Origin of the sequence: Enterobacter sp. FUJ80071 (assembly GCF_038739915.1) — a bacterium.
Lineage (GTDB): Bacteria > Pseudomonadota > Gammaproteobacteria > Enterobacterales > Enterobacteriaceae > Enterobacter > Enterobacter kobei.
On the sequence record NZ_JBBXKH010000001.1, the window covers coordinates 4,297,215 to 4,410,235 of the forward strand.

At 55.0% G+C, this 113,021-nt stretch carries 118 protein-coding genes (2 of these 118 cut by a window edge); 44 read left to right on the forward strand and 74 right to left on the reverse strand.

The annotated features are described in order from the left end of the window. The 19 genes from rplF to AAER43_RS20945 form a co-directional block, all read right to left on the reverse strand. Positions 1-201 carry the 5' end (the start) of a 50S ribosomal protein L6 gene (gene rplF, locus AAER43_RS20855; RefSeq protein WP_003863296.1) on the reverse strand. It extends 333 nt beyond the left edge of the window, so only the first 201 of its 534 coding nucleotides appear in the window; it begins with the start codon at positions 199-201; its stop codon lies beyond the left edge, outside the window. A gap of 12 nt (positions 202-213) precedes the next feature. Then, on the reverse strand, positions 214-606 hold the full coding sequence (rpsH, locus tag AAER43_RS20860) for a 30S ribosomal protein S8 (protein ID WP_006178918.1): 393 nt from the start codon (positions 604-606) through the stop codon (positions 214-216). Between the two features lie 30 nt (positions 607-636). Then, positions 637-942, reverse strand: a complete 306-nt coding sequence (gene rpsN, locus AAER43_RS20865) for a 30S ribosomal protein S14 (protein ID WP_003863291.1) — start codon at positions 940-942, stop codon at positions 637-639. Positions 943-956: 14 nt separating this feature from the next. Next, positions 957-1,496, reverse strand: coding sequence for a 50S ribosomal protein L5 (rplE, locus tag AAER43_RS20870; RefSeq protein ID WP_001096206.1), 540 nt, complete (start codon positions 1,494-1,496; stop codon positions 957-959). Between the two features lie 14 nt (positions 1,497-1,510). Further along, positions 1,511-1,825 (reverse strand): 50S ribosomal protein L24, encoded by a 315-nt coding sequence (rplX, locus tag AAER43_RS20875; RefSeq protein ID WP_003863287.1) that lies wholly within the window; start codon positions 1,823-1,825, stop codon positions 1,511-1,513. Positions 1,826-1,835: 10 nt separating this feature from the next. After that, the gene (gene rplN / locus AAER43_RS20880; protein WP_002919748.1) at positions 1,836-2,207 is read right to left on the reverse strand and encodes a 50S ribosomal protein L14; all 372 of its coding nucleotides are present in this window, start codon (positions 2,205-2,207) and stop codon (positions 1,836-1,838) included. A 166-nt stretch (positions 2,208-2,373) separates the two neighbouring features. Then, positions 2,374-2,628 (reverse strand): 30S ribosomal protein S17, encoded by a 255-nt coding sequence (rpsQ, locus tag AAER43_RS20885; protein WP_008503489.1) that lies wholly within the window; start codon positions 2,626-2,628, stop codon positions 2,374-2,376. Then, positions 2,628-2,819, reverse strand: a complete 192-nt coding sequence (gene rpmC, locus AAER43_RS20890; protein ID WP_003863282.1) for a 50S ribosomal protein L29 — start codon at positions 2,817-2,819, stop codon at positions 2,628-2,630. Before rpmC ends, rpsQ begins: the two co-directional genes overlap by 1 nt. Beyond that, entirely contained in the window at positions 2,819-3,229 is a 411-nt protein-coding gene (gene rplP, locus AAER43_RS20895) for a 50S ribosomal protein L16 (RefSeq protein ID WP_002919759.1), read from the reverse strand. Before rplP ends, rpmC begins: the two co-directional genes overlap by 1 nt. 12 nt (positions 3,230-3,241) lie before the next feature. After that, positions 3,242-3,943 (reverse strand): 30S ribosomal protein S3, encoded by a 702-nt coding sequence (rpsC, locus tag AAER43_RS20900; RefSeq protein WP_000529945.1) that lies wholly within the window; start codon positions 3,941-3,943, stop codon positions 3,242-3,244. A 17-nt stretch (positions 3,944-3,960) separates the two neighbouring features. Next, positions 3,961-4,293: a 50S ribosomal protein L22 gene (gene rplV / locus AAER43_RS20905; protein WP_002919773.1), complete on the reverse strand. Its 333-nt coding sequence runs from the start codon at positions 4,291-4,293 to the stop codon at positions 3,961-3,963. A gap of 14 nt (positions 4,294-4,307) precedes the next feature. Beyond that, the gene (gene rpsS / locus AAER43_RS20910) at positions 4,308-4,586 is read right to left on the reverse strand and encodes a 30S ribosomal protein S19 (protein WP_001138117.1); all 279 of its coding nucleotides are present in this window, start codon (positions 4,584-4,586) and stop codon (positions 4,308-4,310) included. A gap of 16 nt (positions 4,587-4,602) precedes the next feature. Next, the gene (gene rplB, locus AAER43_RS20915) at positions 4,603-5,424 is read right to left on the reverse strand and encodes a 50S ribosomal protein L2 (protein ID WP_000301859.1); all 822 of its coding nucleotides are present in this window, start codon (positions 5,422-5,424) and stop codon (positions 4,603-4,605) included. A 17-nt stretch (positions 5,425-5,441) separates the two neighbouring features. Continuing rightward, a complete protein-coding gene (gene rplW / locus AAER43_RS20920; protein ID WP_000617546.1) occupies positions 5,442-5,744 on the reverse strand; it encodes a 50S ribosomal protein L23 in 303 nt (100 codons plus the stop codon). Further along, a complete protein-coding gene (gene rplD, locus AAER43_RS20925) occupies positions 5,741-6,346 on the reverse strand; it encodes a 50S ribosomal protein L4 (RefSeq protein ID WP_000424395.1) in 606 nt (201 codons plus the stop codon). The genes rplW and rplD overlap by 4 nt, the downstream gene beginning before the upstream one ends. Before the next feature lie 10 nt (positions 6,347-6,356). After that, complete coding sequence (gene rplC, locus AAER43_RS20930) at positions 6,357-6,986, reverse strand: 50S ribosomal protein L3 (RefSeq protein WP_003863274.1); 630 nt, start codon at positions 6,984-6,986, stop codon at positions 6,357-6,359. A 32-nt stretch (positions 6,987-7,018) separates the two neighbouring features. After that, on the reverse strand, positions 7,019-7,330 hold the full coding sequence (gene rpsJ, locus AAER43_RS20935) for a 30S ribosomal protein S10 (protein WP_001181005.1): 312 nt from the start codon (positions 7,328-7,330) through the stop codon (positions 7,019-7,021). 247 nt (positions 7,331-7,577) lie between these two features. Beyond that, complete coding sequence (locus tag AAER43_RS20940) at positions 7,578-7,943, reverse strand: hypothetical protein (protein WP_050863161.1); 366 nt, start codon at positions 7,941-7,943, stop codon at positions 7,578-7,580. After that, positions 7,940-9,361, reverse strand: coding sequence for a peptidoglycan-binding domain-containing protein (locus AAER43_RS20945; RefSeq protein WP_158008932.1), 1,422 nt, complete (start codon positions 9,359-9,361; stop codon positions 7,940-7,942). The genes AAER43_RS20940 and AAER43_RS20945 overlap by 4 nt, the downstream gene beginning before the upstream one ends. Before the next feature lie 201 nt (positions 9,362-9,562). On the opposite strand from AAER43_RS20945, the gene gspC reads away from it, so the two are divergent. Genes gspC through AAER43_RS21005 form a run of 12 tightly spaced genes read left to right on the forward strand, consistent with a single transcriptional unit; the run spans position 9,563 to position 20,271 of the window. After that, entirely contained in the window at positions 9,563-10,378 is an 816-nt protein-coding gene (gspC, locus tag AAER43_RS20950) for a type II secretion system protein GspC (protein ID WP_080361076.1), read from the forward strand. Further along, positions 10,379-12,364 (forward strand): type II secretion system secretin GspD, encoded by a 1,986-nt coding sequence (gene gspD / locus AAER43_RS20955; RefSeq protein WP_072093809.1) that lies wholly within the window; start codon positions 10,379-10,381, stop codon positions 12,362-12,364. Continuing rightward, positions 12,361-13,836, forward strand: a complete 1,476-nt coding sequence (gene gspE / locus AAER43_RS20960) for a type II secretion system ATPase GspE (RefSeq protein WP_050863164.1) — start codon at positions 12,361-12,363, stop codon at positions 13,834-13,836. The genes gspD and gspE overlap by 4 nt, the downstream gene beginning before the upstream one ends. Then, positions 13,833-15,032 (forward strand): type II secretion system inner membrane protein GspF, encoded by a 1,200-nt coding sequence (gene gspF, locus AAER43_RS20965; RefSeq protein ID WP_050863165.1) that lies wholly within the window; start codon positions 13,833-13,835, stop codon positions 15,030-15,032. The genes gspE and gspF overlap by 4 nt, the downstream gene beginning before the upstream one ends. A gap of 9 nt (positions 15,033-15,041) precedes the next feature. Beyond that, positions 15,042-15,485 (forward strand): type II secretion system major pseudopilin GspG, encoded by a 444-nt coding sequence (gene gspG / locus AAER43_RS20970; RefSeq protein ID WP_050863166.1) that lies wholly within the window; start codon positions 15,042-15,044, stop codon positions 15,483-15,485. Positions 15,486-15,487: 2 nt separating this feature from the next. After that, complete coding sequence (gspH, locus tag AAER43_RS20975) at positions 15,488-15,988, forward strand: type II secretion system minor pseudopilin GspH (RefSeq protein ID WP_032635372.1); 501 nt, start codon at positions 15,488-15,490, stop codon at positions 15,986-15,988. After that, positions 15,985-16,353: a type II secretion system minor pseudopilin GspI gene (gene gspI / locus AAER43_RS20980; RefSeq protein ID WP_050863167.1), complete on the forward strand. Its 369-nt coding sequence runs from the start codon at positions 15,985-15,987 to the stop codon at positions 16,351-16,353. The genes gspH and gspI overlap by 4 nt, the downstream gene beginning before the upstream one ends. Continuing rightward, positions 16,346-16,927, forward strand: a complete 582-nt coding sequence (locus AAER43_RS20985) for a prepilin-type N-terminal cleavage/methylation domain-containing protein (RefSeq protein WP_050863168.1) — start codon at positions 16,346-16,348, stop codon at positions 16,925-16,927. Before gspI ends, AAER43_RS20985 begins: the two co-directional genes overlap by 8 nt. Continuing rightward, a complete protein-coding gene (gspK, locus tag AAER43_RS20990; RefSeq protein ID WP_023331449.1) occupies positions 16,924-17,883 on the forward strand; it encodes a type II secretion system minor pseudopilin GspK in 960 nt (319 codons plus the stop codon). The genes AAER43_RS20985 and gspK overlap by 4 nt, the downstream gene beginning before the upstream one ends. Beyond that, positions 17,864-19,024: a type II secretion system protein GspL gene (gene gspL, locus AAER43_RS20995; protein WP_023338827.1), complete on the forward strand. Its 1,161-nt coding sequence runs from the start codon at positions 17,864-17,866 to the stop codon at positions 19,022-19,024. The genes gspK and gspL overlap by 20 nt, the downstream gene beginning before the upstream one ends. Beyond that, positions 19,017-19,490, forward strand: coding sequence for a type II secretion system protein GspM (gene gspM, locus AAER43_RS21000; RefSeq protein ID WP_032635368.1), 474 nt, complete (start codon positions 19,017-19,019; stop codon positions 19,488-19,490). Before gspL ends, gspM begins: the two co-directional genes overlap by 8 nt. Before the next feature lies 1 nt (position 19,491). Further along, positions 19,492-20,271: an A24 family peptidase gene (locus AAER43_RS21005; protein ID WP_048339401.1), complete on the forward strand. Its 780-nt coding sequence runs from the start codon at positions 19,492-19,494 to the stop codon at positions 20,269-20,271. Between the two features lie 34 nt (positions 20,272-20,305). Here AAER43_RS21005 and bfr read toward each other — a convergent pair whose 3' ends face one another. The 11 genes from bfr to fkpA form a co-directional block, all read right to left on the reverse strand. After that, entirely contained in the window at positions 20,306-20,785 is a 480-nt protein-coding gene (gene bfr / locus AAER43_RS21010) for a bacterioferritin (protein ID WP_014885483.1), read from the reverse strand. A gap of 72 nt (positions 20,786-20,857) precedes the next feature. Continuing rightward, positions 20,858-21,052, reverse strand: a complete 195-nt coding sequence (bfd, locus tag AAER43_RS21015; protein ID WP_008503493.1) for a bacterioferritin-associated ferredoxin — start codon at positions 21,050-21,052, stop codon at positions 20,858-20,860. Positions 21,053-21,231: 179 nt separating this feature from the next. Beyond that, complete coding sequence (gene tuf, locus AAER43_RS21020; protein WP_110820533.1) at positions 21,232-22,416, reverse strand: elongation factor Tu; 1,185 nt, start codon at positions 22,414-22,416, stop codon at positions 21,232-21,234. 69 nt (positions 22,417-22,485) lie between these two features. After that, positions 22,486-24,600 carry an elongation factor G gene (gene fusA, locus AAER43_RS21025; protein ID WP_014885485.1) on the reverse strand — a complete coding sequence of 705 codons (2,115 nt, stop codon included), beginning with the start codon at positions 24,598-24,600 and terminating at the stop codon, positions 22,486-22,488. Between the two features lie 96 nt (positions 24,601-24,696). Continuing rightward, on the reverse strand, positions 24,697-25,167 hold the full coding sequence (rpsG, locus tag AAER43_RS21030; RefSeq protein WP_003861706.1) for a 30S ribosomal protein S7: 471 nt from the start codon (positions 25,165-25,167) through the stop codon (positions 24,697-24,699). A gap of 96 nt (positions 25,168-25,263) precedes the next feature. Continuing rightward, on the reverse strand, positions 25,264-25,638 hold the full coding sequence (gene rpsL, locus AAER43_RS21035) for a 30S ribosomal protein S12 (protein ID WP_000246815.1): 375 nt from the start codon (positions 25,636-25,638) through the stop codon (positions 25,264-25,266). 124 nt (positions 25,639-25,762) lie between these two features. Further along, positions 25,763-26,050, reverse strand: a complete 288-nt coding sequence (tusB, locus tag AAER43_RS21040; RefSeq protein ID WP_014885486.1) for a sulfurtransferase complex subunit TusB — start codon at positions 26,048-26,050, stop codon at positions 25,763-25,765. Between the two features lie 7 nt (positions 26,051-26,057). Continuing rightward, on the reverse strand, positions 26,058-26,417 hold the full coding sequence (gene tusC / locus AAER43_RS21045; RefSeq protein ID WP_014885487.1) for a sulfurtransferase complex subunit TusC: 360 nt from the start codon (positions 26,415-26,417) through the stop codon (positions 26,058-26,060). Beyond that, entirely contained in the window at positions 26,417-26,803 is a 387-nt protein-coding gene (gene tusD, locus AAER43_RS21050; protein WP_050862841.1) for a sulfurtransferase complex subunit TusD, read from the reverse strand. Before tusD ends, tusC begins: the two co-directional genes overlap by 1 nt. Continuing rightward, on the reverse strand, positions 26,803-27,525 hold the full coding sequence (locus AAER43_RS21055; RefSeq protein ID WP_014885489.1) for a transcriptional regulator: 723 nt from the start codon (positions 27,523-27,525) through the stop codon (positions 26,803-26,805). Before AAER43_RS21055 ends, tusD begins: the two co-directional genes overlap by 1 nt. A 165-nt stretch (positions 27,526-27,690) precedes the next feature. Then, positions 27,691-28,512, reverse strand: coding sequence for an FKBP-type peptidyl-prolyl cis-trans isomerase (gene fkpA / locus AAER43_RS21060; RefSeq protein WP_047027061.1), 822 nt, complete (start codon positions 28,510-28,512; stop codon positions 27,691-27,693). 237 nt (positions 28,513-28,749) lie between these two features. On the opposite strand from fkpA, the gene AAER43_RS21065 reads away from it, so the two are divergent. Beyond that, the gene (locus AAER43_RS21065; protein WP_008503009.1) at positions 28,750-28,968 is read left to right on the forward strand and encodes a protein SlyX; all 219 of its coding nucleotides are present in this window, start codon (positions 28,750-28,752) and stop codon (positions 28,966-28,968) included. Positions 28,969-29,019: 51 nt separating this feature from the next. Here the strand turns inward: AAER43_RS21065 and slyD are convergent, their stop codons facing one another. The 4 genes from slyD to kefG form a co-directional block, all read right to left on the reverse strand. Further along, positions 29,020-29,610, reverse strand: coding sequence for a peptidylprolyl isomerase (slyD, locus tag AAER43_RS21070; protein WP_014885491.1), 591 nt, complete (start codon positions 29,608-29,610; stop codon positions 29,020-29,022). Positions 29,611-29,704: 94 nt separating this feature from the next. Then, positions 29,705-29,905, reverse strand: a complete 201-nt coding sequence (locus AAER43_RS21075; RefSeq protein WP_003861689.1) for a YheV family putative zinc ribbon protein — start codon at positions 29,903-29,905, stop codon at positions 29,705-29,707. A 13-nt stretch (positions 29,906-29,918) separates the two neighbouring features. After that, complete coding sequence (kefB, locus tag AAER43_RS21080; RefSeq protein WP_050862842.1) at positions 29,919-31,724, reverse strand: glutathione-regulated potassium-efflux system protein KefB; 1,806 nt, start codon at positions 31,722-31,724, stop codon at positions 29,919-29,921. Then, a complete protein-coding gene (kefG, locus tag AAER43_RS21085; RefSeq protein WP_021242220.1) occupies positions 31,724-32,278 on the reverse strand; it encodes a glutathione-regulated potassium-efflux system ancillary protein KefG in 555 nt (184 codons plus the stop codon). Before kefG ends, kefB begins: the two co-directional genes overlap by 1 nt. A 135-nt stretch (positions 32,279-32,413) precedes the next feature. Between kefG and AAER43_RS21090 the strand changes: the two genes are divergently transcribed. From AAER43_RS21090 to AAER43_RS21110, 5 genes are all read left to right on the forward strand, one after another. Then, a complete protein-coding gene (locus AAER43_RS21090) occupies positions 32,414-34,318 on the forward strand; it encodes an ABC transporter ATP-binding protein (protein WP_050862843.1) in 1,905 nt (634 codons plus the stop codon). 15 nt (positions 34,319-34,333) lie between these two features. Further along, positions 34,334-35,275: a LysR family transcriptional regulator gene (locus AAER43_RS21095; protein ID WP_047027064.1), complete on the forward strand. Its 942-nt coding sequence runs from the start codon at positions 34,334-34,336 to the stop codon at positions 35,273-35,275. A 224-nt stretch (positions 35,276-35,499) separates the two neighbouring features. Further along, entirely contained in the window at positions 35,500-35,706 is a 207-nt protein-coding gene (locus AAER43_RS21100) for a DUF4926 domain-containing protein (protein WP_050862844.1), read from the forward strand. 111 nt (positions 35,707-35,817) lie between these two features. Next, entirely contained in the window at positions 35,818-36,975 is a 1,158-nt protein-coding gene (locus tag AAER43_RS21105) for a hypothetical protein (protein WP_050862845.1), read from the forward strand. Then, positions 36,972-37,262 carry a hypothetical protein gene (locus AAER43_RS21110; RefSeq protein WP_014885498.1) on the forward strand — a complete coding sequence of 97 codons (291 nt, stop codon included), beginning with the start codon at positions 36,972-36,974 and terminating at the stop codon, positions 37,260-37,262. The genes AAER43_RS21105 and AAER43_RS21110 overlap by 4 nt, the downstream gene beginning before the upstream one ends. Positions 37,263-37,598: 336 nt before the next feature. Here the strand turns inward: AAER43_RS21110 and mdcH are convergent, their stop codons facing one another. The 8 genes from mdcH to mdcA all read right to left on the reverse strand — a co-directional run bounded on the left by mdcH (position 37,599) and on the right by mdcA (position 44,645). Then, the gene (gene mdcH / locus AAER43_RS21115) at positions 37,599-38,495 is read right to left on the reverse strand and encodes a malonate decarboxylase subunit epsilon (protein WP_057057694.1); all 897 of its coding nucleotides are present in this window, start codon (positions 38,493-38,495) and stop codon (positions 37,599-37,601) included. After that, positions 38,495-39,112 (reverse strand): malonate decarboxylase holo-ACP synthase, encoded by a 618-nt coding sequence (locus AAER43_RS21120; RefSeq protein ID WP_014885500.1) that lies wholly within the window; start codon positions 39,110-39,112, stop codon positions 38,495-38,497. Before AAER43_RS21120 ends, mdcH begins: the two co-directional genes overlap by 1 nt. A 2-nt stretch (positions 39,113-39,114) precedes the next feature. Next, positions 39,115-40,074 (reverse strand): AEC family transporter, encoded by a 960-nt coding sequence (locus AAER43_RS21125; protein ID WP_014885501.1) that lies wholly within the window; start codon positions 40,072-40,074, stop codon positions 39,115-39,117. Positions 40,075-40,197: 123 nt separating this feature from the next. Next, positions 40,198-40,998 carry a biotin-independent malonate decarboxylase subunit gamma gene (gene mdcE / locus AAER43_RS21130; RefSeq protein ID WP_032645410.1) on the reverse strand — a complete coding sequence of 267 codons (801 nt, stop codon included), beginning with the start codon at positions 40,996-40,998 and terminating at the stop codon, positions 40,198-40,200. Then, positions 40,998-41,831, reverse strand: a complete 834-nt coding sequence (locus tag AAER43_RS21135; RefSeq protein WP_014885503.1) for a biotin-independent malonate decarboxylase subunit beta — start codon at positions 41,829-41,831, stop codon at positions 40,998-41,000. The genes mdcE and AAER43_RS21135 overlap by 1 nt, the downstream gene beginning before the upstream one ends. Beyond that, complete coding sequence (gene mdcC, locus AAER43_RS21140; protein ID WP_014885504.1) at positions 41,824-42,123, reverse strand: malonate decarboxylase acyl carrier protein; 300 nt, start codon at positions 42,121-42,123, stop codon at positions 41,824-41,826. The genes AAER43_RS21135 and mdcC overlap by 8 nt, the downstream gene beginning before the upstream one ends. Before the next feature lie 9 nt (positions 42,124-42,132). Continuing rightward, positions 42,133-42,990, reverse strand: a complete 858-nt coding sequence (locus AAER43_RS21145) for a triphosphoribosyl-dephospho-CoA synthase (RefSeq protein ID WP_050862847.1) — start codon at positions 42,988-42,990, stop codon at positions 42,133-42,135. Beyond that, positions 42,990-44,645, reverse strand: a complete 1,656-nt coding sequence (mdcA, locus tag AAER43_RS21150) for a malonate decarboxylase subunit alpha (RefSeq protein WP_050862848.1) — start codon at positions 44,643-44,645, stop codon at positions 42,990-42,992. Before mdcA ends, AAER43_RS21145 begins: the two co-directional genes overlap by 1 nt. Positions 44,646-44,873: 228 nt before the next feature. Here mdcA and AAER43_RS21155 point away from each other — a divergent pair, with 228 nt between their 5' ends. Genes AAER43_RS21155 through AAER43_RS21165 form a run of 3 tightly spaced genes read left to right on the forward strand, consistent with a single transcriptional unit; the run spans position 44,874 to position 47,011 of the window. Further along, positions 44,874-45,896, forward strand: a complete 1,023-nt coding sequence (locus AAER43_RS21155) for a hydrolase (RefSeq protein WP_023331471.1) — start codon at positions 44,874-44,876, stop codon at positions 45,894-45,896. Then, positions 45,893-46,111, forward strand: a complete 219-nt coding sequence (locus tag AAER43_RS21160) for a YheU family protein (RefSeq protein ID WP_003861664.1) — start codon at positions 45,893-45,895, stop codon at positions 46,109-46,111. The genes AAER43_RS21155 and AAER43_RS21160 overlap by 4 nt, the downstream gene beginning before the upstream one ends. Positions 46,112-46,141: 30 nt before the next feature. Next, positions 46,142-47,011 (forward strand): phosphoribulokinase, encoded by an 870-nt coding sequence (locus AAER43_RS21165; protein WP_014885508.1) that lies wholly within the window; start codon positions 46,142-46,144, stop codon positions 47,009-47,011. Positions 47,012-47,097: 86 nt separating this feature from the next. Here the strand turns inward: AAER43_RS21165 and AAER43_RS21170 are convergent, their stop codons facing one another. Next, positions 47,098-47,502 (reverse strand): OsmC family protein, encoded by a 405-nt coding sequence (locus tag AAER43_RS21170; protein WP_014885509.1) that lies wholly within the window; start codon positions 47,500-47,502, stop codon positions 47,098-47,100. A 311-nt stretch (positions 47,503-47,813) separates the two neighbouring features. Between AAER43_RS21170 and crp the strand changes: the two genes are divergently transcribed. Both crp and AAER43_RS21180 read left to right on the forward strand, forming a co-directional pair. Beyond that, positions 47,814-48,446, forward strand: a complete 633-nt coding sequence (crp, locus tag AAER43_RS21175) for a cAMP-activated global transcriptional regulator CRP (protein WP_000242758.1) — start codon at positions 47,814-47,816, stop codon at positions 48,444-48,446. Positions 48,447-48,503: 57 nt separating this feature from the next. Then, the gene (locus AAER43_RS21180; protein WP_045268735.1) at positions 48,504-50,591 is read left to right on the forward strand and encodes a YccS/YhfK family putative transporter; all 2,088 of its coding nucleotides are present in this window, start codon (positions 48,504-48,506) and stop codon (positions 50,589-50,591) included. Here the strand turns inward: AAER43_RS21180 and AAER43_RS21185 are convergent. From AAER43_RS21185 to ppiA, 4 genes are all read right to left on the reverse strand, one after another. Then, entirely contained in the window at positions 50,588-51,808 is a 1,221-nt protein-coding gene (locus tag AAER43_RS21185) for an aspartate aminotransferase family protein (RefSeq protein WP_192856917.1), read from the reverse strand. The two genes, AAER43_RS21180 and AAER43_RS21185, sit on opposite strands and share 4 nt — an antisense overlap. An 86-nt stretch (positions 51,809-51,894) precedes the next feature. Further along, entirely contained in the window at positions 51,895-52,458 is a 564-nt protein-coding gene (gene pabA / locus AAER43_RS21190; RefSeq protein WP_050862850.1) for an aminodeoxychorismate synthase component 2, read from the reverse strand. A 30-nt stretch (positions 52,459-52,488) separates the two neighbouring features. Beyond that, entirely contained in the window at positions 52,489-53,073 is a 585-nt protein-coding gene (locus tag AAER43_RS21195) for a putative adenosine monophosphate-protein transferase Fic (protein WP_014885513.1), read from the reverse strand. A gap of 105 nt (positions 53,074-53,178) precedes the next feature. Beyond that, positions 53,179-53,751: a peptidylprolyl isomerase A gene (gene ppiA / locus AAER43_RS21200; protein WP_014885514.1), complete on the reverse strand. Its 573-nt coding sequence runs from the start codon at positions 53,749-53,751 to the stop codon at positions 53,179-53,181. Between the two features lie 278 nt (positions 53,752-54,029). Between ppiA and tsgA the strand changes: the two genes are divergently transcribed. After that, positions 54,030-55,211 (forward strand): MFS transporter TsgA, encoded by a 1,182-nt coding sequence (tsgA, locus tag AAER43_RS21205; RefSeq protein WP_048997509.1) that lies wholly within the window; start codon positions 54,030-54,032, stop codon positions 55,209-55,211. An 18-nt stretch (positions 55,212-55,229) separates the two neighbouring features. On the opposite strand, the gene AAER43_RS21210 is transcribed toward tsgA, so the two are convergent. Continuing rightward, the gene (locus AAER43_RS21210) at positions 55,230-56,531 is read right to left on the reverse strand and encodes a cytosine deaminase (RefSeq protein WP_050862851.1); all 1,302 of its coding nucleotides are present in this window, start codon (positions 56,529-56,531) and stop codon (positions 55,230-55,232) included. 239 nt (positions 56,532-56,770) lie between these two features. Between AAER43_RS21210 and nirB the strand changes: the two genes are divergently transcribed. The 4 genes from nirB (at position 56,771) to AAER43_RS21230 (ending at position 61,455) form a co-directional block, all read left to right on the forward strand. Further along, positions 56,771-59,314: a nitrite reductase large subunit NirB gene (nirB, locus tag AAER43_RS21215; RefSeq protein ID WP_050862852.1), complete on the forward strand. Its 2,544-nt coding sequence runs from the start codon at positions 56,771-56,773 to the stop codon at positions 59,312-59,314. Continuing rightward, entirely contained in the window at positions 59,311-59,637 is a 327-nt protein-coding gene (nirD, locus tag AAER43_RS21220; RefSeq protein WP_014885518.1) for a nitrite reductase small subunit NirD, read from the forward strand. The genes nirB and nirD overlap by 4 nt, the downstream gene beginning before the upstream one ends. Positions 59,638-59,772: 135 nt before the next feature. Continuing rightward, a complete protein-coding gene (gene cysG / locus AAER43_RS21225; RefSeq protein WP_050862853.1) occupies positions 59,773-61,146 on the forward strand; it encodes a siroheme synthase CysG in 1,374 nt (457 codons plus the stop codon). A gap of 138 nt (positions 61,147-61,284) precedes the next feature. Further along, positions 61,285-61,455 carry a YhfL family protein gene (locus AAER43_RS21230; RefSeq protein WP_014885520.1) on the forward strand — a complete coding sequence of 57 codons (171 nt, stop codon included), beginning with the start codon at positions 61,285-61,287 and terminating at the stop codon, positions 61,453-61,455. Positions 61,456-61,598: 143 nt separating this feature from the next. On the opposite strand, the gene trpS is transcribed toward AAER43_RS21230, so the two are convergent. From trpS to AAER43_RS21290, 12 genes are all read right to left on the reverse strand, one after another. Then, a complete protein-coding gene (trpS, locus tag AAER43_RS21235; RefSeq protein WP_045134907.1) occupies positions 61,599-62,603 on the reverse strand; it encodes a tryptophan--tRNA ligase in 1,005 nt (334 codons plus the stop codon). Next, positions 62,596-63,357, reverse strand: coding sequence for a phosphoglycolate phosphatase (gene gph / locus AAER43_RS21240; protein ID WP_023331480.1), 762 nt, complete (start codon positions 63,355-63,357; stop codon positions 62,596-62,598). Before gph ends, trpS begins: the two co-directional genes overlap by 8 nt. Then, on the reverse strand, positions 63,350-64,027 hold the full coding sequence (gene rpe / locus AAER43_RS21245; protein ID WP_014885523.1) for a ribulose-phosphate 3-epimerase: 678 nt from the start codon (positions 64,025-64,027) through the stop codon (positions 63,350-63,352). Before rpe ends, gph begins: the two co-directional genes overlap by 8 nt. Positions 64,028-64,068: 41 nt before the next feature. Next, positions 64,069-64,881 carry an adenine-specific DNA-methyltransferase gene (dam, locus tag AAER43_RS21250; RefSeq protein ID WP_014885524.1) on the reverse strand — a complete coding sequence of 271 codons (813 nt, stop codon included), beginning with the start codon at positions 64,879-64,881 and terminating at the stop codon, positions 64,069-64,071. A gap of 67 nt (positions 64,882-64,948) precedes the next feature. Continuing rightward, the gene (damX, locus tag AAER43_RS21255) at positions 64,949-66,244 is read right to left on the reverse strand and encodes a cell division protein DamX (RefSeq protein WP_050862854.1); all 1,296 of its coding nucleotides are present in this window, start codon (positions 66,242-66,244) and stop codon (positions 64,949-64,951) included. A 92-nt stretch (positions 66,245-66,336) separates the two neighbouring features. Next, positions 66,337-67,425, reverse strand: a complete 1,089-nt coding sequence (aroB, locus tag AAER43_RS21260) for a 3-dehydroquinate synthase (protein ID WP_014885526.1) — start codon at positions 67,423-67,425, stop codon at positions 66,337-66,339. Positions 67,426-67,481: 56 nt separating this feature from the next. Continuing rightward, positions 67,482-68,003, reverse strand: a complete 522-nt coding sequence (gene aroK / locus AAER43_RS21265) for a shikimate kinase AroK (RefSeq protein WP_003861630.1) — start codon at positions 68,001-68,003, stop codon at positions 67,482-67,484. Between the two features lie 286 nt (positions 68,004-68,289). Next, on the reverse strand, positions 68,290-69,528 hold the full coding sequence (hofQ, locus tag AAER43_RS21270; protein WP_047625348.1) for a DNA uptake porin HofQ: 1,239 nt from the start codon (positions 69,526-69,528) through the stop codon (positions 68,290-68,292). Next, the gene (locus AAER43_RS21275) at positions 69,440-69,844 is read right to left on the reverse strand and encodes a HofP DNA utilization family protein (RefSeq protein ID WP_047625350.1); all 405 of its coding nucleotides are present in this window, start codon (positions 69,842-69,844) and stop codon (positions 69,440-69,442) included. Before AAER43_RS21275 ends, hofQ begins: the two co-directional genes overlap by 89 nt. After that, complete coding sequence (locus AAER43_RS21280; RefSeq protein WP_050862855.1) at positions 69,834-70,289, reverse strand: hypothetical protein; 456 nt, start codon at positions 70,287-70,289, stop codon at positions 69,834-69,836. Before AAER43_RS21280 ends, AAER43_RS21275 begins: the two co-directional genes overlap by 11 nt. 3 nt (positions 70,290-70,292) lie before the next feature. Then, positions 70,293-70,787, reverse strand: coding sequence for a PilN domain-containing protein (locus AAER43_RS21285; protein WP_045134911.1), 495 nt, complete (start codon positions 70,785-70,787; stop codon positions 70,293-70,295). Beyond that, positions 70,784-71,560 carry a hypothetical protein gene (locus AAER43_RS21290; protein WP_057057692.1) on the reverse strand — a complete coding sequence of 259 codons (777 nt, stop codon included), beginning with the start codon at positions 71,558-71,560 and terminating at the stop codon, positions 70,784-70,786. Before AAER43_RS21290 ends, AAER43_RS21285 begins: the two co-directional genes overlap by 4 nt. Before the next feature lie 120 nt (positions 71,561-71,680). On the opposite strand from AAER43_RS21290, the gene mrcA reads away from it, so the two are divergent. Continuing rightward, positions 71,681-74,233 (forward strand): peptidoglycan glycosyltransferase/peptidoglycan DD-transpeptidase MrcA, encoded by a 2,553-nt coding sequence (gene mrcA, locus AAER43_RS21295; protein WP_342702020.1) that lies wholly within the window; start codon positions 71,681-71,683, stop codon positions 74,231-74,233. Between the two features lie 80 nt (positions 74,234-74,313). On the opposite strand, the gene nudE is transcribed toward mrcA, so the two are convergent. Beyond that, positions 74,314-74,874 carry an ADP compounds hydrolase NudE gene (gene nudE / locus AAER43_RS21300; RefSeq protein WP_008503041.1) on the reverse strand — a complete coding sequence of 187 codons (561 nt, stop codon included), beginning with the start codon at positions 74,872-74,874 and terminating at the stop codon, positions 74,314-74,316. A 325-nt stretch (positions 74,875-75,199) separates the two neighbouring features. Between nudE and AAER43_RS21305 the strand changes: the two genes are divergently transcribed. From AAER43_RS21305 to pckA, 5 genes are all read left to right on the forward strand, one after another. After that, positions 75,200-77,335, forward strand: coding sequence for an intracellular growth attenuator family protein (locus AAER43_RS21305; protein ID WP_014885533.1), 2,136 nt, complete (start codon positions 75,200-75,202; stop codon positions 77,333-77,335). Between the two features lie 67 nt (positions 77,336-77,402). Beyond that, complete coding sequence (gene yrfG, locus AAER43_RS21310) at positions 77,403-78,086, forward strand: GMP/IMP nucleotidase (protein ID WP_050862857.1); 684 nt, start codon at positions 77,403-77,405, stop codon at positions 78,084-78,086. Next, the gene (gene hslR, locus AAER43_RS21315) at positions 78,083-78,484 is read left to right on the forward strand and encodes a ribosome-associated heat shock protein Hsp15 (RefSeq protein ID WP_050862858.1); all 402 of its coding nucleotides are present in this window, start codon (positions 78,083-78,085) and stop codon (positions 78,482-78,484) included. Before yrfG ends, hslR begins: the two co-directional genes overlap by 4 nt. Positions 78,485-78,508: 24 nt before the next feature. Next, positions 78,509-79,387: an Hsp33 family molecular chaperone HslO gene (hslO, locus tag AAER43_RS21320; protein WP_050862859.1), complete on the forward strand. Its 879-nt coding sequence runs from the start codon at positions 78,509-78,511 to the stop codon at positions 79,385-79,387. Between the two features lie 361 nt (positions 79,388-79,748). Continuing rightward, on the forward strand, positions 79,749-81,365 hold the full coding sequence (pckA, locus tag AAER43_RS21325) for a phosphoenolpyruvate carboxykinase (ATP) (RefSeq protein WP_050862860.1): 1,617 nt from the start codon (positions 79,749-79,751) through the stop codon (positions 81,363-81,365). Between the two features lie 124 nt (positions 81,366-81,489). Here the strand turns inward: pckA and envZ are convergent, their stop codons facing one another. Next, positions 81,490-82,836 (reverse strand): two-component system sensor histidine kinase EnvZ, encoded by a 1,347-nt coding sequence (gene envZ / locus AAER43_RS21330; RefSeq protein WP_014885538.1) that lies wholly within the window; start codon positions 82,834-82,836, stop codon positions 81,490-81,492. Next, a complete protein-coding gene (ompR, locus tag AAER43_RS21335) occupies positions 82,833-83,552 on the reverse strand; it encodes a two-component system response regulator OmpR (protein WP_001157751.1) in 720 nt (239 codons plus the stop codon). The genes envZ and ompR overlap by 4 nt, the downstream gene beginning before the upstream one ends. A 228-nt stretch (positions 83,553-83,780) precedes the next feature. Between ompR and greB the strand changes: the two genes are divergently transcribed. The 5 genes from greB (at position 83,781) to feoC (ending at position 89,813) form a co-directional block, all read left to right on the forward strand. Continuing rightward, a complete protein-coding gene (greB, locus tag AAER43_RS21340; RefSeq protein WP_014885539.1) occupies positions 83,781-84,254 on the forward strand; it encodes a transcription elongation factor GreB in 474 nt (157 codons plus the stop codon). Between the two features lie 87 nt (positions 84,255-84,341). Further along, positions 84,342-86,672, forward strand: a complete 2,331-nt coding sequence (locus AAER43_RS21345) for a Tex family protein (protein ID WP_050862861.1) — start codon at positions 84,342-84,344, stop codon at positions 86,670-86,672. 318 nt (positions 86,673-86,990) lie between these two features. Further along, positions 86,991-87,218 carry a ferrous iron transporter A gene (gene feoA / locus AAER43_RS21350; RefSeq protein WP_008503050.1) on the forward strand — a complete coding sequence of 76 codons (228 nt, stop codon included), beginning with the start codon at positions 86,991-86,993 and terminating at the stop codon, positions 87,216-87,218. Between the two features lie 29 nt (positions 87,219-87,247). Beyond that, positions 87,248-89,566, forward strand: a complete 2,319-nt coding sequence (gene feoB, locus AAER43_RS21355) for a Fe(2+) transporter permease subunit FeoB (protein ID WP_014885541.1) — start codon at positions 87,248-87,250, stop codon at positions 89,564-89,566. A gap of 10 nt (positions 89,567-89,576) precedes the next feature. Further along, positions 89,577-89,813 (forward strand): [Fe-S]-dependent transcriptional repressor FeoC, encoded by a 237-nt coding sequence (feoC, locus tag AAER43_RS21360; RefSeq protein WP_014885542.1) that lies wholly within the window; start codon positions 89,577-89,579, stop codon positions 89,811-89,813. Between the two features lie 44 nt (positions 89,814-89,857). Here the strand turns inward: feoC and AAER43_RS21365 are convergent, their stop codons facing one another. Both AAER43_RS21365 and bioH read right to left on the reverse strand, forming a co-directional pair. After that, positions 89,858-90,127, reverse strand: coding sequence for a YdgH/BhsA/McbA-like domain containing protein (locus AAER43_RS21365; protein WP_014885543.1), 270 nt, complete (start codon positions 90,125-90,127; stop codon positions 89,858-89,860). Between the two features lie 111 nt (positions 90,128-90,238). Beyond that, complete coding sequence (gene bioH, locus AAER43_RS21370; RefSeq protein ID WP_057057691.1) at positions 90,239-91,012, reverse strand: pimeloyl-ACP methyl ester esterase BioH; 774 nt, start codon at positions 91,010-91,012, stop codon at positions 90,239-90,241. Between the two features lie 36 nt (positions 91,013-91,048). Between bioH and gntX the strand changes: the two genes are divergently transcribed. The 3 genes from gntX to gntT all read left to right on the forward strand — a co-directional run bounded on the left by gntX (position 91,049) and on the right by gntT (position 94,046). Next, positions 91,049-91,732, forward strand: a complete 684-nt coding sequence (gene gntX / locus AAER43_RS21375) for a DNA utilization protein GntX (RefSeq protein WP_050862863.1) — start codon at positions 91,049-91,051, stop codon at positions 91,730-91,732. A gap of 61 nt (positions 91,733-91,793) precedes the next feature. Further along, positions 91,794-92,369 (forward strand): Fe-S biogenesis protein NfuA, encoded by a 576-nt coding sequence (gene nfuA, locus AAER43_RS21380; protein WP_003861601.1) that lies wholly within the window; start codon positions 91,794-91,796, stop codon positions 92,367-92,369. A 360-nt stretch (positions 92,370-92,729) separates the two neighbouring features. Continuing rightward, entirely contained in the window at positions 92,730-94,046 is a 1,317-nt protein-coding gene (gene gntT / locus AAER43_RS21385) for a gluconate transporter (RefSeq protein WP_014885546.1), read from the forward strand. 110 nt (positions 94,047-94,156) lie between these two features. On the opposite strand, the gene malQ is transcribed toward gntT, so the two are convergent. Continuing rightward, on the reverse strand, positions 94,157-96,235 hold the full coding sequence (gene malQ, locus AAER43_RS21390) for a 4-alpha-glucanotransferase (protein ID WP_050862876.1): 2,079 nt from the start codon (positions 96,233-96,235) through the stop codon (positions 94,157-94,159). Between the two features lie 9 nt (positions 96,236-96,244). After that, complete coding sequence (gene malP / locus AAER43_RS21395) at positions 96,245-98,638, reverse strand: maltodextrin phosphorylase (RefSeq protein WP_050862875.1); 2,394 nt, start codon at positions 98,636-98,638, stop codon at positions 96,245-96,247. 584 nt (positions 98,639-99,222) lie between these two features. Between malP and malT the strand changes: the two genes are divergently transcribed. Beyond that, the gene (gene malT, locus AAER43_RS21400) at positions 99,223-101,928 is read left to right on the forward strand and encodes an HTH-type transcriptional regulator MalT (protein ID WP_342702021.1); all 2,706 of its coding nucleotides are present in this window, start codon (positions 99,223-99,225) and stop codon (positions 101,926-101,928) included. Between the two features lie 82 nt (positions 101,929-102,010). Here malT and AAER43_RS21405 read toward each other — a convergent pair whose 3' ends face one another. From AAER43_RS21405 to glpE, 3 genes are read right to left on the reverse strand one after another with little or no spacing between them, the layout of a single operon-like run. Continuing rightward, a complete protein-coding gene (locus tag AAER43_RS21405) occupies positions 102,011-102,769 on the reverse strand; it encodes a DeoR/GlpR family transcriptional regulator (RefSeq protein ID WP_014885550.1) in 759 nt (252 codons plus the stop codon). A 16-nt stretch (positions 102,770-102,785) separates the two neighbouring features. Next, entirely contained in the window at positions 102,786-103,616 is an 831-nt protein-coding gene (gene glpG / locus AAER43_RS21410; protein WP_050862874.1) for a rhomboid family intramembrane serine protease GlpG, read from the reverse strand. A gap of 47 nt (positions 103,617-103,663) precedes the next feature. Further along, positions 103,664-103,996: a thiosulfate sulfurtransferase GlpE gene (gene glpE / locus AAER43_RS21415; RefSeq protein ID WP_050862873.1), complete on the reverse strand. Its 333-nt coding sequence runs from the start codon at positions 103,994-103,996 to the stop codon at positions 103,664-103,666. A gap of 286 nt (positions 103,997-104,282) precedes the next feature. On the opposite strand from glpE, the gene glpD reads away from it, so the two are divergent. Continuing rightward, a complete protein-coding gene (gene glpD, locus AAER43_RS21420) occupies positions 104,283-105,791 on the forward strand; it encodes a glycerol-3-phosphate dehydrogenase (protein ID WP_014885553.1) in 1,509 nt (502 codons plus the stop codon). 86 nt (positions 105,792-105,877) lie between these two features. Here glpD and glgP read toward each other — a convergent pair whose 3' ends face one another. The 4 genes in view from glgP to glgX are tightly spaced (at most 18 nt apart) and all read right to left on the reverse strand, a layout consistent with a single transcriptional unit that may run on beyond the window. Then, positions 105,878-108,325: a glycogen phosphorylase gene (gene glgP / locus AAER43_RS21425; protein ID WP_014885554.1), complete on the reverse strand. Its 2,448-nt coding sequence runs from the start codon at positions 108,323-108,325 to the stop codon at positions 105,878-105,880. Positions 108,326-108,343: 18 nt separating this feature from the next. Continuing rightward, a complete protein-coding gene (gene glgA, locus AAER43_RS21430) occupies positions 108,344-109,777 on the reverse strand; it encodes a glycogen synthase GlgA (protein ID WP_023331499.1) in 1,434 nt (477 codons plus the stop codon). After that, complete coding sequence (gene glgC, locus AAER43_RS21435) at positions 109,777-111,072, reverse strand: glucose-1-phosphate adenylyltransferase (protein WP_023337914.1); 1,296 nt, start codon at positions 111,070-111,072, stop codon at positions 109,777-109,779. The genes glgA and glgC overlap by 1 nt, the downstream gene beginning before the upstream one ends. A gap of 17 nt (positions 111,073-111,089) precedes the next feature. Next, positions 111,090-113,021: the 3' portion of a glycogen debranching protein GlgX gene (gene glgX, locus AAER43_RS21440; RefSeq protein ID WP_057057857.1), read on the reverse strand. 42 nt of this gene lie beyond the right edge of the window; only the last 1,932 of its 1,974 coding nucleotides appear in the window; the start codon falls outside the window, past its right edge; the stop codon is at positions 111,090-111,092.

Here is a 113,021-nt window from a genome sequence, read left to right on the forward strand (position 1 = left end):
GGTACCAGCCTGAGCCCATCCATCCACGAAACCATCACGTGGACCGAAGGTCAGAGCGTTATCTGCATGTTTAACTTCAACAGCTTTGTTGAGGGTACGAGTCAGCTCGCCGTTTTTACCTTTGATCGTAATAACCTGACCGTCGATTTTAACATCAACGCCGGCAGGAATGACGACCGGTGCTTTAGCAACACGAGACATTCTTTCCTCCGATTAGGCTACGTAGCAGATAATTTCGCCACCAAGACCAGCCTGGCGCGCTGCACGATCAGTCATAACACCTTTAGAGGTAGAAACAACTGCGATACCAAGACCAGCCATAACTTTTGGCAGCTCATCTTTTTTCTTATAGATGCGCAGGCCTGGGCGGCTGACACGCTGAATGCTTTCTACAACAGCTTTACCCTGGAAATACTTGAGAGTAAGTTCCAGTTCCGGCTTGGTGTCGCCTTCAACTTTAAAATCTTCGATAAAACCTTCTTCCTTCAGCACGTTGGCAATTGCCACTTTCAGCTTGGCGGAAGGCATGGTGACCGCAACTTTGTTCGCGGCCTGACCGTTACGGATACGGGTCAGCATATCCGCGATCGGATCTTGCATGCTCATCTGTCTTTACTCCCGTGATTCAATTGGTAATTACCAGCTAGCCTTTTTCAAGCCTGGCACTTCACCGCGCATGGCGGCTTCACGCAGTTTGATACGGCTCAACCCAAACTTGCCCACATAACCATGTGGACGACCTGTTTGACGACAGCGGTTACGCTGACGAGACGGGCTGGAATCACGCGGCAGAGACTGCAGCTTGAGAACCGCATTCCAACGATCTTCGTCGGAAGCGTTCACATCAGAAATGATCGCTTTCAGTTCAGCGCGTTTAGCGAAGAATTTATCAGCTAAAGCTACGCGCTTTACTTCGCGTGCTTTCATTGATTGCTTAGCCATTCAGTAACCCTACCTTACTTGCGGAACGGGAAGTCAAAGGCAGCCAGCAGAGCACGGCCTTCTTCGTCAGATTTCGCAGTAGTGGTAATGGTAATATCCAAACCACGCACGCGGTCGACTTTATCGTAGTCGATTTCTGGGAAGATGATCTGCTCACGGACACCCATGCTGTAGTTACCACGACCGTCGAAAGACTTAGCGGACAAGCCACGGAAGTCACGGATACGTGGAACAGCAATAGTGATCAGGCGCTCAAAGAACTCCCACATGCGTTCGCCACGCAGAGTTACTTTACAGCCGATCGGATAGCCCTGACGGATTTTGAAGCCTGCAACAGATTTGCGTGCTTTGGTGATCAGCGGTTTTTGACCGGAGATTGCTGTCAGGTCAGCTGCTGCGTTATCCAGCAGTTTCTTGTCAGCGATCGCTTCACCAACACCCATGTTCAGGGTGATCTTCTCGACCCGAGGGACTTGCATGACAGAATTGTAGTTAAACTCAGTCATGAGTTTGTTAACTACTTCGTCTTTGTAGTAATCATGCAGTTTCGCCATCGTACTACTCCAAATTACTTGATAGTTTCGCTGTTAGACTTGAAGAAACGGACTTTTTTGCCGTCTTCGAATCTAAAGCCTACACGGTCAGCCTTGCCGGTAGCCGCATTGAAGATTGCAACGTTAGAAACCTGAATAGCAGCTTCTTTTTCAACGATGCCACCTGGTTGGTTCAGGGCCGGAACCGGCTTCTGATGTTTCTTAACCAGGTTGATACCTTCAACGACGAGTTTGCCGGAAGACAGAACATTTTTTACTTTACCGCGTTTACCTTTATCTTTACCGGTTAACACGATAACTTCGTCATCACGACGGATTTTCGCTGCCATGATTCGCTCCTTAGAGTACTTCTGGTGCCAGAGAGATAATTTTCATGAACTTCTCAGTACGAAGTTCACGAGTTACCGGCCCAAAGATACGCGTGCCGATAGGCTGCTCGCTGTTATTGTTCAAAATAACGCATGCATTACCATCGAAGCGAATGACAGAACCGTCAGGGCGACGAACACCCTTCTTGGTGCGCACCACTACCGCTTTCAGCACATCACCTTTTTTGACCTTACCACGTGGAATTGCTTCTTTGATGGTGATCTTGATGATGTCGCCTACGCCTGCGTAGCGACGGTGCGAGCCACCCAGAACCTTGATACACATTACGCGACGTGCACCGGAGTTGTCGGCGACGTTCAGCATAGTCTGTTCTTGGATCATTTTAGTGCTCCGCTAATGTCAACTACTACCTGAGACTCTAAAATCAGAGCCGTTAAAAAGCCCCATATCGAGGGCGCGGCATTATAACACCGCTTCTGCAATATGGGTAGAAAAAATAAACGGCTCATCGCTGAGCCGTTTATTCGTATTGAGAATGCGTACTGTATTACAGAACCGCTTTCTCTACAACGCGAACCAGCGTCCAGGACTTAGTCTTGGACAGTGGACGGCATTCACGGATTTCAACCTTGTCGCCGATACCACATTCGTTGTTCTCGTCATGTACGTGCAGTTTGGTCGTACGCTTGATGAATTTACCGTAGATCGGGTGTTTCACAATACGTTCGATAGCTACAACAATGGATTTCTCCATTTTGTCGCTAACAACACGACCTTGCAGAGTACGGATTTTATCGGTCATTACGCACCCGCCTTCTGAGTCAGTAAAGTCTTAACGCGTGCAACATTGCGACGCACTTGCTTCAGCAGGTGAGTCTGTTGCAGCTGGCCACTTGCAGCCTGCATACGCAGGTTGAACTGCTCACGCAGCAGGTTCAGCAGCTCAGCGTTCAGCTCTTCAACGCTTTTTTCACGCAGCTCTTTTGCTTTCATTACATCACCGTCTTAGTTACAAAGGTGGTTTTGATAGGCAGTTTCGCTGCTGCCAGGCCGAAGGCTTCACGGGCCAGCTCTTCCGGAACACCGTCCATTTCATAAAGGACTTTGCCCGGTTGGATCAAGGCAACCCAGTACTCCACGTTACCTTTACCTTTACCCATACGAACTTCCAGCGGCTTCTCGGTGATCGGTTTGTCCGGGAATACACGGATCCAGATCTTACCTTGACGCTTAACTGCACGGGTCATTGCACGACGTGCTGCTTCGATCTGACGTGCAGTCAGACGACCACGGCCAACAGCTTTCAGACCGAAAGTGCCGAAGCTAACATCCGTACCCTGCGCCAGACCACGGTTGCGGCCTTTGTGCACTTTACGGAATTTTGTACGCTTTGGTTGTAACATCAGCGACGCTCCTTATTTACGGCCTTTACGCTGCTGCTTTTTAGGTTGAGCAGCCGGTTTTTCCGGTTGTTCAACAGCAGCCATACCACCCAGGATCTCACCTTTGAAGATCCATACCTTAACGCCGATTACACCGTAAGTGGTGTGCGCTTCAGAGGTGTTGTAGTCGATGTCAGCACGCAGAGTGTGCAGCGGTACGCGACCTTCACGGTACCATTCGGTACGTGCGATTTCCGCGCCGCCCAGACGGCCGCTAACTTCAACTTTGATACCCTTAGCGCCCAGACGCATTGCGTTCTGTACAGCACGCTTCATAGCACGACGGAACATAACACGACGTTCCAGCTGAGAAGTGATGCTGTCAGCAACCAATTTAGCGTCCAGTTCAGGCTTACGAACTTCAGCGATATTGATCTGTGCAGGAACGCCAGCGATATCCGCTACGACCTTGCGCAGTTTTTCTACGTCTTCGCCTTTCTTACCGATAACGATGCCAGGACGAGCAGTGTGAATAGTCACACGGATGCTCTTAGCTGGACGCTCGATAACGATACGAGATACAGACGCTTTAGCCAGTTCCTTAGTCAGGTACTGACGTACTTTAAAATCGCTGTCCAGGTTGTCAGCGAATTCTTTGGTGTTCGCAAACCAGGTAGAGTTCCATGGTTTTACAATACCCAGGCGAATACCATTAGGATGTACTTTCTGACCCATTGCTAGTCTCCAGAGTCTCAGCGATCGGACACAACCACAGTAATGTGGCTGGTGCGCTTCAGGATGCGATCTGCACGACCTTTCGCACGCGGCATAATGCGCTTCATGCTTGGGCCTTCATCTACGAAAATTTTCGCGACTTTCAGATCGTCGATGTCAGCGCCATCGTTGTGTTCAGCGTTAGCAATGGCAGATTCCAGTACTTTCTTGACCAATACCGCAGCTTTCTTGTTGGTATAGGTCAGGATGTCCAGGGCCTGCGACACTTTCTTACCGCGAATCAGGTCAGCAACAAGGCGAACCTTCTGTGCAGAAGAACGAGCATGGCGATGTTGAGCTAAAGTTTCCATCTCTTCCTCCTACCTTATTTCTTCTTCGCTTTTTTATCAGCAGCGTGGCCGCGATAAGTACGAGTCGGTGCGAATTCACCCAGTTTGTGACCAACCATTTCGTCGGTAACAAAGACTGGAACGTGCTGACGACCATTATGGACAGCGATGGTCAAACCGATCATGTTAGGAAAGATCGTTGAACGACGGGACCAAGTGCGCAGGGGCTTCTTGTCTCCGCTTTCCACCGCTTTCTCTACCTTCTTCAGCAAGTGCAGGTCAATAAAAGGACCTTTCTTGAGAGAACGTGGCATGGCTTATCCTCTAAAATTATTTGCTACGGCGACGTACGATAAATTTATCAGTACGCTTGTTGCTGCGGGTCTTCTTACCTTTGGTCTGAACGCCCCACGGAGTTACCGGGTGCTTACCAAAGTTACGACCTTCACCACCACCATGTGGGTGGTCGACTGGGTTCATCGCAGTACCGCGAACGGTAGGACGAACACCACGCCAGCGTGCAGCACCTGCTTTACCCAGAACGCGCAGCATATGCTCAGCATTGCCAACTTCGCCCAGAGTAGCGCGGCAGTCTGCTTCGACTTTACGCATTTCACCAGAACGCAGACGCAGGGTGACATAAGCACCATCGCGCGCAACGATCTGAACGTAAGTACCTGCGGAACGTGCCAGCTGACCGCCTTTACCTGGTTTCATTTCTACGTTATGAACGGTAGAACCAACCGGGATATTGCGCATCGGCAGGGTGTTACCTGCTTTGATTGCAGCATCAACGCCAGACTGAATCTGGTCGCCAGCTTTCAGGCCTTTAGGGGCCAGGATGTAACGGCGTTCGCCATCTTTGTACAGAACCAGCGCGATGTTCGCGGAACGGTTCGGATCGTACTCAAGACGTTCAACAACTGCTGGGATACCGTCTTTGTTGCGTTTGAAGTCAACAATACGATAAGCCTGCTTGTGGCCACCACCGATGTGACGAGTGGTGATACGGCCATTGTTGTTACGACCACCGGATTTGCTGTTTTTTTCCAGCAACGGAGCAAAAGGTTTGCCCTTGTGCAGCTCAGGGTTAACCACTTTAACTACGTGGCGACGACCCGGAGATGTCGGTTTACATTTAACAACTGCCATTGTATTACTCCTCCGACTTACTCAGCGCCGCCAACGAAGTCCAGGTTCTGGCCTTCTTTCAGGGTGACGTAAGCTTTTTTCCAGTCGCTACGACGACCGATACGCTGTCCGTGACGTTTAACTTTCCCTTTAACAACCAGGGTGTTAACGACTTCGACTTCGACTTCAAACAGTTTCTGCACAGCAGCTTTGATCTCTGCTTTGGTCGCGTCTTTAGCAACTTTGAGAACGATGGTGTTTGTTTTTTCCATCGCAGTAGACGCTTTTTCAGAAACGTGCGGTGCGCGAAGCACCTTCAGCAGACGTTCTTCACGAATCATGCCAGCATCTCCTCAACTTGCTTAACAGCATCAGCAGTCATTACGACTTTGTCGAAGGCGATCAGGCTAACCGGGTCGATACCAGTCGCATCGCGTACGTCAACCTTGTGCAGGTTACGTGCGGCCAGGAACAGGTTCTCGTCCAGCTCACCGGTGATGATCAGCACATCTTCCAGAGCCATGTCTTTCAGTTTCTGAGCCAGCAGCTTAGTTTTAGGCGCTTCTACAGAGAACTTCTCGACAACGATCAGACGATCCTGACGTACCAGTTCGGACAGGATGCTTTTCAGCGCGCCGCGGTACATCTTTTTGTTAACTTTTTGACTGTGGTCCTGTGGACGCGCAGCGAAGGTCACGCCACCTGAACGCCAGATCGGGCTCTTGATAGAACCTGAACGCGCACGGCCGGTACCTTTCTGGCGCCATGGCTTTTTGCCAGAACCAGTTACTTCAGCACGAGTCTTCTGAGCACGAGTACCCTGACGAGCACCAGCTGCATAAGCAACAACAACCTGGTGAACCAGCGCTTCGTTGAAATCACGACCGAAGGTAGTTTCGGAAACAGTCAGCGCGCTCTGCGCGTCTTTCAATACTAATTCCATTGCTATCCCCTTACGCCTTCACAGCTGGTTTAACGATCAGGTCGCTACCGGTTGCACCCGGGACCGCACCTTTAACCAGCAGCAGGTTGCGCTCAGCGTCAACACGTACTACGTCCAGGCTCTGAACGGTTACACGTTCGTTACCCAGCTGACCTGCCATTTTCTTGCCTTTGAACACTTTGCCCGGAGTCTGGTTCTGACCGATAGAACCCGGAACGCGGTGAGACAAGGAGTTACCGTGGGTAGCGTCCTGGGTACGGAAGTTCCAGCGCTTAACGGTACCAGCAAAACCTTTACCTTTAGAGGTACCGGTTACGTCAACTTTTTTAACGTCAGCAAACAGCTCAACGCTAATGTCCTGACCTACGGTGAACTCTTCGCCTTCAGCAAGACGGAATTCCCACAGACCACGGCCAGCTTCTACGCCAGCTTTAGCGAAGTGACCCGCTTCTGGTTTGGTTACACGGTTAGCTTTTTTAGCACCAGTGGTAACCTGAATAGCGCGGTAGCCATCGTTAGCCAGATCTTTAACCTGAGTAACGCGGTTTGCTTCAACTTCGATTACGGTTACTGGGATAGAAACGCCATCTTCAGTGAAGATGCGGGTCATACCCACTTTTTTACCGACTAAACCAATCATTGTTTCAACCTCTCAATCGCTCGATGACCTGATTAACCCAGGCTGATCTGCACGTCTACACCGGCAGCCAGATCCAGACGCATCAGAGCATCAACGGTTTTCTCAGTTGGCTCAACGATGTCAACCAGACGCTTGTGAGTGCGGATTTCGTACTGATCACGCGCGTCTTTGTTAACGTGCGGAGAGATCAGAACGGTAAAGCGCTCTTTGCGGGTCGGCAGCGGGATCGGACCACGGACTTGCGCACCAGTGCGCTTAGCAGTCTCGACGATTTCCGCGGTTGATTGATCGATCAGACGATGATCAAACGCTTTAAGGCGGATACGGATTCTTTGGTTCTGCATGAGACCAGAGCTCCAATTATTTTATAAACGAAAATGATTACTCCTCAAACCCATTACGATTGATGGGAGAGTGTAACCGTTCTTACGTAGCTCCCCAATTGGGAGCATTGTTGAGTAACAAAATGCGCTACCCAGGTTCATATCGAACCAGCCGTCAATTACGACAAGCCCGCGCATTATACGTATTTACAGGCTTAATGCAAGTCGACTGTGTCGATAATAACCAACCTTTTGCAAGACACGTACACTACTGGTCAATATCTGCTATCGCCTGCTTAACACGCGCTTCAAGATCGCCCTTTTCTCCGGCAGCAACCGGATGCTCAGCGTCGCTTTCCTCCGACACACTAACATCCGTCTCTTCCACCGGCACCGGCAAGGGACGCTTCTTATAGATATAGTGCTCCTCAGAAAGCCGATAATGCTGAGGCTCTGGTGATGAAGACACGTGCAGAGCAATCCCGCGGTACAGGTAATACCCGACGACCGCGCAACCAACACTATATAAAAGCCAGGACAATGCGATGCATATCCCCGCCCAAAGCGGGCGCGGCATATCTGGCCGGACAAAGCGTACTTTGGGCTGCAAAGAGGTTTCCATTTGCTCGCTCATATCGTCCCTCTTTCCTGAATCAACGTTGGACTTTCACCCAGGGCTTGCCATAGCCTGATAAGTGACAACTGTCCCATCACACCATCGACTTTAATCTTATTTTGCGCCTGAAACTGGCGGACCTTCTCAGTTAGCAGCGAACTCCATTCTCCCGTCCCTTCCGCCTCGACATTCAGCACGCGGCTCAGCATCGTATCAAGCCAGACAATGTCATCGGTGCTACTCTTCTTTGTTATGCTTGCGTTGCCGTCGGGCGATGGCTTCCACATTCGCGTCACATTCCCTGTCCAGACATGGCTGAACCATGCCTTATCAAGGATCCATGTTTGATTTCCTGACAGCACGGTAAGCGTGTTCTCTCCTCCCCCGATCACGACGACAGGGAAACTGGCGCTACCTGCTTTCAGGGTGGCGACCCAGGGAAGTCCGTCAGACAACAGTGTTTCAAGCGTTTCGGTGCCGGAAAGGCAGGCCATCCCGCCCCGGTATGCCTGATCGCACCAGGCTTCTCCTTTGTCTACCTCATACCCCCAGACGCTAAACAGTAAACTGAGCGATTCATTGGTAGACATCGTCTCTGCCATCAGTCGCGCATGTGTTGAGACAGGTCTTGAGAATTCTACAGGAAGCAACGTTGTGAGCGGTGGCAGCCAGCGGGAAAGAGGCCTGGCGAAGTATGCGCCTCCTCCACCACATAACACCGTTAACACCAACAGCAGCAACCAGGTTACGCCCTGACGGCCAGGTGCGGGCAGGTAACGCAACGCCTCACGCTGAAGAGGAGCGTCAATAATAGAGGCGGCATGTTCCTCCCCCTCCATCTTATTACGACGAATAACCCCTCCCAGTCGCGCGGCAAGATGAAGATTGCCATCGCAACGTCTCATGCATCGTCTGATAAATTGTTCCGGAAGAGTGTTGGTTGTCTCAGGGCCAATGCCTGCATGAGAGGAGATCACCTTGCGGTAATCTTTACTGTCCGGCGCGGGTATCTCAAACCATACCGGCTGTAATACCCGTAACTCGCGCTGCTGACGACGGTTGAATATCCCTGTAAGTAGCAATCGGGCTTGCGGCATCATGGTCATAAACGCCAGAATCGTTGAAACAAGCCCCCTGGAGATTCGGTGTCCATCTTCCAGGACAAACAGCGGCATACTGCCGTGTATCACGGTCCCCGCGCTGTACAGTTCCTCCCAGAGCTTCTCAACAGGGAATATTTTTCCCGCCAGACTGTTATCCGTCTGCGAATCCGCAATAATCACCCACTCCCACAGGTAACCTTTTCGGTTCAAAGGGCTGATGGTGAGCGCGCGATAAGGCCACGCGCTAATCACCCCTTGCGCAAGCACACTTTTTCCTGACCCTTTACCGCCCTGTAATATTAGCCATTGTTCCTGAATTAACGTGGAAAACATGCTGTCCCGAATCAGACAATGCCGCGTAGTATAAAAAGTATTTAGCTCATCCATGAATAGCCGCATTACCTCGAAAATTATTCTATTCCTAAAACAGGGATATATATTGCATATGACTTGCTGCGTGCCAATAACTGATTATATTATGACGGACTCAAACAAGAAACACGTTCACTCTTAGTCATTCTTAAAAGTGATTTCATGGCAACCATCTCTCCCTTAGTGAAAAATGCGTTATCGTATCGCACCCTGAGCCTTATGATTATATTGACTAGTGCTATGGGTATCTTTATCTTCATTTACTCAGCATATATACAGTGGGGTAATAACAAAGCGTCGCTGATTAATGAGGATATCATCACGCCATTGAATAATTTTAATGAAAAATATAAATGGAATTTATCATCGTCAGTCAATAATCGCATTGACGCGCCCCCATTAGTGAGTGGCAACGTAGATACTCTGTCCCATATCCATTTAAGCGGTATTATTCATAGTTCGGATAAATTATCGTCCCGGGCCATTCTGCAGGAAGGGGGGGAACAGAATGTCTATTCTATTGATGATGTGCTTAAATCATCCAACAGCACGCGCATCATTGATATCACTAAGAACCAGGTGTTTTTCTCCTCAGGCGGAAACACCGCGCAGCTTACGCTGCTTACCGAACTGACGCCACCTGCCTCAACGCCAGAAAAAGTGAACGAGCAGCCGGCACCAACAGATGTCACATTGTCAGATTTTATTGAAGCGATTCCTGTCGTTGATAAAAATGTCTTGCGAGGATTGCGCCTTTTACCTCGCGGTAATACAGAATTATTTTCACGGACAGCCATTGCACCTGGTGACATTGCTATTCAGCTTAACAATATGTCTTTAACGCAACAGGTGAATATAACCCAGGCGCAGGAGGCACTTAGACATCTGCAGACGGCTCAGATTACCCTCTTGCGAAATGCATCACCAAAACTAATTAATGTTGCCGTTCAACAATTCCAGGACGGTCAGGATAAATAAATGGATGGAACCTCCGCAAGCCAGCGACTGAAAGCGCTTTCGCTGTTTTTTTTGCTCATCGCCACCGCTAAGCCCGGATATTCAGCTGATTACACGGCGAATTTTAACGGTGCGGACATTCAAACGTTTGTCAACATCGTGGGACAAAACATGGGGAAAACGATTCTGATTGATCCCGATGTTAAAGCATCCATTTCCGTCAGAAGCGTAGATACCTTTAATAAAGAGGAATACTATCAATTTTTCCTCAGCGTGCTCGATCTTTATGGCTTTTCACTTATTACTCTTGATAATGGCCTGCTGAAAGTCGTGCGTTCAGAAACCGTGAAAAATCTTCCAGGAAAGCTCACCAGTAGCATTCAGCCCGGTAAGGGTGATGAACTGGTGACTCGTATTGTTTCTCTGGAAAATGTTCCAGCGCGATCGCTGTCTCCTCTGCTTCGTCAAATGCTCGATGGCGGTAATGTCGGTAACGTCTCGCATTATGAGCCCTCTAATGCACTCGTCATTACCGGCAAAGCATCAACCGTCAATCGCATGCTGGAAGTCATTAAACGCGTAGATGTCATGGGTGACGAGCAAGAGCAAATTATCCCGCTGAAATATGCTTCCGCTGTCGATCTTGCCGATGTCCTTAACACGCTGTCGCGTGAGAACGCAAAAGAGGCACAACCTGCGACACTCCAGACGCACATCGTTGCCGATAAAAGAAGCAATGCGCTGATTATCAGAGGCTCAGAACGTGCCCGCGCAAGAATTACTGAGTTAGTAAAACGTCTTGATACCCAGGAGCAAGGGCAAGGAAACACGCGGGTATGGTACCTGAAATATGCCAAAGCGGATAAGCTTGTTGACGTTTTAACCGGTGTCACACAAAAACTGAAAGATGGCAAAAGTGGCACAACCAATACGGCAACCAGCAGCAGCCGCGATATCTCTATTACTGCAGATGAACAAACCAACTCACTGGTTGTGACCGCCGATCAGGGCATTCTCCAGCAACTTGATGAGGTTATCGCTAAGCTGGATATTCGCCGTGCACAGGTTCTGGTGGAAGCGATTATCGTTGAAGTACAGGACGGTAAAGGCATGAATCTGGGTGTGCAATGGGCTGAAAAAAACGTTGGTGGACAACAATTTACCAAAACCGGCTTGCCTATTTTCAACGCCGCGCAGGGCATCGGTGAATTCAAAGCCAAAGGCGGGATCACCAGCGATAATCCAGCTTACAATCTCTTCAGTAATTATAACGGCCTTGCGGCAGGTTTTTTCAACGGCGACTGGGGGGTGCTCCTTACAGCACTCAATACCGACAACAAAAACGACATCCTGTCTACGCCCAGCATCGTTACGCTTGATAATAAAGAAGCAGCCTTCAACGTCGGGCAGGATGTGCCCGTACTTTCCGGTTCCCAGACGACCTCCGGCGATAATATTTACAATACCGTCGAGCGTAAGACGGTGGGGACCAAGTTAAAAGTCACCCCGCAAATTAATGAGGGTGATTCTGTTCTGATGGAGATCGAGCAAGAGGTTTCCAGCGTCGACACATCGACAAGCTCTTCCTCGCTCGGCCCAACCTTCAATACCCGAACAATACAGAATGCCGTCCTGGTGAAAAGTGGCGAAACCGTTGTGCTTGGCGGTTTGATGGATGACGCCAGTAAGCAAGAAGTTTCAAAAGTTCCCCTGCTGGGCGATATCCCCCTGGTGGGACAGCTTTTCCGCTACACATCCAATGAGAAAAGCAAACGTAACCTGATGGTCTTTATCCGCCCGACCATTATCAGAGACGATGAGGTCTATCGTTCACTCTCACGTGAAAAATACACCAATTTCAAAGATCTGCAAAAAGAGAGACGTGAAAAGCAAAGTGGAACACTGATTAACGTCGACAACATCAAAGAGCTTGAAGATCGGGCTTTTAATAATGCACCGGCGACACCGGACGCTAAAAATCCGTTCAGGGAAGGTCGAACGGAATGAGTCAGCACGCATGGAAAAAAGCGCAGCGCTATGGCATTGCCTTACAAGGAGAGACTCTCTTCTACTCGACAGATGCCACACTTGAGCATCTGCTCGAGTTCGCATCCGTTGCGCCAGAGTGCACCTGTTTTACCCAGCTCCCCCCGCAGCAGTTTGCCGAAAAGCTGGAGCTTATTTACCAACAGAACAGCGGGTCAGCCCAGTTAATTGCCGAAGATATTAATAATTCGGACGATCTTAGTACGCTATCTGACGAGATCCCAACGAATGAAGATCTGCTGAACGAGCAGTCGGACGCGCCGGTTATCAGGCTTATTAATGCCGTGCTCAGCGAAGCAATTAAAGAACACGCCTCAGATATTCATATTGAAGTGTTTGAAAAAGCGATGAGTATCCGCTTCCGGGTTGATGGCATCTTGCGCCCGGTGGTTCAGCCGAATAAAAAACTGGCGGCCTTACTCATCTCACGTATCAAAATCATGGCCAAACTGGATATTGCCGAAAAAAGGCTGCCGCAGGATGGACGCATTACCTTAAAAATTGGTCAGCGAAATGTGGATGTTCGTGTGTCGACGCTTCCATCGCAGCATGGCGAACGTGTTGTTCTACGTCTGTTGGATAAAAGTAGTCTGCGCTTATCCATCGATAAACTGGATATGTCAGCGGCAGACACACACAGTCTGAAGAATCTGCTTGCCCTTCCCCACGGCATTATTCTGGTCACGGGGCCAACGGGCTCCGGGAAAAGCACCACGCTCTACGCCATTCTCTCCGCGCTAAATAGCCCAGAACGCAATGTGCTTACGGTAGAGGACCCAATTGAATACGAACTGGAAGGTATCGGACAAACCCAGGTTAATAGCCGCGTAGATATGTCATTTTCCCGCGGACTACGCGCTATTTTACGTCAGGATCCTGATGTCGTCATGGTAGGAGAAATTCGCGATAACGAAACCGCTCAAATTGCGGTTCAGGCTTCGTTGACCGGGCATCTGGTGCTTTCCACTCTCCACACCAATAGCGCGTGCGGTGCCGTAACGCGATTACGGGATATGGGCGTTGAGCCGTTCCTTCTCTCTTCCTCGCTCGTTGGGGTGATTGCCCAACGTCTGGTCAGACGGCTATGCCCCCACTGTAAAACGGCTCACGCCGTGCGGCCTCAGGAACTACAGCTTCTGCAAGCCCACGGGATAAATGCATCCCAACTCTGGCAAGCAAAAGGCTGCCCCGCTTGCAGACAAAGCGGCTATCAGGGGCGTATGGCGATCCATGAACTGTTACTCGCGACACCAGAATTGCGTGAAGCTATTCACAATGAGCGTCATGAAAGGGAGCTTGAACAGATCCAGCGTCGTCATCACCTCAGCTTGCTGGCAAACGGTCTTCGCGTAGCGGCAGAAGGGATGACCTCACTTGAAGAAATTCTGCGGGTGACCTCTGAAGGTCAGACTCCAGCGGATGGGCGCCAATGAAATTTCACTGGACGGCGACGGACGCGCGGGGAAACCGCCATACGGGGCTGAGTGAGGCCGCGAGTGAAAGAGAGACGGTCGCGCAGTTGCGTAGCCAGGGGTTATTACCGCAAACGCTAAAACGGCAGCGACCCAAGGTTGCCCTCAGGGCTTTTTCGACACGAATCAGCCACAGCGAATTAACGCTTTTTACGCGTCAGCTGGCGACGCTGATCGCCGCGGCGCTGCCGCTGGATGAAGCGCTCGCCGTTGTCCAACAGCAAAAAGAAAATAAAAAACTGGCTGACGTCATCACTTCTCTGCACCTCGCCGTTCTGGAAGGGCAGCCCCTCTCGGTGGCCATGCAAGCCCACCCTCGTCTGTTTGATACGGTCTTTTGCACCCTGGTAAAAGCGGGAGAGACGGTCGGCCAGCTGGGCACCGTTCTTGAAAGGCTGGCCGAATATAATGAAGCACGTCAGCAAATGCGCAGCAAACTCACACAGGCGTTGATTTACCCTGCCCTGCTCACCACGGTCGCCATTCTGGTGGTTATCATTTTGCTTACCACGGTGGTACCGAAGGTCGCCGCGCAGTTCACTCATCTTAAGCATGAGCTACCGCTTTCCACCCGAACGTTACTGGCTATTAGTCACTTTCTGTCGACATACGGTCCCTGGATCTCACTGACGCTGATCTGTGGTGGAACGCTATTCTCTTTCTGGCTGAAGCGCGGGAAAAACCGGGATCATTTTCATCGCTGGCTCATCGCGTTTCGCATTACCTCCCCGCTGGTCTGCGCGATCAATAGCGCCCGTTATCTGCGCGCCCTGAGTATTCTCAATCGCAGCGGTATTCCACTCCTGGAAGGGATGTCGCTCTCAGCAGAAGGTGTGGGCAACCGGGAGATAGGCCGGCGGCTCAGCGACGCAGCAGAAAGTGTGCGCCAGGGAAATAGCATCAGCCAGTCCCTGAAGCAGACGCAAATATTTCCCCCCATGATGATTTACATGATTGCTTCCGGAGAAAAAAGCGGTCAGCTCGGGGAACTCATGCAACGTGCGACAAATAACCAGGAGGTGCAGCTGCAAAACCGCATTTCGCTGACCCTGGCAATTTTTGAACCGGCGCTGATTGTTGTCATGGCAGCGATCGTTTTGTTTATCGTTGTCTCGATCATGCAGCCCATATTACAACTCAACTCATTGATGAATTAAGGAAAAATTATGGAAGCGCAGAAGAAGGAAAGGCAGCGTGGTTTCACGCTTATGGAATTGATGGTCGTCATCGTGATTATGGGGGTTCTGGCCAGCCTGGTGGTGCCTAACTTAATGGGCAATAAGGATCGGGCAGACCGGCAAAAAGCCGCCAGCGATATTATTGCTCTCGAAAATGCGCTGGATATGTACAAGCTGGATAATCATCATTATCCCACAACAGAACAGGGCCTGGAGGCGCTTATTACCGCCCCAGCGCAAGCTCCCCGGGCTGAAAACTACAACCCGGATGGTTATATCCGCCGTCTGCCCGCCGATCCGTGGGGGAATGACTACATCCTGATTAGCCCGGGTGAGCATGGCGCGATCGATATCATGTCCACAGGTCCTGATGCTGAAACCGGCACCGAGGATGATATCCACAACTGGGACAACGATAAAAAGTCACGCTAAAAATGGCCCATCAGAAAGGATTCACACTGCTGGAGGTGATGCTGGTTATGGTCATCATCGCCCTGGCGGCAGCCGGCGTTGTCGCTATGCAAAGTGACAGGCTGAGCGCTACCGGAAAGCTACTGCGGCAGATCGATGTCCTCAGACAGACAGCAAAATACATGTCAGACGTGGCGCTACTGGAAAAACATACTGTCGGCCTTCAGCTCACTACTGACGGCTGGCTTTTCTATGCACCGAAAAAGGATCGCACCGGTGAATGGCAGTGGCAGGAAATAGCAAACAATGACAATTTGCCGTTACGCGGCGATTGGGACGCACCGGCCAGGCCTGACGTGACACCCTCGTCGGAGGAGGCCAAACCGCAAATCGTCATCCTGCCCGATGGACAAGTCACTCCCTTTTCAGTGGTTTTCAACGCTGAAGATGGCGAAAAAATCGCCATCCTGCAATCAAACGGCGCGCTGCCGCTTGAGGTCATTCGCTTTAAGGAACCGCAATGAAACAACAAAGCGGAATGCTGTTGCTTGAAGTCTTGCTGGCAATGGCTATTTTTGCGACCGCCATTATTGCACTCCTCAACAGTATGCAATGGCAGCTTTCAGCGCTGGAAACGTTAAAACAGGAAACGCTAGCGCTTTGGGTTGCAGACAACGTACTCGTGACCTCGACTTACGGACAACTCGCCGCCAAAGAGGGAGCCTCTTCTCAATTAAATGAGACCTTCTCCTGGCAACTGGTTGAAGGGAAACAAAGTTCGTCTCCTTTGCTTCAGAAAGAGGCCAGAGTGATAACGTCTGATGGCCGAACCCTCAGCCTGTTTTCCTGGTCTTCAGAAAGTAAGAAAACGGAGGCGAAGCATGAGTAAGGTCCCCAACGGCTTTACGCTTCTGGAAGTGATGCTGGCGATCGTCATTTTCTCAACGCTCAGCTTTCTGGCCTCTCAGGTGTTCTCCCAGGCAACCGAACAGTTCCAGCGAGCCAAGAAGACTGGCGATGATTTTGAGGCCATCCAGCACACCGTGCTCATGCTTGAAAATGATTTAATGCAGTATGTCCCGCGGAAAAACCGGCAAACACCGCTCCCCTTCTTGAGTGAAAAAGAGAGCGTAATTTTCACAACACAAACCCGGGATCCCGCAATGCCTTTTGGGGCAACTTTCGTTTTGACGACCGTACACTGGTATGTCGAAAACGACACATTATTCCGTGCAGTACGCTACTCATCCGACAGTGAAAAGGACGTGGCACCACAGCCCCTGCTGGATCATGTCTCCCATTTTTCTGCAACAATGACGCCGGCGGATGAAAAGAGCGTGTCAACGACAGCCACGATAACGCTGGAGCGTGACGGTAAAGCGGAAATAACCCGACGCGTTGTCCTGCCCGGCTGGTTTCCGGAAAAAAAAGCCGCCAGCCAACCTGCAGGAGCGACGCAATGAATGCGCAAAAAGGTTCTGCATTGCTGATTGTTTTAATGATTCTGGCGCTGATGGCTGCGCTGGCAGCAGAGATGACGATAAGTTTTCAGGTTCAGCTCCAGCGCACCCGGCGCATCAATGATAGCCTGCAGGGGAAATACGCTCTGCTCTACGCTGAAGCACAATCTATGGCACGTTTTCAGGAGAAGCCTCGAGACGTACTCACCCACTCGGAGAGTCCTGGCGACGACACCGACGTCAGCTGGCAGATAAACGATCTGCACCATTGCTACAACCTGAACGCACTGAAGAATACGCCGGAAGAACCACTGGCGACGCCACCGTATGAAATCAGCGTGTTTTACGCCCTACTGGAGAAGCTCGCCGTTGAAAAATACCGGGCAGAAGAGATCGCACAATCCATCGCAGACTACATCGATGATAACGACTCAACGCGCGTTAAAGGTGCAGAAGACGAATACTATCAACATAGTCAGCCAGGCTACCTGACCGCCGGTCAGGTGCTCTTTTTACCCACAGAAGTGCGCAAAATTAAAGGGATGACTGACGCGCTTTATCAAAAACTCGCCCCTTTTATCTGCACCCGATTCAGCAGTGACCTCGCCATTAATATCAATACCCTTACTGAGCAGCAAGCGCCGCTTCTGGCAGCCCTCTTCCTCAACAATATCAGCTTGTCAGATGCAAAAATGCTCCTGAAAAAACGTCCTGTAAATGGCTGGGAAAAGGTAGAGGATTTTCTTTACCAGGCCCAACAGGATTTCAGCGCAGCAAAACCGCTGGTGGATTCGCTTAAAAAACAGATTACAACCAGCAGCAGTTATTTTTTGACCACATCCACGGTTCATGAGGGTGACCTTACCTTTGGTATGCGCACATTTTTCATTTATGACGAAAAAACTAAAACACTCAAACTCTATTTACGCCAGCTTACGGATGGCAGTAGCGAACAATAAAGCAGTTAACGTCCCTGCGACGAAACTGCTTTTCCGCCTTTCTGGATCGACGCCGAATGCCCTTGAATGGGTGGAATATGATGGATGTGGCTACAGCCAGGTTCAGAGTCTGACAACAGAACAGTTGCCGGAGATTGCCGCACGCCCGGCATCAGGATGCACTCATCTCGTTATTCCGGCCCAAAAGGCAACGAGCAGAATAATCGTCATCCCAGACGAAAATTACGAACTGACCGATCAAAAACTTCAGTGGCTTGCGGATGAAACACTGGACGAAGGCATGCCCTCGCTGCACTGGACGCTACTCTCTCGGGAGGGAACGCGAGTTTCCGTCATTGGCGTTGACGCCGACTGGCTTATGTCCCAACTTCGTCTCTTTGCCGGGGCTGGTTTTAACGTCACGCATGCGACGATTGACGCCCTTCGCTTGCCAGCCTGTGAAAGCGGCTGGACGGTATTATCAGACAGCTGTGGATGGTTGCTCAGAACGCATGAGAACAGTGTTGCCCATTTGACAGAACCCTGGCTGGCACAGCTGCTAGCGCATTATCCCCCGCAAGAGGTTGTCAGCTACGGTCCACTGCCAGCTGGCCTTTCCGCGAAGGAAACGCATCCCGCATGTCATAGTTTGACACTCCATCCACAGGAACCACCCGCTAACCTTTTGCACGGGAAAATGCGCCCGCCTGCCCCGCGCTCTTTCTGGTCCACCAATATCAAACGGGTGGCGCTTTGCAGTCTTCTCCTGTTAGCCGGGAGTGCGTGTCTGGCTCAGGTTGTCGTGTATTTGCAACTTCGGGAGTATGAAAAACAGCTGAGCCACACACTGACGCAGCAATGGCAACGTTATATTCCAGAAAACAGGCATACCCGTAATCTGCGTACCTATTTACCCAGGCAGCTACAGCAACGATCGCCTGCCCCCTATTTGCTCTTACAACAGCTTCAGGCTCATCTGTCCGCTTTCCCGGAACTGGCGCTGGAAGGGTTGAGTTATAACCCGGCACGTAATGATTTACGTCTTTTTATTTCTACCCGCGATGACCAACAGATCCAGGCGTTTTTAAATCAAAAACTGGCTGGCTACTCACTCAAAGTCGATAAACATGAACAGGGATTATGGACGATTCGAAATGATTAAACGCGCTCAGGAATGGTTTCACCAAAAAGATCCGCGTGAACAGCGGCTGCTACTCGCACTGCTTGTCTGCGGTGTCAGCATTCTTTTCTGGTTTGGGCTCTACCAGCCCCTGAAGCAGGCTACGGACACCATGCAATCCCGCTATGCTAAGGTGCAACGCGATCTGCAGTGGTTGCAGAAACAGGTTTCGGCTGCAGCTCTTCTTCCGGAAAAGAGACCATCAGGCTCCCTGGAGAATCAGGTTAAAAGCAGTTTGCACATGCTGGGCACTGCCGCAAAACTCCAGCGCACCGATAGCGGAGAACTGACTGTATCGGCCGATGCTCTCAGGATGGACGCTTTTATGAACTGGCTGGCAGTGCTACAGGGAGACTACGGTCTGCGGATTGCGGAACTTGAATTCCACGCCAGTGAACAGGGTACGGACACTATAATCCTGACGCGCCTGACGCTCGGAGTGAAATAAAATGGATAGCTCACTGGTTACTCTGTTTCTCATCATTGGCCTGCTGTCAGGAACCGCAATGGGTATACTCACCTGGCGTTTGCCTGCCGAGATTTTACGACCGTCTTCGACAGGCGAGGCGGGTTCAACGTCAGAGTTTACGTTCTCTGGCTCCCGGTGCTGCCAGTGTCAAACCCCACTGTTCTGGTACGACACGGTTCCCCTGCTCGGCTGGATGCTTCTCAAAGGGAAATGTCGCCACTGCGGCCAGCCTGTTTCAACACGCTATCCCTTGCTGGAAGGGCTTTGTGCGATGATGGCCGTCATTTGCTATGCCCTCCATCCAGCATCAATGATAATGTCACTGGCGCTTTTTCTGTTCTTTTGGTTTGTACTCGCACTCAGCGTGATCGATCTGCAGCATTACCTTTTACCCGACAAGCTCACGCTACCGTTACTGTGGGTTGGCCTGTTGTTTAATGCCTTTTTTGGCCCTGTTTCCTCCCAGGACGCCATTGTGGGTGCCGCTGCCGGCTATTTAATTCTGTGGCTGCTCTACTGGCTGGTCCGCTTAATCTGTCACAAAGAAGGGATCGGTTACGGGGATTTCAAGATGCTTGCGGCAGTGGGCGCCTGGTGCGGCTGGCGAGAGGTACCCGTGATCCTTTACGTAGCGTCAATCGCAGGGATCTTTTACGGGCTTCTGCTGTGGGTAAAAAAAGGGCATTTCGGTGACCCGATACCTTTCGGTCCAGCACTGGCACTGAGCGGCTGGGGCTGTTTCTGCTGGGCAACGCTGTGAGGAGGCAGGAAGGAGGGTTTCCTTCCTGTATCAACTACTCTTTTTCTTCGCGGATTTGAGCCTGCAGATAGTTTTGAATACCCAGCTTATCGATCAAATCCAACTCAGTTTCCAGCCAGTCTATATGGCCTTCTTCATCGGCAAGGATCTCAATCATCATGTCACGGCTGACATAATCAAAAACGCTGTCGGCATAGGCAATGGCTTCACGGAGATCTTTGGCACCTTCAAGTTCCAGCCTGAGGTCGGAACGTAGCATCTCCTCGACATCTTCACCGATGCCCAGCTTGCCGAGATCCTGCAGGTTTGGAATACCTTCAAGGAATAAAATGCGCTCGATATATTTATCGGCGTGTTTCATCTCATCTATAGATTCATGGTACTCAACGTCGTTCAGACGTTTAAGTCCCCAATTTTTGAACATTCTCGCGTGAAGAAAGTACTGGTTGATTGCGACAAGCTCATTTCCCAATAATTTATTGAGATAACTTATGATTTTAACATCACCTTTCATTATATAGTCCCTCCGCTTCCACTCATTGAAGCGTAGATCGGGCTACGGGGATGTCAAAAAAAAGATGGGCGCTTACGCGATCTCTTTGTATTCCGGGATCTGCATCAACTCGTCCTGCATGATTTCACGTGCAGCACGTACACATTTACCGCATTGATTTCCAACCGGAACAAATTTGCGAAGCTGCTGAAATGACTGTGGCTGAAACTGGCGAACGGCCTGACGTATTTTTTTGTCGCTTACACCATTACATAAACAAACGTACATAGAGACTCCCGTTCAAATTATGCGCAAAGTGTAAGTGAGAATGGTTATGATTACAATAGCACAAACGCCAGAATACGGGGCGGGTGCAGGCAAAAAATGCGAAAATTTGTGACAACACCTGAGCAGCACAAAACAAAAAAGGACGCCGAAGCGTCCTTTTTTAATTCGGGGATAATTAATTAGCCCAGAACTTTAGCAACAACGCCCGCGCCAACGGTACGGCCGCCTTCACGGATTGCGAAACGCAGACCGTCGTCCATCGCGATTGGGTGGATCAGAGTCACAACCATCTTGATGTTGTCGCCTGGCATTACCATCTCAACGCCTTCTGGCAGTTCGATGGTACCGGTCACGTCAGTTGTACGGAAGTAGAACTGTGGACGGTAGCCTTTGAAGAACGGAGTATGACGGCCGCCTTCGTCTTTGGACAGGATGTACACTTCAGATTCGAACTTGGTGTGTGGCTTGATTGAGCCTGGCTTCGCCAGAACCTGACCACGTTCGATTTCTTCACGTTTGATACCACGCAGCAGAACACCAACGTTCTCACCAGCACGGCCTTCGTCCAGCAGTTTGCGGAACATTTCAACGCCAGTACAGGTAGACTTCGCAGTCTCTTTGATACCAACGATTTCAACTTCTTCACCAACTTTGATGATACCGCGCTCTACACGACCGGTAACAACGGTACCACGACCGGAGATGGAGAATACGTCTTCGATTGGAAGCAGGAATGGCTTGTCAATCGCACGCTCTGGTTCTGGGATGTAAGAATCCAGGTAGCCAGCCAGTTCGATGATTTTCTCTTCCCACTGAGCTTCGCCTTCCAGCGCTTTCAGTGCAGAACCACGAACGATTGGGGTGTCGTCGCCTGGGAAATCGTACTGAGACAGCAGTTCACGAACTTCCATCTCTACCAGTTCCAGCAGCTCTTCGTCATCAACCATGTCGCACTTGTTCAGGAACACGATGATGTAAGGAACGCCTACCTGACGACCCAGCAGGATGTGCTCACGAGTCTGAGGCATTGGGCCGTCAGTCGCAGCAACAACCAGGATCGCGCCGTCCATCTGCGCAGCACCGGTGATCATGTTTTTAACATAGTCGGCGTGGCCTGGGCAGTCTACGTGTGCGTAGTGGCGAGTCGGGGTGTCATATTCAACGTGAGAAGTGTTGATGGTGATACCACGAGCTTTTTCTTCTGGTGCGTTATCGATCTGGTCGAATGCACGAGCAGAACCACCGTAGGTTTTAGCCAGAACGGTAGTGATTGCAGCAGTCAGGGTAGTTTTACCATGGTCAACGTGGCCGATAGTACCAACGTTAACGTGCGGTTTTGTACGTTCAAATTTTTCTTTAGACACGGCTATATTCCTTACTATAGTGCTCTCCCCTTCGGAGAGAGCACGGGACTTAGGTTTTAATCCTGTGGATTACTTACCACGGGCTTCAATAACGGCCTGAGCAACGTTGTTAGGCGCATCATCATACTTCAGGAATTCCATGGTGTATGATGCACGACCTTTGGTCAGAGAACGCAGCTGAGTTGCATATCCGAACATTTCAGACAGCGGAACTTCAGCGTGGATCTTAACGCCAGTTACTTCAGATTCCTGACCACGCAGCATACCGCGACGACGGCTCAAGTCACCGATAACGTCACCGGTGTTCTCTTCAGGAGTTTCTACTTCAACCTTCATGATTGGCTCAAGCAGAACTGGTTTTGCTTTCTTAAAGCCTTCTTTAAAGGCAATAGACGCAGCCAGTTTAAACGCCAGTTCAGAGGAGTCAACGTCGTGGTAAGAACCGAAGTGCAGACGGATACCCATGTCAACAACTGGGTAGCCAGCCAGAGGGCCCGCTTTCAGCTGTTCCTGGATGCCTTTATCAACGGCTGGGATGTATTCGCCAGGAATTACACCACCTTTGATGTCGTTGATGAACTCGTAACCTTTCGGGTTAGAGCCCGGCTCCAGTGGGTACATGTCGATCACAACGTGACCGTACTGACCGCGACCACCAGACTGCTTAGCGTGTTTACCTTCAACATCGGTAACTTTCGCGCGAATCGCTTCGCGGTAAGCAACCTGAGGTTTACCCACGTTCGCTTCAACGTTGAATTCACGCTTCATACGGTCAACGATGATGTCCAGGTGCAGTTCACCCATACCAGCGATGATGGTCTGGTTAGATTCTTCATCAGTCCATACGCGGAATGATGGGTCTTCTTTCGCCAGACGGCCCAGAGCCAGACCCATTTTTTCCTGGTCAGCTTTGGTTTTTGGTTCAACCGCGATGGAGATTACCGGCTCTGGGAATTCCATACGCTCCAGAATGATCGGGTGATCCGGGTCACACAGGGTGTCACCAGTGGTCACGTCTTTCAGACCGATAGCTGCAGCGATGTCGCCCGCACGAACTTCTTTGATCTCTTCACGTTTGTTAGCGTGCATCTGTACGATACGGCCAAAACGCTCACGCGCCGCTTTCACGGAGTTCAGGATGGTGTCACCGGAGTTAACCACACCAGAGTAAACGCGGAAGAAGGTCAGGTTACCCACGAATGGGTCGGTAGCAATTTTGAACGCCAGTGCAGAGAACGGCTCGTCGTCGCTTGCGTGACGCTCAGCCGGAGTATCTTTACCGTCGTCCAGGATGCCGTTGATCGCAGGAACGTCAACCGGGGATGGCAGGTAGTCAACTACCGCATCCAGCATCGCCTGAACACCTTTGTTCTTGAACGCAGAACCACAGGTTACCAGGATGATTTCGTTGTTCAGAACACGCTGACGCAGAGCTTTTTTGATCTCTTCTTCAGTCAGTTCTTCACCACCCAGGTATTTCTCCATCAGCTCTTCAGAAGCTTCAGCAGCGGATTCGATCAGGTTCTGGTGCCATTCGTCAGCCAGGTCCTGCATCTCAGCCGGGATGTCTTCGTATTCGAAGGTCACGCCCTGGTCTGCGTCGTTCCAGTTGATGGCTTTCATTTTCACCAGGTCGATAACGCCGGTGAAGCCTTCTTCAGCACCAATTGCCAGCTGCAGCGGAACAGGGTTCGCGCCCAGACGGGTTTTGATCTGACCAACAACTTTCAGGAAGTTAGCACCCATACGGTCCATTTTGTTAACGAACGCGATGCGTGGAACTTTATATTTGTTCGCCTGACGCCATACGGTTTCAGACTGTGGCTGAACACCACCAACTGCGCAATAAACCATTACCGCGCCGTCGAGCACACGCATGGAACGTTCTACTTCGATGGTGAAGTCAACGTGCCCTGGGGTGTCGATGATGTTTACGCGATGCGGTTCGTACTGCTTAGCCATACCTGACCAGAATGCAGTAGTCGCTGCGGAGGTGATAGTGATACCACGCTCCTGCTCCTGTTCCATCCAGTCCATGGTGGCTGCGCCGTCATGAACTTCACCGATTTTATGGTTTACACCGGTGTAGAACAGAATACGTTCGGTAGTAGTGGTCTTACCGGCGTCGATGTGCGCACTGATACCGATGTTACGGTAGCGTGCGATGGGTGTTGTACGAGCCATTTGATTCCTCGTTTGTTTCTTTAGGCGTTCAGTTAAGTTACCCAGAGCGGGCGGCTTCTCTGAAGCGCCCGCCTGGTGACTAATACTCCGAAGGGATTACCAACGGTAGTGTGCGAACGCCTTGTTGGCTTCTGCCATACGGTGAACGTCTTCACGTTTCTTAACTGCAGTACCTTTGTTTTCTGCAGCATCAGAAAGTTCGTTCGCCAGACGCAGAGCCATGGATTTATCACCGCGTTTACGAGCAGCTTCAACGATCCAACGCATTGCCAGAGCATTACGACGAACCGGACGAACTTCAACTGGAACCTGATAAGTAGAACCACCAACGCGGCGGGACTTAACTTCTACAGTTGGGCGAACGTTGTCGAGAGCGACTTCGAAAGCTTCCAGTTCATTTTTACCAGAACGCTGAGCCAGGGTCTCAAGCGCGCTGTATACGATGGCTTCTGCAGTAGATTTTTTACCATCTACCATCAGGATATTTACAAATTTTGCCAGCAGTTCTGATCCGAACTTCGGATCTGGAAGAATTTTACGCTGACCAATGACGCGACGACGTGGCATGGGAATACTCCGTTGTTAATTCAGGATTGTCCAAAACTCTACGAGTTTAGTTTGACATTAAGATAAATCAGTTTGGCCTTACTTAACGGAGAACCATTAAGCCTTAGGACGCTTCACGCCGTACTTGGAGCGAGCCTGCTTACGGTCTTTAACACCTGAGCAGTCCAGCGCACCACGAACGGTGTGGTAACGAACACCCGGAAGGTCTTTAACACGACCGCCACGGATCAGGATCACGGAGTGCTCCTGCAGGTTGTGACCTTCACCACCGATGTAGGAAGTCACTTCGAAACCGTTAGTCAAACGCACACGGCATACTTTACGCAGTGCGGAGTTTGGTTTTTTAGGAGTGGTGGTATATACACGAGTACATACACCACGTTTCTGCGGGCAGGCTTCCAGTGCAGGCACGTTGCTTTTTGCAACTTTGCGTGCACGTGGTTTGCGTACCAGCTGGTTAACTGTTGCCATTAAATAGCTCCTGGTTTTAGCTTTTGCTTCGTAAACACGTAATAAAACGACCTCATACAATATGAGGACGCGAAATTTTAGGGCTACGTCGAAAAGGTGTCAAGAAATATACAGCGATCTCGGATCACCAGTTCATTTGACTGGCGTGCGTCACAGTAAGATTGACGAAATCAGTATAGCCAACCACGTCAATTTTGGCTGAAATTTGACCAGAAAGACCTCGCGCGTCCAGATCGTCCTTCAGCGCAGAGACTGTTATGGGGGCATTCGTGAGAATTTCAACGAAACGACTGCCTTCCAGAGCGGCAAGCACGCCGTCCTGAATGAGCAGCAAATCATCACCTTCGCGCAGCATGCTCAACAGTGTGTCGATATCACATTGCCACGGTGAGTGGCTCAGAATATGGAGCATGGCGGCCTCAGAACGTCAAAACGGTGTCGTAGTGGGAAAGGTGTTCACGCAGATCAGAGGAAGGTAAGAGCGTCACATCCAGCACAAAAGACGACTTATCACTCAAACCGCGCGCCGTTAAGGAGTCGGCACAGACATAGCAGGTTTCGATATCGTAAAGCGGCAGCACTTTGAAGGTTGCGATGTAATCGCGCGCCAGGATGGCCTGCGGCTGTTGGCCCGCGAGCAGTTGAAACACCCCGTCCCCCAGAAAGAAGACGCCGATATCTTCTGTTAATGCCGATGTCGCAAGTAACGCATCCAGCCCTTCGCGGCCCGAGGCGCTACCGTGCGGTGCAGAAGTAAAAACAAATGCCACGCGCTTCATCAGAATTGCACCACTCTGTCGCAGATTAACGCCGCCTGAGCCAGCGCGCCCAGACCACTTAACGAAAAGCCAGGCTGAAGGTTAGCGCCCGATAACCCCAGGCGATCGGCTTCGGTTGCATCCGTCACGCCGCGACGCAGTGCCGCCGCCACGCAGATGTTCAGCTCAACGCCCTGCTTTTCATTTAACGCCTGCCACGCGCGGACCAGATCAAACTCATCGCTCGCCGGTGACGTAAACTGGTTCGCGTTATACACCCCTTCCCGATAGAAAAAGACGCTCGACAGTTCATGTCCGGCCGCCAGTAGCGCATGCGCAAACTGCAGCGCGCTGCTGGCCTGCTGAGTGCCGTACGCCGGGCCTGTCACCATTAACGCAAAACGCATTACTTATCTTGCCCTACGAAGTCGCCACTTTTGAACTGGCGGATGTAGAGGTAGACCGTATGCTTGGAGATATTCAGACGATCGGCCACCTGGTTAATGGCGTCTTTGATATCAAAAATCCCTTTCTCGTAGAGATTGAGTACGATCTGACGATTCTTGGCATTGTTCGAGACGTTGCGATCGGCATTCACCTCTTCAATCGTAAACTCAAGCGTTTGAGTCACCAGATCTTCTACGGAGGAGGCAAAGTTAACGGAGGAGCCAACGTCTGGCGTTTCAGGCGGAATAAAGGTGCTCATGATCTGCGAGAAAGGCACATCAAGGTTCATGTTGATGCACAGCAGTCCAATCACACGATGTTCGCGGTTTCGAATCGCGATAGTTTCTGATTTCATCAGCACGCCGCTTTTGGCGCGGGTGAAATAACATTTGGAGACGCTGCTGTCCGCGCCGGTCATGTCATGCAACATACGCAATGCAAGGTCGGTGATTGGCGAACCAATTTTACGGCCGGTATGCTCACCATTAGCAATGCGGATGGCGGAACACTTCAGATCTTGCAGGGAGTGCAATACGATTTCGCAGTGGGAACCAATGAGCATCGCTAACCCGTCCACCACCGCCTCATAGGATTTAAGAATATCGAAGTCGGTCTGGTCAAAAGGACGTTGATCCAGCAAATCAAGTTCACTGGTTTCGTTGGTTAAAAGCGACCTGGACATGAAAAAAACACTCCTTTTCAGGAGCCTGTCGTTAGGTTTTCAGGGCAGGCTCATTATCTACACGGACAACTAAATTAATACAGCGTACCAGACGCTTTCCAGTGTTAATTATATCTGCCCCGCAATAAAAAAACCGCCGCCTTAAAGGCGGCGGTTTTCATTACATTACTTCTTAGTGTCTGTCGCAGCTTTCTGATCTGCCTGCGCTTCCGGTTTCGCATCCGCTTTCGGTGCTGGTTTAATGTCCAGCAGCTCTACGTCGAAGACCAGCGTGGAGTTAGCCGGGATACCCGGAACGCCCGTTTTGCCGTAGGCCAGATCCGGTGGAATAACCAGCTTGATCTTGCCGCCTTTCTTGATGTTTTTCAGGCCTTCAGTCCAGCCAGGAATCACACCGTCCAGACGGAAGGAGAGCGGCTCACCGCGGGTGTAAGAGTTATCGAACTCTTTACCGTCGATCAGCGTACCTTTGTAGTTTACGACAACAGTATCGCTGTCTTTCGGCGCATCGCCGGTACCTTCTTTCTCAACTTTGTACACCAGGCCAGTAGAGGAGGTCTTCACACCCTTCTCTTTAGCAAAGGTATCGCGGTAGGCTTTGCCTTTCGCTTCGTTGTCTTTCGCGTCCGCTTCCATCTTGGTCTGAGCGGCACCCTTCACGCGTGCTTCGAACGCCTGCAGCGTCTGCTCGATTTCCTGGTCAGACAGCTTGCTCTTATCCGCAAATGCGTCCTGTACGCCTGCGATCAGCTGGGCTTTATCCAGTTTGATGCCCAGTTTCTCTTGTTCTTTCAGAGAGTTTTCCATGTAACGACCCAGAGATGCGCCCAGTGCGTAGGCGGATTTCTGGTCGTCATTTTTGAACGCCGCTTTGCTGTCTGCAGTGGCAGCAGGCTTCGCAGCAGTATCAGCAGCGAATGACAGCGGCGCGTTCAGCGCAACAGCCATCGTCGTCGCCAGCAGCGTTACTTTAAACAGTGATTTCATCCATATCTCCAGGGCCTGGGGACTCTCACCCCAGCGTTAAACGTAAATGAGTGACGTACTATAAAACGTTGCAGAAGAAATCTACAGACAGACACTCCCAATTCTCACCACTTTTCAGACTATTTTTGTTTAAATAAGTTTCTTGCCAGCGGGATAGAGACTGCACTTAAGGATAAACTCAGTTAAACTGCGCCGCCGCTGGACCATCAGGTAAATCAGACATAAACGAGGTGAATGATGAAGGATACAACGATAGAAGCGAGAATGGCTGAGCTGGAAAGCCGCCTGGCTTTTCAGGACATCACCATCGAAGAGCTAAACCAGACCGTCACAGCACATGAACTCGAAATGGCGAAACTGCGGGATCACATGCGTCTGCTGACGGAAAAGCTAAAGGCAACGCAGCCGTCAAACATTGCCTCTCAGTCTGAAGAGACACCACCACCTCATTATTGAGGCGTAAAAAAAGCGGGGTTCACCCGCTTTTTTATTTTCCGCTTAGCGGAATTAGTGGCAACCGCAGCCGCCGTTACCGCAACCACCTTTGCCATGGTCATGACCATGGTCGTGATCGTGGCCGTGACCACCGCAGCAGCCGTCGTGGCCGTGATCGTGGTCATGGTCGTGACCGTGCGCACCGTGAACGTGGCCATGAGCCAGCTCTTCTTCGGTCGCTTCACGGATCGCAACAACTTCTACGTTGAACTTCAGGTTCTGGCCAGCCAGCATGTGGTTGCCGTCAACCACAACGTGGTCGTCTTCAACTTCAGTGATTTCAACAGGCACTGGACCCTGGTCAGTTTCAGCCAGGAAGCGCATGCCAACCTGCAGTTCGTCAACGCCCATGAATACGTCTTTAGGAACGCGCTGAACCAGGTTGTCGTCATACTGACCGTAAGCGTCGTTCGCGCCGACAGCAACGTCGAATTTGTCGCCAACTTCATGACCTTCCAGCGCAGTTTCCAGGCCGGAAATCAGGGAACCGTGGCCATGCAGGTAGTCCAGCGGCGCACTCACCGGAGACTCATCAACCAACACACCGTCTTCTGTACGTACCTGATAGGCCAGGCTGACCACCAGGTCTTTTGCTACTTTCATGATATCTCCTGAGCGTGGGAAAATTGCTGGCGCAGATTGTAGCGGAAATCTGCACCCGTGTACCCTTTAGCTTAAAAAAACTCAGGGCATATCGCTAGTCCGGATGAAAAATGCCGATCACTTGCTCTTCTTTGCGAACATGATCGCGGGCCTCTTTATCGGCCTCACGCATCTGGTGACCACACTTAACACACTCAACGATATCAATATTATTTTCTCGCCACATCGCCAGAGTATCTTGCGCCTGGCAGGACGGGCATTTTGCACCTGCGATAAAGCGTTTACGGACAGCCATCTTTCGTTACCCTTTATTCAAATTCATCCCAGCCATCAAGCTGGCGTCGTTCCTGTTGCATCTCTCGCTGGAAGATCTCCTCCAGCTCGCGACGCGCTTCCCGCACGCGGGAGATCTGCGCCGTGTCGGTATGCACCGGCATCAGTTCGCGCAGCATTCGCATATCCAGCCGACGGAAGTGCATCTGGGCACGTTGCGCCTGATGAGGATGCATGCCCAGCGAGATCAACGCCTTACGGCCTAACTCCAACGCACTGGAGAACGTCTCACGGGAGAAGTGTTTCACACCCGCCTGCAACAATTCGTGAGCTTCAACACGTCCCCGGGCACGCGCCAGTATATGCAGGTGCGGGAAATGCTGTTGACACAGCTCCACCAGTTTCATCGTGTCTTCCGGATCGTTACAGGTGATCACGATGGACTCGGCGGCATCAGCGCCCGCCGAGCGCAGCAGCTCAAGCTGGGTCGCGTCGCCGTAATAAACCTTGTAGCCATATTTACGCATCAGGTTAACCGCACTGATATCGCGTTCCAGCACCGTAATGCGCATCTTATTCGCCATCAACAGGCGACCAATCACCTGCCCGAAGCGGCCAAAGCCCACCACTATCACCTGGGGTTTATCGTCTTCTACCCATGGCGCTTCATCTTCATCGTCCGTCGGGTTTAAGCGGCGCGACAGCAGTTTATCCACCAGCTTCATCAGCAGCGGCGTGGTCATCATCGACAGCGTCACCGTCACCAGCAGCAGCGCCATCTGATCGTCCTTAAACAGCTTCTGAGAGGACGCGGCGGAAAACAGCACAAACGCGAACTCTCCCCCCTGGCTTAACACGCTGGCAAACTGCATACGTTCCGAACTGCGCAACCCGTAAATACGCGCCATGACGTACAGCACCAGCATTTTCACCGCCACCAGGATGGCGACGCTGACCACAACCCAGAGCAGATGGGTATAAAGCACACCGAGATTGAGCGCCATCCCCACCGAAATAAAGAACAACCCTAACAGGAGCCCTTTGAAGGGATCGATGGCAATTTCCAGTTCGTGACGATACTCGCTCTCCGCCAGCAGCACCCCGGCGATAAAAGTACCCAGCGCCATTGATAGCCCCAGCGCGTCCATAAACAGCGCCGAGCCAAGCACCAGCAACAGCGTCGCAGCTGTAAACACTTCACGCACGCCCGATGCGGCAATAAAGCGGAACACCGGACGCAACAAGAAGCGTCCGCCAATCAGCATGCCCGCAAAGGCCAGCACCTTCATGGAAATCTTTGCCCAGTCGAAGCTATCGTCGCCAGAACCCGCCAGCAGCGGCACCAGCGCCAGCGCCGGGATCACCGCTAAATCCTGAAACAGCAGCACCGAAAAGCCCAGTTGCCCGGCTTCATTGCGGTTCATCCCTTTGTCGCGCATCAGCTGCAACGCCATCGCCGTCGAAGACATGGCAAGACCAATCCCGCCAATCACCGCGGCCTGCCAGGAAAAGTGGGTCAGCATTAGCAGGCCAGCCAGAATCGCGGCGCTGAACAACACCTGCGCGGCACCCACGCCAAAGATAGAGCGTCGGAGCTGCCACAATTTAGAGGGATTCAGTTCCAGACCGATGATGAACATCAGGAACACCACGCCGAGCTCGGAGAAATGGAGAATTTCATCCACATCGCTGATGAATCCCAGTCCCCAGGGACCAATGGCGATCCCCGCGAGCAAATATCCCAGTACCGCACCGATGCCGAGACGGGCGGCAAGCGGAACCGCGACGACGGCCGCAAATAAAAACAGTACCCCGGCGAGGAGCAAATTCGATCCTTCCATTAACGACCTCCTGCCGGAATCGGCGATGCCAGCCACTCGCCATAAGCTCTGGCGTGGCTGGCCAGTTCTTTCGGATCCTGACGCCGCGCCCAGTAGACAATGATCGGGCTCATCCAGTGCATACGGCACATCGCCGCCGTCAGCTCGAATGGCCGCAGGATATCGCTCATCGGATAACGGTTCAGCCCGTCGTGACGGTAAGCACTTTCGGGTTCACCGGTGGTGATCACGCTACGCCAGTACTTTCCCGCCAGCTGGTTTCCCCCCACCCCACTGGAGAAGCCGCGGCTCAGCACGCGGTCCAGCCACTCTTTCAGCAGTGCCGGACAGCTATAGGTATAAAGCGGGTGCTGGAACACAATCACGTCATGCTGACGCAGCAGTTCCTGCTCGTACGGAATATCAATAAAGAAATCAGGATAGTGCGCGTAGAGATCGTGCACCGTAACGTTACTGAGCTGTGTGGCCGGCTTAAGCAGCACCCGGTTCGCCACCGAGTCCTGAGATTCCGGATGGGCATACAGCAGCAGCACTTTCGCTGTCTGAGACATCATTCCCCTCCCGGTCGTGTTTCTGTTTTTGTGTATCGTTGTTGTTTTGGGCTACCATGGCGGCCCGGTGCGGAAAATGGCCCACACCTTACATTATCATAATGACAAATTAACATAGTCGGAACATACGGCGCTTCTATGATTGTTTTCTCCTCGTTACAAATTCGTCGCGGCGTGCGCGTTCTGCTCGATAACGCCACTGCTACCATCAACCCGGGCCAAAAAGTGGGTCTGGTCGGCAAAAACGGCTGTGGCAAATCCACGCTGCTGGCGCTGCTGAAAAACGAGATTAGCGCGGATGGCGGAAGCTTTACTTATCCGGGAAACTGGCAGCTCGCCTGGGTGAACCAGGAGACGCCTGCCCTGAGCGAACCGGCCCTCGACTATGTTATCGACGGCGACCGTGAATACCGCAAACTCGAAGCGGAACTCCACGCCGCCAACGAGCGCAACGACGGTCACGCCATCGCCACCGTTCATGGCAAGCTGGACGCCATCGACGCGTGGACCATTCGCTCCCGCGCCTCCAGCCTGCTGCACGGCCTGGGCTTCAGCAATGAACAGCTGGAACGCCCGGTCAGCGACTTCTCCGGCGGCTGGCGTATGCGCCTCAACCTGGCGCAGGCGCTGATCTGCCGTTCTGATCTTTTGCTACTCGATGAACCGACTAACCACCTCGATCTCGATGCGGTTATTTGGCTGGAGAAGTGGCTTAAGAGCTATCAGGGCACTCTGATTCTGATCTCCCACGACCGCGACTTCCTCGATCCGGTGGTGGATAAAATCATTCATATCGAACAGCAAACGATGTTCGAATATACCGGCAACTACAGCTCTTTCGAGCGCCAGCGCGCGACGCGCCTGGCCCAGCAGCAGGCGATGTACGAAAGCCAGCAGCAGCGCGTGGCGCACCTGCAAAGCTTTGTGGATCGCTTTAAGGCCAAAGCCTCTAAAGCCAAGCAGGCCCAGAGCCGCATCAAGATGCTGGAACGCATGGAGATGATTGCCCCGGCGCACGTCGATAACCCGTTCCACTTCAATTTCCGCGAACCAGAAAGCCTGCCGAATCCGCTGCTGAAAATGGAAAAAGTGAGCGCGGGCTATGGCGATCGCATTATTCTCGACTCCATCAAGCTCAACCTGGTGCCGGGTTCACGTATCGGTCTGCTGGGGCGTAACGGCGCCGGTAAATCAACGCTAATCAAACTCCTGGCGGGCGAACTTAACCCGGTCAGCGGCGAAATCGGCCTGGCGAAAGGCATTAAGCTTGGCTATTTCGCTCAGCATCAGCTGGAATTTTTACGCGCGGATGAATCGCCTATCCAGCACCTTGCGCGTCTGGCACCGCAGGAAATGGAGCAGAAGCTGCGCGATTACCTCGGCGGCTTCGGCTTCCAGGGCGATAAAGTCACCGAAAACACAGAGCGTTTCTCCGGCGGTGAAAAAGCCCGCCTGGTACTGGCGCTGATCGTCTGGCAGCGCCCGAACCTGCTGCTGCTCGATGAACCGACCAACCACCTGGATCTCGACATGCGTCAGGCGCTGACCGAAGCGCTGATTGAGTTCGAAGGCGCGCTGGTGGTGGTCTCGCACGATCGTCACCTGATCCGCTCCACCACAGACGATCTCTACCTGGTGCATGATGGCAAAGTTGAACCGTTCGACGGCGATCTGGAAGACTACCAGCAGTGGCTGATGGACGTGCAGAAGCAGGAAAACCAGCCGGACGAGTCGGCGAAAGACAACGCCAACAGCGCGCAGGCGCGTAAAGACCAGAAGCGCCGGGAAGCGGAGCTGCGCACCCAGACTCAGCCGCTGCGTAAAGAGATTGCCCGTCTGGAAAAAGAGATGGAGAAGCTCAACGCCACGCTTGCCACCGTTGAAGAGAAGCTGGGCGACAGCGGCCTGTACGATCAAAGCCGTAAAGCGGAGCTGACGGATTGCCTGCAAACGCAGGCAAAGACCAAATCGAGCCTCGAAGCGTGCGAAATGGCGTGGCTGGACGCGCAGGAACAGCTGGAAGCGATGCTGCAGGCCGACTAACACACCGGGAGGGTTATGCGTTTCGATACCACGAGCGAGATTACATTCCGCAAACTCAGCATCTTCATGACCTTCATGGAGAAAGGGAATATCGCCCGTACCGCCGAAACGCTCGGGCTGAGCGGTGTCAGCGTGCACCGCGCGCTGCACACGCTGGAAGAGAACGTGCGCTGCCCGCTTTTTACCCACAAGGGGCGCAATCTGATTGCGCTGCCTTCCGCCTGGACGCTGCTGGAATATTGCCAGGAAGTCATGCAGGTGATGGAGCGCGGGCTGGAAGAGTCGCGCAAAATCGCCGGTATCGGCCAGGGTCGGTTGCGCGTCGGTACGCTCTACTCGCTCACTCTGGAAACCGTACCGCGCCTGATTATGGGCATGAAATTACGCCGTCCGGATCTGGAGATGGATCTGACGATGGGCTCTAACGACACGTTGCTACACATGCTGGACGAAGGGTCGCTGGACGCCATATTGATCTCCATCTCCGAAAGCGATATCGACCGTAACAGCCTCGAAGTACTGCCCCTGTTTCACGACGACATTTTCCTTGCCGCGCCCGCGTCCGCCACGCTGAACGCACATGGGCCAGCGGATCTTCGTGATTACAAACATCAGAAATTTGTCTCGCTGGCAGAAGGGTTTGCGACCTACGCCGGGTTTCAGGAGGCGTTTCATATCGCCGGATTCGAACCGGAGATCGTCACTCGCGTGAATGACATTTTCTCAATGCTGAGCCTGGTGCAGGCGGGGGTCGGCTTTACGCTGATGCCGGGCAGGATGAAGAAAGTGTATGAGAACTCGGTGCAACTACTGAAGCTGGCGGAACCGTACCAGATGCAGCAGCTGATTGCGATTGTCTTTGCCCGCAACCGCGAGCAGGATCCGAGCCTGCGCGCACTGGCCGCCGAAGGGCGGATGTATGCGCGAAGCCTCACGGCAGATACCTCGGCCCCGTAAGCGGGGTGCATTCCCCCTGTTCCAGGGTTCACTAAAACTGAACGCCACGCGATGCACTGAAATGGCGAGCGTATTTTATGAACTGGATTACCTGGAATATGAACCGTGTCCCCGTTATCAACATCTCCCCCTCCCAAGCAACGGAACGGCGTTTAGTTGGATATATGAACCAGATGCTCGTCGTTCCATGCATGACGACGATTTTTGTTAAGTGAGTACAGCCGATGATAAGAGAAGAGTTTGAGGTGGTTGTGTTAGCGGAAGATTTGCCGGTGGAAGGATTAACTAAAGGCATGCTGGGTGACATAGTATTAGTACATGAAAAACCCCATCTGGCTTATATGGTTGAATTTATTGATGATGCTGGGCGAACTATTGCAATGCCTTCACTGTTACCCAGCCAGGTGGCAGATTATATCCAACCGAAGTGAGAGGCAGGTACAATGGGGGAAGTGCTCAACAGAAACTGAACGCCACGTTTGACTTATCATCCGTCATCTCTGAATATCCACAAAAATAACATGGCTTAAAGCAGGAACAGGATGTTCACACTCTACATGAAATGGGATGCTGGCTGTGATTTAGCACCGGCTGATATTCAGTTCATCCTCACGCCACGCGATGCACTGGAAATGGCGAGCGTATTTTACGAACTGGATTATCTGAAATATGCCCCTCAAACCCGTTTTCAACATTTCACCATCCCCAGACGACGTGACGGCGTATACCACCGCTTCGCGGCGCAACCATACAACCGCAAGCACCACACGGAATACGACGGCCTTTATGATGAAGTAAAATGGAATCTTGAGCAGGGCTGGATGGTTGGCGTAAACACCGCAGAGAAGTGGGACCGTTTCCGCAACCCCTTCTTCTTCGATGACGACGGTAATCTGGTTTATGACTGTTTCATGGACAGCTATAGCGACAGTTTCCAGCGGGAAGTACGGAATATTTACGAACATTGCCTGAACGCACACCCGGGACGAAAACCTGCTCCGACCATTAAACAGTATAATTCCGATGCTCCCGTACAGCACGCACAGGCCACCAAAACCATCAACTGCAAAGCAGCCGGACGATTACTGGCGGCAGGTGGAATCTACAACGGCAACATTGAAGGCTTTAGGCAAACAGCGGAGCAACTTGGTGGTGATGCGCCAGCCGGATACACTGAAGTCATGGACAATAAGGGGCTAATCATTGCTGGCGCTTCTGTCGCTGCGGGATTTGGTCTTAGTCGATTAGGTACGGCAAGTGAGCTTTCTGAACTGGAGAATCTCCATGTTCTTGGAAAGGTCGAGGGCGAATATTCGATGATCAAGCCTGGACCATTGAGTAATAGATTTGCTGAAACGTTCTCAGGAGGTGTATATAAAGAAATAACGCTTTCTGAAGATACAGTTTTCTATCGAGGCGGCCAGAACGGTACTGATTTAGGACGTTTTTTTAGTTACGAGAAACCTCAAGGTATTATCCAAACTCGAATCGATAAAGCAGTTCTGCCTGAATGGCCTGATGGAAGCAAATCAATAATTGATAGTTACTTTGAAGTAGAAATACCTGCTGGCTCAAAGGTCTATATTGGAAATGTCGGTTACCAAACGGGTTTCTATGCGGGTGGTTCAGAACAGGTTTTAATTCCAGCTCCATGGGATATACCAGGAGTGAAAACACTAGGTTTTGGTAATCTAAAATGAAAGCTAATATTCAGAAATTTTTGGTAAAAATAACCCATCTGCTTTCAGATAGTGGTGAAACGAAATGGGCTGCAACATTTGAGAATTTCAGCAAGGACCTGGAGGTAGATTACGACACAACGTTAATCAAGATTAAACGTACATTCGGTGGCGCTGGGTCATTTAATGACGTAGTTTTACATCAAAACGGTCAAATGTTAACTAGTGAAAACAGAGAGTTGAACATACTGCAGGATCAACTTTATGACGCATTAACAGCAGAAATTGTGCGGACAAGAGGTCATTAAGCGCTTAATGATTGCCCCTGACATCCGTACCCGGCATAACGAAAATGTGCTCAGGAAGCGCTGCTATCATCCTATCTCAACGCTGCTGTGTTCCAGCGTAGTAGAGTTACTCTCCCATTCCAACTGCCGCATTTTTCACTGAAGAGAATGAAGAACTGGAACATTTGCGTCATAGGCTTTACCAGCAACTTGAGCAGGCAATCGATTTAATAAAAAAAGGGTGTTTACCCTAACACTCGTCATCAGCGTCGCTGACGCATGCTCAGGGAGATTTCCACCCTGAGCCATAAATGCCTAACTTACCTTACGTTTTTCGAAAGCGCCGCTGGGCAAAACTCACCGCTGAAGCCGCCCCGCCAGATGCACCGCCACATCCACCCCGCTGCGTTCCAGCGAAATGGATTCCCCTTCCCACGCCGCCTGTCGCGTTAAGCAGGTCAGCACGCCGCCGGGCGGCATCTCGATTGCCAGCCGCGCATCGCGTTCATTCGCGGATATCACCGCCTCCTGCCAGCGCACGGTACGCGCCATATTCATCGCCAGATCGTCGGCGATCTTCTCCGGCTGCCAGAGCACGCGTCCGGTACTGCCGCTCAGATACGCGCAGCGTGGGCGTGAAAGCGTGACCGATTCAAACGCTGCCGCCAGCTTCTGCGCCGGGTCCGCCAGCAGTGCGCAGTGCGACGGCACGCTGACCGCCAGCCGTTTGGCCTTGCTCGCCCCTTTCGCCAGCGCCCGCTCGGCTACCTGCGCCATCCCTTCATCGGGGCCGGCAATCACGATCTGCGTTTCGGCGTTCAGGTTCGCGATATACGTGCCCGTGCCTTCGATAAGCTGTTCCACCTGCGACAGGGTCAACCCCATAATCGCCGTCAGGCCATAGCCGTGCGGATACGCCTGCTCCATCAGATCGCCGCGCAATGCAACCAGCTTAAGGGCGTCGGTAAATTCCAGTGCGCCAGCCATCACTGCTGCCGGGTACGCGCCAATCGACAAACCGCTCACAATGTCCGGCGTCACGCCGCGACGTTGAAGCTCGCGTGCCCAGGCCACGCCTGAAATCAACAGACAAAGTTGAACCGCGCGGGTGTGGCGTAACGAGGCTGCACTGTCCAGCGTATCGACTTCGCTTCCCAGTACCTTACGCGCCTGAGCCCGCGCCGTTCCCGGCAGGTTATGCAGCATACCTTCATGCTGCGTGCCCTGCCCCGGAAAGGTAAACAGTATTTTCATTACTCCTCCCTGCGCCACGGGTCCGTTACCAGACGCGGTCCGCGGCGGGTTTTCAGCAGCGTTTTGCCGTCGCGCAGCCACTCCGCCAGCGCGAATCCCCCTTCGGGTGTATCGACCTGCGTATCCGCCCGGCACAATGCGCGACTCAGCTGCAACTGCCATGCGGTAAACGCATCAGGGGAAATCGGCTGCGGGGCGCGGATCAACAGGTCGAGATCGCTGTCGGCATGGATAACCGGAATACCGGTCGCCAGCGCATAGCCAGTGCTGCCGGTAATGCCCCACGACCATGGCCACGGCTGCTGAGAAAGTTGTAGCGCCACCTGTACCGGTGGCTGCGTCACAAAGGGCGAGCGCAGCAGATCCGCCGTTACGCTCAGTGATTCGGGTGACACCACACGCGTTACGTGTTCTGGTTTCACCCATCCGGCCGCCCGCTGGTCGCGGCGCAGGCCGCGCACGCCAACGGGAATACGGCCAGCGTTATCAACATCACGCCGCACTACGACCGGCAAACCGGTATGCCAGGCCGCCTCCACCCAGTCGTCGGTGATGCCTTCCAGCGCGTCTCGCGCGGTAAGCCAGATGAGGTCGTGGGGGCGTAATGTTATGGTCATGATTACATTCCTGAGGTCAGCGAGATAAACAGCGGCAGCGACAGGATACACAGTACGGAGCTTAACAGCAGCACGGCTTCCGCATCCGGAGACTGCACGCCAAAGCGGTTACCGAACACCACACCGAAGAAGCCCGCAGAAAGCGCAATCATCAGGATAGCGGTGATCGCCACGGAACCGTGCAGACCAAAGAGTAAAACGATACCCCAGGCAATCGCAGGCTGAATCAGCAGCTTGGCGACAGTTGACGTGATCACCATGGTGTTGATCTGCAGCTTACGGGCAGAGAGGATCACCCCGGTCAGGAACAGCGCTGCAGCGGTCGCGGACAGCCCCAGCGGTTTAATCGCCGCCAGCACCAGTTCCGGCATTTTGATACCGATGGCGGACAAAATGACACCCAGCAGCGGGCCCATCACGATCGGTTTTTTAATCGAACGCCACATCAGCACCGGCAGCATGGAGAGCGTCGAGCCAGAGTTATTCCCTTCGGCGCGCGCTTTTTCACGTTCCAGAATGAGCAGGCAGAACGGAGTCATCAGCACCGAACCGCAGGCGATGGAGACCGCAACAGACAGTGATGTCGATGAACCTTCACCCAGCACGCTGCCCAGAATAGGCAGGCCGAGCGCCGCATAGTTTGGCAGGGCGACGGTCAGCGTCAGCACGGCGGCATCCTGCGGCGATTTTTTAAAGACGCCGGTGGCGAGGAAGTAGATGGCCGCATAGGTTATCCACATCGCCAGGGTCAGTACCAGAATCAGCGGCGACTGGGCCACAATGCCGGTCCACGGCGTTTGCACGGTGGCGCTGAACAGCGCGGCAGGCAGTGCAAAATCCATCACGAAAATATTAAGCAGGGAAACGTTTTTGTTATCGACCATCTTTGCCTTACCGGCCCAGAATCCCAGCAGCATGATGACGAAAATCGGTGCAAGAGCATGAACAATTACGTAAGTCATAATTCACCTGTAGTAAAAAAGTTTAAGCACTGGCGCGATGATTATTATTTTCAGGATGCAGGTTCCCGCGCGGACGTAACGGTTACGTCCGCGGGGTCGTGCATCTGGCAGGTCTCTTTTTACTTACCAGCTTGCCCGCATGCGTTCGCGTACGAGGGCAGAGCTGCGGCGGTTGTCAGCACCCAGACGATTGTTCAACGTGGTGTCCTGACGAGCGTCACTGATGGCCTGTTGCAGGGTGGTTTTCACCTGCGCCAGATCGTTATCGGAGGGGGCATCCGGGTTGCTGATGTCCAGCAGGTTTGAAAGCAGCCCCAGGGTGGCGTAGTTGCTGATGTCATAGGCCATCGGCGGAATGGTGGCCGCCAGTTTTTCCAGCGCGTCGACGGTTCGCAACGTAATGCGCGCCGCAGACTCTTTACCCATCGCGTGGATCAGCACCCCTTTATCGTTGAAAGCAATCAGGCGGTTAGCCTGGTAGCCATGCGCCAGAAATGCGCCGGACATCGCTTTACCGACGATAAGCCCAATCACCGGATGACCGGCCAGGCGCGCGTTGGCATACGCGGCGGCTGCCCCCGCCAGCGCCTGGTGGATACCAAACGCCTCTTCGCGACGGCCATAGGCCTGGCTTGGGACGTCAATCACCGCCACAATCGGGCGCTTCACGGACTTACTGGCATCCTCGGCCACGGTTTCGCTCACCACTTTCGCCAGCGTCCAGCCCTCCAGCAGACCGACTTCCCCTTTCGCCGCGCGCGGGAAATGGTTGTGGGCATCCGGCACCACGGCAACAAAACGCACCGCTTCACCGTTCAGTTCGCCGTCTGCCGCCTGCACGGACGGGCAAAGCCCTTCCACACGTTTTACATTCGGCGCGAGCAGAGTCATCCAGAGTTCGCCACGGCTTATTGCGTTAGTCATCATTTCACCTCCCGGGCAAAAAGCGCGTTAATTTGTTCGGCATCGGCCTGTTTGCGGGTGTCGAAATTCGTCAGACGGTTCAGGTAATCGTCGTAGTTATCGGTGCGGTGTTTCGCGGGTACGCCCCTGGCAATCGCGTCGTTCATCGCCGCTTTCACCGCGTTGATACCGTCACCGACCAGCGCGTCAACCAGCCCGCTTTGATAGCGCACTTCGCCACCGGTCATGCTCCAGATAAACGGACGGTCACGGGAGTCGTACTCTTCAATCCCCGCTTCCTGCTCGATGACCTGCGGACCGTTCAGTCCGAGACGCGCTTCGCGGGTCACAATCAGGTAGCTGCACAGCGCCGCCGCGATGGACATCCCACCGAAGCAGCCCACGGTCCCTGCGACAATCCCGATAACGGGCGTGTAACGACGCAGGTCAACAATCGCCGCGTGGATATCGGCAATGGCGGCCAGACCCAGGTTCGCCTCCTGCAGACGAACGCCGCCGGTTTCGAGGCACAGCACAGCCTGAGTCGGAATGCCGTTGCGGTTATCTTCTGCCGCCAGCTCCAGCGCCGCCGCCATTTTGGCACCGGACACTTCACCCATGCTGCCGCCCTGGAACGCACCTTCAATGGCGACCACAACGGCTGGCTGACCGTTGATCGTGCCTTTCGCCACCACCATGCCGTCGTCCGCCTGCGGAACAATGCCCTGTGGCCCAAGCCACGGAGAGATAATGCCTTCAAACGGATCCAGCAGTTCGCGATAGCTACCCTCATCGAGCAGGGCCTGCGCACGCTGGCGTGCTTTCAATTCGATAAAGCTGCTGTCATCACGCATGGCTCACCCCCTCAAAAACCTGTTCGATACGAATGCGAGCCACGCCCGGCGTCGCGCCGAAATCATGAATGGTCAGTTTTCCTGCTGGCAGGCTACTGACCGTTTGCAGGCGGTTGAACAGTGCCTCCCAGCGACCCCGGCTGTTGTCGACGGAGGTGGTGATATCAATGGTTAACGTCTGGCCCGGTTCGGCGGTGAAGAGCACCTCCATATCCCCGGAACCGACTACCCCTGCCAGGGCCCTGCCGCTTAACGCGCGGCTGGCTGGCACGGTCAATGTGATTTTTTCCATAACATCCTCTTAATGCTTTGAATAAGGCGTTTCGACGCGATCGAGAAACAGCGTGGCAGCAAGCAGGTCAGCAGCGCCGCCTGGGGAGGCGTTTAGCGCCAGCATCTGACGGTCTAAGTTCGCCAGCGCCTGCTGGCCTGCAGCCGTTGCACAACCTCCGGCGTTCAGTACCGCACGGGCACCGTCCTGCATGGCGTCCAGCCCCTCCAGCCCGGCGCGCGACAGCACGCAGGTGTCGGTAAGCGACGTCATGATCGCCATCAGCGCGTCAAGCCTGGCGTGCGTTTCGCTGCTGCCGTTGAGACGGCTCAGGCGAAGCTGCGGCAACGCGCGCTGCATAATGTGCGGGAACGCCTGCTGAGCCTCTTCGCGTGCACCCGGTACGCGGTAGCGGTGCGTGGCGCGAAGGCCTTTACTGAACACTTTCGGCGCCGCCTCGTCAGGGAGTTTCGCCAGCTGCGCGGCGGTGCGGGCGACGTCGTGCGCCCTGGCTTCCCCGCCCAGCATCGCCACCGCGCTGACCAGCAACCCCAGCGCCCAAATCGCGCCGCGATGGGTGTTTACGCCACACGTTGCAGCCATCATCTGCTGCTCGCCTTCGCGACCAAGACGGCCAACGGTTTGCCGAAGCGCAATATCTGCCGGACGCAGCCAGCTTTGCTGCGCCAGCGCCTGAAACGTCGGGGTCAGGCTGCGCGCGGAGCACTCCATCAGCGCAAGGGATAAATCGTGGTGCGCACCGTTCCCCCGACTGTCCACCAGACCGGGTTTCGGGCTTAATCGTGCTTCGTCAATCAGACACTGCGTGGCGGTTCGCGCCAGCCATTCGGCACCGCCTTCAACCTGAATCTGGGGCAGAAGTTTCATTACCAGCTCCGGAATTTCGCAGGTGGGTTGTACAGACCGCCGGACCATTCAACGAGGTCTGACACGCTGCCCGCCGCCAGCAGAGAGCGGGTGGCGTCGGTGCGGCGAATACCCATATCTTCCGGATAAACAACCTTGCCGCTCTGGCGCAGTTCCGCCACGCGTTTAGCATCCAGGCCCAGGCCGATATCGGTGATCCCCGCCACAGCGGCGACCATGGCACGACGCTCCTCAAGATCTTTGGCGCGATAGAGGTAAGCAATCCCCTCTTCCGTCAGCACGTGCGTCACGTCGTCGCCGTATATCATGACCGGCGCCAGAGGCATCCCGGACGCTTTTGCCACGTCAACAGCATCAAGTTTTTCCACAAAGGTCGGCTTTACGCCCGCCTGGAAGGTTTCCACCATCTGCACGACCAGTTTTTTACCGCGCTGCATCGGGTCAGGTTCGGTGATCATGTTCAGCCAGGCCGGTGTAGCGTGGCGACGACCGTGTGGGTCGTGCCCCATGTTTGGTGCACCGCCGAAGCCGGAAAGACGACCGCGTGTCACCGTTGAGGAGTTGGCGTAACCATCAACCTGCAGGGTTGAGCCGATAAACATATCGACCGCATACTGACCGGCCAGCTGACAGAACGCACGGTTGGAACGCATGGAGCCGTCGGCACCGGTAAAGAAGATGTCCGGACGGGCTCGGATATACTCTTCCATCCCCAGTTCGCCGCCGAAGCAGTGCACGCTTTCCACCCAGCCGCTTTCAATTGCCGGGATCAGCGTTGGGTGCGGGTTCAGGGTCCAGTGCTTACAGATTTTGCCCTTCAGGCCGAGCTGTTCGCCGTAGGTCGGCAGCAGCAGCTCAATCGCTGCGGTGTTAAAACCGATCCCGTGGTTGAGGGACTGCACCTGATGTTCCGCGTAGATGCCCTTAATCGCCATCATCGCCATCAGGATGTGTTCCTGTTTGATCAGGCGCGGGTCACGGGTAAACAGCGGTTCGATAAAGAATGGCTTGTCGGCAACGACAACATAGTCAATCCAGGAGCCCGGAATATCGACGCGCGGCAGGTCGCATTCGTCGTCCACCAGTTCATTCACCTGCGCAATCACAATCCCGTCGTGGAAGGCCGCGGCTTCCACCAGTGCCGGAGTATCTTCGGTGCTCGCCCCGGTGTAGAGGTTGCCTTTGCGGTCTGCTTTAAACCCCGCAATCAGCGCCACGTTGGGCGAGAGGTCGACGTAGAGGCGTGAATAGAGCTCGATATAGGTATGGATAGCGCCGATTTCGAGCTGACCATCTTCCAGCAGCTGGGAGATTCGCAGGCTCTGCGTCCCGGAGAAGGAGAAGTCCAGCTTGCGGGCGATGCCTTTCTCAAAGATATCCAGATGCTCGCTACGGCCGACGCTCGGCATGATCATATGCAGATCGTGGACAATTTGCGGGTTCACTTCAGCCAGCGAGCGTGAAAGGAAATCGGCCTGCTTCTGGTTGTTACCTTCCAGAACGACCTTATCGCCAGGGGCGATCAGTTTTTCCAGCATGGCGACAAGATCGCCGGTTGGCAGTACCTTGCCCTGCACCGGTACGGACGCCAGACGACGCGCTTTTTCGCTGCGTCGCGTGTTCCATTGCCGGGTGGGTGTTTGCCCAGATAACATTATTAACCTCCTGATTCAGCTAATCATTTTGATTTGCTTAACGTTGAGTAAAGTGTGCGCTCTGGTGGGAAAGGCATCAATTAAGCGTAGAGCGGAATCATTAGCCTGAGAGTAATAATCACGGTAAAGATTTGTGATCGGGATCAGTTCATGTTTCGGAAAACCAGGCTAAACGGGGTACAATTCGGAAAGTATCGTTAATTTCCGGCAAGAATCAGCATCGCGCTTATGACCCAAATCATTCCAACAGACTTCGACATTGCAGCCGAAGACAGCACCGAGTTCGTGCCCATGCGCGGTGTGTCCAACTGCCATTTGCAGACCATGCTGCCACGGCTGATCCGCCGTAAGGTTCAGTTCACGCCGCACTGGCAGCGGCTTGACCTGCCAGACGGTGATTTTCTGGATCTCGCCTGGAGCGAAGACCCCGAGCAGGCACGTCATAAGCCGCGTCTGGTGGTTTTTCATGGTCTGGAAGGGAGTCTGCACAGCCCTTATGCGCATGGATTGATTGAGGCAGCAAAAGCGCGCGGCTGGCTCGGGGTGGTGATGCATTTTCGTGGTTGCAGCGGCGAGCCAAATCGTCAGAAACGCATCTATCACTCGGGTGAAACCGAAGACGGAACCTGGTTTTTACACTGGCTGCGGGAAAACTATGGCACCGTGCCAACGGCGGCCGTGGGGTATTCGCTGGGCGGAAATATGCTCGCCTGCCTGCTGGCCAAAGAGGGCGACAGCGTACCGCTCAATGCCGCAGTGATTGTCTCCGCGCCGTTTATGCTAGAGCAGTGCAGCTACCATATGGATAAAGGGTTTTCCCGCGTCTATCAGCGCTATCTGCTCAACCTGCTGAAAGCCAACGCCGCACGTAAGCTGAAGGCTTACCCGGATACCCTGCCGGTCAGCCTGCGCCAGTTGAAAAAGGTGCGCCGCATTCGTGAATTCGACGATCTGATCACCGCAAAAATTCACGGCTTCGCCGATGCGATCGACTATTACCGTCAGTGCAGCGCCATGCCGTTGCTCAGCAAAATCACCCAGCCGACGCTGATTATTCACGCCAAAGATGACCCGTTTATGGATCATCACTCTATTCCCGCGCAGGAATTCCTTCCCGACAATGTTCACTATCAGTTGACTGAACATGGCGGCCACGTTGGGTTTATTGGCGGGACGCTGCGCCGCCCGAAAATGTGGCTGGAGGCGCGTATTCCTGACTGGCTTACTCCTTATCTGGACGGTGCAAAATGATCATCCCCTGGCAGGATCTGTCTCCCGAAACGCTCGATAATCTGATCGAAAGCTTTGTATTACGTGAAGGCACCGATTATGGTGAACATGAACGCTCACTCGAGCAGAAGGTCAACGATGTTAAACGCCAGCTGAAAAGCGGCGACGTGGTGTTGGTGTGGTCAGAACTGCATGAGACGGTCAACATCATGCCCCGCAACGCGTTTCACGGCTGACCTTCCAACCTTTTCAGTCAGGGAGTTGCTATGTCTGCCAGACATCCCATTATTGCCGTTACGGGGTCGAGTGGTGCGGGAACGACCACCACCAGCCTCGCGTTTCGTAAGATTTTCGCCCAACTGAATCTCCGGGCGGCGGAGGTCGAAGGCGACAGTTTTCACCGCTATACGCGACCTGAAATGGACATGGCGATCCGTAAGGCGCGCGATCTGGGTAAACACATCAGCTATTTCGGTCCCGAAGCCAATGACTTTGGCCTTCTTGAGCAAACCTTCCTGGAGTACGGTCAGAGCGGCAAAGGGCAGTCGCGTAAGTATCTGCATACCTATGATGAAGCTGTGCCGTGGAATCAGGTGCCGGGCACCTTTACCCCCTGGCAGCCGCTGCCGGAACCCACCGATGTGCTGTTTTATGAGGGATTACACGGCGGCGTAGTCACCCCACAACATGACGTGGCGCGCCATGTGGATCTGCTGGTCGGCGTGGTGCCTATCGTAAACCTGGAGTGGATCCAGAAGCTGACGCGCGACATGAGCGAGCGCGGCCATTCGCGCGAAGCGGTGATGGATTCGGTGGTGCGCTCCATGGAAGACTACATCAACTACCTCACGCCACAGTTCTCCCGCACGCACATTAACTTCCAGCGCGTGCCGACGGTGGACACCTCTAACCCGTTCGCGGCGAAAACCATCCCGTCGCTGGACGAGAGCTTTGTGGTGATCCATTTCCGCAATCTCGAAGGCATTGATTACCCCTGGCTGCTGGCGATGCTGCAGGGCTCGTTTATTTCGCACATGAATACGTTAGTGGTACCAGGCGGAAAAATGGGGCTGGCGATGGAGCTCATCATGACGCCGCTGGTGGAGCGGTTGATGGAAGGGAAGCAGATTGCGTGAGTTGTTCTGCCCGGTGGCGCTGCGCTTACCGGGCCTGGGTTCATGCTTTTGTAGGGCGGGTCAGCGAAGCGCCACCCGCCAAAAGATTAAGCCTCGATCACTTCATACGAATGCGTGATTTTTACCGCTTTCTCCAGCATTAACGCCACAGAGCAGTATTTTTCCGCAGACAGATCCACCGCACGCGAAACCGCCGCGTCTTTAAGCGCTTTACCGGTGACCACAAAGTGCAGATTAATGTGGGTGAACAGGCGTGGCGCCTCTTCGCGACGTTCTGAGGTGAGTTTAACCTCGCAATCCGTCACGTCATGACGACCTTTTTGCAGAATCGACACAACGTCAATCGCGCTGCATCCACCCGCCGCCATCAGCACCATTTCCATTGGGCTGGGGGCTTTATCGCCGGAGTTACCGTCCATCAAAATCTGGTGCCCTGACGCGGATTCGCCCAGGAACGTTAAACCTTCAACCCATTTCACGCGCGCTTGCATATTCTTTAACTCCAACGTTGCATTTTCGGTGACAGATTACGCGTGCGTTACATTTCTCGCAACGGAAGGCGACCTGCATCATGCTGAAGCGAGACACCAGGAGACACGCGGCGAAAGCTATGCTAAAACACTCAGGATGCTACAGTAATACATTGACGTTACACATGTATGCAGAGGACATCAAACTTTACTGGCTGCGAAACGTTACGACAGCCGACTTCCCAGGGTATGGGTAAGAATTCGATTGCAACCCCAGAGTCCGGATGCATCTGATGACTCTGGTGACAGCTTATAACAGAGGATAACAGCGCATGGTGCTTGGCAAACCGCAAACAGACCCGACTCTCGAATGGTTCTTGTCTCATTGCCACATTCATAAGTACCCATCGAAGAGCACGCTGATTCACCAGGGTGAAAAAGCGGAAACGTTGTATTACATCGTCAAAGGCTCGGTGGCAGTGCTGATCAAAGATGAGGAAGGGAAAGAGATGATCCTTTCTTATTTGAACCAGGGCGATTTTATCGGTGAACTGGGCCTGTTTGAAGAAGGCCAGGAACGTAGCGCCTGGGTTCGTGCAAAGACAGCATGTGAAGTGGCTGAAATTTCTTACAAGAAATTCCGTCAGTTGATTCAGGTAAACCCTGACATCCTGATGCGTCTTTCTTCCCAGATGGCGCGTCGTCTGCAGGTCACATCCGAGAAAGTGGGTAACCTCGCCTTCCTGGACGTCACCGGTCGTATCGCGCAGACCCTGCTGAACCTGGCGAAACAGCCAGACGCCATGACCCACCCGGACGGCATGCAAATTAAAATTACCCGTCAGGAAATTGGTCAGATCGTCGGTTGCTCCCGCGAAACGGTGGGTCGTATCCTGAAAATGCTGGAAGATCAGAACCTGATCTCTGCCCACGGTAAAACCATCGTGGTCTACGGAACGCGTTAATTCCGCTCAAACGGCGTGCCATCGCAAGGTGTCACGCCGTTTTTGTCTCTATTCCCCATGTGGCGCAGGCTGATCTATCACCCGGAAGTTAATTACGCACTGCGACAAACGCTGGTGTTGTGCCTTCCTGTGGCCGTGGGCCTGCTTCTGGGACAACTCCAGCAGGGGCTGCTGTTTTCTCTCGTTCCCGCCTGCTGCAACATCGCCGGTCTGGACACGCCGCATAAACGCTTTTTCAAACGCCTGATCGTTGGCGGTTCGCTGTTTGCTGGCTGTAGCCTCGCCGTGCAGCTTTTACTGGCGCGCGATATTCCGCTGCCGCTGATCCTGACCGTACTGGCGATGAGCCTCGGTGTTACCGCAGAAATCAGTTCCCTGCACGCCCGCCTGCTTCCTGCTTCACTGATTGCCGCCATCTTCACCCTGAGCCTCGCCGGGAATATGCCGGTGTGGGAGCCGCTGCTGATCTACGCCCTCGGCACGCTGTGGTACGGGCTGTTTAACTGGTTCTGGTTCTGGCTGTGGCGGGAACAGCCGCTGCGTGAATCTCTGAGCCTGTTGTATGTCCAGCTTGCGGATTACTGCGAAGCCAAATACACCTTGCTGACCCAGCATACCGACCCGGAAAAATCCTTACCGCCGCTGCTGACGCGCCAGCAAAAGGTAGTGGATCTGATAAGCCAGTGCTATCAGCAGCTGCATATGCTCGCCGCCAACAAGAATCACGAATATAAACGCCTGCTGCGCACTTTCCAGGTGGGGCTGGATCTGCAGGAGCATATCTCCGTGAGCCTTCATCACCCACAAGAGGTGCAAAAGCTGGTCGAGCGCAGCCACGCCGAGGCGGTGATCCGCTGGAATGCGCAGACCGTCTCCGCGCGCCTGCGGGTGCTGGCGGACGACATTCTCTATCACCGCTACCCCACGCGCTTTAACATGGATAAACAGCTCGGCGCGCTGGAGAAAATTGCTCGTCAGCATCCGGATAACCCGGTCGGCCAGTTTGCCGCCTGGCACTTCAGCCGCATTGCCCGCGTGCTGCGCACCCAGCGCCCGCTGTATCCCCGCGACCTGATGGCGGATAAGCAAAAACGTCTGCCGCTCCTGCCAGCACTCAGAAGCTATCTCTCTCTTAAGTCTTCTGCCCTGCGCAATGCCGCGCGGATTAGCGTTATGCTCAGTATCGCCAGTCTGATGGGCATGGCGCTGCATCTGCCGAAACCGTACTGGATCTTAATGACCGTGCTGTTTGTCACCCAGAACGGCTACGGCGCCACACGGGTACGTATTCTGCACCGGGCAGGCGGCACGATGGCGGGGCTGATTATTGCGGGCGTAACGCTACATTTCCACGTTCCCGAGGGGTATACCCTGGCTGGGATGCTGGTGATTACGCTGGTGAGTTACCTGATTATCCGCAAAAACTACGGCTGGGCGATGGTTGGCTTTACGGTGACGGCGGTATATACCCTTCAGCTGCTTACGCTAAACGGCGAACAGTTTATCGTTGCCCGCCTGATCGATACGCTGATTGGCTGCCTGATCGCCTTTGGTGGCATGGTCTGGCTGTGGCCGCAGTGGCAAAGCGGATTGCTGCGCCAGAACGCCCACGACGCGCTGGAGGCTGACCAGCAGGCCATTCGTCTGATCCTGAGCGACGACCCGCAGCCCTCCCCGCTGGCGTATCAGCGGATGAAAGTTAATCAGGCGCACAACGCCCTGTTTAACTCGCTCAACCAGGCGATGCAGGAGCCAGGCTTTAACGCGCACTATCTGGCGGACATGAAGCTCTGGGTCACGCATAGCCAGTTTATCGTCGAGCATATTAACGCCATGACCACCCTGGCGCGCGAGCACACGATGCTGACGCCGGATCTGGCGCAGCGTTATTTGCAGTCGTGTGAAATCGCCCTGCAGAGGTGTCAGCAGCGTCTGGAGTATGACGCGCCGGGTGAGTCGGGGGATTCGAACATTCTGGAAGCGCCGGAAACGCTGACCCACGGGCCGATGAGCACCCTGGAGCAGCATTTGCAGCGCGTGCTGGGCCACCTGAACACCATGCACACCATTTCGTCGGTGGCATGGCGTCAGCGTCCGCATCATGGCATTTGGTTAACGCGCCGGTTAAAACGAACCGAGTATTAGCCTTTAACGATCTTCGCGACCGCTGCGGCAAAGCGGGTTAACCCGTCTTCAATGTCTTTCTCTTCCACCACCAGCGACGGTGCGAAACGCATCACGTCTGGCCCCGCATTCAGCACCATTACCCCTTCGTGGGCGGCAGCATGCAGAAAATCGCGGGCGCGGCCTTTGTACTGTGGCGTGAGCTCGGCACCGATCAGCAGACCCATGCCGCGAATTTCGCTGAACACATCATGCTGGTCATTGATCTTTTGCAGATGTTTTACGAACAGCTCACGCTTCGCATTCACGCCGTTCAGCACTTCCGGCGTATTGATGATATCAAATGCCGCACCCGCCACGGCGCTCGCCAGCGGGTTACCGCCATAGGTTGAGCCGTGCGAACCGACATGAAACGCAGAGGCGATCTCCTGAGTCGTCAGCACCGCACTCACCGGGAAACCACCGCCGAGCGCTTTGGCACTGGTCAAAATATCCGGCGTCACGCCGTAGTGCATATAAGCGAACAGATCGCCGGTACGTCCCATTCCGCACTGCACTTCATCAAACACCAGCAGCGCCTGATGCTCATCACACAGCGCGCGCAGCCCTTGCAGGAATTCCGGGGTGGCCGCCGTCACGCCGCCTTCGCCCTGAATTGGCTCCACGACTACCGCGCAGGTGTGGTCGTCCATCACCGCTTTCACCGCATGCAGATCGTTAAACGGCACATGGATGATGTCGGCCGGTTTTGGGCCAAAGCCGTCGGAATACTTCGGCTGGCCGCCGACGGAGACGGTAAAGAACGAGCGCCCGTGGAAGGCGTTGTGGAAGGCGATGATTTTGGTTTTGTACGGGCTGTGACGCGTCGTCGCGTAATAGCGCGCCAGCTTAAAGGCGGTTTCGTTGGCTTCGGTGCCGGAGTTCATAAACAGCACACGCTCGGCAAACGTGGCATCAATGATTTTGCGGCCCAGACGCAGCGCCGGCTCGTTGGTGAATACGTTACTGGTGTGCCACAGGGTTTCGCCCTGGGTTTTCAGCGCCTCCACCAGCGCAGGATGGCAATGACCCAGCGCCGTGACCGCAATACCGCCCGCGAAATCCACATACTCTTTTCCCTGCTGATCCCAGACGCGGCTGCCTTTCCCCTTAACCGGGATAAACTCAGCCGGTGCATAAATCGGCAGAATCACTTCATCGAATGTTGCGCGGGTAATTGCTGGTTGTTCAGTTGCCATGTCATGCCCATCCATTTTATGTCACATTGATTGTGAAAATATAATCACAAAATATGCATAAAAAATCACAGCAAGGCAACAGATATTCAGCGATGGAAGAAATTAGCCAGCAGGTCATGCCCTTGCTCGCTAAGGATACTTTCCGGATGGAATTGCACGCCCTCAAGATCCCACTCGCGGTGGCGAATCCCCATGATCTCCTGCGTATCGCTCCAGGCGGTCACCTCAAAGCAGTCTGGCAGCGTCGGCGGGTCAATCACCAGCGAATGGTAGCGCGTCACGGTTAAGGGATTATTGAGCCCTGTGAATACCCCGGTACCGGTATGCGTGACCGGCGACGTTTTTCCGTGCATCACTTTCGCGGCACGCACGATGGTGGCGCCGAATACCTGGGCAATGGCCTGATGGCCCAGGCAGACGCCCAGAATGGGCAGCTTGCCAGCATAGTGCCGGATAACATCCAGAGACACGCCCGATTCCGACGGCGTGCAGGGGCCGGGTGAAATCACAATTTTCTGCGGAGCCAGCGTCGCAATATCGGCCAGAGTCACGTCATCGTTACGGCGGACAATCACCTCTGCTCCCAGCTCACAAAAATACTGGTAAAGGTTCCAGGTGAAGGAATCGTAGTTATCAATCAGCAGAATCATGGCGGCTCCCGAAAAAAATGCCGCCCTATTCTACTCAGATTCCCGCGCTTCGCTCACTACTTTGGCAAAGACAGCGTTCAGCGCAGTCAAATCGCCCGTGGCGCCGCTTCGGTTCGCCGCCACCCACTGCTCGGGATCGATACCCCGCCAGTCCAGCATATACCCGGCATGAATGGCCAGCTGCTCAAAGAAGACCCGTTGGGCAATACCATTGCCGCTCATAAAAGGATGCAGCATATTGATTTCACAATAGTAGTGACTAACTCTGTTCACAAAGGTTTCTTTCTGAAGACCCACCAGATACTTTTCGCTTTCCAGGTCCGCCATCAATTCATTGCCCATCTTCTCGATGTACTCGAAGTGGCAGAAAGGAATGTCACCTTTAAAAATATCGTCGGTACGGTATTCGCCCGCCCGCTTCAGCTCTTTGCGATACAGATGGCGGTGAATAAGGCAAAGATGGGGTAAACCGGGCGCGGAAGGCCCGAGCTCCAGTGTCTCAATATGGGGTTCTGAAGGACCATGACCTTTTTCAAGGAGACAACTGGCCTGAAGATTGACGTTACGCTGCTGCTCCCAAATACGGGATTTTTGCTTGTCGGTGAGTTTTTTCACTTAACGCCTCCCTGAATAGTCCGTTTGCCACAAGTATAAGCAGCAAAACGCGCTTTCGCAGGGAGGGGGCATTACACGGGCGAGCGCCGCCCGTGTCAAAGAGGGTTACGGCAGTACTTTTGCGGAGAGGATCACGACCGGTTTGGACGGCACATTCTGGTACGGGCCGACGTCATGAGTAGGAACCTGAGAAATCTTATCCGCCACGTCCATCCCTTTCACAATTTTACCGAAGACCGCGTAACCGAAGTCACGCTGGCCATGGTCGAGAAAGGCGTTATCCGCCACATTGAGGAAGAACTGGCTGGTGGCGCTGTCTTTATCCGCCGTACGTGCCATGGAAATCGTGCCGCGCTTGTTCAGCAAGCCGTTGTCCGCTTCGTTTTTGATCGGCGGGTTCGGCTGCTTCTGCTGCATCTGCTCGTTGAAACCGCCGCCCTGAATCATGAAGCCAGGGATCACGCGGTGGAAAGTGGTGTTGTTATAAAAACCACTGTTCACATAGTCGAGGAAGTTTTTCACGGAAACCGGAGCTTTCTGGCTATTCAGTTCCAGCTCAATATTCCCGGCAGAGGTGGTCAGCAGAACGTGAGGGTCCCCTTTGGCTGCCAGCGCAGCAGGGGAAACGGCAGAAAGAGCAAACACAGCTGCGACAGCCGCCAGTGTTGATTTGAGCATGAGAATTCCTTAACAAAGCGCAGTATAAAAAGCGAATGGCTTGATTCTAAAGAGCAGTATGAACGGAGACCAGCCTTTTACCTAATTTTACGAAATTGAAACAGTTGTAACCACGCAAACGATTGGTTACGGCGTCTTTTTATGTGATAGAGATCACATAAAAAACTGCAATGAAGTTTAAATTTCTTTGAAAAGGTATGAATGGATCACTTTAATGTCTAAAATCTGCCCGCTCTCAGCGCCCTCCGGGCGCTTTTCTTTTTTTGAACAGGCCAGACATGACTAACAGCAATCGCATCAAGCTCACATGGATCAGCTTCTTCTCCTACGCCCTGACCGGCGCGTTGGTGATCGTCACCGGGATGGTGATGGGGAATATCGCAGACTACTTCCAGCTGCCCGTCTCCAGTATGAGTAACACCTTTACCTTCCTCAACGCCGGTATTCTCATCTCTATCTTCCTGAATGCCTGGCTGATGGAAATCGTGCCGCTGAAGACGCAGTTGCGTTTTGGTTTTGTGCTGATGGTCGCCGCCGTGGCGGGTCTGATGCTGAGTCACAGCATCGCGTTGTTCTCCGCCGCCATGTTCGTGCTCGGCCTGGTCAGCGGGATCACCATGTCGATCGGTACGTTCCTGATTACCCATATGTATGAAGGCCGTCAGCGCGGCGCGCGCCTGCTGTTCACCGACTCCTTCTTCAGCATGGCCGGGATGATTTTCCCGATGGTGGCCGCCGTTCTGCTGGCACGCAGCATTGAGTGGTACTGGGTCTATGCCTGTATCGGTCTGGTTTACGTAGCAATCTTTATTCTGACCTTCGGCTGTGAATTCCCGGTTCTGGGCAAAAAAGCGCAAACCGCCGCAGAACCCGTCGCGAAAGAGAAATGGGGCATCGGCGTACTGTTCCTCTCCATCGCCGCCCTGTGCTATATCCTGGGCCAGCTGGGCTTTATCTCCTGGGTACCGGAATACGCGAAAGGCCTGGGCATGAGCCTGAACGACGCGGGTAAACTGGTAAGCGATTTCTGGATGTCTTACATGTTCGGCATGTGGGCGTTTAGCTTCATCCTGCGCTTCTTCGATCTGCAGCGCATCCTGACGGTGCTGGCGGGCCTGGCAACCGTGCTGATGTATCTGTTCATCAACGGTTCTCCGGACAATATGCCGTGGTTCATTATGACCCTGGGCTTCTTCTCCAGCGCGATTTACACCTCGATCATCACGCTGGGCTCCCTGCAGACCAAAGTAGCTTCGCCGAAGCTGGTTAACTTCGTGCTGACCTGCGGTACCATCGGCACCATGCTCACCTTTGTGGTGACGGGGCCGATCGTTGCCCACAGCGGCCCGCTGGCAGCGCTGCACACCGCTAACGGTCTGTATGCCGTGGTGTTCATCATGTGCTTCGTGCTGGGCTTCGTGACTCGCCACCGCCAGCACAACGCGGTAGCGTCTCACTAACCTTCACGCCCCTTTGCGCTACGCAGAGGGGCTGTTTCTGGCAAAGCTGACCTCTTCACCCCCGATATCCATCTGGATCCACGTCTGCGCCAGCTGCGTAGTGGCAATCACCCGCCCCTGACGAATCGACCAGCGCACCGGCACCTGACAGCGCACCGCTTCAAACCCGCTCTCCGCAGGCAAAATCACCAGATTCGCCGGATTGCCCGAGGCAATACCGTAATCGCTCAGGCCAAAGGTACGGGCGCTGTTATGGGTGATCAGATCCAGGCCGCTGTCGATTTGCGGATAGCCCATCATCTGGCAGACGTGTAACCCCATGTGCAGCACCTGGAGCATATTGCCGGTTCCCAGCGGGTACCAGGGGTCAAAAACATCGTCATGACCAAAGCAGACGTTAATGCCTGCTTCCTGGAGTTCCTTCACGCGCGTGATGCCGCGGCGCTTAGGATAGTCGTCAAAACGCCCCTGCAGGTGGATATTGACCAGCGGGTTAGCGACGAAGTTAATCCCCGACATCTTCAACAGGCGGAACAGGCGCGAGGTGTACGCACCGTTGTAGGAGTGCATGGCGGTAGTATGGCTGGCGGTCACGCGCGGACCGATGCCGGCCTCGTAGGCCAGGGTAGCCACCGTCTCGACAAACCGCGACTGTTCGTCGTCAATTTCATCGCAATGGATATCCAGCGGACGGTCATATTTCTTCGCCAGTGCAAAAGCAATATGCAGCGACTGGACGCCATACTCGCGGGTGAATTCGAAGTGCGGGATCGCCCCCACCACGTCGGCACCCAGTTTTAACGCCTCTTCCAGCAGCGCCGCGCCGTTCGGGTAAGAGAGAATACCCTCCTGGGGGAACGCGACGATTTGCAGCGTCACCCATGGGGCCACCTCCTGCTTCACCTCCAGCATGGCCTTCAGGGCGGTGAGCGTCGGGTCGGAGACATCCACATGGGTACGGACAAACTGAATGCCGTTGGCGATTTGCCACTTCAGCGTTTTCCAGGCGCGCGCTTTGACGTCGTCATGGCTGAGTAACGCTTTGCGCTCCGCCCAGCGTTCAATGCCCTCAAAGAGCGTGCCCGACTGGTTCCAGTTCGGCTCGCCTGCCGTCTGGGTGGTATCAAGATGGATATGCGGCTCGATAAACGGTGGGATCGCCAGCCCGCCGCGCGCGTTCAACACTTCATAACTTTCAGCGCGGGTGTCGTCCATTGGGGTGATGTCACCAAATCGCCCGTTCTCAATGGCGAGTTGCCATAGTCCTTCCCGGCCCGGTAAGCGAACATTCTGAACAAGCCAAAGCGGTGTTGTAGACATTTCTTATCCCCTGATCAACGCAACGTTGTTTAAGCATATTTTTGTTCAAAAATACGCCATTGCTTTGTACACAAAATCGATGCCCCCGAAAAGCCTGCGATTTCCATAACTTATAAAAATCCTGACAAATCAGCCGCATACCACCTAAGGAGTAGGCGAGGACGTATTTGATTTACATCAATAAGCGCCCCTGCTGAATCGTTAAGGTAGGCAGTAATAGAAAAGAAATCGAGGCAAAAATGAGCAAAGTCAGACTCGCTATCATCGGTAACGGCATGGTCGGCCATCGCTTTATTGAGGATCTTCTCGATAAAGCCGGTGCCGACCAGTTCGATATTACCGTGTTCTGTGAAGAACCCCGCAAGGCGTACGACCGTGTGCACTTGTCTTCCTACTTCTCCCATCATACCGCCGAAGAGCTCTCTTTAGTGCGTGAAGGTTTCTATGAGAAGCATGGCGTAAAAGTGCTGGTGGGCGAACGCGCCATCACCATCAACCGTCAGGAAAAAGTGATCCACTCCAGCGCCGGGCGTACGGTTTTTTACGACAAGCTGATCATGGCGACAGGCTCGTATCCGTGGATCCCGCCTATTAAAGGTTCTGAAACTCAGGATTGCTTCGTTTACCGTACGATTGAAGACCTCAACGCCATTGAATCCTGCGCACGCCGCAGCAAGCGCGGCGCCGTTGTCGGCGGCGGTCTGCTGGGCTTAGAAGCCGCGGGCGCGCTGAAAAACCTCGGCGTAGAAACCCACGTCATCGAATTTGCCCCGATGCTGATGGCCGAACAGCTCGACCACATGGGTGGCGACCAGCTTCGCCGCAAAATCGAAAGCATGGGCGTGAAAGTTCACACCAGCAAGAACACCAAAGAGATCGTGCAGGAAGGCACCGAAGCACGTAAAACCATGCGCTTTGCTGACGGCAGCGAGCTGGAAGTAGACTTTATCGTCTTCTCCACCGGTATTCGTCCACGCGACAAGCTGGCAACCCAGTGCGGTCTGGCCGTCGCGCAGCGCGGCGGGATCATGATTAACGATACCTGCCAGACCTCCGACCCGGATATCTACGCGATTGGCGAATGCGCTAGCTGGAATAACCGCGTATACGGTCTCGTGGCGCCAGGCTACAAAATGGCGCAGGTCGCCGTGGACCATATTCTCGGCAGCGAAAACGCCTTCACCGGCGCGGATATGAGCGCCAAGCTGAAGCTGCTGGGCGTGGACGTGGGCGGTATCGGCGATGCGCACGGTCGCACGCCTGGCGCTCGCAGCTACGTCTATCTCGACGAAAGCAAAGAAGTCTACAAACGTCTTATCGTCAGTAAGGACAATAAAACCCTGCTCGGCGCAGTACTGGTAGGCGATACCAGCGACTTCGGTAACCTGCTCCAGCTGGTGCTCAACGCCATCGAGCTGCCGGAAAACCCGGACGCGCTGATCCTCCCGGCGCACGCCTCCAGCGGTAAACCGTCCATCGGGGTGGATAAACTGCCGGACAGCGCGCAGATTTGCTCCTGCTTCGACGTCACCAAAGGCATGCTGATCTCTGCCATCAACAAGGGCTGCCATACCGTTGCCGCGCTGAAAGCCGAAACCAAAGCCGGTACCGGCTGTGGCGGATGTATTCCACTGGTGACTCAGGTGCTGAACGCCGAGCTGGCGAAACAGGGCATCGAAGTGAACAACAACCTGTGCGAGCACTTTGCTTACTCTCGCCAGGAGCTGTATCACCTGATCCGTGTGGAAGGCATTAAGTCCTTCGACGAACTGCTGGCGAAACACGGCCGGGGTTACGGCTGTGAAGTGTGTAAACCGACCATCGGCTCCCTGCTGGCCTCCTGCTGGAATGAATACGTGCTTAAACCCGAGCACACGCCGCTGCAGGATACCAATGACAACTTCCTGGCGAACATTCAGAAAGACGGCACCTACTCCGTCATTCCACGTTCCGCCGGTGGCGAAATCACGCCGGAAGGGCTGGTCGCGGTGGGCCGGATCGCCCGCGAATTTAACCTGTACACCAAAATTACCGGTTCACAACGTATCGGGCTGTTTGGGGCGCAGAAAGACGACCTGCCAGAAATCTGGCGCCAGCTGATTGAAGCAGGCTTTGAAACCGGCCACGCGTATGCCAAAGCGCTGCGTATGGCGAAAACCTGCGTGGGCAGCACCTGGTGCCGCTACGGCGTGGGCGACAGCGTCGGCTTCGGCGTGGAGCTGGAAAACCGCTACAAGGGCATCCGTACCCCGCACAAAATGAAGTTCGGCGTCTCCGGCTGTACCCGTGAATGTGCCGAAGCGCAGGGTAAAGACGTGGGTATTATTGCCACCGAAAAAGGCTGGAACCTGTACGTCTGCGGTAACGGCGGGATGAAACCACGCCATGCAGACCTGCTGGCAGCGGATCTTGACCACGACACGCTGATTAAGTACCTCGACCGCTTCATGATGTTCTACATCCGTACCGCCGATAAGCTGACTCGTACAGCGTCCTGGCTGGATAACCTGGAAGGCGGCATTGATTATCTGAAAGCGGTGATCATCGACGACAAGCTGGGCCTGAACGAGCATCTGGAAGCAGAGATGGCTCGCCTGCGCGAGGCAGTGATCTGCGAGTGGACCGAAACCGTGAATACCCCTGCGGCGCAGACACGCTTCAAACACTTTATCAACAGCACCCAGCGCGACCCGAACGTGCAGGTAGTGCCAGAACGCGAGCAGCATCGCCCGGCAACACCGTATGAACGCATTCCAGTCACGCTGGTGGAGGAAAACGCATGAGCCAGTGGGTAAACATTTGCGAGATTAACGACATTCTGCCCGCCACCGGCGTGTGTGCGCTGCTGGGTAACGAGCAGGTCGCGATTTTCCGTCCCCGTCACGATGAACAGGTTTTTGCCATCAGCAATATCGACCCGTTCTTCGAGGCCAGCGTGCTCTCCCGTGGCCTGATTGCCGAGCACCAGGGTGAACTGTGGGTCGCCAGCCCGCTGAAAAAGCAGCGTTTCCGTTTAACCGACGGACGCTGCATGGAAGATGAAAGCGTCTCCGTGAAGCACTATGACGTCCGCGTGAAGGACGGCAAGGTGCAGCTCAAAGCGTAACCCCCCGCCTTTTCAATAGGAAAGGCTTATGACCCCTTATGGGTAACGGCAGGAAAAACCGTATATTTTCGGCGATTCCTGCTGTTATCCTGACGTCAATGCTTACCCCCTCCTTGAATGCTGTGAGGTATCGTCGTGGACCACCTGCCGATTTTTTGTCAATTACGCCATCGCGACTGCCTGCTTGTAGGCGGCGGCGATGTGGCTGAGCGCAAGGCGCGCCTGCTGCTGGAAGCGGGGGCCCGACTGACCGTGAATGCTCTCACCTTCACCCCGCAGTTTGACGTCTGGGCCCGGGAAGGGATGCTCACGCGGGTACAAGGAGAGTTTGATGAATCCCTGCTGGATACCTGCTGGCTGACCATTGCCGCAACGGATGACGATGCCGTGAATCAGCGCGTCAGCGATGCCTGCGAAGCGCGGCGTATCTTCTGCAACGTGGTAGATGCGCCGAAAGAAGCCAGCTTTATCATGCCGTCGATTATCGACCGCTCACCGCTGATGATTGCGGTGTCATCCGGTGGACGCTCTCCTGTTCTCGCCCGCCTGCTGCGGGAAAAACTGGAAGCCGTGCTGCCGCAGCATCTTGGTCAGATTGCCCACTATGCCGGACAACTTCGTTCCCGCGTGAAGCAAACCTTCGCGACCGTAGGGGAGCGCCGTCGCTTCTGGGAAAAGTTCTTTGTGAACGACAGGCTGGCGCAGTCGCTGGCGAACCAGGACACAAAAGCGGTGGAAGAGACGACCGAACAGTTACTGAACGAACCGCTGGATCACCGTGGTGAAGTGGTGCTGGTCGGCGCGGGTCCTGGCGATGCAGGCTTACTGACGCTGAAAGGCCTGCAACAGATCCAGCAGGCGGATATCGTGGTCTACGACCGCCTGGTCTCCGATGACATCATGAACCTGGTGCGTCGCGACGCCGATCGCGTCTTCGTCGGCAAGCGCGCGGGCTACCACTGCGTACCGCAGGAAGAGATTAACCAGATCCTGCTGCGCGAGGCGCAGAAAGGTAAGCGCGTGGTGCGTCTGAAAGGCGGCGATCCGTTTATCTTTGGTCGCGGCGGCGAAGAGCTGGAAACCCTGTGCAACGCAGGTATTCCGTTCTCCGTGGTGCCAGGGATTACGGCGGCGTCCGGCTGCTCAGCCTACTCCGGCATCCCGCTGACCCACCGCGATTACGCGCAGAGCGTGCGTCTTGTGACGGGCCACCTCAAAACCGGCAGCGAACTGGACTGGCATAACCTGGCCGCTGAAAAGCAGACGCTGGTCTTCTACATGGGGCTAAATCAGGCCGCCACCATTCAGGCGAAACTGCTGGAGCACGGCATGGAGGCAGATATGCCCGTTGCGCTGGTGGAAAACGGTACCGCCATTACGCAGCGTGTGGTCGATGGTGTGCTGACTCAACTCGGCGAGCTGGCGCAGCAGGTTGAAAGTCCGGCGTTGATTGTGGTGGGTCGCGTGGTTGAATTACGCGATAAGCTGAACTGGTTCTCGAATCACTGACACATATTTTTCCCTCTTCGAGTAGTCCTTAAGCGGACTACTCCCCTCTAACGGCTACCGCTAACATACCGCCCGCATAGTGGAACTTTTCCATTTATTCCCTCGTATTACATCCAATTTTTTAGACAAGGAATGCGTATGTTCAAGCTGGCAAAAGCCGCCGTTCTGGTTGGCCTGTTATCGACCCTGACGGCCTGTACCGGTCACGTTCAAAACACCAAAAATAACTGCAGCTACGATTATCTGCTGCACCCGGCGATCTCAATTTCAAAGATCATCGGTGGTTGCGGACAGGCGGCACAGCAGTAAGCCGTTTTCAGGCGTAAAAAAACCGGGATTTCCCGGTTTTTTAGTTTTGGGAAGTGCGGCCTGATGCCCTCACCCTGACCCTCTCCCACGGGGAGAGGGAACAAACCCTAAAAACGGTAACGTGGTTACCGTTTTGCTTTTACCTATGGTTTACTAACAAACCCAATCGCTTCATACACCGCTTTGAGGGTTTCTGACGCGCGCGCGCTGGCTTTTTCCGCACCGTCTTTCATCACCTTCTGCAGGAAAGCTTCGTCGTTACGGTAGCGGTGATAACGCTCCTGCAACTCGGTCAACATGCCGGAAACGGCGTCTGCCACTTCACCTTTCAGGTGGCCGTACATCTTGCCTTCGAAGTGCTGTTCCAGCTCTGGAATGCTCTGGCCGGTCACACCGGAGAGAATATCCAGCAGGTTGGAAACGCCCGCTTTATTCTGCACGTCGTAGCGCACCACTGGCGGCTCGTCGGAGTCGGTCACCGCACGCTTAAGCTTTTTAACCACGGATTTCGGATCTTCCAGCAGGCCGATAACGTTGTTGCGGTTATCGTCTGACTTGGACATCTTCTTGGTCGGTTCCAGCAGCGACATGACGCGTGCGCCCGATTTCGGAATAAACGGCTCTGGTACTTTAAACACCTCGCCATAAAGCGCGTTGAAGCGCTGGGCGATATCGCGGCTCAGCTCCAGGTGCTGTTTCTGGTCTTCACCGACAGGAACCTGGTTGGTCTGGTACAGCAGAATGTCAGCCGCCATCAGCACCGGATAGTCAAACAGACCGGCGTTGATGTTTTCAGAATAGCGTGCGGATTTATCCTTGAACTGGGTCATGCGGCTCAGTTCACCGAAGTAGGTGTAGCAGTTCAGCGCCCAGCCCAGCTGTGCGTGCTCTGGTACATGTGACTGAACGAAAATGGTGCTCTTCTCAGGATCGATGCCGCAGGCCAGATAGAGGGCCAGGGTGTCCAGGGTGGCTTTGCGCAGCTTCTCAGGATCCTGACGCGCAGTGATGGCATGAAGGTCCACGATGCAGTAAATGCAATGGTAGTCATCCTGCATGCTGACCCACTGACGCAACGCACCCATGTAGTTACCAATGGTCAATTCACCTGACGGCTGTGCGCCACTAAATACGATGGGCTTAGTCATTATTCAATTCCTGATGTTCACTGTGCGAAAGCCCGAGTGCGGGCAACAAATCTTTGAAGTGGTCGAACACAACATCCGGCTCACTCAGCGTAATGGCCTCACCGTAGTTGTAGCCATAGGTCAATCCGACGGAAGGACATCCTGCCGCGCGGGCAGCCAGAATATCATTGCGGGAATCCCCGACAAAGAGCAGCTCCGCAGGTGTTAAGGATAATTTTCCTGCCACCAGCAACAGCGGTTCCGGATGCGGCTTTTTGTTTTGCACATCATCGCCGCCCACAATCACGGAGAAATATTTCGCGATATCCAGCGCGTCGAGAAGAGGGGCAACAAACGGCGTGGGTTTATTGGTCACTAGCCCAAGCGGGATGCCTTTGGCATGCAGCACGCTCAGGGTTTCCTGGACGTCCGGGAAGAGAAAACTCCCCTCTTCAACGGTCTCTTCATAGAAACGATTGAACAGTTTGCGCAGAATACGTAGCTGCTCATCCTGAGGGATATCCGCGTGATCGACGCTCGGTTTGCCCTGCGCGGAACGCTGCGACGCGCGCTCCTGGCGAGCCCACGTTAACGCGCGCTCCATCAGCACATCGGCACCGTTGCCAATCCACGTCACAACACGTTCTTCGCCCGCAACGGGCAGTTCAAGGGCATACAGCGCCTGATCCACGGCGCTCGTTAAGCCCGGCGCGCTGTCAACCAGCGTGCCGTCGAGGTCGAACGCTACACCCCGAATTGCCTGCAATTTATCCATGACTTACCTTCGCCAGCTCGCGGCGCATTTCATCAATGACTTTTTTGTAATCCGGTTGGTCGAAAATGGCCGACCCGGCAACGAACATATCCGCGCCCGCTGCCGCAATTTCACCAATGTTATTCACTTTCACACCGCCGTCCACTTCCAGGCGAATATCGTAGCCTGACTCATCAATACGACGGCGCACTTCGCGCAGCTTGTCCAGCGTATGAGGGATGAACGACTGACCGCCAAAGCCCGGGTTAACAGACATCAGCAAAATGACGTCCAGTTTATCCATGACATGATCGAGATAGCTCAACGGCGTGGCCGGGTTAAACACCAGACCCGCCTTACAGCCATTCTCTTTGATCAGCTGCAGGGTGCGGTCCACATGTTCAGAGGCTTCCGGATGGAAAGTGATGATGCTGGCCCCCGCCGCGGCGAAGTCTGGCACGATTCGGTCGACCGGCTTCACCATCAGGTGAACGTCGATCGGCGCGGTGATGCCGTAGTTACGCAGCGCCTTGAGCACCATTGGGCCAATCGTCAGGTTGGGGACATAGTGGTTATCCATAACGTCGAAATGGACGACATCTGCGCCAGCCGCGAGAGCTTTAGCCGTGTCTTCACCCAGGCGGGCAAAATCGGCCGACAGAATTGAGGGAGCAATCAAAAACTGTTTCATCCGCATCTCCTTGAAATGTGTTTACCGGCGGGCAAAACGGCTCAGGGGCGATAAAGAGCCAGGAGTTCGTCCACCTTTTTACGTGTGCCGCCGTTGCTGCTAATGCTACGCCGCACTTTAACCTGAAAATGCTTCGCGGCTTTATACCATTCGCGCGTATCAGGCGTATCGTGATTCGAAATTAACACCGGAATTCTTTTGCTGACCAGCTTTTCCGCCATCTCCGCCAGACGCGCCTGTTCGGCCGGGCTGAAGCTGTTGGTATGGTAGGCGGTGAAATTCGCCGTCGCAGACAGCGGGGCGTACGGAGGGTCACAGTAAACCACCGAATTTACGCCCGCCAGTTCCATACACTCCTCATAGGAGAGACAGTGGAACTCTGCATTCTGCGCTTTTGCAGCAAAGTGATATAACTCGTCCTGCGGGAAGTACGGGCGCTTATAACGACCAAACGGCACGTTGAATTCACCACGCAGATTATACCGGCACAGGCCGTTGTAACCATGACGGTTGAGATAGAGGAACAACAGAGCGCGGCGGAACGGATCCTGGCTCTGATTAAACTCCGTGCGGAACCGATAGTAGACGTCAGGGTTGTTGTTCTCAGGCGTAAACAGCTTACGCGCCTCTTCCACATACTCATCGGTACGCAGTTTGACGATGTTATAGAGGCTGATAAGGTCGCTGTTGATATCCGCGAGGATATAACGAGAAAAATCGGTGTTCAGGAACACCGATCCTGCACCCACGAAGGGCTCGATAAGACACTCGCCTTTTGGCAGGTGCTTTTTAATATCATCGAGCAGGGGGTATTTCCCCCCTGCCCATTTCAGAAAAGCGCGATTTTTTTTCATGCTGACTAACTGATTACACCTTCTCCGGCTGTGGAGAAAGCTCCGACAGCATCCTGCGCTTTAAACATTACTTCAGATCGGCCTGAACCTGATGAATCGGCTTCGCCCATGGGTTTTTAGCCTGAACATCTGCAGGCAGCGACGCCACGGCACGTTTCGCTTCATCTTTGGATGCATAAACCCCGCTAACCAACACATACCACGGTTGACCGTTTCGGGTCGTCTGATAAACCACGTAGTTTTTCAGATTTGATTTCTTCGCCCAACCGTTGAGGTTGTCATAGTTAGACGAACTGCTCAACTGCAGCGTGTAGTTGCTGGATGGCGCAGATTTCAGCGAGCTGACGTTGCCTGCGGTTTTGCCTGCTGTCGTGCTGGAAGCCGTCGCGGCAGGCGCAGTGGTGGCCGCCGGTGCCGTTGTGGTCGCCGTCGCTTTCGGTGCAGTCTGCGTGACTGGCGCTTTGGCCGGCTCGTTCACGGCAGCTGTAGCCGTGTGTTTCGGCTGTGTCGGTGCGGCTTTCACTTCAGGCGCTTTGACTACGGCCTGAGGTTTGGTTTCACGCTTAGGTTCAATCACCGCCTGCTTACGTTCAGGACGTGTCGCCGTTTGCGTCTGACGCGGCTTGGTTTCCGTCGCCGCAGTTTGCGGCTGAGCGTTACCACCGCGAATCGGCGCAACGGTTGCAGGTTCAGTTGGCAGCGTAGAGTTCACCACAACGTTATCAACCTGCTGCTGGTTCTGTGGCTGCGTCAGTGCATTGTTCAGGTCTCCCTGAACTTCTACACGCTGCTGGCCTTCAGGCGTAACGGGAGCCTGGCCCTGAGCTGGGGTTGATGACACAGGCGGCAGGGAAACATCCTGCGGCGTCGTGGTGTTGCTGGCAGTCTGCTCAGCGGAAGTGGTGCCCGGCGCTGGCTGCGCACCGTTCGCCTGATCCGTCGCATCGTTACCGGAAAGATTAATGCTCTTCTCAGTAGAAGCCGTCTGCTCGGTTGAGTTCGTTGACGGTGCTTTCAGCGCGGAGCCAATGCCAACAATCAGCAGCACAAGCACCAAAACGCCAAGGCCCATCATAATATACTGGCGGGAAGCCGGTTTCTGCGCAGCGGCTTTTTTACGTTTACGCGGGCGACGCTCTACAGGCTGTTCGTCCATTGAATCTTCTTCGGACTCATAATCCTCTTCTTCTCGCTCATCACGCGCGTTGCGGCTACGCGAAGGGCGACGATCGTCTGCATCCAGTTCAACATCGTCAAAGTTGATCTGCGGCTCGTTATCACGTTCTGAAGATTGACGAGAACGACCAGTACGACGATCGCTGGGATCGAGTTTCAGCTCGTCTTCTGGTTTGAATTCATCCATTTAACACCCCACTCAAAGGCTTATGCCTACGTCTTTGCATTTCGCCTGAAGCTAAACGACCACCGGTAAAAGTGGCCTGACCTTTCTAGTTGTTACGCCTGCTGACAATCAGCGATAGCGCCAAGAACGACATCGTGCGACACTCCGCCGCGCACTTCACTCTTCCCTATTGCAAGCGGGAGTACAAGACGCATCTCACCTGCCAATACTTTTTTATCGCGCATCATGTGGGGTAAATACGCTTGCGCCGACATCTCCTGCGGCCCGGTTACCGGCAAACCTGCACGTTCAAGCAGCGCAATGATACGTGCCGTCTCTTCCGGTTTAAACTGACCCAGACGTTCAGAGGTGCGGGCTGCCATGACCATTCCGGCAGCGACGGCTTCACCGTGCAACCAGTTGCCGTAACCCATTTCGGCTTCAATGGCGTGACCAAACGTATGCCCAAGATTCAGTAAAGCACGTAAGCCGGTTTCACGCTCGTCTGCGGCGACAACTTCTGCTTTCAGTTCACAACAACGACGAATGCAGTATGCCAGTTTTGCTTCATCCAGGCGCAACAACGCATCCATATTCTCTTCCAGCCAGTTAAAGAACTCGCCATCCAGAATAATGCCGTATTTGATCACTTCAGCCAGACCCGAAGCCAGCTCGCGCGTCGGCAGGGTTTTCAGACAGTCGAGATCCACCACGACCGATGCGGGTTGGTAGAACGCGCCAATCATGTTTTTGCCGAGCGGATGGTTGACTGCGGTTTTGCCGCCGACAGAGGAGTCGACCTGTGACAGCAACGTGGTCGGGATTTGAATAAAACGAACGCCACGTTGATAACTTGCGGCCGCAAAGCCGGTCAGATCGCCCACAACACCGCCGCCCAGGGCAAGCAGTGTTGTATCGCGACCATGCGGTTTTTGCAGCAATGCGGTAAAGACGGTATCCAGTACCGTCAGGCTTTTATACTGCTCGCCATCGGGCAGAATCACACTGTCGACTTTAACGCCTGCCTGCTCAAGCAGGTGGCGTACGCGGTCGAGATAAAGCGGAGCCAGCGTCTCATTGGTGACCAGCATCGCCTGATCACCCGCTTTTAGTGGTAAAAAGGAAGCTGGGTCGTTAAACAAACCAGCCGCGATGGTGATAGGGTAACTACGTTCCCCGAGAGTAACTGTAATCCTCTCCATGACGCGACATCCACCTTTAATGCTTTACCCGCAGGCGAGTGTATATAAAGCCAGAATCAGTTGCTTTCCAGCATATGAATAATCTGGTTTGCAACCACTTTAGCGCTCTGATCGTCAGTGCGAATGGTCACATCGGCAATCTCTTCGTACAGCGGATTGCGTTCATCGGCCAACGCTTCCAGAACTTCGCGAGGTGGCGTTTCAACCTGCAGCAACGGGCGCTTTTTATCGCGCTGCGTACGTGCCAGCTGTTTCTCAATGGTCGTCTCAAGATAGACCACTACGCCACGGGCGGAGAGACGGTTGCGGGTTTCGCGAGATTTCACAGAGCCGCCGCCTGTTGCCAGTACGATGCCCTGTTTTTCCGTGAGTTCGTTGATCACTTTTTCTTCTCGGTCACGGAAACCTTCTTCGCCTTCTACATCGAAAACCCAGCCCACATCAGCTCCGGTTCGTTTCTCAATCTCTTGATCAGAATCGTAAAATTCCATATTGAGTTGTTGAGCTAACTGACGCCCAATAGTGCTTTTGCCGGCACCCATAGGCCCAACCAGAAAGATATTGCGTTTCTCTGCCATTTTATCGGTACTACTAAGACTATTCGTTAATGGTAATCCCCGCTTCGCAGACACCCGGCGTAGCAGGACATGAACTGAAACCTCATATGCAATAGAGCGAGAGTCAGACTAAAAATTATCTCAATACTCCGGCTTGTTTGGCAACTGATTAAATCACCACGCCGGTCGCATAAGGTAATAAGACGTAAGTCCAACTCAAATCGGTACTCCTTGTATGCTAATTCATGCCCCACGTCAAACATCTGCAACAAACTGAATGCAAAATCATTGCGGGGATCGTTACCCGTCAGTGAATAGCCACCAGACGTGGTGTAATAAACACCACTAACTCACGCCGTTCATTGTCTTTTCCATCATGGCGAAAAAGTTGTCCCAGCCAGGGGATGCGGCTAAGCCCGGGTACGCCGTCACTGCCGGTTTTATTCTTTTGCGAGAAAATCCCGCCCAGCGCCAGCGTTTCTCCACTTTTGACCTCCACCTGGGTTTCTATCTCCTGCTTGTCGATGGCCAGCGTTTCACCGTCAGCCTGCTGCAACACCTGTCCCGGCATGTTTTCACTGATGTGTAACTTCAGTCGCACGCGTCCACCGGGCAATACCACCGGCGTGACCTCCATTCCGAGTACTGCCTCTTTAAACTCCACCGAGGTCGCGCCGCTTTCGCCGCTGGAGACCTGATACGGGATCTCACTGCCCTGCTTGATGCTTGCCGGTTGCATATGCGAGGCCAGCAGCCGGGGGCTGGCGATGATATCGACCTGCTGTTTTTGTTCCAGCGCAGATAACTCCAGATCCAGCAGCCTGCCGTTAATCCGCCCGATGTTAAACCCCACATGGCTGGTTGCGCTGGCCACGGACAGATCGCTGCCAAGCGTCGTAATCTGTCCAACCCTGCCCGCCTCGGTAGCGTCAGCGAGATTCCATTTCACGCCCAGCTCACGGAGGCTTTTTTCATTAATGGTGACAATGTGCGCCGCCAGCTCAACCTGCTCGACGGGAATATCCATCTGCAACGCCCACTGCTGCAGCGCTTCCAGCGCGGCAGCGTTATCTCTGACCAGCAGGCGGTTGGTACGTTTGTCGACCGATACACTCCCCTTTGGACTCAGAAGCTTTTCCGCGGCTTTTTGCAGTTCCCCGGCGTCCGCATATGAAAAAGGGAGGCTTTGGGAGATCAGCGGTGCATCAAGCTGTCGACGCGCCCGCTCCTGCTCTAAACGTTCCCGCCGATCGCGCAGCCATGCCGGGGTATGAACATAAAAAATACTGCGCTCCTCGTGCAAAACGAGCCCGGCGCTGGCAACGACCGTCTGCAATGCTTGCCGCCAGGGGACGCCCGTCAGATTAAGCGAGAGCGTGCCGCTGACATCGGGCGATATCACCAGATTACGGTTCTCCTGCGTAACCAGTGCCTGGAGCACTTGGGCCACAGGAACATCATCCACCACCAGCGTGACCGGCTTTGGCGCGGCGGCCCACAGCGGGTGGCTGAACGCCAGCAGCAACAGCACTATCCTTAACGTCATTTGTATCCTTTCCTTCTCGTTGCCACGTCCATTGCCCGGGTTCACATGTCTCCCCCACGGCAATGACCAGTTCCGTTTCATTGATGGCGGTTATCTGCCAGCCCGCCGAAAAACGATCGTGCATTTTCATACGATGCCAGCGCTGTTGCCCGTCCTGCAAAATAGCCAGTCGCTGCTGTCCGGCTACCATTCCGCGGTAGTGCCACTGCGCCAGCTCGCCCGTAGCGCAAGGGTCATCCGGCGGACGAAACGGATCGCGCATGCCGGTCAATAACAGCACGGAACAAACCAGCAGGCCCTTCGCGCTATTTCGCATGTTCCAGCTCCAGCCGCAGGCGTAACACCGTACTTTGGGGCGAAATCGTAAAAGCAGCGACCTGCACATCCCGCTGTGCCAGCCGGGAAAAGAGTGCGGGGATCGCCTGCCACGCCGATTCCAGCGCCAGTTCGCCGCCGTTTTGCAACGGCTTCCAGTGCAGGAGCGTTGTTCCTTCACCCTGAAAATCGAGCGGCGAAAATGGCATCATCTCCCATGCCGTCTGGGTTTCCGGACGAAGCGTTGTCTTACTGGCGGAAGGCCACAGCGACGCGTTAGTCCGCACCTCCTGGACCAGCTGCTGCTGTCGCTCTGTACACTCCCTCTCAACTGGCCGAAGCACCGTGCTCCATGCTGCCAGTCCCACAAGGAAAATCCCCAGACACATGCAGATCAGCCGACACCAGGGGCGGCTATCACACCAGCGTTCTAACAATGTCTCCACGCGCTACCCCTCGCTTTTCAGGTACAGCGTGAACATCCAGCGCCCCTGGCTATCCTGCCGAAGCTCCCCTTCAGGCCCGGGCATAAAGCCGGCGAGTTGTCCCACCCCGTTGCGCAGCGCAGAGAGAGCCGGAAGGGTGGAGGCATACCCGATCATCATCAGCGCGGGAGGCTGATAACGCAGCTCTGTCAGCCAGACCTGTGGGGGCATGGCGCGGGAAAGTGATTCCAGCACCGGTTGCCATGCGTGTCGTTGCAGCGTGCCCGCAGGCTTCTGCGTCACGGTGGTCAGTTTCTGGCGAGACATAAGGCCACGCTGCACGGACTGGGTTCCCACAAGCTGACTTTGCAGCGCGCGCAGCGTTACCTGATGGTTCATTCGCAGACTGAAAACGATCATGAGGATCAGCAGCGACGTGCTGATAAACATGCCGCCCCAGAAACGCAGGCATCGCGCGCGACGCTGCTGACGCCAGGGCAGGAAATTGGTGACGTTCATTCAGGCTCCTCACTCATAGCCAGTGCCAGCGCGACGGTAAAGCCAGCTCCGCATTCGGGGAGAGGAGCATGGCAGCGTTGCAGGGTTTCCCATGGCGTCCGTTGGGTATCAAACAGCGCGATGTCGTTCGGGTTGAGGGCCAGCAGCGCCGCCAGCTCAGTGACGTTTTCTGCTTCAGTGGTGTATCGACGTCCCCACTGGTGGCGCATGGCCCACAGCCATTGATGCTGATCCCGCCAGGCGACGCACGGCGTCGGTGCTACCGCAGGGAGCAGGTTCGCCAGCGCGCTGGCATCCGGGGTGATGGTCGCCAGCCGCAAATGCAGTGTTTTCGCCAGCGCCAGCAGCGTTTCAACCTCCTTGTTTTGTGCGGCAGTGACGTGATACGTATTGCTGAACGTATCCTGGGTGTAATCGAAACAGAGGGTATCTGCGGACATCTCCAGTTCGCGCGCGAGCGACGCGCCCAGCCATGAGAGCTGTTCGCTGTCGCGCAGCGCAACCGCCGGGCGGGGAAGCGACCTTTGCAGAGTGCGCGCGGCTGGGAATGAGAGATAGACCCGGTGATAATGCGGCAGCGTCTTTCGCCAGTCGCGCAACGCATTAACCAGCTGTTCCGGCTGGCAAATTTTGCCGTCACGAATCGTGCCTTCAGCAAGAGTGAATGCCCACCAGCGGCGTAAACACCAGCCGCCTCTCTCCCGGGCCAGCGCCGCAATCAGCACCCTATCCTGTTGAATATGAACGCCCGTTTGCCATGTTTTGAAAGCCATGCTTCACGATCTCCTTATCGCCCGTCGCCGTGACGGCTATATCAATGAATCAGGCTTGCCTTTATACTACCGCGCGATTGTTTAGAAACTGCCCAAGTGAAACCAAATGGGAAATCTCCGGTGAAGTTCGTAAAGTATTTATTCATCCTTGCAGTCTGTTGCATTCTGCTGGGAGCAGGCTCGATTTACGGTTTGTACAAATATATTGAGCCACAGCTACCTGATGTCGCCACGCTTCGCGATGTGCGGCTCCAGATCCCGATGCAAGTCTATAGCGCCGATGGCGAATTGATGGCGCAGTATGGCGAGAAGCGTCGTATCCCGCTGACCTTAAACCAAATTCCGCCCGTGATGGTGAAAGCCTTTATCGCCACCGAGGACAGCCGTTTTTACGAGCACCACGGTGTCGATCCGGTGGGGATTTTCCGCGCCGCGAGCATTGCGTTGTTCTCTGGTCATGCCTCCCAGGGGGCAAGTACCATTACGCAGCAGCTGGCGCGTAACTTCTTCCTCAGCCCTGAAAAAACGCTGATACGTAAGATCAAAGAGGTGTTCCTGGCGATCCGTATTGAGCAGTTGCTGAGCAAGGACGAAATCCTTGAGCTGTACCTCAATAAAATCTACCTGGGCTACCGTGCTTATGGCGTGGGGGCTGCGGCACAGGTGTATTTCGGTAAACCGGTGGATCAACTCACCTTAAGCGAAATGGCCACCATCGCCGGTCTGCCTAAAGCGCCTTCTACGTTTAACCCGCTCTATTCGCTCGATCGCGCAACCTCGCGTCGTAACGTCGTCCTGTCACGTATGCTGAGCGAAGGCTATATCAGCCAGAGCGAGTACGACCAGGCGCGCAATGATGTCATCGACGCCAACTACCACGCCCCTGAGATCGCCTTCTCTGCGCCTTACCTGACCGAAATGGTGCGCCAGGAGATGGTGAGCCGTTATGGCGACAAGGCCTATGAAGATGGCTATCGCGTGTACACCACCGTCACTCGCAAAGTGCAGCAGGCGGCTCAGGAGGCGGTGCGCAACAACGTGATGGACTACGACATGCGTCACGGCTATCGCGGCCCGTCAAACGTGCTCTGGAAAGTGGGTGAAAGCGCGTGGGACAGCAAAAAAATCACCAGCACGCTGAGGGCGCTGCCAACCTATGGCCCGCTCCTCCCTGCTGTCGTGACGCAGGCCAATCCTCAGGAAGCCGTTGCGACCCTGGCGGATGGCACTTCCGTCTCCCTGCGTATGGACGGGATGCGTTGGGCACGACCTTACCGTTCGGACACTCTGCAAGGGCCAACCCCGCGTAAAGTCACCGACGTGGTACAGACCGGACAGCAAATCTGGGTGCGTAAGGTGGGCGATGCCTGGTGGCTGGCGCAGGTCCCTGACGTCAACTCGGCCCTGGTCTCGATCAACCCACAGAATGGTGCGGTCATGGCGCTGGTTGGCGGGTTCGATTTCAACCAGAGCAAGTTCAACCGCGCGACTCAGGCACTGCGTCAGGCTGGCTCCAACATCAAGCCGTTCCTCTACACCGCGGCGATGGATAAGGGCTTAACCCTTGCCAGCATCCTTAACGACGTGCCTATCTCCCGCTGGGACGCTGGTGCCGGTTCCGACTGGCAGCCGAAAAACTCGCCTGCGGAATATGCCGGCCCTATTCGTCTTCGTCAGGGTCTGGGACAGTCGAAAAACGTGGTGATGGTACGTGCCATGCGCGCAATGGGCGTTGACTATGCGGCAGAGTATCTGCAGCGTTTCGGCTTCCCGGCGCAGAACATCGTTCGCACCGAGTCGCTGGCGTTAGGCTCCGCTTCCTTTACGCCGCTTCAGGTCGCACGTGGATACTCGGTGATGGCCAACGGTGGCTTCCTGGTTGACCCGTTCTTCATCAGTAAAATCGAGAACGATCAGGGCGGCGTGCTGTTTGAGGCAAAACCGAAAATTGCCTGCCCTGAGTGTGATATCCCGGTCATTTACGGCAATACACCGAAATCCGAGGTGCTTGAAAACAAGGACATGGAAGACCCTGCCGTGTCTCAGGAGCAGCCGAATATCGTTGTACCGCAGCCACAGCTGGAGCAGGCTAACCAGTCGCTGGTTGCACAGACCGGCGCGCAGGAGTATGCCCCGCATGTGATCAACACGCCGCTGTCGTTCCTGATCAAGAGCGCGCTGAACACCAACATCTTCGGTGAACCAGGCTGGCAAGGTACCGGCTGGCGTGCGGGACGCGATTTACAGCGCCATGATATCGGCGGTAAAACGGGTACCACCAACAGCTCGAAAGATGCATGGTTCTCCGGCTACGGTCCGGGCGTAGTGACCTCGGTGTGGATCGGTTTCGACGATCATCGCCGTGACTTAGGTCGTACCACGGCATCCGGCGCGATTAAAGATCAGATTTCCGGCTACGAAGGCGGCGCGAAAAGCGCACAACCGGCGTGGGATGCGTACATGAAATCCGTTCTTGAAGGCGTACCAGAGCAGCCATTAACGCCACCGCCGGGTGTGGTCACGGTCAATATCGACCGTAGCACCGGACAGCTCGCTAATGGCGGTAATAGCCGCGCCGAGTATTTCATCGAAGGCACGCAGCCAACCACGCAGGCGGTGCATGAGGTGGGTACAGAGATTATTGATAACGGCGAAACGCACGAGCTGTTCTAAGCATAAAAATGCCCGGTAAAAACCGGGCAAAGAATCCCAGGCCGGGTAAGGCGAAGCCGCCACCCGGCTTTTTTTATGACCTACAACCGCCCCTGCCCCTTCAACCATTCCCGAACCAGGAACAACGCGCTCACGTTGCGGGCCTCGTTAAAGTCTGGGTCTTCCAGCAGATCCATCAGATGCGCCAGCGGCCAGCGCACCTGCGGCAGCGGTTCCGGCTCATCTCCCTCCAGCGATTCAGGGTAGAGATCTTCAGCCACCACAATATTCATTTTGCTGGAAAAATAGGACGGCGCCATGCTCAGTTTTTTCAGGAACGACAGCTCATTCGCGCCAAAACCCACCTCTTCTTTCAGCTCACGGTTTGCCGCTTCAAAGACCGTTTCACCCGGGTCGATCAGTCCTTTGGAGAACCCAAGTTCGTAAGATTCTGTTCCCACGGCGTATTCGCGGATCAAAATCAGGTGATCGTCGACGATAGGGACAATCATCACCGCTTCGCGCGAAGAGGGGCGCATACGTTCATAAACACGACGCACACCGTTGCTGAACTCCAGGTCCACACTTTCAACATTAAACAGGCGCGATTTGGCGACAGTTTCAACATTCAGAATGGTGGGTTTTTGTAGTGGTTTGCTCATCTTGATGGGGTCTTAACAGTGTGAACTGGCTTTATTGTGCGATATGCCGCACGGTTTCGGCAATGTCAATCGCTCTTTATTTACATTTATGCAACGTAGCTGGGATCAATCCTCAATTCAAAACAAATGTCAAGAGGTTGAAATGTTTCCAGGAATTTGCTGATATCGCGCCATAAGAGGCTTTGCTATCATCACCGGTCACTGGGATGCGCTTCAGAATGCTCAAGTTCGACTCCATACTTGCCGATAGCCAGCCACAGACTCTCATTCAATGTAAAGGTGCTACTGATTACACCTGTAAGAAGATTAGTAAGATGGGGAAAGCATGAGCACCATTTTGATTGTTCTCGCTGCTATGCTGGCCAGCGCATTGATTGCAGGGTGGCTGTACTGGCGACGCGCACAGCGCCGTTACCGGCTGCCTTTTTTAAATGCCTTCGCGGGTGCGACCACCCGTAAACTCGCGCAAGATGAGCGCGATGCAGTTGAAAACTATCTCGAAACGCTGAACCGTACCCAGTTATCGCCTGGGCCGACGGGAGCCACAGCTGCGCCTGTCGCACTGAAACTTAACGCACAGAGCGACACCGTGCTCTGCGTGACGCGTTCCATTACTCGCTACGGTATCACAACGGACGACCCCAACAAGTGGCGCTACTATCTTGATTCCGTCGAGGTACATCTGCCCCCCTCCTGGGAACAGTACATTAACGACGAAAACAGCGTTGAGCTGATTCATACCGATTCGCTGCCGCTGGTTATCTCGCTTAACGGTCATACCCTGAGTGAATATCTTCACGAAGCTCCGCGTTTTGCGCTGGAACGCGCGAGTTCAACACAGGCCTCCATTCGTGGCGAAGAGACCGAGCAGATCGAACTGCTGAACATTCGTCAGGAAACGCATGAAGAATACGCCCTGAGCCGTCCGGACGGCATCCGTGAAGCCATTCTGATCGTTGCCGCTTTCCTGCTCTTTTTTGTCTGCCTGCTGACGCCGGACGTCTTTGTTCCGTGGCTGGCGGGGGGCGCTGTGCTGCTTCTGGCTGCCGGACTGTGGGGGCTTTTTGCACCGCCGGCCAAAACCTCGTTGCGGGAGATCCACTGCCTGCGCGGCACACCAAAGCGCTGGGGTCTGTTCGGTGAAAACGATCAGGAGCATCTCAACAATATTTCGCTCGGTATTATCGACCTTATCTATCCGCGCCACTGGCAACCGTGGATCGCGCAGGATTTAGGGCAGAAAACCGATATTGATATCTACCTTGACCGCCACGTTGTGCGTCAGGGACGCTTCCTGTCTCTGCATGATGAAGTAAAAAATTTCCCGCTTCAGCACTGGCTCCGTAGCACGGTCATTGCTGGCGGCGCCGCGCTGGTGTTTATCATGCTGCTGCTTTTCGTGCCGCTGGATATGCCCATCAAATTCACCCTGTCGTGGATTAAAGGCGCGCAGACCATCGAAGCGACCAGCGTCAACCAGCTGGATGAAGCAGGGGTACGGGTGGGCGATACGCTGCGCCTGAAGGGAACCGGGATGTGTAATATCCACAGCCCGGGCGGATGGAACACGCGGCAGAGCTCGCCTTTCATGCCGTTCGACTGCTCGCAAATTATCTGGAACGACGCGCCGCCGCTGCCATTACCGGAATCCGAAGTGGTGAATAAAGCCACGGCGCTGACCCAGACGGTTAACCGCCAGCTGCATCCGAAAGCGGATGACGATTCACGCGTCAGCCCTGCGCTCCGTTCTGCCATCCAGAAGTCAGGCATGGTTCTGCTGGATGACTTTGGCGATATCGTTCTCAAAACCCAGGATTTATGTTCCTCGCAGGATGAGTGCATACGCCTCAAAAACGCGCTGGTTAACCTGGGGAACAGCAAAGACTGGGACTCACTGGTCAAACGCGCCGAAGCGGGACGACTGGACGGCGTCAACGTCCTGCTGCGCCCGGTAAGCGCCGAATCGCTGGATAACCTGGTCGCCACGTCGACATCGCCGTTTATGATGCGCGAAACCACCCGTGCGGCGCAGGCGCTCAACAGCCCGGCACCGGGCGGCTTTGTGATTGTCAGCGATGAGGGCAGCGACCTGGTCGATCAGCCTTACCCGCAGGTGGCGCTTTATGACTATCCGGCACAGGAGCAGTGGGGTCAGTTCCAGCGTCTGGCGCAGATGCTGATGCAAACCCCCTTCAGCGCCGAAGGGATTGTCACCAGTATTTATACCGATGCCAACGGCACCCGTCATATCGGCCTGCACCGGATGCCGGATAGCGCAGGATTGTGGCGATACATTGGCACCTCTCTGCTGATGATTGCCATGCTTATCGCCATTGTCTGGAACGGTATTATGGCGCTGCGCCGCTATCAACGCTCGCGCACCCGTCTTGCTGAGATCCAGCAATATTATGAAAATTGCCTTAATCCCAAGCTGATCCCCTCCTCCGAGAGCCTGATCTGATAACCTCGTTGCGCGACAAGATGTGCTACCCTGTCGCGCACGTTTCTTCTGGCTGGAGTTCCCCCTTATGCATCTTGATATCGACTGGCAGCAGGTCGACACCGTTCTGCTGGATATGGACGGCACGCTGCTCGATCTCGCCTTTGATAACTATTTCTGGCAAAAGCTGGTACCGGAAACCTACGGCGAACAGCAGGGTATCTCCCCGGCAGAAGCACAGGCATTCATTCGTTCGCAATATAGCGCAGTGCAACATACGCTAAACTGGTACTGTCTTGACTACTGGAGCGAGCGCCTCGGTTTGGATATTTGTGCCATGACCACCGCCCAGGGCCCGCGCGCGGTACTGCGCGAAGATACGGTTCCGTTCCTGGACGCGCTGAAAGCCAGCGGCAAGCGCCGTATTTTGCTGACCAACGCGCATCCACATAATCTGGCCGTGAAGCTGGAGCACACGGGGCTGGCATCGCACCTTGATTTATTGCTTTCTACCCACACATTTGGTTATCCGAAAGAGGATCAGCGGTTGTGGCATGCGGTGAAGGAAGAGACCGGCTTGCAGCCGGAACGCACGCTGTTCATTGACGACAGCGAGCCCATTCTGGATTCCGCGGCAACGTTTGGCATTCGCTATTGTCTGGGCGTCACCAATCCTGACTCTGGCCTGGCTGAAAAACGCTATCTGCAACATCCTGGACTGAACGACTACCGCCAGATGATCCCCTCACTGACCGTGAAGGAGACGCCATGAAAGAAAAACCCTCTGACGGGGTAAGACTGGATAAATGGCTGTGGGCGGCCCGTTTTTATAAAACGCGCGCCCTTGCCCGCGAGATGATTGACGGCGGTAAAGTGCATTACAACGGCCAGCGCAGCAAGCCGAGCAAGCTGGTTGAGCTGAACGCCACCTTAACGCTACGCCAGGGCAACGATGAAAAAACGGTGGTGATTAAAGCCATTACCGAACAACGTCGGCCCGCATCGGAAGCCGCACTGCTTTATGAAGAGACGGCGGAAAGCGTTGATAAACGCGAGAAGACCGCGCTGGCGCGCAAAATGAATGCGCTAACCATGCCCCACCCGGACCGGCGGCCGGATAAAAAAGAGCGCCGCGATCTGATGAAATTTAAACACGGTGAGACAGAGTAACCCTCACCCGCACGAGAGATGAAAATGGGCCAACACGACCAATTACACCGCTATCTGTTTGAACAATTCGCCGTGCGCGGCGAACTGGTCACCGTATCCGAAACCTGGAAACAGATTCTGGAAAACCACAATTACCCGCTGCCGGTGAAGACCCTGTTGGGCGAACTGCTGGTTGCCACCAGCCTGCTGACCGCGACGCTGAAATTTGCCGGTGATATTACCGTGCAGTTGCAGGGTGACGGCCCAATGACGCTGGCAGTAATCAACGGCAATAACCAGCAGCAGATGCGCGGCGTCGCACGCGTTCAGGGCGATGTGCCTGAAAATGCAGACCTCAAAACGCTGGTGGGGAATGGCTACCTGGTGATCACCATCTCCCCTGAGGAAGGTGAACGCTATCAGGGCGTGGTCGGCCTCGAAGGGGATACCCTGGCAGCCTGCCTGGAAGATTACTTCATGCGTTCTGAACAGCTGCCGACGCGTCTGTTCATCCGCACCGGTGAAGTGGATGGTCAGCCTGCTGCGGGCGGTATGCTGCTGCAAGTTCTGCCAGCCCAGGACGCACAGACCAATGACTTCGAGCACCTGGCGACGCTGACCGAAACCGTCAAAGCCGAAGAGCTGTTTAACCTGTCGGCGACTGACGTGCTGTGGCGTCTGTACCACGAAGAAGAAGTGACCGTTTACGACCCGCAGGCGGTGGAGTTCAAATGCACCTGTTCTCGCGAACGCTGCGCGGGTGCGCTGAAAACCCTGCCAGATGAAGAGATCGACAGCATCATGGCGGAAGACGGCGAAATTGATATGCACTGTGACTACTGCGGTACGCACTATGTGTTCAATTCAATGGATATCGCTGAGATCCGCAACAACGCCTCCCCGGCGGATCCGCAGGTTCACTAATACCCTTCCTTCTCCCCATCCAGTTCTCTCTCCCTGTGGGAGAGGGAACTGGGTGAGGGCAAAAAACCTCGCTTAAGCTGAATCGTTTTCCGTATGTAACTCTTACGTAATTTTCTTACGTGTATGCGATTACATTCACATTCTCTCCGATAAAATCACCAGCCTTTAACCTTTTCGGAACATTTTCCCCAACCAAAAAGCGATTCCTGCGATAATCCGCCTGCACTGTGACTGGAGTCGCAGCGTTTTCCGTTAGTAAGGGTTTTGTCCAGATGCGTAAATCTATGAGCCCCGTCGCGGTTAACAACCCCAGAAAAACCCTACAATTTCAGGCAGTACATATTGGCTAAGGAGCAGTGATATGCGTGTTACTGGTTTAACCCCGCAAGATCTCAAGGCTTATGGTATTCACGACGTCCAGGAAGTCGTCTACAACCCCGACTACGATACGCTGTATCAGGAAGAGCTCAATCCAGCACTGGAAGGATACGAGCGCGGTGTGTTGACGAATCTTGGTGCTATCGCCGTCGATACCGGTATTTTTACCGGTCGTTCGCCGAAAGATAAGTATATCGTCCGAGACGAAACCACCCGCGATACGCTGTGGTGGGCTGACAAAGGCAAAGGGAAGAACGACAACAAACCGCTCTCCCCGGAAACCTGGCAGCATCTGAAAGGACTCGTCACCCATCAACTTTCTGGCAAGCGTCTGTTTATCGTAGACGCTTTCTGCGGCGCTAACGCCGACACCCGTCTCTCCGTACGTTTCATTACCGAAGTAGCCTGGCAGGCGCATTTCGTGAAGAACATGTTTATTCGTCCAACCGACGAAGAGCTGCAGGACTTCACGCCTGACTTCATCGTAATGAACGGTGCGAAATGCACTAACCCGCAGTGGAAAGAGCAGGGCCTGAACTCCGAAAACTTTGTCGCCTTCAACCTGACCGAGCGTATCCAGCTGATCGGCGGTACCTGGTACGGCGGCGAGATGAAGAAAGGGATGTTCTCGGTCATGAACTACCTGCTGCCACTGCGCGGCATCGCGTCCATGCACTGCTCGGCGAACGTCGGCGAGAAAGGCGATGTGGCGGTGTTCTTCGGCCTGTCCGGCACAGGGAAAACCACCCTCTCCACCGACCCGAAACGTCGTCTGATTGGCGATGACGAACACGGCTGGGACGATGACGGCGTGTTTAACTTTGAAGGCGGCTGCTACGCGAAGACCATTCGCCTGTCAGAAGAGGCTGAGCCGGATATCTTCCACGCAATCCGTCGCGATGCGCTGCTGGAAAACGTCACCGTACGTGCCGACGGCTCTATCGACTTTGACGACGCCTCGAAAACCGAAAACACGCGCGTGTCATACCCGATCTACCACATCGACAACATCGTGAAGCCGGTGTCAAAAGCGGGTCATGCTACGAAGGTGATTTTCCTGACGGCGGATGCCTTTGGCGTGCTGCCTCCGGTATCTCGCCTGACCGCCAGCCAGACGCAGTACCACTTCCTCTCTGGGTTTACGGCCAAACTGGCGGGTACCGAGCGCGGCGTGACGGAGCCAACCCCAACCTTCTCCGCCTGCTTCGGCGCAGCATTCCTGTCGCTGCACCCGACGCAGTACGCTGAAGTGCTGGTGAAACGCATGCAGGCGTCTGGCGCGCAGGCCTACCTGGTGAACACCGGCTGGAACGGGACTGGCAAACGTATCTCGATCAAGGATACTCGCGCCATTATCGACGCCATTCTGGATGGTTCTCTCGATAACGCCGAAACCTTCACGCTGCCGATGTTTGATCTGGCTATCCCAACGTCGCTGCCGGGCGTGGATACGCATATCCTCGACCCGCGCAATACGTACGGTTCGCCGGAACAGTGGCGCGAGAAGGCAGAATCGCTGGCGAAGCTGTTTATTGAGAACTTCGAGAAATATACCGATACACCAGCGGGCGAAGCGCTGGTGAGTGCGGGCCCAAGGTAAAAGCAAAAAGGCAACGCAAGTTGCCTTTTTTAGTGTTTTCTCCCTCTCCCCGTGGGAGAGGGCCGGGGTGAGGGCACCAGGCCGCACAGACCGCATTTTGTCGGGTGGCTTTTGCCACCTTTTTTTAACTCTCTTTCACCTGTCCGCGCGTTACCGGCACCGGTAACCAGGCGCGAATGCTCAGCCCACCCCGCTCGCTGGTGCCGATCTCCAGCAATCCGTTATGGTTATCGATAATACGCTGCACAATCGCCAGGCCTAAGCCCGTACCACTGGTGCTGCGCGCACTGTCGCCACGCACAAACGGCTGGAACAGATGCTTACGCTGCTCGGGCTTAATACCCGGACCGTCATCTTCCACCTGGAACCAGGCGCGGTTGAGTTCAGACCCGCTGCTGACTTTAATCCAGCCGTTACCGTAGCGCGCCGCGTTGACCACCATGTTCGCCACCGCACGCTTAATGGAGAGCGGGTGCATACGGACCTGAATTTCACCGGCCTGAAGGGCAGTATCAATTTCACGTTCATAACCACTTTCCGCGGCCACCACTTCACCCAGCACCGCGTTCAGATCCGCCATCTCCATTGGCATTTCCTGCCCGGTACGGAGATAGTCGATGAACTGCTCGATGATGGCGTTACACTCTTCGATGTCCTTGTTGATGGACTCGGCGAGATAACCATCTTCTTCGCCCATCATCTCCGTTGCCAGACGGATACGCGTCAACGGCGTGCGCAGGTCATGACTGACGCCCGCCATCAGCAGCGTACGGTCATCCGCCAGCTGCTTCACACCTGCGGCCATGTGGTTAAAGGCCCGCGTCACAGAACGCACTTCCGAGGCGCCATACTCGCGCAGCGGGGGAGGAATAATGCCTTTACCGACCTGCAGCGCAGCGTGCTCCAGGTCAACCAGCGGTCGGTTCTGTATACGGATAAACAGCCAGGCCCCGCCTATCGCCAGCAGCATAATGGCGAGCGTATAGCGGAACAGCGGCGAGAAGTCGCCCTGATGGATTTCCGTCAGCGGAACGCGCACCCAGATGTTGGGTGACAGCCAGGTTTTCAGCCAGACGACAGGCGAGCTTTTGTTGACCTCAACACGGACTTCCGTTGGCCCCCCCAGCTGCTGCGCCATCTGCTGGCTAAGAAATTCGTAGTGCTGCGCCCAGCGCAAACCCGCGTCTTCTGCCGCCTCATTCGAGTAGAGCGAAATGCCCAGCTCACGGTAGATTTCACGGCGAAACGCCGGGGGAACGACCAGTTGCGTGCCGTCCTCCAGTTGCAGTTTATCGGTCATCAGCATACGGACTTCGTATGCCAGGACCTTATTAAACTGCTGGAGGCTCGGCAAAATCGCAAAGTTCAAAACCACCAGGTAGGTCGTCACCAGGCTGACGAACAGCAAGGTGACGATCAGTAACAGGGTGCGGGCAAATGAGCTTCGCGGCGAGAAGCGCATTCGCCTCATGCTTTAGAGCCGTCCGGAACGAACACGTAGCCCAGACCCCATACGGTCTGAATATAACGAGGATGCGCCGGATCTTCTTCCACCATGCGGCGCAGACGGGAGATCTGCACGTCGATGGAGCGTTCCATTGCCGAGTATTCGCGACCACGCGCCAGGTTCATCAGCTTGTCACGGGAAAGCGGCTCACGCGGGTGGCTGACCAGCGCTTTCAGCACCGCAAACTCACCGCTGGTGAGCGGCATTGGCTCGTCTTCACGGAACATCTCACGCGTACCGAGGTTCAGCTTGAACTTGCCGAAGGCAATCACCGCTTCTTCCTGCGACGGTGCGCCAGGCAGCTCGTTCGCCTGACGACGCAGCACGGCACGAATACGCGCCAGCAGTTCACGCGGGTTAAACGGTTTTGGAATGTAATCATCCGCGCCGATTTCGAGGCCCACGATACGGTCAACCTCTTCACCCTTCGCGGTCACCATGATGATCGGCATCGGGTTACTCTGGCTACGCAGACGACGGCAGATAGAGAGCCCGTCCTCGCCCGGCAGCATCAGGTCGAGAACCATCAGATGGAAAGATTCACGGGTTAGCAGACGATCCATCTGCTCAGCGTTCGCGACGCTACGAACCTGGAAGCCCTGCTCGGTCAGATAACGCTCCAGCAGCGCACGCAGGCGCATGTCGTCATCCACGACCAGAATTTTGTAGTTCTCTTGCATTGTGTGTACTCCCAAAGGTTCGGATAGTCTTTGTGACAGCGTATTCTAAAAAAGTGCACGTATTCGACCAGCGAAATCTGGTATAAATTCTAGTCGAAATTGTTACAAAGCATATTTAACAGCAGCTTATCTGCTCATTTCATCACATAAATCATTATTAATCCTGTCTGTTACACTGTGTGGTACGTATTGTGCGCCAGACAGAAAACAGGCAGCAAAGGCTTTACCATGAAAACGCCCCTGATCACCCGCGAAGGGTACGAAAAACTCAAAAAAGAGATGGATTACCTGTGGCGAGAAGAGCGCCCTGAAGTAACCAAAAAGGTGACCTGGGCGGCAAGCCTGGGCGATCGCAGCGAAAATGCTGACTACCAGTACAACAAAAAGCGACTGCGTGAGATTGACCGTCGGGTACGCTACCTGACCAAGTGCCTTGAGAACCTGAAAATTGTCGATTACTCCCCGCAGCAGGAGGGCAAAGTGTTCTTCGGCGCGTGGGTGGAGATTGAAAACGACGACGGTGACACCCTACGTTTTCGCATTGTCGGCTACGATGAAATTTTTGGTCGTAAGGATTACATCTCCATCGACTCCCCGATGGCCCGCGCGCTGCTGAAAAAGGAAGTGGGTGATTTGGCCGTCGTTCAGACTCCCGCCGGTGAAGCCAGCTGGTACGTCAATGAGATCGTCTACGTAAAATAGTCCGAGAGCGCCCTCCCCGGCTGGCATTTTGCCGTGTCAGCCCGTATAACTATCCCCTGATTTTTCGACTCAACAGATGATAAAGCCATGATGAAAGATTCGCTCTGCCGCATTATTGCGGGTGAACTTCAGGCCAGAGCCGAACAGGTAGAAGCTGCCGTTCGCCTGCTTGATGAAGGGAACACCGTGCCGTTTATTGCACGTTATCGTAAGGAAGTCACCGGCGGTCTGGATGACACGCAGCTGCGTAACCTGGAAACCCGTCTGGGATACCTGCGTGAGCTGGAAGACCGTCGTCAGGCGATCCTCAAATCCATTGGCGAACAGGGCAAGCTGACCAGCGAACTGGAAAGCGCCATTAACGGCACCCTGAGCAAAACCGAACTCGAAGATCTCTATCTGCCTTACAAACCGAAGCGCCGCACGCGCGGGCAGATCGCGATTGAAGCAGGCCTTGAGCCGCTGGCCGACCTGCTGTGGAATGAGCCGTCCCACCATCCGGAAACTGAGGCGGCGAAATTCATCGATGCCGACAAAGGCGTCGCGGACACCAAGGCCGCCCTCGACGGTGCGCGTTACATTCTGATGGAACGCTTTGCCGAAGACGCCGCCCTGCTGGCTAAAGTGCGTGATTACCTGTGGAAGAATGCGCACATCGTCTCTACCGTCGTGGCGGGGAAAGAGGACGAAGGCGCGAAATTCCGCGACTACTTCGATCACCACGAACCGATATCTACCACCCCATCACACCGTGCGCTGGCAATGTTCCGCGGCCGCAACGAAGGTGTGCTGCAGCTCTCTCTGAACGCTGATCCGCAGTTTGACGAGCCGCCGAAAGAGAGCCACTGCGAGCAGATCATCATTGACCATCTCGGCCTGCGCCTGAACAACGCTCCGGCAGACAGCTGGCGCAAAGGCGTGGTGAGCTGGACCTGGCGCATCAAGGTGCTGATGCACCTCGAAACCGAGCTGATGGGCACCGTGCGCGAGCGCGCCGAAGATGAAGCGATCAACGTTTTCGCCCGTAACCTTCATGACCTGCTGATGGCGGCGCCTGCTGGCCTGCGCGCGACCATGGGTCTCGATCCGGGCCTGCGTACCGGCGTGAAAGTGGCGGTGGTTGACGGCACCGGCAAGCTGGTCGCCACTGACACCATCTATCCGCACACCGGACAGGCAGCGAAAGCGGCTGTCGTGGTTGCCGCTCTGTGTGAAAAATACAACGTCGAGCTGGTCGCCATCGGTAACGGTACGGCGTCCCGCGAGACTGAACGTTTCTTCCTCGACGTGCAGAAGCAGTTCCCGAAAGTCACGGCGCAGAAGGTGATCGTCAGCGAAGCGGGCGCATCAGTCTATTCCGCCTCCGAGCTGGCGGCGCAGGAATTCCCGGACCTGGACGTTTCATTGCGCGGCGCGGTATCTATCGCCCGTCGTTTGCAGGATCCGCTGGCGGAGCTGGTGAAAATTGATCCGAAATCCATCGGCGTGGGCCAGTACCAGCACGATGTGAGCCAGACTCAGCTGGCACGCAAGCTGGATGCGGTCGTAGAAGACTGCGTAAACGCCGTCGGTGTTGACCTGAATACCGCCTCCGTGCCGCTGCTGACCCGCGTGGCGGGCTTAACCCGCATGATGGCGCAGAACATCGTCGCCTGGCGTGATGAGAACGGCCAGTTCCAGAACCGTCAGCAGCTGCTGAAGGTGAGCCGTCTGGGGCCGAAAGCGTTTGAGCAGTGCGCGGGCTTCCTGCGCATCAACCACGGCGATAACCCGCTGGATGCCTCCACCGTTCACCCGGAAGCCTACCCGGTGGTGGAACGTATTCTGGCCGCCACCCAGCAGGCGCTGAAGGACCTGATGGGCGATAGCAGTGCCCTGCGCAACCTCAAAGCGGTGGATTTCACCGACGACAAATTTGGTGTGCCAACCGTCACCGATATCATCAAAGAGCTGGAAAAACCGGGCCGCGATCCGCGTCCTGAGTTCAAAACGGCGACCTTTGCTGACGGCATCGAGACCATGAACGATCTGCTGCCCGGCATGGTGCTGGAAGGCGCGGTAACTAACGTCACCAACTTCGGCGCGTTTGTGGATATCGGCGTGCATCAGGATGGCCTGGTTCACATCTCTTCTCTCGCCGACAAGTTCGTTGAAGACCCGCACACCGTGGTCAAAGCGGGCGACATCGTGAAGGTGAAAGTGCTGGAAGTGGACCTGCAGCGCAAACGTATCGCCCTGACCATGCGTCTGGACGAGCAGCCAGGCGACACCAACGCGCGCCGTGGCGGAAACGGCGGCGCTCGTGACACTCAGCGCCCGGCCGCGAAAGCGGCAAAACCGCGCGGGCGTGATGCTCAGCCAGCGGGCAATAGCGCGATGATGGATGCGCTGGCGGCCGCGATGGGCAAGAAGCGTTAAGTGATAAACGCCCGGTGGCGCTACGCTTACCGGGCCTACGGTTTTGTAGGCCGGGCAAACGCAGTGCCGCCCGGCAAGCAGGCCGCAAAGAATTAAAACAAATAGAGTGCATCCATATTTAAACCACTAATTATCACTTCATTAACAAATAACTCTCTTCTCTTTATCTCCGCATTTCAGCAAATATTGAGCAAGGTCAAACAGGCCGTAAATTAATACACCAAACAACATTCCGTCACAGTTTTATTATTGCTGATAGAAACTATTCTCATTATCATCCCATAGTAGATAATTTAACCTTTCGTGGAAGCAGGCGTTATGCAATTCACTCCAGACAGTGCGTGGAAGATTACCGGTTTTACCCGCGAAATTAGCCCGGCCTATCGGCAAAAGCTGCTCTCGCTGGGCATGCTGCCCGGCTCGTCATTCCAGGTGGTGCGCGTGGCGCCGTTAGGCGATCCGGTTCACATTGAAACCCGACGCGTAAATCTGGTCCTGCGTAAAAAAGACCTCGCATTAATAGAAGTCGAAGCCTTATCCCGATAACAAGCCAGCGGTTTCAGTGAGTCTAAAAAATGAAAAAATTAACTATTGGCTTAATTGGCAATCCTAATTCCGGCAAGACCACGCTATTTAACCAGCTCACGGGCGCGCGCCAGCGCGTCGGTAACTGGGCAGGCGTAACCGTTGAACGTAAAGAAGGCCAGTTCACGACAACGGATCATCAGGTCACTCTGGTTGACCTTCCCGGCACCTATTCCTTGACCACCATTTCGTCGCAGACCTCGCTCGATGAGCAAATTGCCTGCCACTACATTCTGAGCGGCGACGCGGATCTGCTGATCAACGTGGTCGACGCCTCCAACCTCGAGCGCAACCTCTACCTGACGCTGCAACTGCTGGAGCTGGGTATTCCCTGCATCGTGGCGCTCAACATGCTCGACATTGCAGAGAAACAAAAGCTGCGCATCGACGTCGATGCCCTCTCCGCGCGCCTGGGTTGCCCGGTAGTGCCGCTGGTCTCAACGCGCGCTCGCGGGATTGATGCCCTGAAGCTGGCGATTGACCGTCACACGGGAAATCACGACGTTGAGCTGGTGCATTACGCCCGCCCGCTGCTGCGCGAAGCGGATCTGCTGGCGCAGGAGATGGACAAAAGCATGCCTGCAAAACAGCGCCAGTGGCTCGGCCTGCAGATGCTGGAAGGCGATATCTATAGCCGCGCCTATGCCGGACATGCGGCAGATAAACTGGACGCGACGGTGGCCCGTCTCAGCGACGAGCTGGACGACCCGGCGCTGCACATCGCCGATGCACGATACCAGGCCATCGCCTCGATTTGCGACGTGGTCAGTAATGCCCTGACGGCGGAACCCAGCCGCTTTACGGCGGCGGTGGATAAGATTGTACTCAACCGCTTCCTCGGTTTGCCGATCTTCCTGCTGGTGATGTACGTGATGTTCCTGCTCGCCATCAACATCGGCGGCGCACTCCAGCCGATTTTTGACGCCGGTTCCGTCGCGATCTTTGTACACGGGATTCAGTGGGTGGGTTACACCCTGCACTTCCCGGAGTGGCTGACCATTTTCCTCGCTCAGGGGCTCGGCGGGGGCATTAACACCGTTCTGCCGCTGGTACCGCAGATCGGCATGATGTATCTGTTCCTCTCGTTCCTGGAAGATTCAGGTTATATGGCGCGCGCCGCGTTCGTCATGGACCGCCTGATGCAGGCCCTGGGTCTGCCCGGCAAATCCTTCGTACCGCTGATTGTCGGCTTCGGCTGTAACGTGCCGTCGGTCATGGGTGCCCGTACCCTGGATGCTCCGCGTGAACGCCTGATGACCATTATGATGGCGCCGTTTATGTCCTGCGGTGCGCGTCTGGCCATCTTCGCCGTCTTTGCGGCCGCCTTCTTTGGTCAGCAGGGCGCGCTGGCAGTCTTCTCGCTGTATGTTCTGGGCATCGTGATGGCGATCCTGACCGGTTTAATGCTCAAGCACACGATTATGCGCGGTGAAGCCTCACCGTTTGTCATGGAGCTGCCGGTCTATCACGTTCCACACCTGAAAAGCCTGGTGATCCAGACCTGGCAACGCCTGAAAGGGTTTGTGCTGCGCGCCGGTAAGGTGATTGTCATCGTCAGCATTTTCCTGAGCGCGCTGAACAGCTTCACCCTCAGCGGTCAGGCAGCAGATAACATCAACGATTCTGCCCTCGCCTCCGTCAGCCGCATCATCACGCCGGTCTTCAAACCGATTGGCGTGCATGAGGATAACTGGCAGGCGACCGTGGGCCTGTTCACCGGTGCGATGGCGAAAGAGGTGGTTGTCGGCACCCTGAACACGCTCTACACCGCGGAGAACATCCAGGAACAGGAATTTAATCCGGCAGCGTTTCACCTCGGTGATGAACTGCTGGGTGCCGTCGAGGAGACCTGGCAGAGCCTGAAAGATACCTTCAGCCTGAGCGTGCTGGCGAACCCGATTGAGGCAAGCAAAGGCGACGGTGAAATGGCGACGGGTGCCATGGGCGTGATGGGCGAGAAATTTGGTAGCGCATCTGCGGCCTACAGCTATCTCATCTTTGTTCTGCTCTATATTCCGTGCATCTCCGTCATGGGAGCGATTGCGCGTGAATCCAGTCGCGGCTGGATGGGCTTCTCCATTCTGTGGGGGCTAAATATCGCTTACTCGCTGGCGACGCTGTTTTATCAGACCGTTAATTTCAGTCAGCACCCACGCTACAGCCTGGTTTGTATCCTCGCGGTTGTCCTGTTTAACGTGATTGTTCTTGGCCTGCTGCGCCGGGCACGCAGCCGCGTCGATATTGACCTGCTGGCAAATCGTAAAACCGCCGCGACCTGCTGCAACAGCCCGGCGGGCGACTGTCACTAAGGAGCACACCATGGCGTCATTGATTCAGGTGCGTGACATGCTGGCTCTGCAGGGCCGGATGGAGGCGAAACAGCTGAGCCTCAGCCTGCATACGCCCCAGCCGATGATCGATGCCATGCTGGAACGCCTTGAAGCCATGGGTAAAGCCGTGCGGATCCAGGAGGAGGCAGAGGGTTGCCTCTCTGGCAGTTGTAAAAGTTGTCCGGAAGGAAAGGCTTGCCTGCGGGAGTGGTGGGCACTGCGCTAATACTGCACTCATAAAGCCGGGCATCGCTGCCCGGCTTTATCATATTACTTATAGACGTCCGCGGTGGCGCGTACGTTTTTGGTCTGTTTTTCTGCACTGGTGACGACGTAGTACGTCCCGCCCATCTCATCCGCTTTCTTCGACAGCTCTTTTCTCGCATCCATCGGCGCGGTGGTGTCAGACGTAGAAATCTCACCGATTTTCGTCAGATTCATGCCGGCAACTTTATCTTTTTCCAGCTCTTTTGCCGCAAAGACGCCAAATGACAGTGACCCAATAACCAGAGAAGTGACAATACCTGTAACAAGTTTCATAGCCTGACTCTCCATAGGATTGTTGTTTTGATCATCGTAGGCATAACAACCGCAACGACATCTGGAGTATGGTTGCGGTGTGTAACTTTTTCCAGGCTGGATAGAAAATAATCAGTCTAAACGTTGACTTAACGCAATGAGCGCTGAACAAAATTCCGTCGGATGAGAGATAAACGGGGCATGCGCGGCTTTGGCAATGACCTGCGATTCGCTGTCCGGCCAGAGGGAGTCCAGCAAGGGCACCACTTTGCGCGGCACCAGCCCGTCAAGATAACCATAGATACGCAGATGCGGCATCGTCAGCGCGGCCAGCGGCTCACGCAGATCGACCGTTTTCAGAATTTCAAGGCCGCCGTTGAGCACCTCAACGTCCGGCATCGGCAAAGAGAGCACCACCTGCTTCAGCGCTCTGGCATCCTGTCGCGCGGTTTCGGTGCCCATCGTCTGTAGCGCGAGGAACCGCTCTACGGTCCGCTGGAAATCGTCACTCAGCTGCTGCTGGAAACCCGCCAGTACGTCAGGCTTTATGCCGGGCCACGTCTCCTGCGCGCTAAAGCAGGGCGATGAGGCCACCGTCACCAGCGCGTTTACGCGCTCGGGCCAGTAAAGCGCAATCTGGCTTGCCACCAGCCCGCCCAGACTCCAGCCCAGCCAGATGGCATGTTGTGGCGCCGCGTTCAGCACCTCCTGCGCCATCTCTTCGAGCGTCATCGCACCATAACCATGGCTACGGCCATACCCCGGTAGATCAACCAGATGTAACGTAAATTGCGAGGCAAGTTCCTCGTTTATGCAATGCCATACTTCTGCATTCAGGCCCCATCCGTGCAGCAGCACAAGATGGCAATTTCCTGTCCCAACGGTCTGCCACCACAGCGTCTTCATCAGTTACTGTTCTCTTTTTTCACATGGAGGTTGAATATGCTAACAGTGCCCGGCTTGTGCTGGCTATGCAAAATGCCGCTTGCCCTTAGCGCCTGGGGCGTCTGTTCCGTCTGCACGCGTTCGCTGGAAAGGCGTATCACCACCTGCCCACAATGTGGTTTACCCGCCACGAACCGCTATTTACCCTGTGGCCGCTGCCTGAAAAAACCCCCGCCGTGGAGCGCGCTGGTGGCGGTGGATGATTACGTTCGACCGCTGAGCAGGCTGATTCACGCCCTGAAGTTTTCCGGCCAGAGTTCGCTGGCACCGCCCCTTGCCCGCCTGTTATTGCTGGCGGTTTTACAGGCACGGCGAACCCGCGCCCTGCCGAAAATTGATATGGTGGTCAATGTTCCCCTGTATCGCCGTCGCCACTGGCGGCGTGGTTACAATCAGAGCGACCTGCTCTGCCGTCCGCTCGCCCGCTGGCTCGGCTGTCGATACACTACCAGCGCACTCACCCGCGTACATGCCACCGCCGTTCAGCATCAGCTCAACGCCCGGCTGCGCAAAAGAAACCTCAAAAATGCCTTTCGCCTTGAATTGGCGGTTAACGGCCTCCATATCGCGATTGTGGATGATGTCGTCACCACAGGCAGTACCGTTGCTGAACTTTCCCGACTGCTTTTGCAAAGCGGCGCCGCGTCGGTTCAGGTATGGTGTCTGTGCCGTACCTTGTAGCCCTTCTTCAATGGGCGTATGATTATACCCAGGTAATTTAGTCAACTATTAGGCCAAAGCTATGATCCGTATTTCCGATTCTGCACAAGCGCACTTTGCCAAACTGCTGGCAAATCAGGAAGAAGGGACGCAGATCCGCGTGTTTGTGATCAACCCAGGCACGCCGAATGCAGAATGCGGTGTCTCTTATTGTCCGCCAGACGCTGTGGAAGCAACTGACACTGCCCTTAAGTTTGAACAGCTCACCGCTTATGTTGATGAGCTGAGCGCGCCGTATCTTGAAGATGCGGAGATCGACTTCGTCACCGACCAACTGGGCTCTCAGCTGACCCTGAAAGCGCCGAACGCCAAAATGCGTAAAGTCTCAGACGATGCCCCGCTGATGGAGCGCGTTGAATATCTGCTGCAATCCCAGATCAACCCCCAGCTGGCGGGTCATGGTGGTCGCGTTTCCCTGATGGAAATCACGGAAGATGGCCTGGCGATCCTGCAGTTTGGTGGCGGCTGTAACGGTTGTTCTATGGTCGATGTGACGCTGAAAGAAGGGATCGAGAAGCAGCTGCTGAACGAGTTCCCGGAACTGAAAGGCGTACGTGACCTGACCGAGCACCAGCGCGGCGAGCATTCTTACTACTAAGCCGTCTGCCTTTGCCCGGTGGCGCTGCGCTTACCGGGCCTACAAAACAGTTACTGCATCCGAATCGCAGGCCGGGTCAGGCGAAGCCGCCACCCGGCTTTTGTTTTCCCGCCGCGCCTCCTCTATATGTTGACCTGCGTCTCATAATTCACATTTTGCCTGCCTGGGTGATTCTCAACCACGTCATGTTACCCGTATCATTCTCGTGGGCACTAAGCACACTCATAACAGCCGACTAAACTTAATGGTTTGCAAGGCATCAGTATTAGTGCCGTTACTTCTCTGTTCCCAGTTGGGACAATCGGAATGTGTCGTTGAAACAATGACGTTACCCATAACAATTCAAAGGCCAGGTAAATCATGCCATTAGTCATCGTTGCTATCGGTGTTGTGTTATTACTGCTCTTGATGATCCGTTTCAAAATGAACGGATTTATCGCTCTGGTTCTGGTGGCACTTGCAGTCGGTCTGATGCAGGGTATGCCGCTGGTTAAAGTTATCAGCTCCATTAAAGCCGGTGTCGGCGGCACGCTCGGCAGCCTGGCGCTGATCATGGGCTTCGGTGCCATGCTCGGCAAAATGCTGGCAGACTGTGGCGGCGCGCAGCGTATTGCCACCACGCTTATCGACAAATTTGGTAAGAAGAACATTCAGTGGGCGGTGGTGTTGACCGGTTTTACCGTCGGTTTCGCGCTGTTCTATGAAGTGGGCTTCGTGCTGATGCTGCCACTGGTGTTCACCATCGCAGCGGCAGCTAACATTCCGCTGCTGTTTGTAGGTGTGCCAATGGCTGCGGCGCTGTCCGTGACCCACGGCTTCCTGCCACCTCACCCGGGCCCAACGGCAATCGCCACCATCTTCCACGCCGATATGGGTAAAACCCTGCTGTTCGGTACGATTCTGGCAATCCCGACCGTGATTCTGGCAGGCCCGGTATATGCCCGCTTCCTGAAAGGTATCGATAAGCCAATTCCGGAAGGTCTGTACAGCGCGAAAACCTTCACCGAAGAAGAGATGCCTGGCTTTGGCGTCAGCGTCTGGACCTCACTGGTACCGGTGATCCTGATGGCGATGCGCGCCGTGGCAGAGATGATCCTGCCGAAAGGTCATGCGTTCCTGGGCGTGGCAGAATTCCTGGGCGATCCGGTCATGGCTACGCTGATTGCCGTCCTGATCGCGATGTTCACCTTCGGTCTGAACCGGGGTCGTTCAATGGATCAGATCAACGACACATTGACCTCTTCCATCAAAATTATTGCCATGATGCTCCTGATCATCGGCGGTGGCGGTGCGTTCAAGCAGGTGCTGGTTGACAGCGGCGTGGACAAATACATCGCTGCGATGATGCATGAAACCAACGTGTCGCCGCTCCTGATGGCCTGGTCTATTGCCGCGGTTCTGCGTATTGCGCTGGGTTCTGCAACCGTTGCTGCGATTACTGCAGGCGGTATCGTTGCGCCGCTGATTGCCACCACGGGCGTCAGTCCTGAGCTGATGGTTATCGCGGTCGGTTCCGGTAGCGTGATTTTCTCTCACGTGAACGACCCGGGCTTCTGGCTGTTTAAGGAGTACTTCAACCTGACCATCGGTGAAACCATCAAGTCCTGGTCCGCGCTGGAAACCATTATTTCGGTGTGTGGCCTGGTTGGGGTGCTGCTGTTGAATATGGTGGTTTGATGTCATAAGTCGGGTGGCGGCTTCGCCTTACCCGACCTACTGGCTCCATGTAGGCCCGGTAAGCGTAGCGCCACAGGGCAATAAAAAACCCGCCACTGGCGGGTTTTTTATCACTTCTTAGCAGCCGCTTTTCGCCGCTTATCCAAATCCTTAATCAGCCTGTTCACCCCGTCATCGGCAAACATCTTCTCAAGCGTTGTGGACAATTTGCGACGCCAGTTCTTGTACTGATAGCTGGTGCCCGGGATGTTCACCGGCTCCGCCATATCAATCCAGTCTTCCGGCTGAAGGCCAAGCAGAGCGCTGTTGCTGTCGGCAATATAGCGCTGCAAACCGCGGTTGAGCGTTGGCGTCATCGCCATCAGCGACGCCTTGTGACCGGCGCGCTTCGGCAGGCAGCCATGCTTATGCAGCGCATCCAGCAGCCCCTGCTTCGCCAGCTCGCGATCCTGATACAGCCCGCGCAGAACCTCTTCATCAGGATAGAGACCCAGCGTTTTCCCGAGCGTCAGATCGCCGCTTTCCCAGTAGCCTCTGAGCGTAGGAAGATCATGCGTCGTCGCGACTGCCATTGACTGTTCTGGATACGCTTTCGGCGCGCGGAAGGTTTTCTCATGGTCGTTTTCAAAATAGAGCACTTTATAGGAGTACACGCCGCTGTCGCGGAGCTTGCTAACAATTTCCACCGGCACGGTACCGAGATCTTCCCCGATCACCATACACTGGTGACGCTTACTCTCCAGGGCCAGGATCGACAGCAGATCGTCTACCGGATACTGGACGTACGCGCCGTGATCGGCCGTTTCACCGTAAGGGATCCACCACAGGCGCAGTACGGACATGACGTGGTCAATACGCAGCGCGCCACAGTTTTGCATGTTCGCACGCAGCAGGTCGATAAACGGCTCGTAGGCGCGCGCCGCCATCACGTGCGGATCCATCGGCGGCAAGCCCCAGTTCTGACCGAGCGGCCCAAGGATATCCGGCGGCGCACCGACGGACGCTTTCAGGCAGTAAAGCTCACGGTCACACCAGGTTTCCGCGCCGCCTTCTGCCACACCGACGGCCAGGTCGCGATACAGGCCGATCGGCATGTTATAGCCCTGGCTTACCTGCCAGCAGGCGGCAAACTGGCTGTAGGCCAGCCACTGCAGCCACAGATAGAAGTCCACCTCGTCGGCATGCGTTTTACAGAAAGCTTTGACTTCCGGGGTGTCCACGGACTGGTACGCTTCCGGCCAGACCGGCCAGCCCCAGCGCATTTCGTCCTCTTTCACCTGATGCGCGTGCAGCGCATCGAATGCCGCCTGCCAGTAGAGGCTTTCGCCTTCCTGCGCCACAAACTGGCGGAAGGCCGCCATCTGATCGTCATTGCGCTTAGCAAAGCCTTTCCAGGCCAGACGCAGCGCCGCCATTTTTAGCGCGGTCACAGTAGCGTAATCGACCCAGTCCGCTTCGCGGGCCTGTTTCAGCATCTGCTTCGTGGTCTCAAGCTTCCACCACGCCTGCGCGTCTTTACTGTTTTTAAAATCATCCAACGCGTTAACGTCGATATAAATGACGTTCAGCCAGCGACGGGAGGACGGGCTGTACGGGCTGGCGCTTTCCGGGTTCGCCGGATAGAGCGCGTGGATCGGGTTGAGGCCGATGAACGCGCCGCCGCGCTCACCCACGGAGGCCAGCATATTCTTCAGATCGCCAAAATCGCCGATGCCCCAGTTGCTGTCGGAACGCAGCGTGTAGAGCTGCACGCAGGCGCCCCACAGCTTTTTGCCTTCGAGCAGCGCCTGCGGCTCATAGCAGCGTTTTGGCGCGACAATCACCCGGCAGTGAAAACGCTGCTCGTCCTGGGTGAGCGTCAGGCTGTGATAGCCCTCCGGCAGTTTCGCCGGAAGGTTAAACGCTTTGCCGCCGGTGGCGTGGCCTTTATGCTGATGCCCCTCTTCGGTGGTGAGCAGCCAGCTAAACTCGCCGCGCCCCTCCACCGTCAGCGACATTTTTTTGCCCGCAGTAAAGACCTTTACGTTTGGCACCGGTAGTGCCGACGCTTTCGCGTCGGCTTTGTGCATGGCATTCAGCAAACGTCTTTTGGTGTCCGCACCAATAGACTGCGGTTTGCCGTGCGCATTGATGTAACTGAGGCTAATTCCCGCCGCCTGCGCGGCACTGTCCAGACGTTTACTCTCCATCGCGCTTCCTTAGCGTTTTGCCTGCCAGATACGAGCCTGATAATCACGGATTGAGCGGTCAGAGCTGAACATACCGCAGCGCGTCGTGTTCAGAATGCATGCCCGGGTCCACGCGTCCTGGTCGCGATACAGCACGTCGACCTGCTTTTGCGCGTCCACATAGGCGGTGAAATCGGCCATCACCAGATACGGGTCACCGCCATGCTTGTCCATGCTGTGCAGCATCTGGTCAAACGCGTGCTTGTCACCGTCGCTGTATTTACCGCTCTCCAGCTCTTTCAGCACCGCATCCAGCACTTTGTCTTTCTTACGCCATTTCACCGGGTCGTAGCCTTTGGCCTTGATGGCTTTCACCTCTTCCACGGTATGACCGAAGATGAAGATATTCTCTTCACCGACCTGCTCAGCGATTTCGACGTTCGCACCGTCCAGCGTGCCAACGGTCAGCGCACCGTTCAGCGCCAGCTTCATGTTACCGGTGCCGGAGGCCTCTTTCCCTGCGGTCGAGATCTGCTCGGAAATATCCGCCGCCGGGATCAGCATTTCAGCCGCCGAGACGCAGTAATCCGGCAGGAACACCACCTTCAGCTTGTCGCCCACCTTCGGATCGTTGTTGATCGCCGCCGCCACTTTATTAATGGCGAGGATGATATTTTTCGCCAGGTAGTAGCCCGGTGCCGCTTTCGCACCGAACAGGAACACGCGCGGCACGCGGTCGGCCTGCGGGTTCTCGCGGATCTCTTTATACAGCGCCAGGATGTGCAGCAGGTTAAGGTGCTGACGTTTGTACTCATGCAGGCGCTTGATCTGGATATCGAAAATGGCATTCGGGTTGATCTCAATCCCTGTGCGCGCTTTCACAAACGCCGCCAGACGAACTTTGTTCTCCAGCTTGATGGCACGGTACTGCTCGCGGAACTTCGCGTCATCCGCGTATTTTTCCAGGTTGATCAGCTGGTCCAGATCGTTGGCCCACTCTTTCTTCAGGGTCTTATCCAGCAGATCGGCCAGCAGCGGGTTGCACTGCTTGATCCAGCGACGCGGCGTGATGCCGTTGGTCACGTTGTGGAATTTGGTCGGCCACAGCTGGTGATATTCCGGGAACAGATCTTTAACCACCAGATCCGAGTGCAGGGCCGCTACGCCGTTCACCGCAAAGCCGCTCACCACGCACATGTTCGCCATGCGAACCTGCTTATCGTGGACCACTGCCAGCTTCGCCCAGACCGCTTTATTGCCTGGCCAGGTTTTATCCACCAGGGTTTTAAACCGATCGTTAATCTTGTTGATGATCTGCATATGGCGCGGCAGCAGCGCTTTCACCAGCTTCTCATCCCAGCACTCCAGCGCTTCCGGCATCAGGGTGTGGTTGGTGTAGGCGAAGGTGCGGCTGGTAATCGCCCAGGCGTCATCCCAGCTCAGCTGATGCTCGTCGATCAGCACGCGCAGCAGTTCAGGAATGGCGATGGTCGGGTGCGTGTCGTTGAGCTGAATCACTTCGAAGTCCGGCAGCTGTGCCAGCTTGCGGCCCGCCAGGTGATGACGGCGCAGAATGTCCGCCACGGAGCAGGCGCACTGGAAATACTGCTGCATCAGACGCAGTTTTTTACCCGCCAGATGGTTGTCGTTCGGGTAGAGGACTTTGGTCAGCTTCTCGGCGTCGATACCCTGCTGCTCGGCACGCAGGAAATCGCCGTCGTTGAATTTGGTCAGGTTGAACGGATGAGCGTGCTTCGCCTGCCACAGGCGCAGCGGCTGTGCCACGCCGTTACGGTAGCCAAGCACCGGCAGATCCCAGGCTTCACCGGTGATGGTGAAAGCCGGTTCCCAGAGGCCTTGCTTTGTGACTTTCCCGCCGATGCCGACCTGCACGTCCAGCTGCGCATTGTGGCGGAACCACGGGTAGGTATTGCGGTGCCAGTCATCTGGCGCTTCCATCTGGTGACCATCAGCGAACGACTGACGGAACAGGCCATACTGATAGTTGAGGCCATAGCCAATGGCGGACTGGCCAACCGTTGCCATGGAGTCAAGGAAGCAGGCCGCCAGGCGACCCAGACCACCGTTACCGAGAGCCGGGTCAATCTCTTCTTCCAGCAGGTCAGTCAGGTTGATGTCGTGCGCTTTCAGCACATCACCCACCTCCTGATACCAGCCAAGGTTCAGCAGATTGTTGCCCGTCAGGCGGCCAATCAGGAATTCCATCGAGATATAGTTGACGTGACGCTGGCCTTTGACGGGCTTCGCCACGGGCTGAGCATCCAGCTGCTCTGCGAGCGCCCCGCTCACCGCCTGCCACCACTGGTGAGGCGTCATCTCATTTGCAGCATGAAGGCCAAAACGCTGCCACTGACGCGTCAGGGCAGCCTGGAATTGAGCTTTGTTGAAGGTAGGCTGTGACATAGGGGATCGGCATCCTTTAGAAAGAAAACACAAGTTGGCGCTAGTGTGCCTGGCTCATTTCACCTCTTCCTCATCCTGTGGGGGATTAGACAGGGAGGAGTAGCGGGGATGAGCATAAAAGTGTGATCGAGGCCACTCTCAGAGCATAGCCTGAGTGTGCCCGGAAGAGGAAAACGTCACCGGGAAGAATGTCAAAGAAATGAAATGCAGTTTCGGATGAAATTAATCCGCGCTGAAATGATTACTTACGTAGAATAATATTTCTGCAATTGGGTCATATCTAAGGAGATTATTAAGCTCACTGAACTTTACCCGGACTTTATTAAATTTGGCGTCACTATCCCTTTCTGAAACCAGTTTCAGCATAACCGCAAGAGAACCATACAAGCCAGCACTGGCGCGGCGTCACAGCCCTTTCAGGAAAGTTCCATCATCTGCCTGAATGTTTTGTGACAGAGTGCAAATTCAGAGCCACCAAATCCAGACATAACTTGCAATAGTTCTCTATCTGTCCGACCTTATAGCTATTAATTACGAAGCGCAAAAAAATAAAATCTCTCGTTCCCCACAGTGAAGTGAAACCTATGTTGATTCCGTCTAAATTAAGTCGCCCGGTTCGTCTCGACCATACAGTGGTCCGCGAGCGTCTGCTGGCTAAACTTTCCGGCGCGCATAATTTCCGACTGGCGCTGATTACGAGCCCTGCAGGTTATGGAAAAACAACGCTCATTTCGCAATGGGCCGCAGGTAAGAGCGATCTTGGCTGGTACTCCCTTGATGAGGGCGATAACCAGCAAGAGCGTTTTGCCAGCTATCTGATTGCTGCCATTCAACAGGCCACGAATGGACACTGCGTCGCCAGTGAGGTGATGGTGCAAAAGCGCCAGTACGCCAGCCTGTCCTCCCTTTTCTCTCAGCTGTTCATTGAACTGGCTGAATGGCATCGCCCGCTTTATGTGGTAATTGATGATTATCATCTGATTTCAAATCCGGTTATCCACGAGTCGATGCGTTTCTTCCTGCGCCATCAACCGGAAAACCTGACCCTGGTGGTGCTGTCGCGCAACCTGCCGCAGCTGGGCATTGCCAACCTGCGCGTGCGCGATCAGCTGCTGGAGATTGGCAGCCAGCAGTTGGCCTTTACCCATCAGGAAGCGAAACAGTTCTTCGACTGCCGCCTGACCTCGCCGATTGAGGCCGCTGAAAGCAGCCGCCTGTGCGATGACGTCGCGGGCTGGGCCACGGCGTTGCAGCTGATTGCCCTCTCTGCGCGGCAAAACAACAGCCCGACACACCAGTCGGCACGGCGTCTGGCCGGTATCAACGCCAGCCATCTCTCTGATTATCTGGTGGACGAGGTGCTGGACAGCGTTGATCCTTCAACCCGTCATTTCCTGCTGAAAAGCTCCCTGCTGCGTTCGATGAACGACGCGCTGATCGTGCGCGTTACCGGCTGTGAAAACGGCCAGTTACAGCTGGAAGAGATTGAACGTCAGGGCCTGTTCCTGACACGCATGGACGATCCCGGCGAGTGGTTCAGCTACCATCCCTTGTTTGGTAGCTTCCTGCGCCAGCGCTGTCAGTGGGAGCTTGCCACAGAACTGCCGGAAATCCATCGCGCCGCCGCTGAAAGCTGGATGGCGCAAGGCTTCCCGAGCGAGGCCATTCACCACGCGCTGGCTGCCGGTGACGCCAGTATGCTGCGCGATATTCTGCTCAACCACGCGTGGGGGCTGTTTAACCACAGCGAACTGACGCTGCTGGAAGAGTCGCTGAAAGCCCTGCCGTGGGAGAGCCTGCTGGAGAACCCGCGTCTGGTTCTGCTGCAGGCCTGGCTGATGCAAAGCCAGCACCGCTACAGTGAGGTCAATACCCTGCTGGCGCGTGCCGAGCAGGAGATGGAAAGTGAAATGGATACTACCCTGCACGGCGAATTTAACGCCCTGCGGGCGCAGGTCGCAATTAACGACGGCGACCCGGATGAAGCGGAACGGCTGGCGATGGTCGCGCTGGATGAACTGCCGCTGGCTAATTTCTACAGCCGCATCGTGGCGACCTCGGTACACGGGGAAGTACTGCACTGCAAGGGCGAGCTGACGCGTTCCCTTTCCCTGATGCAGCAAACCGAGCAGATGGCGCGCCGCCATGATGTGTGGCACTACGCCCTGTGGAGTCTGATTCAGCAAAGTGAAATTTTATTCGCTCAGGGGTTCCTGCAGGCTGCCTGGGAAAATCAGGAAAAAGCGTTCCAGCTGATTCGTGAACAGCATCTGGAACAGCTGCCGATGCACGAGTTCCTGTTGCGCATTCGCGCTCAGCTGCTGTGGGCATGGTCACGCCTCGATGAAGCAGAAAGCTGCGCCCGTCAGGGTGTGAACGTGCTCTCTGGCTTCCAGCCGCAGCAGCAGTTGCAGTGCCTGGCGCTGCTGGTGCAGTGCTCGCTGGCGCGCGGCGATCTTGATAACGCCCGCAATCACCTTAACCGTCTGGAAAACCTGCTCGGCAACGGCCAGTACCACAGCGACTGGGTGTCAAACGCCGATAAGGTCCGGGTGATTTATTGGCAGATGACGGGGGATAAAAAATCCGCCGCCAACTGGCTGCGTCATACGCCAAAACCAGAGTTTGCCAATAACCACTTCCTGCAAAGCCAGTGGCGCAACATCGCCCGCGTGCAGATCCTGCTGGGTGACTTCGAGCCTGCCGAGATCGTGCTGGAAGAGTTAAACGAAAACGCCCGTAGCCTGCGCCTGATGAGCGATCTGAACCGCAACCTGCTGCTGCTTAACCAGCTTTACTGGCAGGCGGGACGCAAAAATGACGCCCAGCGCGTGCTGCTGGAAGCGCTGCAGCTGGCGAACCGTACCGGGTTTATCAGCCACTTTGTGATTGAAGGTGAAGTGATGGCGCAACAGCTGCGCCAGCTGATTCAGCTGAATACCCTGCCGGAGCTGGATCAGCATCGTGCTCAGCGTATTCTGCGCGAGATTAACCAGCATCATCGCCACAAATTTGCGCATTTTGATGAGAACTTCGTTGAACGTCTGCTGAACCATCCGGAAGTGCCGGAGCTTATTCGCACCAGCCCGCTCACCCAGCGGGAATGGCAGGTGCTGGGGCTGATCTATTCCGGCTACAGCAACGAGCAGATTGCCGGTGAGCTGGCGGTGGCGGCAACCACCATCAAAACGCACATTCGTAATCTGTATCAGAAGCTGGGCGTGGCGCATCGTCAGGATGCGGTACAGCATGCGCAGCAGCTCTTGAAGATGATGGGGTATGGCGTGTGATTCCTTGCCCGGCGGCGCTACGCTTGCACGGGCCTACGGGGTTTCGTAGGTCGGGTAAGCGCAGCGCCACCCGACACAATTCCTAGCACAATTCTAACTGCAAATTATTATCTTTAATCACCTGCATCACGCCCGCTGGCGGCATCGCGTCGGTATAGACCGCATCCACGATGCTGATGCTGCCCATGTTCACCATCGCGTTACGGCCAAACTTCGAATGGTCCACCACCAGCATCACGTGGCGTGAATTTTCAATAATCGCGCGCTTGGTGCGCACCTCGTGGTAATCAAATTCCAGCAGCGAGCCGTCGCTGTCGATACCGCTGATCCCCAGAATGCCGAAATCGAGGCGGAACTGAGAGATAAAGTCGAGCGTCGCTTCACCGATAATGCCCCCGTCGCGGCTGCGCAGTTCACCACCGGCGAGGATGATCCGGAAATCGTCTTTCTGCATCAGAGTGTTGGCGACGTTCAGGTTGTTAGTGACCACGCGCAGGTTCTCGTGATCCAGCAGCGCGTGAGCAACCGCTTCCGGCGTGGTGCCGATGTCAATAAACAGCGTCGCCCCGTTTGGGATTTGGCTCGCCACTTTACGGGCTATGCGTTCTTTTTCCGCCGTCTGCGTGGCTTTACGGTCATGCCAGGAGGTGTTGACCGAGCTGGACGGCAGCGCCGCACCGCCGTGGTGGCGCAAAATACGGTTCTGATCGGCCAGATCGTTCAGGTCACGACGGATCGTTTGCGGGCTGACGGCAAACTGCTCGACGAGCTCTTCGGTGCTGACGTATCCCTGTTTTTTCACCAGTTCGATAATGGCGTCATGACGTTGTGTTTGTTTCATCAATTATCCCTGAGAATTATGTTCGTTTTCGCGCATGGAGCGTGTCGGCAAGCGCCATTGCCAGCCCGACCGCCAGGCCGGTGACGTGCGCACCATTGGCGATAGACATACCAAACAGATCAAACCATCCGGCAATTAGCCATATTAACGCAAAGGCTATTAATCCGCGTTGTAAATAGATGCCGCTTTCCGGGTCGCGCTCTCCGCGAAGCCAGACATAGCCCATCAGGGCGTAGACGACGCCCGACAGCCCACCGAACCACGGGCCGCTGAATTTATGCTGCACGTAGCCGCTCAACAGGGCGCTAATCACGGTGATCACGATCAGCTTACCGCTGCCGAGTCGCTTCTCGACAATCCCGCCGAGATACCACCACCACAGCAGGTTGAAGAGAATATGCATCACTGAGAAGTGCATCAGCGCATGGGTGAAGTAGCGCCAGACGTCAAACTCCAGAGAGGGGTCGTACGGCCACGCCAGGGCGATCATCACGCTCTGGTCGCCCACCACGTTCATGATAATGAAGACGATAATACAGGCGGCCATCAGCAGCAGCGTAAACGGCCCTGCGCGCTCGCGAATAGTGGCAATAAAAGGGAAACGACTGTAATGCAATCCGCTGCCCGTCTGGCCGGATTGCCAGCTTGCCGCCAGATAGCGCGGGTCGCCAGGATTTTCAAGAAAACGCGCCAGCTCCTCGTTTACCCGCCCGGCCTGGCTCTCATCGGCCAGCCAGACATCGGTCTGCGTATGTTGCTGAATGGTCAGAATAACGCCCTGCGTTGCCATATAGTCGACAAACGCCTGGGCGACGCGCGGATTGGTAAAAGAGGTGATCATCAACATGGGCAGCGGTCGCTTATTTCCACACAAAAGGGAACAGTATAGCGGGATTAGCGCTCAAACGCGTATTCCACTTCTGCCGGGAAATGACGATGCCAGGCATCGAAGCCGCCGTCGACGCTGTACACCGCGTCGTAGCCCTGCTGAAGCAGATACTGCGCCGCGCTTTTGCTGCTGTTGCCGTGGTAACACATCACCATCACTGGCGTATCGAAGTCGTTATCGCGCATAAACGCGCCCAGCGTGTCATTGGTGAGATGGAACGCGCCCGGCGTATGGCCCATCGCAAAACTCTGCGGATCGCGGATATCCACCAGCACCGCCGTTCCCTGGTGCATCTTCTGATGGGCTTCTTCTACGTTAATACATTCAAACTGATCCATGGTGTTCTCATCTTATATTCGGGTGTGGTGCGGTTTTCCCCCTCACCCTACCCTCTCCCGGAGGGAGAGGGAAACGGATCCCCCTCTCCCCGTGGGAGAGAGCTGGGGTGAGGGCATCAGACCGCACTATTTTACCCCGTAGTGTACGTCCTGGCGGCGGATAAACGCCATTATGTTATCCATATCACTCTAAATTGTTTTTTTGATGTTACCAAAAGCGCGTTCCTTTGCTATTATGAGCGATATCGAACATTTTTGAGCTTTAACGAAAGTGCATGAGGGTGTTATGGAAACCAAAGATCTGATTGTGATAGGCGGTGGCATCAACGGTGCCGGTATTGCGGTCGATGCCGCAGGACGCGGTTTATCCGTGCTGATGCTGGAAGCTAACGATCTCGCCTGCGCGACGTCGTCCGCCAGCTCCAAGCTGATCCACGGTGGCCTGCGCTACCTGGAACACTACGAATTCCGCCTGGTCAGTGAAGCGCTGGCCGAACGTGAAGTGCTGCTAAAAATGGCGCCGCATCTGGCGATCCCGATGCGTTTCCGTCTGCCCCATCGCCCGCACCTGCGTCCGGCGTGGATGATCCGAATTGGTCTGTTTATGTACGATCATCTGGGTAAACGCACCAGCCTGCCGGGTTCGAACGGTTTGCGTTTTGGCTCAGAATCGGTCCTGAAGCCTGAAATCGTGCGCGGTTTCGAATATTCCGACTGCTGGGTGGACGATGCACGTCTGGTGCTGGCGAATGCGCAGATGGTGGAGAAGAAAGGTGGAGAGGTGAAAACCCGTACCCGCGCTACCGCCGCGCGTCGTGAAAACGGCCTGTGGATCGTCGAAGCAGAAGACATTGATACCGGCGAGAAATTCAGCTGGAAAGCGCGCGGTCTGGTGAACGCCACCGGTCCGTGGGTGAAGCAGTTCTTCGACGACGGCATGCATCTGCCTTCGCCGTACGGCATCCGCCTGATCAAGGGCAGCCATATTGTGGTGCCGCGCGTACACACGCAAAAACAAGCGTACATTCTGCAGAACGAAGATAAGCGCATCGTGTTTGTGATCCCGTGGATGGACGAATTCTCGATCATCGGCACCACCGACGTGGAGTACAAAGGGGATCCGAAAAACGTTGAGATCGACGAGAGCGAAGTGAACTACCTCCTTAAAGTGTATAACGCACACTTTAAGAAACAGCTGTCCCGCGATGACGTGGTATGGACTTACTCCGGCGTGCGTCCGCTGTGCGATGACGAGTCTGACTCACCGCAGGCCATCACCCGCGACTATACGCTCGATATTCACGACGTAGACGGCCAGGCGCCGCTGCTGTCGGTGTTTGGCGGCAAGCTCACCACCTACCGCAAGCTGGCGGAGCACGCGCTGGAAAAACTGGCCCCGTACTATAAGGGCATTGGCCCGGCATGGACCAAAGGCGCGGTACTGCCCGGCGGTGATATCGGCGACAACCGCGACGATTATGCCGCGAAGCTGCGCCGTCGCTTCCCGTTCATTACCGAAGGCATGGCGCGCCACTACGCCCGCACCTACGGCAGCAATACCGAGCTGTTCCTCGGTGATGCGAAGGACATTGCGGATCTGGGCGAGCATTTCGGTCACGAGCTGTACGAAGCCGAGCTGCGTTACCTGGTCGAGCACGAGTGGGTTCGCCGCCTGGACGACGCCATCTGGCGCCGTACCAAAGAAGGGATGTGGCTGAATGCCGAACAGCAATCGCGTGTGGCGCAGTGGCTGCAGCAGCATGCGGGAAAGCGTGAGCTGTCATTAGCGTCTTGATGTAAAAAAGCCCGGTGGCGCTACGCTTACCGGGCCTACGGGATCGAGTAGGCCGGGTAAGGCGAAGCCGCCACCCGGCTATGTTTTTACAGCCTCACCGGATCAATATGCCAGATCGTCTCGGCATACTCCTTGATGGTCCTGTCGGACGAGAAATACCCCATATTGGCGATGTTATGCATCGCAGCACTGGTCCACTTCTCCTGCTGACGGTACAGTTCGTCCACCTTATCCTGACAGTCCACGTAGCTGCGATAATCCGCCAGCACCTGGTAGTGATCGCCAAAGTTAATCAGCGAATCCACCAGATCGCGATAGCGGCCCGGCTCGTCCGGGCTGAATACACCGGTCGCGATCTGCGTCAGTACCTGACGTAACTCTTCATCTTTTTCATAGAACTCACGCGGCGAGTAGCCTTTTCTGCGCAGCGCCTCCACTTCTTCCGTGGTGTTCCCGAAGATAAAGATGTTCTCAGCCCCTACGTGCTCCAGCATCTCAACGTTCGCCCCGTCCAGGGTGCCAATGGTCAGCGCACCGTTGAGGGCAAACTTCATGTTACTGGTCCCGGAGGCTTCCGTACCCGCCGTTGAAATCTGCTCAGAGAGATCCGCCGCCGGGATGATCAGCTGCGCCAGGCTTACGCTGTAGTTCGGGATGAACACCACCTTCAGCTTGTCGCCAATATCCGGATCCAGGTTGACGACCTTAGCCACATCGTTGATGAGATGGATAATGTGCTTCGCCATGTAATAGGCGGAAGCGGCTTTACCGGCGAAGATTTTCACGCGCGGCACCCACTCGGCCGTCGGGTCGGCCTTAATCCGGTTGTAGTGGGTAATCACATGCAGCACGTTCATCAGCTGACGCTTGTACTCGTGAATACGTTTGATCTGCACGTCAAACAACGCTTTCGGGTTGGCGACCACGTTCAGATGCAGCGCAAGGTAAACCGACAAACGCTTTTTGTTCAGCAGCTTGGCTTCGCGCACGGCTTTGTTCACCGTCGGGAAATCAATGTGCTGTTCCAGCTCGCTCAGCTGGCTCAGGTCGGTGCGCCAGGTGCGGCCAATGTTCTGATCCAGCACGTCAGAAAGCGGCTGGTTCGCCAGCGCCAGCCAGCGACGCGGCGTGACGCCGTTGGTCACGTTGCAGAAACGCGTCGGGAAGATCTTCGCGAAATCCGCAAACAGCGACTGCACCATCAGGTTTGAGTGGAGCTCAGACACGCCGTTTACCTTGTGGCTGATCACTACCGCCAGCCAGGCCATGCGTACGCGACGACCGTTGGATTCATCAATGATCGACGCCCGGCTCAGCAGGCCGGTATCGTTCGGGTACTGCTCCTGCAGCGTCTTGAGGAAGTAGTCGTTAATCTCGAAGATAATCTGCAGGTGGCGCGGCAGGATTTTGCCGAGCATATCCACCGGCCAGGTTTCCAGCGCTTCGCTCATCAGCGTGTGGTTGGTGTACGAGAACACCTGGCAGGTCACTTCGAATGCCTCATCCCAGCTGAACTTATGCTCGTCGATAAGCAAACGCATCAGCTCTGGAATAGAGAGCACCGGGTGCGTGTCGTTGAGGTGAATCGCGGTTTTCTCCGCCAGATTGGCGTAGGTTTTGTGCAGCTGGTGATGGCGGCTGAGGATATCCTGAATCGTCGCCGAGACGAGGAAATACTCCTGGCGCAGGCGCAGCTCGCGGCCGGAGTAGGTTGAGTCATCCGGATAGAGGACGCGGGACACGTTTTCAGAGTGGTTTTTATCTTCCACCGCGGCGAAATAGTCACCCTGATTGAATTTACCGAGGTTAATCTCGCTACTGGCCTGGGCGCTCCACAGGCGCAGCGTGTTGGTGGCATCGGTGTCATAGCCGGGGATGATCTGGTCGTAGGCCACGGCCAGGATCTCTTCGGTCTCCACCCAGCGGGATTTTTTTCCTTCCTGCTGAATACGCCCGCCAAAGCGCACCTTGTAGCGGGTATTGTGACGCTTGAACTCCCACGGGTTGCCATACTCCAGCCAGTAGTCCGGCGACTCTTTCTGACGCCCGTCGACGATGTTCTGCTTGAACATGCCGTAGTCGTAGCGAATGCCGTACCCGCGTCCCGGCAGCGCCAGGGTCGCCAGCGAGTCGAGGAAGCAGGCGGCAAGACGCCCCAGGCCGCCGTTGCCGAGGCCTGGGTCGTTCTCTTCGTCAATCAGCTCTTCTAAATCCAGCCCCATCTCTTCGAGGGCGGTTTTAACGTCGTCGTAAATGCCGAGCGACAGCAGCGCGTTGGAGAGCGTGCGGCCAATCAAAAATTCCATCGACAGGTAGTAAACCTGACGCGTTTCCTGCGAGAGCTGGGCGCGGTTTGATCGCAGCCAGCGTTCAACTAAACGGTCGCGCACCGCAAACAGAGTGGCGTTCAGCCACTCGTGTTTGTTGGCGATGACCGGATCTTTCCCGATGGTGAACATCAGCTTATAGGCGATGGAGTGCTTTAACGCCTCAACGCTGAGCGTGGGTGAAGAGTAGCTAAATGGAGCATTCATATCAGTAACTTCGCCTCGTTACATCAAGCGTTGATAAAGATCGCGGTACGACTGCGCCGCAACGTGCCAGCTAAAGTCCATGGACATCGCCTGACGTTGTACGTAACGCCACAGCGACGGACGGGACCACAAGACGAAAGCACGCCGAATCGCCCGAAGCAGCGACCAGGCATTACTGTCTTCAAAAACAAACCCGCTGGCAATACCGTCCGCCAGGTTTTCCAGTGAGCTATCGGACACCGTATCCGCCAGCCCGCCCGTGCGGCGTACCAGCGGCAGGGTGCCGTATTTCAGGCCATAGAGCTGCGTCAGGCCGCAGGGCTCGAAGCGGCTTGGCACCAGAATGACGTCTGCGCCGCCCATAATGCGGTGCGAAAATGCCTCGTGGTAACCAATCTGCACGCCCACCTGCCCCGGGTGTTCCGCTGCCGCCGCGAGGAAACCTTCCTGCAGCACCGGGTCGCCTGCGCCGAGCAGCGCCAGCTGTCCGCCCTGCTCGAGCAAGCCGGGCAGCGCCTCCAGCACCAGGTCCAGCCCTTTCTGGCTGGTCAGGCGGCTCACCACCGCGAAGAGCGGCACTTTGTCGTTGACCTTCAGCCCCATTGCAATCTGCAGCTGGCGTTTGTTTTCCGCTTTGTCTTCCACGGAATCGCGACCATAGCGTGCCGCCAGCAAGAGATCGGTTTCCGGACTCCAGATCTGTTCATCCACGCCGTTCAGAATGCCCGACAGGCGGCCTTCCCGATGGCGCTGTTGCAGTAGCCCTTCCATGCCGTAGCCAAACTCCGGCTGGGTGATTTCTCGCGCATAGGTTGGGCTGACCGCCGTGATGTGATCGGCGTAGTACAGCCCCGCCTTCAGGAACGAAATCTGCCCCTTAAACTCCAGCCCGTGCATGTTATAGAACGACCATGGCAGATCGATGTCATTCATATGATGCGCGTAGTACATCCCCTGATAGGCGAGGTTATGCACCGTAAAGACCGATTTTGCCGGGTGACCGCGCGCGGCGAGATACGCCGGAGCCAGCCCGGCATGCCAGTCGTGCGCGTGCACCACATCCGGACGCCAGAACGGATCCAGACCCGTCGCCATTTCTGCACCGACCCAGCCGAGCAGCGCAAAGCGCAGCACGTTGTCGGTATAGGCGAACAGGTTCGTATCGTGATACGGGCTGCCCGGTCGATCGTATAAGTGTGGCGCGTCGATCAGGTAAATCCCTACGCCATTGTAATGTCCAAACAGCAGGGTGATGCGTCCAGCAAACGTCTCACGGCGGGTCACAACCTTTGCATCAGGAATGCCGCGCCGGATATCCGGGAAGGCAGGCAGCAGGACTCGGGTATCCACGCCTCCGGCGATTTGTGCCGCCGGTAATGCACCAAGAACATCCGCCAGACCGCCCGTTTTTAACAACGGGAACATCTCAGAACATACGTGTAAAACCTGCATCATCGCTCCTGTTTGATCTGCAGCTTCCGCAACATTTCCCGTGTGACTAACACGATCCCCTCTTCCGAACGGTAGAAACGACGCGCGTCTTCTTCCGCGTTTTCACCGATGACCATCCCCTCAGGGATGACGCAGGCGCGGTCGATCACGCAACGACGCAGACGACACGAACGCCCTACCCAGACATCCGGCAATAAGACCGCCGAATCGATATTACAGAATGAATTTATCCGCACGCGCGGGAACAGCACGGACTGCACCACCACCGAACCGGAGATAATGCACCCGCCAGAGACCAGCGAGTTCAGCGTCATACCGTGGCTGCCGGAGCGGTCCTGCACGAATTTGGCCGGCGGCAAGGATTCCATGTGGGTACGAATCGGCCAGTTCTGGTCGTACATATCCAGCTCAGGCGTGACTGAGGCCAGATCGAGGTTCGCTTTCCAGTACGCTTCCAGCGTGCCCACATCGCGCCAGTAAGGCTCGGCATTCGGGTCTGACTGCACGCAGGACAGCGGGAAAGGATGTGCATACGCCATGCCAGCTTTGGTGATTTTCGGGATGATGTCTTTACCGAAGTCGTGACTGGAGTTTTCGTCTTTGTCGTCGTCTTCCAGCAGCTCATAAAGATAATCTGCATCAAAGACATAGATCCCCATGCTGGCGAGGGATTTGGTGTCATCGCCCGGCATGGTTGGCGGGTTCGCCGGTTTTTCGACGAAGTCGATGATTTTATCGTCGGCGTCCACGTGCATCACGCCAAACGCCGTCGCCTCGGCAACGGGCACCGGCAGACACGCCACGGTGCAGCGCGCCCCTTTTTCGACGTGGTCGATGAGCATGTGGGAGTAATCTTGCTTGTAGATGTGATCCCCGGCGAGGATCACAATGTATTCCGCGTTATAGCGACGAATGATGTCGAGGTTCTGCGTCACCGCATCCGCCGTCCCGCGATACCAGTTCTCGCCGTGAACACGTTGCTGAGCAGGAAGGAGATCGACAAACTCGTTCATCTCTTCACTGAAGAATGACCAGCCGCGCTGAATATGCTGAACCAACGTGTGCGACTGATACTGCGTAATGACGCCAATACGGCGAATGCCTGAGTTCAGGCAGTTGGAGAGCGCAAAGTCGATGATGCGGAACTTACCACCAAAGTGAACGGCCGGCTTGGCGCGCTTGATGGTCAAATCTTTCAGACGGGTACCACGCCCGCCCGCAAGTATCAGGGCAACCGTTTTTAATGGTAACTGGCGTGCCAACATTAAGGGATCGTTCTTCTCTAATCTAACCATGACTAACTCCTTTTTTATCATCTTTGGAATACGCACACTCCGTGCGCAGGCCCGTGCCAGACAGCCATTACTACCGGATTATCCGCTCCGGCAAAGGGGGGAACAGCGCGCCATTCCCCGTCAGGTAAAACAATCTCTGCGACGTTATCCGTCGCGTTCAGCGTCACCAGCCACTTATCCGACAGCAGGATTTGCAGACAGGTGATGCCGTGTTGCCACTCTTGCGCACTCAACGGTTGCGCGTCTTTATTCAGCCAGCGAACGTTGCCGTCGCCCTCTTCCCACCAGCGATCGGCGGTGAGCGCGGGGATCTGCTGGCGAAGGTGGATCAGCGCTGCGGTGAAATGGGTCAGTCCACTGTTCGCCTCACCCCAGTCGAGCCAGGTCAGGGTATTGTCCTGGCAATAGGCGTTATTGTTGCCGTGCTGACTGTGGCCGTGCTCATCGCCCGCCAGCAGCATCGGCGTGCCCTGCGATAACAAAAGCGTCGTCAGCAGCGCATGAACGCTGGCGCGACGCCGCTCAATCACGTCCAGGCTCCCGCCTAATCCTTCTATACCATGATTAAAGCTATGGTTATTGTTAGTGCCATCGCGATTCTCTTCGCCGTTCGCTTCATTGTGTTTCTGATTGAAACAAACGCAGTCGCGCAGCGTAAAACCGTCGTGCGCCGTCACCAGATTAATGGTGGCCGACGGCCGTTTGCCGTCGCGCCTGAAGAGATCGCTGGAGGCGGCAAAGCGCCCGGCGAACTCCCCCAGTGACAGATCGCGCGCCAGCCAGAAGCGGCGCATGGCATCGCGATAATGGTCGTTCCACTCGGCAAACAGCGGCGGGAAATTCCCCACCTGATAGCCGCCCTCACCGATGTCCCACGGCTCGGCGATCAGTTTCACCTGCGAGAGCACCGGGCAATTTTTGATGGCCTCAAACAGCGGAGCCTGCTGGCTGAATGCCGGCGTGCGTCCCATAACGGGCGCCAGGTCGAAACGAAAACCGTCGACGTGGAACGTCTCAACCCAGTATTTCAGGCATTCATAAGCAAAATGCGTGACCGCTGGATGGCTGAGGTTGAGGGTGTTACCGCAGCCGGTCCAGTTCTCGTAATCGCCATCCTCTCTGATCCAATAATAGCTACGGTTATCAATTCCGCGCATGGAGAGCGTCGGGCCGTCGAGATCGCTTTCAGCGCTGTGGTTCAGCACCACGTCCAGAATGACCTCAATGCCCGCCGCGTGCAGCGCCTTCACCGCATCACGAAACTCGTCCCGCGCCGTCTCCGGATGGGCGGCGTAGCGGGGTTCTAGGGCGAACATCGCCAGCGGGTTGTAGCCCCAGTAGTTGCTCAGCCCCAGCCGCTGTAGACGGGGTTCATTGGCGAAATGGGCGACGGGGAGCAGTTCCAGCGCGGTGATACCGAGGTGTTTCAGATAGGCAATCATCGTCGGATGGCCGAGTGCCTGATAGGTGCCGCGCATCGCGTTGGGGATCGACGGGTGCAGCCAGGTCAGCCCTTTGACATGCGCTTCATAAATTACGGTGTTGCCCCACGGCGTGCGCGGCGGAGCATCGTCTTCCCAGTCGTAGAGGTCGTTCACCACCACGCTTTTGGGCACGACCGGTGCGCTGTCGCGGTGGTCGGGCTCACCGTAGCCGACGTGAAACAGCGGGTCGTCTTTAAACTCGCCGTCGACGCGGTGCGCGCACGGATCAATCAACAGCTTCGCCGGGTTAAACCAGTGCCCCTGAGCCGGTTGCCACGGACCGTGTACGCGAAAACCGTAATGCATCCCCGGACGCCCGCCGGACAGGTACCCGTGCCAGATATCCCCTGTGCGAGACGGTAAATCGTAACGGTGCTCGTTACCTTCCCCGTCAAACACACAAAGTTCCACCCGCTCCGCGTGAGCGGAAAAGAGCGTGAAGTTCACGCCCTTACCGTCAAAACG

Bases quoted from the DNA above. Each gene is read 5' to 3' on its own strand.
- AAER43_RS21005 (WP_048339401.1), top strand. From the start codon at position 19,492: ATGGATAGCTCACTGGTTACTCTGTTTCTCATCATTGGCCTGCTGTCA.
- AAER43_RS21180 (WP_045268735.1), top strand. From the start codon at position 48,504: ATGTGGCGCAGGCTGATCTATCACCCGGAAGTTAATTACGCACTGCGA.
- AAER43_RS21090 (WP_050862843.1), top strand. From the start codon at position 32,414: ATGATTGTTTTCTCCTCGTTACAAATTCGTCGCGGCGTGCGCGTTCTG.
- AAER43_RS21120 (WP_014885500.1), bottom strand. From the start codon at position 39,112: ATGACCATAACATTACGCCCCCACGACCTCATCTGGCTTACCGCGCGA.
- mdcC (WP_014885504.1), bottom strand. From the start codon at position 42,123: ATGGAAAAAATCACATTGACCGTGCCAGCCAGCCGCGCGTTAAGCGGC.
- greB (WP_014885539.1), top strand. From the start codon at position 83,781: ATGAAAACGCCCCTGATCACCCGCGAAGGGTACGAAAAACTCAAAAAA.
- rpmC (WP_003863282.1), bottom strand. From the start codon at position 2,819: ATGAAAGCAAAAGAGCTGCGTGAAAAAAGCGTTGAAGAGCTGAACGCT.
- glgC (WP_023337914.1), bottom strand. From the start codon at position 111,072: ATGGTTAGATTAGAGAAGAACGATCCCTTAATGTTGGCACGCCAGTTA.
- yrfG (WP_050862857.1), top strand. From the start codon at position 77,403: ATGCATCTTGATATCGACTGGCAGCAGGTCGACACCGTTCTGCTGGAT.
- AAER43_RS21075 (WP_003861689.1), bottom strand. From the start codon at position 29,905: ATGGCTGTCCGTAAACGCTTTATCGCAGGTGCAAAATGCCCGTCCTGC.
- AAER43_RS21165 (WP_014885508.1), top strand. From the start codon at position 46,142: ATGTCTGCCAGACATCCCATTATTGCCGTTACGGGGTCGAGTGGTGCG.
- malQ (WP_050862876.1), bottom strand. From the start codon at position 96,235: ATGGAGAGTAAACGTCTGGACAGTGCCGCGCAGGCGGCGGGAATTAGC.
- AAER43_RS21145 (WP_050862847.1), bottom strand. From the start codon at position 42,990: ATGAAACTTCTGCCCCAGATTCAGGTTGAAGGCGGTGCCGAATGGCTG.
- AAER43_RS21135 (WP_014885503.1), bottom strand. From the start codon at position 41,831: ATGCGTGATGACAGCAGCTTTATCGAATTGAAAGCACGCCAGCGTGCG.
- rpsH (WP_006178918.1), bottom strand. From the start codon at position 606: ATGAGCATGCAAGATCCGATCGCGGATATGCTGACCCGTATCCGTAAC.
- gspG (WP_050863166.1), top strand. From the start codon at position 15,042: ATGGAAGCGCAGAAGAAGGAAAGGCAGCGTGGTTTCACGCTTATGGAA.
- AAER43_RS21095 (WP_047027064.1), top strand. From the start codon at position 34,334: ATGCGTTTCGATACCACGAGCGAGATTACATTCCGCAAACTCAGCATC.
- rplN (WP_002919748.1), bottom strand. From the start codon at position 2,207: ATGATCCAAGAACAGACTATGCTGAACGTCGCCGACAACTCCGGTGCA.
- feoA (WP_008503050.1), top strand. From the start codon at position 86,991: ATGCAATTCACTCCAGACAGTGCGTGGAAGATTACCGGTTTTACCCGC.
- glpG (WP_050862874.1), bottom strand. From the start codon at position 103,616: ATGTTGATGATCACCTCTTTTACCAATCCGCGCGTCGCCCAGGCGTTT.
- rpsG (WP_003861706.1), bottom strand. From the start codon at position 25,167: ATGCCACGTCGTCGCGTCATTGGTCAGCGTAAAATTCTTCCAGATCCG.
- trpS (WP_045134907.1), bottom strand. From the start codon at position 62,603: ATGACTAAGCCCATCGTATTTAGTGGCGCACAGCCGTCAGGTGAATTG.
- rplW (WP_000617546.1), bottom strand. From the start codon at position 5,744: ATGATTCGTGAAGAACGTCTGCTGAAGGTGCTTCGCGCACCGCACGTT.
- AAER43_RS21210 (WP_050862851.1), bottom strand. From the start codon at position 56,531: ATGTCTACAACACCGCTTTGGCTTGTTCAGAATGTTCGCTTACCGGGC.
- tusD (WP_050862841.1), bottom strand. From the start codon at position 26,803: ATGCGTTTTGCGTTAATGGTGACAGGCCCGGCGTACGGCACTCAGCAG.
- AAER43_RS20945 (WP_158008932.1), bottom strand. From the start codon at position 9,361: ATGTTTTCCACGTTAATTCAGGAACAATGGCTAATATTACAGGGCGGT.
- bfd (WP_008503493.1), bottom strand. From the start codon at position 21,052: ATGTACGTTTGTTTATGTAATGGTGTAAGCGACAAAAAAATACGTCAG.
- rpe (WP_014885523.1), bottom strand. From the start codon at position 64,027: ATGAAACAGTTTTTGATTGCTCCCTCAATTCTGTCGGCCGATTTTGCC.
- glgA (WP_023331499.1), bottom strand. From the start codon at position 109,777: ATGCAGGTTTTACACGTATGTTCTGAGATGTTCCCGTTGTTAAAAACG.
- gspL (WP_023338827.1), top strand. From the start codon at position 17,864: ATGGCAGTAGCGAACAATAAAGCAGTTAACGTCCCTGCGACGAAACTG.
- nudE (WP_008503041.1), bottom strand. From the start codon at position 74,874: ATGAGCAAACCACTACAAAAACCCACCATTCTGAATGTTGAAACTGTC.
- malT (WP_342702021.1), top strand. From the start codon at position 99,223: ATGTTGATTCCGTCTAAATTAAGTCGCCCGGTTCGTCTCGACCATACA.
- AAER43_RS21345 (WP_050862861.1), top strand. From the start codon at position 84,342: ATGATGAAAGATTCGCTCTGCCGCATTATTGCGGGTGAACTTCAGGCC.
- glpD (WP_014885553.1), top strand. From the start codon at position 104,283: ATGGAAACCAAAGATCTGATTGTGATAGGCGGTGGCATCAACGGTGCC.
- dam (WP_014885524.1), bottom strand. From the start codon at position 64,881: ATGAAAAAAAATCGCGCTTTTCTGAAATGGGCAGGGGGGAAATACCCC.
- AAER43_RS21230 (WP_014885520.1), top strand. From the start codon at position 61,285: ATGTTCAAGCTGGCAAAAGCCGCCGTTCTGGTTGGCCTGTTATCGACC.
- AAER43_RS21065 (WP_008503009.1), top strand. From the start codon at position 28,750: ATGAAGGATACAACGATAGAAGCGAGAATGGCTGAGCTGGAAAGCCGC.
- AAER43_RS21110 (WP_014885498.1), top strand. From the start codon at position 36,972: ATGAAAGCTAATATTCAGAAATTTTTGGTAAAAATAACCCATCTGCTT.
- gspE (WP_050863164.1), top strand. From the start codon at position 12,361: ATGAGTCAGCACGCATGGAAAAAAGCGCAGCGCTATGGCATTGCCTTA.
- AAER43_RS21100 (WP_050862844.1), top strand. From the start codon at position 35,500: ATGATAAGAGAAGAGTTTGAGGTGGTTGTGTTAGCGGAAGATTTGCCG.
- rplC (WP_003863274.1), bottom strand. From the start codon at position 6,986: ATGATTGGTTTAGTCGGTAAAAAAGTGGGTATGACCCGCATCTTCACT.
- hslO (WP_050862859.1), top strand. From the start codon at position 78,509: ATGGGCCAACACGACCAATTACACCGCTATCTGTTTGAACAATTCGCC.
- fusA (WP_014885485.1), bottom strand. From the start codon at position 24,600: ATGGCTCGTACAACACCCATCGCACGCTACCGTAACATCGGTATCAGT.
- nirB (WP_050862852.1), top strand. From the start codon at position 56,771: ATGAGCAAAGTCAGACTCGCTATCATCGGTAACGGCATGGTCGGCCAT.
- AAER43_RS21305 (WP_014885533.1), top strand. From the start codon at position 75,200: ATGAGCACCATTTTGATTGTTCTCGCTGCTATGCTGGCCAGCGCATTG.
- ompR (WP_001157751.1), bottom strand. From the start codon at position 83,552: ATGCAAGAGAACTACAAAATTCTGGTCGTGGATGACGACATGCGCCTG.
- gntX (WP_050862863.1), top strand. From the start codon at position 91,049: ATGCTAACAGTGCCCGGCTTGTGCTGGCTATGCAAAATGCCGCTTGCC.
- kefB (WP_050862842.1), bottom strand. From the start codon at position 31,724: ATGGAAGGATCGAATTTGCTCCTCGCCGGGGTACTGTTTTTATTTGCG.
- rpsC (WP_000529945.1), bottom strand. From the start codon at position 3,943: ATGGGTCAGAAAGTACATCCTAATGGTATTCGCCTGGGTATTGTAAAA.
- AAER43_RS21285 (WP_045134911.1), bottom strand. From the start codon at position 70,787: ATGAACGTCACCAATTTCCTGCCCTGGCGTCAGCAGCGTCGCGCGCGA.
- tusC (WP_014885487.1), bottom strand. From the start codon at position 26,417: ATGAAGCGCGTGGCATTTGTTTTTACTTCTGCACCGCACGGTAGCGCC.
- gspI (WP_050863167.1), top strand. From the start codon at position 15,985: ATGAAACAACAAAGCGGAATGCTGTTGCTTGAAGTCTTGCTGGCAATG.
- pckA (WP_050862860.1), top strand. From the start codon at position 79,749: ATGCGTGTTACTGGTTTAACCCCGCAAGATCTCAAGGCTTATGGTATT.
- pabA (WP_050862850.1), bottom strand. From the start codon at position 52,458: ATGATTCTGCTGATTGATAACTACGATTCCTTCACCTGGAACCTTTAC.
- tsgA (WP_048997509.1), top strand. From the start codon at position 54,030: ATGACTAACAGCAATCGCATCAAGCTCACATGGATCAGCTTCTTCTCC.
- rplP (WP_002919759.1), bottom strand. From the start codon at position 3,229: ATGTTACAACCAAAGCGTACAAAATTCCGTAAAGTGCACAAAGGCCGC.
- rplB (WP_000301859.1), bottom strand. From the start codon at position 5,424: ATGGCAGTTGTTAAATGTAAACCGACATCTCCGGGTCGTCGCCACGTA.
- AAER43_RS21185 (WP_192856917.1), bottom strand. From the start codon at position 51,808: ATGGCAACTGAACAACCAGCAATTACCCGCGCAACATTCGATGAAGTG.
- kefG (WP_021242220.1), bottom strand. From the start codon at position 32,278: ATGATGTCTCAGACAGCGAAAGTGCTGCTGCTGTATGCCCATCCGGAA.
- feoC (WP_014885542.1), top strand. From the start codon at position 89,577: ATGGCGTCATTGATTCAGGTGCGTGACATGCTGGCTCTGCAGGGCCGG.
- AAER43_RS20985 (WP_050863168.1), top strand. From the start codon at position 16,346: ATGAGTAAGGTCCCCAACGGCTTTACGCTTCTGGAAGTGATGCTGGCG.
- bfr (WP_014885483.1), bottom strand. From the start codon at position 20,785: ATGAAAGGTGATGTTAAAATCATAAGTTATCTCAATAAATTATTGGGA.
- AAER43_RS20940 (WP_050863161.1), bottom strand. From the start codon at position 7,943: ATGAGCGAGCAAATGGAAACCTCTTTGCAGCCCAAAGTACGCTTTGTC.
- mdcE (WP_032645410.1), bottom strand. From the start codon at position 40,998: ATGACTAACGCAATAAGCCGTGGCGAACTCTGGATGACTCTGCTCGCG.
- AAER43_RS21125 (WP_014885501.1), bottom strand. From the start codon at position 40,074: ATGACTTACGTAATTGTTCATGCTCTTGCACCGATTTTCGTCATCATG.
- gspK (WP_023331449.1), top strand. From the start codon at position 16,924: ATGAATGCGCAAAAAGGTTCTGCATTGCTGATTGTTTTAATGATTCTG.
- AAER43_RS21160 (WP_003861664.1), top strand. From the start codon at position 45,893: ATGATCATCCCCTGGCAGGATCTGTCTCCCGAAACGCTCGATAATCTG.
- rplV (WP_002919773.1), bottom strand. From the start codon at position 4,293: ATGGAAACTTTAGCTCAACATCGCCATGCTCGTTCTTCTGCACAGAAG.
- gph (WP_023331480.1), bottom strand. From the start codon at position 63,357: ATGGATAAATTGCAGGCAATTCGGGGTGTAGCGTTCGACCTCGACGGC.
- rpsL (WP_000246815.1), bottom strand. From the start codon at position 25,638: ATGGCAACAGTTAACCAGCTGGTACGCAAACCACGTGCACGCAAAGTT.
- gspH (WP_032635372.1), top strand. From the start codon at position 15,488: ATGGCCCATCAGAAAGGATTCACACTGCTGGAGGTGATGCTGGTTATG.
- AAER43_RS21405 (WP_014885550.1), bottom strand. From the start codon at position 102,769: ATGAAACAAACACAACGTCATGACGCCATTATCGAACTGGTGAAAAAA.
- envZ (WP_014885538.1), bottom strand. From the start codon at position 82,836: ATGAGGCGAATGCGCTTCTCGCCGCGAAGCTCATTTGCCCGCACCCTG.
- rplE (WP_001096206.1), bottom strand. From the start codon at position 1,496: ATGGCGAAACTGCATGATTACTACAAAGACGAAGTAGTTAACAAACTC.
- nirD (WP_014885518.1), top strand. From the start codon at position 59,311: ATGAGCCAGTGGGTAAACATTTGCGAGATTAACGACATTCTGCCCGCC.
- rplX (WP_003863287.1), bottom strand. From the start codon at position 1,825: ATGGCAGCGAAAATCCGTCGTGATGACGAAGTTATCGTGTTAACCGGT.
- AAER43_RS21105 (WP_050862845.1), top strand. From the start codon at position 35,818: ATGTTCACACTCTACATGAAATGGGATGCTGGCTGTGATTTAGCACCG.
- AAER43_RS21290 (WP_057057692.1), bottom strand. From the start codon at position 71,560: ATGGCTTTCAAAACATGGCAAACGGGCGTTCATATTCAACAGGATAGG.
- gspC (WP_080361076.1), top strand. From the start codon at position 9,563: ATGGCAACCATCTCTCCCTTAGTGAAAAATGCGTTATCGTATCGCACC.
- rpsN (WP_003863291.1), bottom strand. From the start codon at position 942: ATGGCTAAGCAATCAATGAAAGCACGCGAAGTAAAGCGCGTAGCTTTA.
- AAER43_RS21275 (WP_047625350.1), bottom strand. From the start codon at position 69,844: ATGCGAAATAGCGCGAAGGGCCTGCTGGTTTGTTCCGTGCTGTTATTG.
- hofQ (WP_047625348.1), bottom strand. From the start codon at position 69,528: ATGACGTTAAGGATAGTGCTGTTGCTGCTGGCGTTCAGCCACCCGCTG.
- mdcH (WP_057057694.1), bottom strand. From the start codon at position 38,495: ATGAAAATACTGTTTACCTTTCCGGGGCAGGGCACGCAGCATGAAGGT.
- ppiA (WP_014885514.1), bottom strand. From the start codon at position 53,751: ATGCTCAAATCAACACTGGCGGCTGTCGCAGCTGTGTTTGCTCTTTCT.
- crp (WP_000242758.1), top strand. From the start codon at position 47,814: ATGGTGCTTGGCAAACCGCAAACAGACCCGACTCTCGAATGGTTCTTG.
- fkpA (WP_047027061.1), bottom strand. From the start codon at position 28,512: ATGAAATCACTGTTTAAAGTAACGCTGCTGGCGACGACGATGGCTGTT.
- glgP (WP_014885554.1), bottom strand. From the start codon at position 108,325: ATGAATGCTCCATTTAGCTACTCTTCACCCACGCTCAGCGTTGAGGCG.
- damX (WP_050862854.1), bottom strand. From the start codon at position 66,244: ATGGATGAATTCAAACCAGAAGACGAGCTGAAACTCGATCCCAGCGAT.
- AAER43_RS21155 (WP_023331471.1), top strand. From the start codon at position 44,874: ATGACCCAAATCATTCCAACAGACTTCGACATTGCAGCCGAAGACAGC.
- slyD (WP_014885491.1), bottom strand. From the start codon at position 29,610: ATGAAAGTAGCAAAAGACCTGGTGGTCAGCCTGGCCTATCAGGTACGT.
- gntT (WP_014885546.1), top strand. From the start codon at position 92,730: ATGCCATTAGTCATCGTTGCTATCGGTGTTGTGTTATTACTGCTCTTG.
- gspF (WP_050863165.1), top strand. From the start codon at position 13,833: ATGAAATTTCACTGGACGGCGACGGACGCGCGGGGAAACCGCCATACG.
- rplD (WP_000424395.1), bottom strand. From the start codon at position 6,346: ATGGAATTAGTATTGAAAGACGCGCAGAGCGCGCTGACTGTTTCCGAA.
- mdcA (WP_050862848.1), bottom strand. From the start codon at position 44,645: ATGTTATCTGGGCAAACACCCACCCGGCAATGGAACACGCGACGCAGC.
- bioH (WP_057057691.1), bottom strand. From the start codon at position 91,012: ATGAAGACGCTGTGGTGGCAGACCGTTGGGACAGGAAATTGCCATCTT.
- aroK (WP_003861630.1), bottom strand. From the start codon at position 68,003: ATGGCAGAGAAACGCAATATCTTTCTGGTTGGGCCTATGGGTGCCGGC.
- glpE (WP_050862873.1), bottom strand. From the start codon at position 103,996: ATGGATCAGTTTGAATGTATTAACGTAGAAGAAGCCCATCAGAAGATG.
- tusB (WP_014885486.1), bottom strand. From the start codon at position 26,050: ATGCTCCATATTCTGAGCCACTCACCGTGGCAATGTGATATCGACACA.
- gspM (WP_032635368.1), top strand. From the start codon at position 19,017: ATGATTAAACGCGCTCAGGAATGGTTTCACCAAAAAGATCCGCGTGAA.
- rpsJ (WP_001181005.1), bottom strand. From the start codon at position 7,330: ATGCAGAACCAAAGAATCCGTATCCGCCTTAAAGCGTTTGATCATCGT.
- hslR (WP_050862858.1), top strand. From the start codon at position 78,083: ATGAAAGAAAAACCCTCTGACGGGGTAAGACTGGATAAATGGCTGTGG.
- gspD (WP_072093809.1), top strand. From the start codon at position 10,379: ATGGATGGAACCTCCGCAAGCCAGCGACTGAAAGCGCTTTCGCTGTTT.
- rpsS (WP_001138117.1), bottom strand. From the start codon at position 4,586: ATGCCACGTTCTCTCAAGAAAGGTCCTTTTATTGACCTGCACTTGCTG.
- AAER43_RS21170 (WP_014885509.1), bottom strand. From the start codon at position 47,502: ATGCAAGCGCGCGTGAAATGGGTTGAAGGTTTAACGTTCCTGGGCGAA.
- malP (WP_050862875.1), bottom strand. From the start codon at position 98,638: ATGTCACAGCCTACCTTCAACAAAGCTCAATTCCAGGCTGCCCTGACG.
- AAER43_RS21055 (WP_014885489.1), bottom strand. From the start codon at position 27,525: ATGTCCAGGTCGCTTTTAACCAACGAAACCAGTGAACTTGATTTGCTG.
- nfuA (WP_003861601.1), top strand. From the start codon at position 91,794: ATGATCCGTATTTCCGATTCTGCACAAGCGCACTTTGCCAAACTGCTG.
- AAER43_RS21365 (WP_014885543.1), bottom strand. From the start codon at position 90,127: ATGAAACTTGTTACAGGTATTGTCACTTCTCTGGTTATTGGGTCACTG.
- aroB (WP_014885526.1), bottom strand. From the start codon at position 67,425: ATGGAGAGGATTACAGTTACTCTCGGGGAACGTAGTTACCCTATCACC.
- feoB (WP_014885541.1), top strand. From the start codon at position 87,248: ATGAAAAAATTAACTATTGGCTTAATTGGCAATCCTAATTCCGGCAAG.
- rpsQ (WP_008503489.1), bottom strand. From the start codon at position 2,628: ATGACCGATAAAATCCGTACTCTGCAAGGTCGTGTTGTTAGCGACAAA.